Source organism: Cyanobacterium sp. HL-69 (assembly GCA_002813895.1).
Lineage (GTDB): Bacteria > Cyanobacteriota > Cyanobacteriia > Cyanobacteriales > Cyanobacteriaceae > Cyanobacterium.
Window position 1 is genome coordinate 2,133,842 of record CP024912.1, and the last position, 115,343, is coordinate 2,249,184.

Sequence of the window (115,343 nt, forward strand, 5' to 3'; positions counted from 1 at the left end):
GTACGAATGTCTTGCATGGTATCGGTGGGAGATACGGGGAAGTATCCTTGTTTGTAACCAGGTTTGTAACCTAAGTTACCCCCTTCTTCTTCTCTACCAGAGTTCCAGCGCCCTTCAACGCTATCTACATAATAGTAGGCTTTGTTTTCGGTTTGGTCAAATCTAACGTCATCAAAGAGGAAAAATTCGGCTTCAGGACCGAAGTAAGCAGTATCACCAAGACCAGTGGAAGCTAAGTAGTCTAGGGCTTTGTAAGCGATGCTACGAGGATCTCTGGAGTACCATTCCCCCGTGCGAGGCTCTTTGATACGGCAAATCATGCTGAGGGTTGGCTCTTTGTAAAAAGGATCGATCCATGCGGTGTTGGGATCAGGTACCATGGCCATATCGGAGTCATTAATGGCTTTCCAGCCACGAATACTAGAACCGTCAAAGGGTACACCTTCGGTAAAAGCGGTTTCGTCTATTTGATCGTAGTAAAATGTACAATGTTGCCATGTGCCGGGTAAGTCAATAAATTTGAGATCAATCATTTTGATCCCATTATCTTTGATCATCTGTAAGACTTCTTGGGCAGTTTTAGCCATTAATAAATTCTCCTAATAGTTTTCGATGAAATATCCTTCTCAAAGGTATTATCCTAAATTTACTTTTGATTTCTTTTTGTAACTTTTTATACCAACTAATCATAAATTGCTTAAAATGCTGATCTTTTTTTAGAGCAATAAATATTAATAAGAGGTTATTTTAGGGGATAATGCTTTTTGTTTTTAGGGATTCTAAACGATAATTTATTTATTTTTTTTTTTCAATATTTTTTTGTATTAGTTTTTTCGATTTTTGCAAGGGGTTTGAACCCCTTGTTATGGTGAAATGATTATTAATTTATGGAAAAAGTTTGGATTATTTTCCTACGGCGGAGGTTAAAATTTCGTTACCTGTTTTGGTGAGAAGCACATCGTCTTCTATTCTTACCCCAATGCCTTTCCAATGGTCTGGTATTTCGGGTTGTCCTTCGGCGGGGGTAATATAGGGAGAGATATAAATTCCTGGTTCAACGGTGAGGACGTTTCCGGCTTGGAGGGTTCGCCAATTTTCTTGGTCTTGTTTATAGTTGCCGACATCATGGACATCTAAGCCTAACCAATGCCCTGTGCGGTGCATATAGAAGGGTTGATATTTTTTCTCTTTAATAATTTCTTCGGTGTCTCCTTGGAGTAGTTTTAGCTCTTTTAGTCCTTCTACTAATACTTCTACGGCTTTATCATGGTATTGGTTATAGGTGTTTCCCGGTTGTACCTGTGCGATCGCCTTTAATTGTGCTTCTAGTACTAAATCATAGATGGCTTTTTGTTCGGGGGAAAATTTTCCAGAAATAGGGAAAGTACGGGTAATATCACCGTTATAGTAACCAAAACTAGCTCCTGCATCGATGAGTAGTAAATCTCCCTCCTCCATACGGCGATTATTCTCTATATAGTGTAAGACACAGGCATTAGCCCCAGAAGCAACGATGGAAGGGTAGGCAGGGCCTTCACAACCAAGAGATCTGAAAATATGCTCAATTTCCGCCTGAACTTCATACTCATAACGGCCAGGCACGGCAAATTCTTGTGCCTTAATGTGGGCTTTGGCTGATATGGCGGTGGCTTTACGTAGCATCTCGATTTCCGTAGAACTTTTTACCATCCTTAGGGGATGCAAAATATAGTTAGAATCCTCGATCGCCTTTGGTCCATAACCCATACGGGGATACTTCCCTACCAACTTCTGCCACTGGTTAATTACCTTTTCATTAAAAGCAGAATCTCGTCCTAAATGGTAGTAAATGCGATCGCCAGTAATCAAATATTCTGACAACTTCTCATCCAATTCCTCAATGGGAAAAACCGCATCAGCCCCGTAATGCTCCTTTGCCCCATCCACCCCAGCACGATAACCCGTCCAAATTTCCTTCGCCAAATCCTTCGGCTGTACAAACAAAATAAAACGATGCTCATCATGGTTAGGCGCAAGAATAGCCACTGCCTCCGACTCATTAAACCCCGTCAAATAGAAAAAATCACTATCCTGACGATAAACATATTCCACATCATTATGCATTACCGCCATAGGCGCACTACGAAAAATAGCCACCCCCTTTCCCATCTTCGACATCAAAAGTTCACGGCGTTGAGCATATTCTTGTTGAGCAATCATCATCAATTTTTGTGAAGAAACATTAAGATTAACCCTTTTATTTTAACGGAGTTGACAACTTCTCTGCTATGGCCTCTCAGGAGTGATTTTTGATCAAAAAAAGTCACATTAAAGTATTTTCATAAACCAAACCCATTAATTTTTTTAAGAAACTGAGTAAAAAACTCCATCTCCAATAGGATTTGACCATACCAAAAAACTCTACACCTAATTTTTTTTGATAATATATATCCTAGGGTTAACTGTGAAATAAAAGACCAGCTCCCAATAAAATACATCATCTATATAAAAATACAAAAAGTTAGGAGGTTTTTTAATGTCCACTCAGGTTATCAATAAACCAGATACGAAGTCTAACACGAAACGCAGACATGATCCGGGTTACAAAGTATTACTACATAATGACAGCTACAACACTATGGAATATGTAGTTCAGGTATTAATGGAAACAGTCTCCCTTAGTGAGCCTCAAGCAGTTAGTGTGATGATGGAAACCCATCAAACTGGAGTTGGTTTAGTTACAACCTGTGCCTTAGAACACGCAGAATTTTACTGCGAGAGCCTTAAAAGTCGTGGTTTAACCAGTACCATTGAACCAGCAGAATAAAAAATTTTGGACATTATAATAATATTTGGCGTTGCTGATTCTAGGTATGAAAAAGACTAAAAGGAATTAGTACATCTTTAAATTTGAGATAGTGAATCAATAGTGAAACAAAACACTGGAACATCTCCATGGGTTTTGAATAACATAAAGTTTTTGATCTAGTCTGGCAAGACAATGTCTTAATCTCGTATTTTCTCCCTCTACTCTGGTCATGTATGTTTTACTAATAAATTGTCTGCGACAATCAACACAAATATGATTTTGTTTTCCATTTTTATTGATACCCTTGGAAGCACATTCTGGACATTTCATATTTTTTCACTTCACTTTTTCCCCTTTTTCTCAGACCCTCATTCACCAACGCCGTATTTTTATTTAATTTAACTGTTAATTAATTGTACAGTGTAAGAATGTTGAGGATTAGTGAAAATTTCCTCGGTGATGGCTAACTCAACTATTTTCCCTTGATTCATTACTGCAATACGATCGCACATATACCGCGCCACACTCAAATCATGGGTAATAAAAAGATAGGTGAGTTTAAATTCTTCTTTTAATGCCAACATCAATTTAAGCACTTGGGCTTGTACTGTCGCATCAAGCATACTCACAGGTTCATCACAAATCACTAATTTAGGATTGGTAATTAGTGCCCGTGCGATCGCCACTCGCTGTTGTTGACCCCCTGAAACTTCTTTGGGATAACGATCTAAATAATCCTCAGGAGGACATAGCCCCACTTTACTTAACATTTGGATTACTTTTGACCTGATTTCTGTTTTGTTGCCCAATTTGTGGATAATAAGAGGCTCTGCGATCGCCTTGCCGATGGGTATGAGAGGGTTTAAACAGGCGAGGGGATCTTGAAAAATCATCTGGATTTCCCTACGCACATTAAGCATTGATCGTGGTGACAATATACTAATATCTTTTTCTTGGAAAATTACCTGCCCTGAAGTAGGTTTAATTAGTTGTAAAATTGTCCGAGAAAGGGTACTTTTGCCACATCCTGACTCTCCTACTAAACCAAAAATTTCCCCTTCGTATAATTGAAAATTAATATTATCAACAGCTTTAATTATTTCTGTTTTTTTACCTAATAATTGTTCAATAAAATTGGGTTCTAAGCTATAGTATTTGTCTATTTTTTTTAATTCTAAAATAGTTGTTTTTTTCTCTTTTTCTTTATCTAAATAATGCTCTTTTTTTTCTTGATTATGTAGAGCAGAATTTAACAAAATCTTACTATAATCATGGCTAGGTTGATTCATAACATCTTGTACCATGCCAGTTTCCACCATCTTTCCTTGATACATTATCCCAATGTGGTCGCCATATTTCCCTACCATATTTAAGTCATGGGAAATCAAAATCAAACCCATTTCTTGTTCTTTACAAAGGGTTGTCAACTCCCTTAAAATTTGATTAGAAATAGTAACATCAAGGCTGGTTGTCGGCTCATCGGCTATGATTAATTTCGGTTGTAGTACAAGAGTAAGGGCGATCGCCACCCGTTGACGCATACCACCACTAAACTCGTGGGGATATTGACTAAAACGCTTCTCAGGTATCTTAACCAACTCCAGAGTATTTATGACCCTTTCCTTTATTTCTTGGGAAGATAAATCAGGACGATGGGCTTTGATAGTTTCCCGACAATGTTCCCCAATAGTCATCAAAGGATCTAATCTTGTCATGGGATCTTGAAATATCAGCCCTACCCCTTCGCCCCTAAACTTGCGCATCTGTCGGAAATTATAAGATATAACCGATTCTTCTTGGAAAAGAATATTTCCCTCAATTCTTGTTTGGGCCGGTAACAAACCCATAATCGCCTTGCCAATGGTTGACTTACCACAACCTGATTCTCCTACTAATGCAATAATTTCCCCCTTCTCCACATCAAAAGAAACATCATTTACTACCCAATTTATGTTCTCTTCACTATTTTGATAATTGCTTTTATAAGCAATTTTTAGATTTTGAATGGATAAAAGAGATAAATTCATATCAATATTTATTGTGCCTAATCAAGAAAAATACAGATAAAAATAGATAAATTATTTATAAAAGAAATCAAAATCTTTTAACGCAAATAATCTATTTTTATTCAATCTATAGTGATATTTTACTCTTTTATTAAATTTATCAATATAACTACTTTTTCTCGTAGTAGAAGCATCAAAATGCTTCGTAACATTTTTTAGTCTTTCCCAAGATGGAGTTAGAGAAGTCTTTAAGCCTATTTTTAGTGCGGTTATCCCAATAACATTTCCCTCTCCAGAGTGAATGCGATTTAACTCAAGATAAAGCCCTATTTTGCCCCATTGTTCGATAAATTCAAGTTCCTTACCATTATCTTTCGAAACAATGAATAAAGATTCGTAGACAAAATTTGCCTGTGATATATCAACTTCAATCTTTGTTGCAATTTTATTTAATCTTTCTAATCTTTCAGGGGTGTATTTATTAACATGGGTAACTAAATTTTCATTAAAACCTTCAATTACTCCTTTAGAAAAACTCAAATCTTGAGGTATAGTATCAACTATACGAGTATCTGCATCAATTTGAATAACATTATCAAATTTGGATAATGCTTTAAGAATGACAAAACGTTTATCATGGTAACAATGTAGAATTCCTTGTTGAGATAATTTAAAAGGAATAACATTATTTAGAGATAATAAATCTTTGGGTTTATCAGTCCCTACCACTAGCATGGTACCCGGAGAATATTTTTTTAAATCTTCTGCTAATGTTTTTGTCATTTTTCTATACCTTTCTCCTAAAGCGAGGGTACTAAAGCAGAATTTATCGTTAGTATTATTCATTTTTTATATAATTAAATCTTAGTTATATTATAAATATTTTATTTTTTCTCTACAGCCTTTCTTCTTACATAATGTACCTCATACCATCCCCTATGATTATATTTAACCACCACAGCTTTGGGGGTAAAAGTAATCACATAAGTATCAAGAAAAATAAGCAACTTTGAACGATTAGGGGCGACTGCCTCCCTGACAGTTTCTTCATGACGGTGACGATGTAAAATTAGATCAATCGATTCTTTATAGGCTTGAGGAATCGCAATAATAATATGTTTAAAAATGGTTAATAATTCTTTTATTGTTTCCCCCGAAGTATTTGATTTTGTTTTACTAAAAATGTTATAGGGAGGCAAAAGCATTGCTACTAATACACCGATGATGACATTAGCAACGCCAAAATCAGCAGTTAATAAAAACCAAAGGACTAAACGAAAAAGGATACTGGGGACCATGATACTACCATCCAAAATAATACAACTAACATTAAGATCATTACCCCTATAATTTGTTCTAATTCTTCAAAATATCGGGATAAAGTAAAAATCATTTTTTTAAATAGCAAAAGATGCAGTGCAAAACCGATCGCATTTAACCCCAAAGCTTTTAGGATATTAAGGGGAGTATAAGCAGGAAGATATAAGAAATTAGCCATGAAAATAGCCCCCATCAAAGGTATTACACCCCACCATAAATTTGATTTAACCCTGTCGATGCCATCACTAGGTAAAAAAATAAACTTAGCGTAAATCATCGCAGTACCCACCGCACTAATATTCATTAATAACTCCTCCGTGGAAGATAGACTTTTGAGAGCGAGGGTTTTGGCACAAAAACCATAAAATAGGGGAAAACCACAAATAGATAAACTACCCACCACCAATGTTAACCATAACCTCGTACTCATGGCTCTATTTTGTAACTCTTGAATGCTACGACTAGGCAAAACTCCACTTACCATGAATAAATTCGCCTTCGCTAATCCGTGGGCAAGGGCGTAATAACCTCCCACTTCTGGGGCGACTAAAATCCAGCCTAGTTGAGATACGGTACTAGAAGCGAGGATTCTTTTAGTATCTTGGGAAAAGAAAGCATAAAAAATACCAAAAAATGCCGTTGCAACACCAACAATATGGATAAAGTTATTAAAGTCTTCCATTATCACGGCACAGCGTAATAAAGGAAAAATTCCCGCTTTCACTACCACCCCCGACAAAATAGCTGATACGGGGCTTTCAGACTCTGCATGGGTAAGGGGTAACCACAAACCTGATATAAAAATTCCCCCTTTGGTTAGCAAACCAAGAAAAATTAAAGCAATGGCTTCCGGAGTACTATTTATCAATCCTTCAAAGGCAAAAGACTGATTACTTTTATATACTAAAATGGTTCCCATAAGATAAAACAACATGGCAATATTGCTAGTAAAAAGGTAGCGCAATCCTACCCAGATACTACGATCTGTACGAGGATATGATACTAACAGAAAAGCGGATATTCCAATCACTTCTAAGGCTACATAAACACTGAGAAAATCAGCACTAACAAAAACGGCATTCATACTACCGTGAAGGATAATAGCTTGGGTATAAAAAAATGTTTTTTTCTCGGTTTGCCAACAATAAAGAATTACAGCCCCCGTAACAAGGGCATTGGTTAAAATAAAGTAACCACTTAAATTATTAACTAATAGTTTTACGCCAAAGTTATCCAGTAATTGGATGGATAAATTGACGTTATTAAGAATAATATAGATTGAGTAAATAGCTGATATAGAAACGGTTAACAGACAAAATAATCTATCTATTTTGGGAATGAGATAAATTAAAAAACCAGAAAATAAAGGAAGAAAAATTGCAATAATAGTTAAATTGGTCATGGGGTGTTATTTTTTTCTATTTCACTACTTTCTAAGGTGGGGTTATTTTTGCCTAATTTCATTACTCCCACTAACATTAAGGCTTGGATAGAAAAGCCGATTACAATGGCGGTTAAAATTACTGCTAGGGGTACAGGATCAGCGTATTCTATGGTATCGTTATCTATCTGCCCTACTAGAATCGGGGTAAAAACTCCCGTTCGTGATGCTACCCAGACGTAATAGGCTACTACCCCCGTACTCATAACGTCCATGGACATAATTTTCATGACTAAATTTTTTTTGAAAATCGTGCCAAAGAAACCGCAGAGAATTGTTATTAAGATGAATGCTTCTAACACAGTTTAATCAATGGTGGTTATAGTTTGTAATTTATAGTTTAATACGTTTTGATAGACTTTTATGTATGGTAAGGATAAAAAATGCTGATAGATAAAATAGTAAAATTGTAAGTTTCGATGGTCAAACAATAACAACAAAGAAATATCTCAAGGTGTGTAATCAATGATTATCTCATTAAAAGATTAGTTATTTAATGCTTTGAGAAAATTCTTCATGGTGGCAAATAATCCTAAAGAGGCAGATTTAACACTGGTTTCTTCTTCCTCTTGATTCCCCATTAAAATCCTATCTAATGCTTCTCCTAGGGGTTTTTGGGGTACTTCGGTAATTAGTTCAAATTGATTGCCTTCTAATTCTCGCCATACCTGCCATAATCCAGGAAAAGTTCTGATTACTACGGCTTCGTCAAGGGGGCGATAATAGTAACTTGATTCGAGGGTGCTTAAAAATCTTTCCCTTAGTTGTCGGGCTGCATAACCAATTCCGACTACAGAAATATCTTCTAATTGAGGAATAATAAGGATTACAGGGCGATCGCCCACAAGGTTGCATAACTTTTCTACCTGTGCTACTTCTACCGCTGAAGGAGAAATGACCAAATAAAACTCGTCGGTGTCACTAACACGATTTTCAATGGGGCTTCTGCTACTACCCAAATCCGAAACCTGAAAGGCTGTTTCTCCCCATTCTCTTCTTGCTAATGCCGCTGCCCCAGTATCGGGGAAAAAGACCTTTAAACCAGCCCCATAATCGCTAAATAACTGGGCAAATGCAAAAGCTAACTCCTGACCTTTGAGGGCGATTTCAGGGATGATTAATTCTACCTGAAGACGGTTAAAACCGCTTTCTAAAGCCGTTAGGGTGGCTGTGTGAGCCTGTGCGATCGCACTTTCGAGGGATTGAGGAATTTGAGTCATATTAACTAATATTTAGGGTTATAATAAATACTGACAAGTTTCTGTTTATCTATTCTCATCTTAAACCGATAACTGCCACACAGAAAATGACCCCCACCACAAATTTACCTAGCGAAAATATAACTACTAATAAAATCGTAGTTGTCGAAACCTACGAACTATCAAAAATTTACCTTACAGGATTTTGGCTCAATAAAAAAGTACCCTCCCTCAAAAATTGTACCTTGCAAGTTTATAAAGGGGAAACATTCGGCTTACTAGGGCCTAACGGTGCAGGAAAAACCACCCTTCTTAAAACCCTTCTGGGTATTGTTAAACCCACTTCTGGCCGGGCAAAGTTACTAGGAAAGCCTCTAGGAGATAATAGTGTTAAACAAAGATTAGGGTATTTACCAGAAAACGCTTATTACTATGATTTTTTAACCGCATGGGAATTTTTACACTTTATCGCTTCTTTATTCCAGATTCCTAAACATGAACAAAATAAACGTATTTTAGAACTTCTCGATTTAGTAGGTTTAGCCAAACAAACTGCCCAGAAAAAGCAATTAAGGCAATATTCTAAAGGGATGATGCAAAGGGTAGGCATGGCACAGGCTCTCATAAATGATCCCGAAATAGTCTTTTTTGATGAACCGATGTCTGGATTAGATCCCATGGGACGTTATCAGGTAAGACAAATTATATTATCCCTCAAAGAGCAGGGAAAAACTATCTTTTTTAACTCCCATGTGTTGGCAGATGTAGAGAAAATTTGCGATCGCATTGCCATCCTTGCCCGAGGAGAATTATTAAATATAGGCTCTTTGGATGATATTTTAGGCACCCAAGAAACCTACCACGCCACCATCAGAAATGGTGAAATAAAGGACATGGAAGACTGGTTAACTAATATCACCCAAGAAAATCATATTTTTCGGGGCGAATTAGAAGGCAACCCCCAAGAATTTATTAACCACCTTGCCACCACCAAGGGAGAGTTAGTCAGTATAAATCTTGTGCGCGACTCCCTCGAAGATTACTTTATCCGTCAATTAGAAGAAAGGGGCATTACATCCAGTCAGTAGGCGGGAGAGGAATTGATAATTGAGAATTGAGAATGGATAATAAATCCCCATGATCTAAATTATGCAAGTTGAATTTGGGATACAATTTTCTGGTCAAGATGAGGAGCAATTGACTTATTCACTATCCATCGTCAATTATCCTTGATGTACTAATCGTATATCCCAAATACTAAAAATACATAGATTTTGAAAAAAAGTATCAGAAAATACCTTTAATCCCAAGCAGAAATGACAGGATGAGAGTGATATAAAATGGGTATCCCCTTGTCATTGTCAGATTATGAGTGAGAAAGTAAAGACAGTTTGTCCTTATTGCGGTGTCGGTTGTGGTTTAGAAATAATTAATCCCCCCGAATCGGTTTCTGAGCAAAAATCCATGGTGGTAGGGAAGGTTATGGGCGATCGCACTCACCCCTCCAGTTTAGGGAAAGTATGTGTCAAAGGGGCTACGGTGGGGGAAGCCATCAAAGAAAGTCGTTTAGAATATCCCCTCTGGCGAGAAACCCTAGACCAAGAATTTCAGCGTATATCGTGGGAAGAAGCCTTCGAGAAAATAGTTAATCAAATCAACAAAGTAAGAGATACCATAGGGGTTGACGGTATCTGTATGTATGGCTCAGGGCAATTTCAAACCGAAGATTATTATATCGCCCAAAAACTCTTTAAAGGATGCCTAGGTACCAATAACTTTGATGCTAATTCCCGTCTCTGTATGTCTTCCGCCGTTTCAGGATATGTAGGAAGTTTCGGTGCCGATGGGCCTCCCTGTAACTATGCTGACTTAGAAAACACCGACTGTGCCTTTTTGGTTGGTACCAACACCGCCGACTGTCATCCCATCGTATTTAACCGTTTAAGGGCATATTACAAGAAAAATGACCATGTAAAAATGGTAGTAATTGACCCCCGTTTCACAGCTACCGCCCAAGCCGCCGATCTCCATTTAGCTATCCAACCCGGCACCGATATTGATCTTTTTAACGGTATTGCTTATTTACTAGAAAAATGGGGCAAAATTGATCCTAACTTTATCGCCCAACATACCGATAATTTTGCTGACTATCAAGAAATTATCAAAGACTATCCCCCCGAAAAAGTTGCCCATATCTGTGGCATTACCGAAGCCGACTTAATCACCGTCGCCACCTATTGGGCGCAGTCGAATCGGGTTATTTCCATGTGGTCCATGGGTTTAAATCAATCCTCCGAAGGTACTGCCAAAATTCGCACCCTCATCAACCTCCATCTCATGACAGGTACCCTTGGGAAAGAAGGATGTGGCCCCTTTTCCCTCACAGGGCAACCCAACGCCATGGGGGGCAGAGAGGCGGGGGGTTTAGCCCATATTCTCCCCGGTTATCGCCTTGTGAATAATCCTCAGCATCGAGCAGAAGTAGAACAATTATGGAACCTGCCTGAAAACTCTATTTCTCCCCAAATTGGTAAAACTGCATGGGAAACCATCATAGGCTTGGAAACTGGAGAGGTGCAATTTTATTGGGTGGCGGCTACTAATCCTGTGGTCAGTATGCCCGATTTGGAAAGGACAAAAAAAGCCCTGCTCAATTCCCCTTTTACGGTATATCAAGATGCCTATTTTCCCACAGAAACCGCTTACTATGCCCATTTAGTGCTTCCTGCTAGTCAATGGAGTGAAAAAACGGGAACGATGACTAATTCTGAGCGAGTAGTTACCTATTGTCCTACATTTACTGAACCCGTGGGGGAGTCAAAAGCTGACTGGGAAATTTTTGCAGAGGTGGGAAAAAGGTTAGGTTTTGAGCAGTATTTCACCTTTGAAAATTCAGCTCAAGTATATGATGAATTTGTGTCATTAACCAAAAATCGTCCTTGTGATATGTCGGGGTTAAGCCATGCTTTATTAAAACAAGCGCCCATCCAGTGGCCTTTCCCTGAAGGAGCAAATTCTGAGGATAAATATGGCAGAAGGCTTTATACTGATTTAAAGTTTCATACCCCGAACCAAAAAGCACAGTTTATTGCGGTGCATAGTAGAGGATTGGCCGAGCCTCCCAACCCTGACTATCCTTTTGTGTTAACCATCGGCAGACTTTACGGCCATTGGCACACCATGACGCGCACGGGTAGAATTGCCAAAATTAATAAGATGCACCCTGAGCCTTTGTTGGAAATTCATCCCAAGGATGCAAATAAATATGGCATTGAGTCGGGGGATATGGTGGCGATTACTTCTCTACGGGGTAAGGCTATTTTTAAGGCTTTGGTTACAAGGGCGATCGCCCCTCGTACTCTTTTTGTACCAATGCACTGGGGTTTTTTGTGGGGAGAAAATACCGAAGCTAATAACCTTAGTCATCCCGTAGCCTGTCCTATTTCAAAGCAACCTGAGTTAAAAGCCTGTGCGGTGAATATAGTTAAAGTTTAATACTGAATCTGTACATGAAAGTAAACTAATCGCACTAACAGTGAGCTTAAGCCCATTGCCAAAATTTATCGTAATTAAAACAAAAAAATAAGCCCCCCGTAGGGGACTTACTTGAATTTAGACGATTATCAATCTATTCTTAGAGAGCGTTACCACGAGGTAATACTTCTTCAGGGAATTCAAATCTTTGGTGAGGTTGGTCTTGAGGAGCCATCCATGCACGTAAACCTTCATTCAAAAGAATGTTTTTGGTGTAGAAGGTTTCAAATTCAGGGTCTTCTGCCGCTCTCAACTCTTGAGATACGAAGTCATAGGCACGAAGGTTGAATGCTAAACCAACGATACCAATGGAACTCATCCATAAACCAGTTACGGGTACAAACAACATGAAGAAGTGTAACCAACGTTTGTTGGAGAAAGCAATACCGAAGATTTGAGACCAGTAACGGTTAGCAGTAACCATGGAGTAGGTTTCTTCTGCTTGGGTAGGTTCAAATGCACGGAAGGTGTTTGCCTGTTCACCATCTTGGAATAAGGTATTTTCTACGGTTGCACCGTGAATGGCACAAAGTAACGCACCACCGAGAATACCAGCTACACCCATCATGTGGAAGGGGTTAAGAGTCCAGTTGTGGAATCCTTGTAGGAACAAGATAAAGCGGAAGATTCCAGCTACTCCGAAGGAAGGAGCAAAGAACCAGCTAGACTGTCCGAGGGGATACATTAAGAAGACACTAACGAATACGGCGATAGGACCAGAAAATGCGATCGCATTGTAAGGACGGATTCCGACCAGACGAGCGATTTCAAACTGACGTAACATAAAGCCGATTAAACCGAAAGCTCCGTGTAATGCCACAAAAGACCATAAACCACCGATTTGACACCAGCGGGTGAAGTCTCCTTGGGCTTCAGGTCCCCATAAAAATAGGATGGAGTGACCAAAAGCGTCTGCAGGACTAGATACGGCTACGGTCAAGAAGTTAGCACCTTCTAAGTAGGAACTAGCTAAACCGTGGGTGTACCAAGAGGTTACGAAGGTAGTACCAGTTAACCAACCACCTAATGCCATATAAGCACAAGGGAATAGGAGGATACCAGACCAACCTACGAATACAAATCTATCTCTTTTGAGCCAGTCGTCGAGGGCTTCAAACCACCCTCTTTGCGCCGGCGCGCGTCCAACTGCAATTGTCATAAAGTGATCTCCGAATGTTTATAATTTCTAAAACGAAGTATATATGCTTTCTTTATTTAGGGCTTTTTTAACTACCCTCTCAGAAAACTTTACTTTTCTTAACGTTTCTTTGTATAACCATCATACATGAAAACCCACGCCTTTGACAAGTTTATTATTAAGAAATTATAAAAATATGAGAAGGTTCGTAATAAAAATTTAACCCTAGGTGCGATCGCCCCTATTAAATGAAAGAAGACCCTGTGTGCGTTAAAATAAGTTAAAAATAAGGATTAAATAGTTATCATCTATGTTTACCATTGACTTACTTGTCAGATACATTCCCATGCCCATATCGGTGCAAAAAAAGGACGAAACAGAAGCTCAGGCTCTTTATCAAGACATTTTAACAAAAATTAAAAGCTCTACCCCCGAAATCATCGAGCTAACCTGTGATAAGCAAGAAGATAAAAAAATGGCCATCTTGAGCGATCAAATTACGGGAGTGATTATCTCCCAAAGAGATGGTGCCAATACTGGCTCAAAAGTACCTGGATTCTTTGCCGCTTTACAAGAAAAGTAATGTAGGGTGGATAGTGTTAGGTTGTATGGTTATCGTTTTTAATATTAATTTTGAATAGTCCTTCTTTTGGTATTAGTGTAAAACAGCTTCATTTTGGCTGGAATTCTCAAACCCCTGTGTTGAATGGCTGTGATTTAGCTGTGCCAGAGGGGGAGTTTTGGATGTTGTTGGGGGATAATGGTTGTGGCAAATCCACTCTACTTAGACTCATTGGCAGTATTTTATCCCCTGACGAGGGCATCATTGACATTGACAACCCCTTGGGGTTTGTGTTTCAAAATCCCGATCATCAATTGGTAATGCCTACGGTGGCGGCGGATATTGCCTTTGGTTTGGTAGAAGAAAAGTTGACCTTACCAGAAGTGAAAGTAAGGGTTAAAGAGGCTTTGATGGCAGTTAATCTCCTTGATTTAGAAAGAAGACCTATTTATGCCCTATCGGGAGGACAAAAGCAGAGAATTGCCATTGCAGGGGCGATCGCCCGTCACTGTAAAGTATTACTATTAGATGAACCTACCGCATTATTAGATCCAGATACCCAGATAGAATTGGTTGCCCTAGTGCAAAAAATCGTTAAACAAAGAGGAATTACCGCCCTATGGGTAACTCACCGCCTCGAGGAATTGGCATACGCCGACGGTTACTTTTTGCTAGAAAAAGGACGGGTAGTAAAAAAAGGTAAACCCCAAGACTTATTCCCCCAATTGAAAAATCAAAAGAACAGTTAAAGATACAATGAAAAAATAATCATTCTAAATTTAGCTAAAAATTGATCGTCCTATGGTATCCAAACTAATAAAACTAGCCCTATCATTAATAATTCTTTTTCTGAGTGTCATAAACCCTGTAGAAGCAGCATTAGACTACACCAAAGCCCACCTAGTAGAATCAGACTTTTCAGGACAAGATTTAAGCGGCTCAACTTTTAACAAAACAAACCTTCGCAGTAGCGATTTCACCAATGCAAACCTATACAACGTTAGTTTTTTTGGTGCTAACCTTGACTCCGCCAACCTAGAAGGGGCAAACCTAACCAATGCCGTCCTAGACTCTGCACGGGTGACGAGGGCAAACTTACACAATGCCATATTAGAAGGAGCATTTGCCACTAATACCAAATTTGAAAAAGCTAACATTGAAGGGGCAGATTTTACCGATGTACTTTTACGTCCTGATGTGGAAGAAATGTTGTGTGAAGTGGCTTCTGGCACAAATCCCGTTACTGGTAGAAATACCCGTGACACCCTCTATTGTCCATAACTATTAGGGTACGCCCCATAAAACATTTTCATGGGGATAGGGAATGGGTAATGGGGGAATAGTTTTTTAACAGTATGCCCAAACTCTTACTTTGTAGTTAAGTTAGTTCGGTTAAAAAATGAAACCCAACAAAAATAATTGCAGTGGGGTGGGTATTGCCCACCAAAGACTACCTTACTGTTAAACCCCTATCAGCTTTTATTTTTTCAATAATTTGATAATTGGCATCGGGAAAATCAAAATTATCTAACTCTTCAGGTTTTACCCATCGAATCTCTGCACATTCAATGGTTTGAGGTTTTCCTGAAATAATACGGGCATAATAAACCATAAGAGTAAGGGAAAGATGAGGATAATCATGTTTGACATTTATCAAATGTTTTCCCACCTCAATATCAATACCCAACTCCTCCTTGATTTCCCTGACAATACATTCTTGGGCATTTTCTCCCTCCTCAAACTTGCCTCCTGGAAATTCCCATTTATTAGCCATACTGCCTTTATTTCTTCTTTTGTCAATGAGAATCAACCCTTCATCATCAACAATTACGGCTGTACCGATTCTGAGGTAGGGTAAATTAGACATAGGGAGTTACAAATATTAAGATAAAGTAAAAGATTAAGTTTAAAATAGCACTTATATTTTATATGTTTAATTGGTTTCGTCGCAATAAAGATAATAGTCAAGAGCAAGTAAAACAGGATGTTACCCCAACCCCTGAGACTCAGGAGGAGGCGGTTGAGGAGAAGGTTGATGCCCCTGATGAGCAATATTTGGAATGGGCAAAAACTGCTTTTAATAATATTCAAAAACAAAAGGCTGGGGTTGAAAAAGAAGCTGAGTCCAAATCTGAGGAAGAGTCTTCAGCAGTGGAGGAAAATGATACTCCTGTAGTGGCGGAGGAAAAAACTACCTCGGAAATAGAGGCGGAAACTACTACAGATACAGAGGAAGAGTCTTCTGCAATGGAAGAAAATGTTCCTGCTTGGATGCAAAAATCCGATCGCCTCGAAACCCTCAAAGAGACGGCTATTGATACCACGGAGGAGGAGTTGGATGAGGACTTTATGTGGTCGGCACAGGTGTTGGCTTCTCAGGGTAGAAGTGCGGATGATGTCAGTGCAGAGGAGTTTGAATGGCTCAAAAAATTGAGGCAGGGGTTAGGAAAAACCAGACGAAACCTAATCAATCAATTAAAATCGGTGGTAGGGCAAGGCCCCCTCAATGATGATGCGGTGATGGAAATTGAAGCATTATTATTAAGTGCTGATGTGGGTGTGGAAGCGACGGATTATATTATCTCTACTTTACAGGCAAAGTTGCGAGAGGAGGCTTTACCCCCCGAAGAGGCGATCGCCTATTTGAAACAAATTTTACAAACTCTGTTAGACAAGCCCTTGGAAAATGTTGAGGATAAATCCTTTGAACCCCAAGAGGGAAAGTTAAATATATGGCTACTTACGGGGGTAAATGGGGCAGGAAAAACCACCACCATAGGCAAACTATCTCACCTTGCCAAAACTTCAGGATATAGCTGTGTAATTGCAGCAGCGGATACCTTTAGGGCAGCAGCTGTGGAACAGGTGAAGGTATGGGGCGAAAGGACTGATACCCCCGTCATTGCTAACCCTGGTAAAAATACTGACCCTGCAGCGGTGGTATTTGATGGCATCAGTGCGGCGATCGCCCGTAATGCTGATTTATTATTGGTAGATACCGCTGGAAGACTGCAAAATAAAAAGAATTTAATGGAGGAATTAGCCAAAATTCGCCGTATTATTGACAAAAAAGCTGTTAATGCCCATGTGGAATCTCTCTTGGTATTGGATGCTACCTTGGGGCAAAATGGACTTCGTCAAGCTCAAGTTTTTTCAGAAGCAGCAGATTTGACAGGGGTGGTTTTAACTAAGCTCGATGGTACTGCAAAAGGGGGAGTGGCGATCGCAGTTTCCCAACAATTAAACCTCCCTATCCGCTTTATTGGTGCGGGGGAAGGTATGGAAGATTTACGTCCTTTCTCTAGTTTTGAGTTTGTAGAGGCCTTATTATCTCAATAATTGGGGTTTGATGAAAAAAGCCTTTAGTTGAGGTGGGGAATAGGGAACGGGGAACAGGCAATGGTGATAATATTTCGATGCCTAATTTTCTGGTGTCGTTCAATCATATTCCATACGATAATTAAGCAATGCCACTTTTTACCGTCAAACCTAACATCAAACCATACTAATAACTATTATCCCGAATTGAGGTTTTTTAATAATTTCCTTAAACTTAACCTCAAATCCCTAGCAACTCACCTTTGAGAAATAAATTTTCTACCTATCCCATAGCCCTAAAAGTTTTTTTAGGTTATTATATAAGATTAGTCGATTTCGATGCGAACGGTAACAACAGTAACAGAAAAATAATCAAATTATGGCAGGATCTCAGGTAAACGCAGACATTTGGATTAGTGAATATATAACCCCTTACGATATATATGTTCATGGGATCACCAATATCTTAGCCCACAAAAAAACTCCCTATCAGGATATGTCCATCGTCGAAAGCGGTGTTTATGGTAAAGCCTTGGTTTTAGATGGTAAATGGCAATCTTGCACTGGGGATGAGTTTTTATACCATGAAGCCTTGGTACATCCTGCCATGATAGCTCACCCTAACCCCGAAAATGTCTTAATCCTTGGGGGCGGTGAAGGCGCTACCACCAGAGAAGTATTTCGCTGGACTGGGGTAAAAAAAGCGATGATGGTGGACATTGATGGAGATGTGGTAGAGGCTTGTAAGGAACATTTACCCGAAATGCACCAAGGTTCTTTTGATGATCCTCGTTTAGAATTAGTTATTGGGGATGCTTTTAATGTGTTGGATAATAGTGAGGCTCAGTGGGATGTAATTATTTCTGATCTTTCTGATCCTATCGAGGAAGGCCCTTCTTTTCAACTTTTTACACAGGAATATTTTGCTCAGTTAAAAGGATGTTTACGGGATAATGGTATTGTGGTAATTCAGGCTGGACCTGTTGCCCCTGCTAATTTACATATTCATGGACGGTTGGTAAATACCCTCAAAGCTGTGTTTAGTAATGTTCACTCTTATTTTACCCCTACCTGTACTTATGGCTCGGCTTGGGGCTTTGCGATCGCATCTGAGCAAAGTTTCGACACCATGCCTAACCCCGAAAAAATTGATCGTCTCCTCGAACAAAAAACCACCAACGATTTTCGCTCTTTTGATGGTATCAGCTTGTTAGGGATGTTACAAACCCCTGGATATATCCGTCAAGCCATTAAAAATGAAACGGAAGTTTACACCATCACACAACCTCCTAAATTTTTCGGACAAGGAATTAACGGTTAATTTGGAGCAATGGGTAATGGGAAATAGTGACATTAATTTATTATTAGCAGTTAATTTTCCTATTATCCATTCTCAATTTTCAATGCTTAATTAGTTATAGTGTTCTTGACAATAGTTTAAGATCAACTAATAATAACAAAGTATAAATACATATGAACTTAGTGACCAATAATAATCACTGGCGTATTTTTTTGACCATCTGCTTAGTAAGTTTAATTACCCTAACAGGATGTCAAGCCACATCAGACACCGCCGTAACAGGTGGTAGTAGTAACGAAGAGGTTGAAAATCCTGTTGCTGATGTAGCCGAAAACGAGTCCACCGATATAAATGATACTATAATGAGTTTACCAAGATTAGAAGGAAAGGCGATCGTTGAAATGAAGGTTAAAGGGCAGTCTATCACCATCGAATTAGATGGCGACAATGCACCTGTTACCGCTGGTAATTTTCTCGATTTAGTAGATAAAGGGGTTTATGATGGTCTAGTTTTTCATAGAGTTGTAACTGATCCGCAACCTTTCGTAGCACAAGGGGGAGATCCTCAAGGAAAAGATCCTAATTTTCCTGCTAGTGCTTTAGGTACTGGGGGTTATACAGATCCTGATACCAATGCCCAGCGTTATATTCCCCTGGAAATTAGACCTCAATATGATGATTCTGCGGAGGATGCAACCCCCCCTGATATTATCTATAGTCAGACTACGGATATGCCTCCCCAGTTGCGCCATGAATATGGTACGATCGCCATGGCACGTTCTCAGATGCCTGATTCTGCTTCCTCTCAGTTTTATTTCACCCTAGCTGATTTACCTTTTCTTGATGGTAGTTATGCAGTGTTTGGTAAAGTAACTAATGGTATGGATGTAGTTGAAAGTATTGCTCAGGGCGATCGCATCGAGTCTGTTGAAGTTATCAGCGGTATTGAAAATCTACAACGATAGGAATAGTAATGGAGAATTAATAGTTGATCCCCCCTAGCCCCCCTTATTAAGGGGGGAATTAAACTTAAAGTTTGCCAATGGTTTAAAGTACCCAAAAATTGAAGAATGAAGGTTGTTGTTAGTGGTGTTGGTTTAGTTTCTTGTCTGGGGAATACCGAAGCAACTTGGGATAAAATGAGCAAGGGGTTATCAGGTATTAGATTATCTCAACCTTTTGATTTTTTGCCAAAGTATCCTCTGGGATTAATAAATCAGCATCCTAGCACCATCCAAGAGATAACTTTAAAGGTTATCAAAGAAACTTTAGCATCAGCAAAACTATCTCCTCCCCTCGTTGATATGGGGGTGGTAGTGGGTTCGAGTCGTGGTTGTCAGGGTAGTTGGGAAACTTTTGCCCGTCAATGGTTAGAAAATCAATCATCCCCTCAAAACTGGTTAGATACTTTCCCTTCTCAGCCTTCTACCCTCACCGCTCAATATGTTGGCTCATTTGCCCCTGTATTTGCTCCCATGGGGGCTTGTGCTACGGGGATAGGGGCGATCGCACAGGGTTACGAACTCATCAAACAGGGCTATTGTAAACAGGTTATGGCAGGGGCAGTGGAAGCACCCATCACCCCCTTAACCATGGTGGGTTTTGAAAAAATGAAAGCCCTTGCCAAAAATGCTTGTTATCCCTTCGCCCAAGAGCGAGAAGGTATGGTATTGGGAGAAGGAGGCGCCATGGTAGTCTTAGAAACCGAAGAATCTGCCCTGAAGCGAGGGGCTACCATTTACGGTGAAATCAAGGGATGGGGCATGAGTTGTGATGCCGAGGGAATAACAGCCCCAGAGGAGTCGGCAAACTCGGCTATCTATGCCATCAAACAATCCCTCACCCATAGTAACTTAAGTCTGGGTGATATTGACCATATTCAAACCCATGGCACAGCAACAAAATTAAATGATCATCGGGAAGCCCTTTTGATCGAAAAGTTATTTACCCATTGCCCAAAAATAAGCCATACTAAGGCTTCTACTGGTCATACTTTGGGGGGAAGCAGTGCGATCGCCTCTACCCTAACATTATTATCTATTTATCACCAAAAACTACCCATTAACTATCAAGAAAAAGAGCCAGAATATGACCTTAATTGGGTAAAAAAAACCGAAAACTATACCCTCACAAATTCTCTGTGTTTTAGTTTCGGTTTTGGAGGACAAAATGCAGTAATTGCCCTAGGAAAATACTATTACTAAGATGCTTTTTTCTCAGTCAAAGGGGCTTTAGTTTTGGTACTCTTAGTATTTCCTTGACCATTTTGTTGAGCTTGAACTTCCCCTTGTCTGTAGTTACTTAAAGTAATAACAGTTTGCAATACTTTTGTTAATTCTTTTTCCAAACCATACAACTGTTGATCGACAAAATCATCCGCTTGAGTTTGAACTTTTTCTGCCTCCATAATAGCCCTTTCTAAAATTTTTCGAGCTTGTATTTCCGCATTTTCAACCATTTTTTCAATGTCTTTTTCCGTCTGACGACGTTTATCTTCACACTCTTGATATATTTTTCTCTTAAGCTGATTCGCCTGAAATTGTTCCTGTTGTACCAACAAAGACTCATCCAATCTTTGAGCCGCTTCCCTTTTGGCGTTATCCACTAACTTTGTCGCATAGTCTTGGGCTTCATTGATAATATAGTCTCTTTCATCGATAATTTCGATAGAATCTTGAATACAATCAGGAAGACTTCTTCTGATTTGATCGAGTTGTTGAGACAATTCCTTTTCATCGATGATGACTTTACGAGTAAAAGGGATATTTATTTTTTGATATAGTAAATTATCCAGATTGATGATTGCCTCATTAACAGGATAGGTCATGTCATCAATGGTAGGCTCTATCTGCTCATTTTGTCTTGGTTTTAAATTATTATTAATGGGCTGGTCGTATTGTGTCATGGTGGTTTTATAATGATGATTTACTATAGTAAAGTGTTTAGACTGTAACTAAGATAACAATTATTGCAAAATAGATAATAGTTAAATTTAATATCATTTTGTACTAGAAGACAATATGACTTTATGAGAGATAATGAACTTTTATTTTTTTACAACAATTAAGTTTACTTTAAATAATAAAACTATATAACATTTTCTAGTTTTTCTTATCAAGAATTAAACATAAACCAACAAAACAACAATTTAGTTAGATTTTTTAATCACACCTTTTCATACCCTACGTTGTGCAAACATCAATCACAAATTTTCAATATAAACTTTAAACCTTTCCAAGTCCGCCTGAATAGTAGATTCTACTATCTTACCCAAGAAAAGATTATCCATTAGCTGACCGAGAACTCCGGGAATAGAATAAGCTATGCTTAAACGTACAATACTAGATTCATGGCGATCGTAAAAACGGACAGCCCCCCTATTAGGTAAACCATCCACCGATTCCCACTGAATAATTTGATTTTTTTCGAGGTTAACAATACGAGACAACCAACTAAACTCAAAGCCACCACTCGCCAACTTCCAGCGAGATAAATCCTGATTTTCAGGAAGAATAGCCACAGACTCAATCCATTTCATCCAAGAAGGCATCTTTTCAAGGTCGGACCATAACTTCCAAACTAAATCAATGGGGGCGTTTACTTCGATTTGTACACTATGCTCTAACCAATTACTCATTTGACGATGATAAAACTTCAAGAATTGTCCTATGATAACAAGATTCTACAGAGAAAATGTGCGATTCAGCATTTATAATTAATCGATGATTAGGGGCTTCACTCGTCCAATTTGATGAGATAATTAACTATTGTTAACAAAATATTAACTTAGTTATTATAAATTCGTGGATAAAATTCGTACAGTTTCAGACACCAGAAGAGCGTTTTATCATTATCATACTCGCCCCATTAACTCTATTTATCGTCAAGTAGTCCAAGAGTTGATGGTAGAAATGCACTTGCTTTCTGTTCATGTAAACTTTAAACAAGATCCTATATACTGCGTAGGAGTATCCGAAAGTTTTGATCAGTTTATGACTGGTTATAAGCCTGAAGAGGACAAAAGCTCTATTTTTAATGCTCTATGTAAAGCCGTTGAGGCAAATCCAGACGACTATCGCTATCAATCAGAAACTTTTTTAAACTTTATTGAAGGCAAATCCGCAGAAGATTTAATTAACTGGTTATTAAATCCTGTTTCTGAGAATGGTTTGGACGAGAATATCGTTAATTCTTTAAAGTCTATCACCGAGCGAGAAGATTTTAAATATAGTCGTTTATTTGGCATTGGTTTCTATACCATCATTAATAAACTTGATTCTGAAATAGCCAAAGATGAAGAAAAATTGGCTAAATTAATCGCACCCTATGCCGAAAAGCTAAAGTTACCAGTGGAGAAGTTGAAAAAAGATGTTGACTTATATCGTAGTAATTTAGATAAAATCAATCAAATGTTGATTGTAATTGCGGAGACTATCGAAGCTAGTAAGAAGAAAAGAATTAACATGGAAAAGACTGAACAAAAAGAAGAGGCTAATTAAGGTTTTTTTTGACTAATTTTACCTCAGTATCATCAGCTTTTAGAGTGTATAAAAAGTTTATTGTTTTAAATTTCATTTAATTCTTCTCAATATAGCAATCTTAAACAATTTGTGAACACACAATTATTGATAATCAGGCAAGGGGTTTGAACCCCTTGTTAATTGGTAGCAATTTTTGATCTTTTATAAAGAGTTTGTGAGAAAAAATACTAGGTTGCTAAAAAACTGATTTTAATTTTTCAAGCTATTTTAAAGTGCCAATTAATTATTTTAAATAACTATTTGATTGTAAATAATAATGTTAGATTTAAAAAAAATTAGGGAAAACCCTGAGCAAATTTTACAACAACTAAAAACAAGAAATTCTGACTATGATTTAAATTCCCTTCTTGAATTGGATAACAAACAAAGAGATATTCAATCGGTGCGTACGGAGTTACAAGCCAGAAGTAATGAAATTGGTAAATTAATTGGTCAAAAAATCCGTGATGGTGCGAATCCAAAAGGAGAAGAAATTGCCAATCTTAAGCAGGAAGGTAATGAAGTTAAGGCAAAATTGGCGGATTTAGAACCCCAAGAGAGAGAATTAAAGGCAGAAATTGAGGGTAGATTGTTAGAATTACCTAATCTTCCTAGTGAGACTACCCCTGTGGGTGCTAGTGAGGAGGAAAATATTGAGGTAAGACGATGGGGAGATGAGTTTAAAAATAGAGTATCTAGCGATAAAGCGTTATCCCATGATGTGATTGGGGAGAAGTTAGGGATTATCAATTCGGAAAGGGCGGTAAAGGTTGCCCAAAGTCGTTTTGTAGCTTTAATTGGTATGGGTGCGGCTTTAGAAAGGGCTTTAATTAATTTTATGTTAGACCGTCAAATTGAGGCGGGATATTTGGAAGTGATGCCCCCTGTGTTGATTAATACTGATTCTTTGCAAGGCACTGGGCAGTTACCTAAGTTTGCGGAGGAGAGTTTTAAGTGTGAGGGAGAAAATTTATGGTTGACTCCTACGGCGGAGGTGCCTGTTACTAATTTTTATCGCCAAGAAATTTTGGATAGTGATAGTTTACCGATTCATCATTGTGCTTATACTCCTTGTTTTCGTCGGGAGGCGGGTAGTTATGGTAGGGATGTGAAGGGGTTGATTCGTTTACACCAGTTTAATAAGGTGGAGTTGATTAAGGTGGTGCGTCCTGAAACTAGCGAGGATGAGCATCAAAAGATGGTAGGGGATGCAGAGGCGATATTACAGGCTTTGGAGTTACCTTATCGAGTAGTAGAACTTTGTACGGGAGATTTGGGTTTTAGTGCGAATAAGTGTTACGATTTGGAGGTTTGGTTGCCTTCGGCTAATACTTATCGTGAGATTTCTAGTTGCTCTAATTGTGGAGATTTTCAGGCTAGACGGGCTGATATTCGCTTTAAGGAGAAGGGGGTTAAGGGTACTGGTTATGTCCACACTCTCAACGGTTCTGGTTTGGCTGTGGGGCGTACTATGGCAGCGGTGTTGGAGAATTATCAACGGGCTGATGGTTCGGTGGTTGTACCTGAAGTTTTGCGTCCTTATCTGAGAAGGGATGTTTTAACGGTGGATGGAAACTAGGGTTGATTGATGATGGTGGGCGTTGCCCACTTTGCACTTTATTTATATATCAAGTTTTTTCATGAAACAATATGCGCCTGCTACTCTTAGAAATAGAGAGCCGATTTTAAATGTTTTAAGGGAGGTTTTTCCCCAAGATGGTAGTATTTTAGAAATTTCTAGTGGTACGGGGGAGCATTGTGTTTATTTTGCTCCTCATTTTCCTCGATGCACTTGGATTCCTTCGGATATAAGTGAAAGTGCGATCGCCAGTATTTGTACATGGAAACAAGAATCAGGACATCAAAATATTCAAAATCCTAAAATTATCGATGTGACAAAACCTCGATGGTATGAACCTTTGAGAGAACAAGACATAAGGGCGATTGCCTGTATTAACATGATTCACATTGCCCCATGGGATGCCTGTTTAGGGCTAATGGAAGGAGCAAAAGAAATATTAAATAACGGTGATAAATTGTACTTGTATGGCCCTTATAAACGCCAAAATCAACACACAGCCTCTAGTAACCAACAATTTGATCAATCTTTACAAAATAGAAACCCTGCATGGGGAGTCAGAAACCTTGAAACTGTTGTCGAAGTGGCAAAAAAAAATCAGTTAAATTTACAAGAAATTATCGAAATGCCTAGCAATAATTTATCTGTGATTTTTGAGAAACAATGTTAAATTTTATAACTCTCAAGAGTTTAACTCATAGAAGTGATATTCTAAAAAGTGAGTTTAAATAGTAGCAAGTAGATTGAGACCCATGGCAGAGTATCAAATTTTAAATTCTCACAGTCAATATTGTGATTGTTTATCCATGAAATTACAACTTATCCCTGTGACAGGTACTGCCAATCAGTTCCAAATTTGTCTCAATCTTGAGTTTACCCCCCTAGAAAAAAAAATTCTTCATGGTAATGTTAAATTTGCTCTGAGGGTAGTTAGACTACATTTAAATTTAGAAAATATACGTCTAGTAGAAGCGAAGGATATAAAATCTCCTTTAATAAAAAAGATTGATAATCCCTTGTCTCGTTTGCCCTATTGGGAAATTAGGCATTTAATAGAGAGTAAATTTTTAGAAGGACATTTAGACAATGTTATCTTAGGTACTGTTGAAATTGAGGAAGCCCCTTATAAATTAACAACGACTTTGAAAAGTAAACTAGCCCATGTTTATTTAACCGAAATAGAGGGATTGTGGCGCCACGATATTACCCCCAACAAACACGCTGTTTTAGAAAGAAAATTAGCTAAATTTATTTGGCAAACTAATTTAAAACCTTTTGTGAGTGAAACAATTTTTAGTTCTGATGAAATTGTACCATCCCAGATAAATCAGGAAAAAGAAGAAGATTTATTGGAGGAGTTGAAAGAGATTTTACAGATTATTTATCAAACTCCGAAAGATGATTTTAATGATTTGGCGCACATAGCAGGTTTAAATCCCTTGGTTGATTTTGCTGGGGGAGATTTGACAGGGGCAAATTTGAGTGGTTTAAAACTCAGTAGTGCAGATTTTAAATATGTTAATCTTCGGGGTGCTGATTTGACGGATGTGGATTTGAGTGAGGCTAATATTAGTTATGCGAAGTTAAATGGTGCTGATTTGAGTGGTGCTTATCTGGAGGGGGCAAACTTACGGTTTTCTAATCTTCAGTCAGCGAGTTTAGCCTTGGCGAATCTAATTGGTGCTGATTTGACAGGAGCAAATTTAATGAAGGCAAATTTGACTAAAACTACTTTGGCACAGGCTTTGATAGAGGGAACAATTTTCGGAGATAATATTGGCGGTTAACAGCCAGTGCTATAATTATAAGCTGATCATTTTGATAGTTATCCATGAGTATCCCCATCCAACGTCAATACAATTCCCCTAACTGCACATTCTCTTTACATGGTTTTAGTGATGATAGTAGTAATCTGTCTAATGGTGTCCCCATAATGACGGTTTTAACTGAAGCTAAGTGTCAAATTTTGGGTAATCCTACGGTGTTGAGTGGAGGGGTTACTTTTGTGGCTAATTTGCTTCGCGCAGTTAGTGCTTATGGACAGGAATTGTTGAGTGGGTTAACTCATTCTTGGACAGCGGATGATGAGAATGATTATATTTATTTGCGTAAAATTCCTCAGAAAAATCGCCATGTTTTGGTATGGCAGGAAAAAAAGGAGGATACGGAAAATCAGTTGGAGATTGAGTTAAGCACTGTACAGTTATTTGATTTATTGGAAACTTTGGATCAGTTTTTGGCGGATAGTTCGACTTTACCTCATTTGAATGATAGTCTTTCCCCTGTGTCTCGTCGTTATCGTCAGATGGAGGTTTCTTTGGTGGAGCAATCAACCCCCGCAGTGTTTGGTTTAGCAGGGTTTGCCCTGAGTGCGATCGCCCTTTTCCTCATTCCTCTACCTAACGAAATTAGTGACCCAAATCTTGAGCCTACTCCCCCAAGGGAAGAAAATATAGAGTTAGAGCAAGAGTTGCCCCTAGAGCCTCCCGCAGTAGAATAGTAAGAAAGAATACCATGAAAGTAATTTTAATTAGTGGTGCAAGTAGAGGTATCGGTTTAAAAGTTGCTGAACAATTAATAAAGGAAAATTATTGCCTCAGTCTTGGGGTGAGAAATCCTGCTGATTTGGATAATAGTGTTTTTGTTAACCATGAAAGGGTGCTAATTCATCCCTACGAAGCTACCAATAAACAATCTCCTCTGGATTGGGTAAAAGCTACCGTTGATAAGTTTGGAAGCATTGATGGGGTGATTAACTGTGCAGGAATTTTGAAAAAAGTACAGTTTGAGGATGATAACGAGGAAGAGTTAGATAGTCTTTGGGAAATTAATGTTAAAGCCCCTTGGCGACTCACTAGGGCGGCTTTTCCCTATCTGAAACAGTCAGGGGAAGGAAGAATCATTAATCTTGTATCCATGTCGGGAAAAAGGGTAAAAGGTACTTTGGCAGGGTATTCCGCCAGTAAGTTTGCTTTTCTTGCCCTCAGTCAGAGTATGCGCAATGTAGGCTGGGATGATGGTATTCGAGCAACGGCAATTTGTCCTAGTTTTGTCAACACAGATATGGTAAAAGAAGTTAATCTTGCTCCTCAAATGATGACTCAGCCCGAAGATGTTGCCAAGGTAATTAGTACCGTTTTAAGTTTACCAAATACCGCTTATATTGGCGAAGTTTTAATTAATTTTGGTTTAGAAAAATAAGACATTTAGGGGCGATCGCCCCTAGTAATTTAGATGAAAATATAGCTTTAAAAAAACTTAAAATATTTATTCAATAAAATTTCAAGAATTATAATAACAAGAATATAAAACAAAGAATCTGGTATTATTTTATAGCCAAAAAACTACACCTTAATAAAATAAAGCTAACCCTCTATTTAGTTTTTTAAACGTGTTTGGGTAGTAGTTAACAACTCCGCTGGAGTAACCTGTAAATTATAAGCAATCCAACTAAAGCCACCAATAAAAACAGCAAAAGAAGCAACTAACGCTCCTGTCAAAACCCTTACCCTTCCTCGTAAAGACTTAATTTGCGTCTGTGCTGGTAAAGCCAAATCTTCCACAATTTCCACCTCTGTGCCTTTCGATTCAGGAAACTCCACCAAAGTATAAAGCCAATCCGTAATCAACTGAGGGCATTTTGGTTGTAAATATAATTTACAGCCCAGATATTTTGCCACAGGACGAGGAAAACGACTAATATATTTTAAAGTAGAGTTAATGCCCCACAAAGGACAGTATTTATTTATTAAATTAAGAGTTGCTATGTCATAGAGACAACCAATAATAGCTTTAGCACTGGCTTCTTCTCTTTTAAATAACTGTTCTAACAAAACTAAAATTTCTCTCAGCTTTTCTTCTTCCTGTTGATATTCTTTTAAAGTTTTTTTCTTACTCATGGGATGATTAATAATTATTATTGCTTACCCGATCTTAACACCATCTTTATATGGTAAGTAACTTACTTTGTGATAAAAATTACAACATATTTGATGGTCGGATGAATATTGTACAAAATATTTTCATTTCAGAAATAGTATGATGTAAACATTTACGATAAAAAACAAACTATTATTATCAAATATTTAAAACAGATTTTATTTAAAAATCAACTATATTATTCAGCTATTTAAAAACACAAATAACAATAATACTTAAAGTCTATCTAATAGTTCTTGCTTTTTTTTATTAAATTCTTCTTCAGACAAAATACCTTGTTCTTTTAACTTTCCTAGCTTTTCCAAAGATTCAAAAATATTTAACGCCTCATCCTTATTCTTTTCTTCCAAATCAGAAACATAAGACTTTCCCCGATTGTATGCTGACTCATAAGCCTTTTTAGCGTTTTCGAGGTCAAAATTTAATAATGAGCCTGACTCAGAGAAAATATTAACAGCAACCTGCCCCACCGCATAGGTAGAAGCCCCAGAAGTTACAGACATAGAAGCACCGCCAATGATACTACCAATACCTGGAATCGCCTTAATAAAACTTGAACCTAAACTGGCCAAAGTAGTACCACTGAGTGCAGAAACAAAGGTTTTACCCATGTTTTGAGAGTAACTCACCCCGTATAGATTCGCTAATTGTTGCAACATTTCTAGTTGAATGGCAGTAACGGCGGCAAAATCGACTAAAGGTAAAGGTATTAAACCTCCTCCCATAGCCCAAAGTACATGGGTACGAATAATTTTTTCGGCTTCCAATTTTTGACTCATGGTTTGACCCCCAATTTTATCTTTAATCTTATCTCAAGTTTTAGGGCGTGTCATCAAATAGAAGAGAATAACAGATAAAATAAGGATGATAGTAATTGTGACAAAAGTGAGGATATGGTAGAGATGCGCAGGTATGGTTTGAGAGACGATCAATGGGAAAAAATTAAAGATTTATTACCGGGTCGATTTGGTACAGTGGGAGTCACCGCCAAAGATAATCGACTTTTTGTCGAAGCGGTATTGTACAGGTATCGAGCTGGTATTCCTTGGCGAGATTTACCTAGTCGATTTGGTGATTTTCGAGTGGTTCATACTCGTTTTAGTCGTTGGAATAAAAAAGGTGTCTGGGAAAAGGTTTTTCAAATTTTGGCAGGAGATAGTGACGATGAATATGCCATGATTGATTCAACCATAGTAAGAGCACACCAGCATAGTGCTGGTGCAAAAGGGGGGATAAAAACGAGGAAGCAATAGGTCGAAGTAAAGGAGGTTTAAGTACAAAAATTCATACTACGGTTGACGCATTAGGTAATCCTACAGGTTTTTTCCTCACCGGAGGACAAAAATGTGATTTGGACGGTGCAGATGTTTTACTAAAAGAAATAAAGGCAGATATTTTGTTAGGGGACAAAGGTTATGATGCGGATGAAAGAGTTCTGGAAAAGCTAAAGAAGCAGGATAAAATAGCGGTTATTCCACCAAAAAGAAATAGAAAAGAACAACGAGAATATGATAAGTATTTATATCAAGCAAGACATTTGATTGAGAACTTTTTTGCCCGATTAAAACAATATAGAGCCATAGCCACTAGGTATGATAAACGAAAAATAAATTTTCTTGGTGCTATTTATCTAGCCGCAGTCGTTATATGGCTTAATTGATAACACGCCCTAAATTTCCTGCTTTAGATCTAATCCAAGAAAGGGTGCATTGGGATAAAATCTAGGATAAACTAGAGTGGATTTTCGTTACGGAGATAAATCACTATTTATACCCCGCCCCTTGCTCGTTTAATTGAACAGTTACAAAAGTTACCTGGTGTGGGCCCTAAAAGCGCTCAAAGATTGGCTTTACATATCCTAAAACGTCCTGATAAAGATGCAGAAAATTTGGCTCAAGCCATTGTGGATGCAAAAAGAAGGGTTGGTTTCTGTCAGCGTTGTTTTCATCTTTCGGCTGAGCCTATTTGTAATATTTGTAGTAATCCTAATCGTGATGAGACGATTATATGTGTGGTGGGGGATTCTAAGGATGTTATTGCCCTAGAGAAGACTAGGGAATATCAAGGAAAATATCATGTTTTGGGGGGTGTTATTTCGCCGATGGATGGCATAGGGCCAGAGCAACTTAATATTACGGCATTGGTGGAAAGGGTAAGCCGAGAGAAGACGGAGGAGGTTATTTTGGCTATTAATCCTAGTGTGGAGGGGGAAACAACTACTCTTTATATTGCACAGTTGTTAAAGCCTTTTACTCGGGTTACTCGCATTGCGTTTGGTTTGCCCATGGGGGGTGATTTGGAATATGCGGATGAGGTGACATTGGCTAGGGCTTTGGAAGGGCGTAGGGACATTGATAGTTGACAATGGACAATTGACCATGGACAATTGAGAAGGTTTTAGGTGTTTACCTTGCCCTAAATCTTCTGAAATCTCTTGCTTGTGGGGATGTTTCCTTTAGATGGGAAAAAAGGGACTTTAAGTTAAGTTATTTTTATTTTTATATTAATTGATTGGTTATGAAAAAGTATTCTGTGCGTGTGTATGTAACTTTAAGGGCTTCTGTGCTTGATACGGCTGGAACTGCTGTGGAGTCAGGTTTACACCAGTTGGGCTATGAAGGAGTCGAGGGGGTGCGCATTGGTAAATATATTGAGTTGAATGTGACGGCACAGAGTCAGGAAAAGGCTGAGGCGGATTTACATGAAATGTGTGACAAACTTTTGAGTAATCCTGTCATTGAAAATTATCGTTTTGAGTTAAATCCTGTGGAGGCTTAGGTTATGAAGTTTGGTATTGTTGTTTTTCCTGGTTCAAATTGCGATCGCGATGTAGCCATGGTAACGGAGGGGGTTTTGAATCAGCCTACCCGTTTTGTGTGGCACCAAGACACTGATATTGATGACCTTGACATCATTGTTGTGCCTGGGGGGTTTAGTTATGGAGATTATTTGCGCTGTGGTGCGATCGCCCGTTTTTCTCCTATCATGAATAGTATCATCAAACACGCCGAAGCAGGAAAGTTAGTATTAGGTATTTGTAACGGTTTTCAGGTACTCACAGAGGCTGGACTACTCCCTGGGGCGCTGATTCGTAACCGAGATTTACATTTTATTTGTGATCAAGTTCCTGTCAAAGTAGAACATAATAACTCTATCTGGACAAAAAATTATTCATCAGAAGAAGTCATTTGTTTACCCATTGCCCACGGTGAAGGAAATTATTACGCTGATGAAGATACTCTCAAGGCATTAGAAGATAATAATCAAATCTTATTCCGCTACTCTAACCAGAAAGGCGAAATTAACGGAGAATCCAACCCCAACGGCTCATGTTATAACATTGCAGGTATTACCAACAAAAAAGGTAACGTTTTAGGAATGATGCCCCATCCTGAAAGGGCTAGTGATGATGGACTCGGTTTTATTGATGGAAAAGCTTTATTTGCAGGGCTTTGTTAACTCACTCGAACGCACATTATTTAGGTTATGGTGGGCAATGCCCACCAAGACAAAGGATAATTAAAGCCTAAACAGTAGGTTAATAAACCCACTGTAAATAGACTAAATTTTCATCAGAATATTAACTACCTCCTACTCTGGCAACATCTTGGGAATTAGCTTCAAATGCTGCATTGAGAGCATCATCACCGCTTAAACCAGAATCAATAGCCTCTTTTAGAGCCTCTAAAACCCGTTTATAATCACGGGGCATTACCTTCACAAACTTACCGATATTTTCCTGCCAATTAGCGAGGACTTTTTCCGCTTTTTTACTATTAGTAAGCTGTTGATGATTAGTAATTAACTGTTTCAACTCCGCAATCTCCGAAGCATCATCGAGGGTTTCTAAACCTACCATTTCCGTATTACAACGGGTAGCAAAATCTCCTTTTTCATCAAGAATATAGGCAACACCGCCACTCATACCAGCAGCAAAATTACGTCCTGTAGCCCCGATGATAACCACTTTACCACCAGTCATGTATTCGCAACCATGATCGCCAATACCTTCGACCACGGTAGTTACCCCAGAGTTACGAACACAAAAACGTTCTCCTGCAACCCCAGAAATATAGGCTTCTCCACCGGTAGCACCATAAAAGGCAACATTACCAACGATGATATTTTCCTCGGCTTTGAAGGTGGCTTTTTTGTCAGGATAAACGATGATTTTACCGCCGCTTAAGCCCTTACCTATATAGTCATTGGCATCTCCTTCCAATTCTAAAGTAACGCCCTGGGGTACAAATGCCCCAAAACTTTGCCCTGCACTACCGACAAAATGTAAATTTACGGTATCTTCGGGTAAGCCATGCCAATGATTTTTCGTAATTTCGTTACCTAAAATGGTTCCTACCACACGGTTAGTATTTTTAATAGGTAGAGTCGCCTTAACTTTTTCTCCTTTTTCAATGGCTGGTTTGCATATATCCAATAAAGTAGTCATATCAAGGGATTTATCCAAATCATGATCCTGCTTGATAGTACAGTAACGAGACATACTAGGATCTGTTTTCGGCTGATAGAGAATAGGAGATATATCGATACCCTTTGCCTTCCAATGGTCAACGGCTTTTCTCGGCTCTAAAACATCCGTACGTCCTACCATTTCATCAATAGTACGGAAACCCAATTCTGCCATAATTTCCCGCATTTCTTGGGCAATAAACTTCATGAAATTCACGGTATGGGCTGGATCTCCTGTAAATTTAGCACGGAGTTCGGGGTTTTGGGTAGCAACTCCCACAGGGCAGGTGTTGAGATGACATACACGCATCATAATGCAACCAAGACTGACTAGGGGGGCGGTGGAAAAACCATATTCCTCTGCACCGAGGAGGGCGGCAACGATAACATCCCTTCCTGTCTTCATCTGTCCGTCAGTTTCTACCACAATACGGCTACGGAGATTATTTAATAGCAAGGTTTGATGGGTTTCCGCCAAACCTAACTCCCAAGGTAATCCAGCGTGTTTGATAGAAGTTTTGGGAGATGCCCCTGTACCACCATCATAACCAGAAACGAGAACCACATCGGCTTTGGCTTTGGCAACCCCAGAGGCGATGGTACCGACTCCCACTTCTGAAACTAATTTAACGTTAATACGAGCGTTGCGATTGGCATTTTTCAAGTCATGGATTAACTCAGCTAAATCCTCGATAGAGTAGATGTCATGGTGAGGAGGAGGGGAAATTAAACCTACCCCCGGGGTAGAATAGCGCACCTTAGCAATCCAAGGATAAACCTTCTTACCAGGTAACTGTCCCCCTTCTCCTGGTTTTGCACCCTGGGCCATTTTGATTTGAATTTCTTTGGCTTGGGAAAGGTAAAGGCTATTTACCCCAAAGCGTCCACTGGCTACCTGTTTAATGGCACTATTTTTTGAGTCTCCCTGTTCATTTGTCCAAGTGTAGCGTTCGGGATCTTCTCCTCCTTCCCCTGTGTTGGATTTTCCACCAATACGGTTCATGGCGATCGCCAAGGATTCGTGGGTTTCTTTAGAAATAGAACCATAACTCATCGCCCCTGTTTTAAACCGTCTCATGATATTCTCGATAGGCTCAACTTCTTCGATGGGGATGGATTCTTGTGGTTTAAACTCCAATAAATCCCGTAAACGGAAGTAGTGTTTGCCATGATCGTTAATCATTTGGGAATAGGCTTTAAATATTTGATAATCTCCTTCCCTGACGGCTTGTTGCAAAGTATGAATGGTTTGGGGATTGAAAAGATGGGCTTCCCCGTCTTTACGCCATTGATATTCTCCTCCCACATCAAGGGTATGTCCATTTACCTGTCTTTGAGGGAAACCGTGGTTATGGCGCATGGCGGTTTCCTCGGCGATTACGTCTAAACCTACCCCTTGTAAACGGGAGGCGGTACGAGAAAAATATTTATCAATGACGGTATCATTTAAACCCACAGATTCAAAAATTTGCGCCCCTCGGTAACTTTGGATAGTGGAAATACCAATTTTAGAAGCAATTTTGATAACTCCCTTGGTGACACATTTGATGTAGTTATATACGGCGGTGTCATAATCAACTCCTGTGATGAGCTTTTCTTCGATCATCTGGTTGATAGTTTCATAGGCGAGATAAGGGTTAATGGCACCGCAACCATAGCCGAGGAGGAGGGCAAAGTGATGGACTTCCTTCGGTTCACCAGATTCGAGAATTAACCCTACTAGGGTACGAGTACCGTTGCGAATCAGATGATGGTGTAATCCTGACACCGCCAAGAGGGCAGGGATAGGGGCATTATTTTTATCTACCCCTCTATCACTCAAAATAATATGGGTGCATCCCTCTTTGATGGCTTGATCTGCTTGATTAAAAATCGCTTCTAGGGCTTTTTCCATACCTTTTTCGCCATCTTTGGGGTCAAACAGGATTGAGAGGGTATGGGCTTTAAATTGGTGAGAAGGATCCCCCCCATCCCCCCTTGATAAGGGGGGGGTAAGATTCTTGAGTTTAGCCAATTCCTCGTTAGTGATAACAGGAGTTTTTAGGGCGATGAGGTGAGCGCTTTCGGGTTCAGGATTGAGCAAGTTTCCTTCCCTGCCGATGGTGGTTTCGGCGGAGGTGATAATGGCTTCTCTGATGGAATCGATGGGGGGGTTGGTAACTTGAGCAAAAAGTTGTTTAAAGTAGTCGTATAAAAGTTTGGGCTTGTCACTCAACACCGCTAAGGGGGTATCAATACCCATGGCCCCGATCGCCTCTACGCCGTTGGTTGCCATGGGGGCAATGAGCATCCGCAAGTCTTCAAAGGTATAGCCGAAGGTTTGTTGGAGGGGTATGAGATTCCCATTACTCCCCTCGCCCTTGGGGAGAGGGGTTGGGGGTGAGGGTAAATCCTCGAGGGTATATAGATTTTTGTCGAGCCATTGTTGATAGGGTTTTTCAGTGACGATCGCCCTTTTTACTTCTTCATCCGCTACGATGCGCCCTGCTTCCATATCCACCAAAAACATCTGCCCGGGTTGTAATCTTCCTTTGGATTCTACCCTTTCTGGCTCGATGGGTAATACTCCCGCTTCCGATGCCATGATCACTAAGCCATCTTTGGTGACGATATATCTCGAGGGACGTAAGCCGTTGCGATCGAGAATTGCGCCGATTTGTTTACCGTCAGTAAAAGCGATGGAGGCAGGGCCATCCCAAGGCTCCATTAAACAGGAGTGGTATTGATAAAATGCTTTTTTCTCAGCACTCATGGACTCATGCCCCGTCCAAGGTTCAGGTATCATCATCATGACGGCATGGGGAAGGCTACGACCACTTAACACCAACATTTCGAGCGCGTTATCAAAAATCAGGGAGTCACTACCATCGATGTTGATAATGGGTTGGATTTTTTCCATATCTTCCCCAAATAATTCGGATTCAAAGAGGGCTTGTCGGGCGCGCATCCAGTTGGTATTACCTTTGAGGGTGTTAATTTCCCCGTTATGGGTGATGTAGCGGTAAGGGTGCGCCCTTTCCCAACTGGGGAAGGTGTTGGTGCTAAATCTGGAATGGACGAGGGCGAGGGCGGTTTCTAGGGCTGGATTGTTCAAGTCGAGGTAATATTTGCCTACTTGCACAGGCTTGAGCATTCCTTTATAGACGATGGTACGGCTGGAGATAGTGGCAGGATACCAATGTTCATCTATTTCAGGAGCTTTGATAGCATTGTGCGATCGCTTCCTAATCACAAATAATTTGCGCTCGAAGTCAATATTATCTTCAATTTGGGGGTTTTTGGCGATAAATACTTGTTGTACAAAAGGCTCATTGACTAAGGCACTTTTACCTAAATCAGAGTTATCGGTGGGTACATCCCGCCAACCTAAGACTTTTTGTCCTTCTTCTGCCACTACTTGTTCAAATATGCCTCTGGCTTTTAATCTTTTTTCTTCGTCGGGAGAAGTAAACATCATCCCTACGGCATATTCTCCTGTGGGGGGTAGGGTAATACCTAATTTTTCGGCTTCGTGACGCATGAAGCCATCGGGTAATTGCATTAATATCCCTGCACCATCTCCTGTATTGGGTTCGGCACCACAGCCCCCCCGATGGTCTAAGTTGATTAAAATGGTTAATGCTTGTTGTATTGTGTCGTGAGATTTTTTCCCGTATTTATGCACTACAAAGCCTACACCACAGGCATCATGTTCATTTTGTGGATCGTATAATCCCTGTTTTTTTGGTATATTATTTACGGTCATAATTGCTTCCTAAATTGTCGGTGTTGATTCGTGCAAATATAAAGAAAATATTAAGTCTAACTTTCTTTTTCTCTCTATTTTTAGTTCTTTATATTATAAGAATATTTATTAGTGATCTATCTTTTTTGTCAGATTTTTAACATAATATTAAGTTTGTTAAAGATCTAGTAATAATGACATGGCTCTTTCTTCTGAATTTTGTTGAGATAAATTTTGCATATTATCATAGACATAACAAGTAAACTATTTAGTCCATGGTCTTAGGAATATGATGACAGGTTTTGATTTACTTTTAGAAAAACAAAACACTTTAGTACAACATTTTTTCAGCTTAGATCAAACCTAATCGTCATCATCGAAAATAACAAAGAAGTTTATAATATAATAAAAATAATCATAAAAAAATAAATTATATGCACCATCGCTAACGTTTACTTTTTTAAATTTCAGTTTATAAAATTAAGTAATCAGAAATAGTTTTCTATGTCATCACCCGTACTATTATGGCTTATCGTAGGCTCACTATTTTGTTTGATGGAGCTTATATTTCCCACCGCATTTGTAGAATTTATGATGGGTTTAAGTGCTTTTATTGTAGCAGGTATTTCCCTTATATTTCCTTACAATAATGCTCTAATTGTCATTTGGATGATTCTCTCTTTCACTTTAATCTTTTTGGCTAAAAAATATTTTTCTCCTAAAAAAAATGAACTTTTATTATTAGAAGACGATGAAGGGGTGACCATAACGGCGATCGCCCCGGGGCAAATGGGAAGAGTCATGTATGAAGGAAATTCATGGCAGGCGGTATGTGCCGACGAAACCATCGAACTAAATCCCGATGAAAAAGTATATATAGTCAGTCGTCATGGCAACACCCTATCCGTACTACCCAGAAAACTTTAACCCTAATAAAAATACAAAAAAATACAGAAGTCTTAACTTCTTTTTAACAAAAAAATACCTTACTAACTAATACTATTTAGTAATAAAGATTTATCTTTAAAATAAAAATAACTATCAAAAATAAAGACCCATGGAACAACTATTTTTTATCGTCGCCTTAGCAGGTTCAGCCATTTTCGGTAGTGTCAAAATTGTGAACGAAAAAAACGAATATTTAGTCGAACGCTTAGGAAGCTATAACAAAAAATTGTCCCCCGGACTCAACTTCGTCGTCCCCTTCCTAGATAAAGTAGTCTATAAAGATACCATCAGAGACAAAATATTAGACGTACCGCCCCAATCCTGCATCACCAAAGATAACGTTTCTATCAGTGTTGATGCTGTGGTGTATTGGCGTATCGTGGATATGGAAAAAGCCTATTACAAAATCGAAAATCTCCAGTCCGCCATGCAAAACCTAGTTTTAACCCAAATTCGCTCAGAAATAGGTAAATTAGAACTAGATGAAACTTTCGTTGCCAGAACCGAAATTAACAACATTCTCCTAAGGGAATTAGACATCGCCACGGATCCTTGGGGTGTTAAAGTATTGAGGGTAGAACTAAAAGACATTACCCCTTCTATTGCCGTACAACAGTCCATGGAACAACAGATGACGGCAGAGAGGAAAAAAAGAGCTTCCATTCTCACCTCCGAAGGAGAAAGAGACTCCGCCATCAACTCCGCCCAAGGTAGGGCAGAAGCTAAACTGCTGGAAGCCGAAGCCATGAAAAAAGCAGCTATTTTGGAAGCAGAAGCCGAAAAACAACAGCAAATCCTCCAAGCCCAAGCCACCGCCGAGGCTTTGCAAATTGTGGTCAATCAGTTACGGGGAGACACTCTAGCCCAAAAAGCACTCCAGTTTTTACTCACCCAACAATATTTAGAAACGGGTAAGGTTATTGGTAGTAGTGAAAGTAGTAAGGTAATGTTTATGGATCCTAGTAGTATTGTATCTACCCTTGAGGGGATGAATTCTTTGATAGATGGTAACACCCGCCTTTAAATTAATGGGTAAATCAGTGTTAGGTTTTAGGTTGCCGGTTTAAAATACGACCAGCCTTTGTCAAACTATCAAGGAAGTGAATACGAGAAATTAAGTTAAATAAATTTTTTGTAATTTCTTAACAAGGGGCTTAAGCCTCTTGCCTCCCTTGATACCAAATACCTAACACCCTTGCCAAAAATTTTTATAAAAAGTTGATAGTGTGTAATGTCGGTGATAAAATTTAGCCAATATTGCAATTACCCTATCAATTAAAATGACAGACTGGACTTTATTATTACAACAACTTCTCGCCCAAGAATCCTTGAGTCAAAGTCAAGCATCAACCCTGATGGAAGGATGGTTAAAAGAAGAAATTAGTCCAGCACTCTCAGGAGCTATTTTGGCGGCACTACAAGCCAAGGGAGTTTCAGGGGCTGAATTGGCAGGGATGGCTCAGGTGTTGCAATCTCAATCATTACAATCAGATTTGATTAGTCATTCTGTGCCCGTCATCGATACCTGTGGCACGGGGGGTGATGGCTCTTCTACTTTTAATATTTCTACAGCAGTGGCTTTTGTGGCGGCAGCCGCAGGGGTGAAGGTGGCAAAACATGGTAATCGCTCGGCATCTAGTAAGGTAGGCTCAGCGGATGTTTTGGAGCATCTAGGAGTCAAGTTAAATGGAGATATTGAAGAGTATAAACAAGCCTTAGACGAAGTAGGAGTAACTTTTTTGTTTGCCCCAGGTTGGCATCCTGCCATGAAGGCTGTGGGCCCTATTCGTCGGGAATTAAAAATCAGAACAATTTTCAATTTACTAGGCCCTCTAGTTAATCCTTTACGTCCTACAGGGCAAATTATTGGGGTATATGCTCTCGAATTTATTGACCCCATGGCACAGGCTCTTCATAGTTTGGGGGTGAAACGGGCGATCGCCCTTCACGGCAGAGAAAAGCTAGACGAAGCAGGGCTAGGAGACATTACAGACATGACAGTTATTGATAATGCCACAGTAAATAAAACCACCATCAATCCCCAAGAATTAGGTTTAACCCCTGCCACCCTCGCCGATTTAAAAGGAGGAGATGTCCTCGAAAACGCCCACATTTTAACTCAAGTATTACAAGGAAAAGGCACCCAAGCCCAAACCGATGCTGTAGTTTTAAACGCTTCCCTAGCCCTACAAGTAGGAGAAATTACCCCTCTAGGGGATTACACCACAGCCATTGAAAAAGCCAGAAATATTATTAAAAGTGGCAGTGCTTGGGACAAATTACAAGAATTAGTAAACTTTTTTGCCCAAAAGTAAAATTGTCCACACATATCATACCAAAAGATAAATACCATAGGTTAAGTTATAATTTTTGTGAGCATAGGTAAAGCTATTAGTACCTAAAAATTGAAATATTTATGTAACCTTTATTTTTACTAAAAAAAATAGTATTTATTCTTAACACCAAAGTAAAATAAGCCTAAAATAAAAATGAATGAATCAGATCTCAACCTTGCCAAATATCTAATCGAGTCATCAGGAATCAAAAAGAATCAAAATAATAACTCCCCCCCAAAAACTCAAAAACCCAAGGCTCAAACTCCCCCCGTTGAAACTAATATGAATTCACGTCAAATAGTACCTAGTAATGTGGCTCAAATAAAAGTGATTGGTGTCGGTGGTGGTGGTTGTAATGCCGTTAACCGCATGATTCAAAGCAACGTCTCAGGGGTGGAATTTTGGCAAATTAATACCGATGCCCAAGCCCTTACCGAATCCATGGCTACCTATTGCCTCCAAATCGGACAAAAACTCACCAGAGGATTAGGTGCTGGGGGTAATCCTTCCATCGGACAAAAAGCCGCCGAAGAGTCTCGGGAAGAAATCGCCAAAGCCCTTGAAAATACTGATCTTGTGTTCATCACCGCAGGTATGGGCGGAGGCACAGGCACAGGGGCAGCCCCCATCGTTGCGGAAGTGGCAAAAGAAATGGGTTGTTTAACGGTTGGCGTAGTTACTCGCCCTTTCACCTTTGAGGGAAGAAGACGCACCACCCAAGCCGATGATGGCATCGCTGCGCTGCAAAGTCGGGTAGATACCCTCATTGTTATTCCTAACAACAAACTCTTATCGGTTATTCCCTCCGAGACTCCTTTACAAGAATCTTTCCGCATTGCCGATGATATTCTCCGTCAAGGGGTGCAAGGCATCTCCGACATCATCACCATTCCTGGTTTAGTTAACGTTGACTTTGCCGACGTGAGGGCGGTTATGGCGGATGCAGGTTCGGCTTTAATGGGCATTGGTATTGGCTCTGGAAAATCTCGGGCAAAGGAAAGTGCCGTGGCTGCTATTTCTTCTCCTCTCATCGAGTCTTCTATTCAGGGGGCAAAAGGAGTCGTGTTAAATATCACTGGGGGTAATGATTTAACCCTCCATGAAGTTAATACGGTGGCTGAAACCATCTACGATATTGTTGATCCCAATGCTAATATTATTTTTGGGGCAGTAATAGATGAGAGTATGCAAGGGGAAATTCGCATTACGGTAATTGCCACAGGATTTTCCGCAGAAAATGTCTCTGATGATTCTTTACAGAATATTATTTCTCCTTCTACCCCTCCTAGTATTCCCCTAGCTTCTTCTAATAAAGATGAGGATGAGGAAGAAAAGCCCGTGGATTCGGAGTCGGAAACGAATCCCCTAGCAGGGTTGGATATTCCTGAGTTTCTGCAACGTCGTCGATTTCCTCGCCGTTAGCAGAAAGTTAAGAATTGACAATAGGCAATGGACAATGAGATACTTCTTTACTTGTCTGTTGTCTTTTTGTGTGACCATTTTATTAATCAATCTCTTTTATTCTTTGTCATTAAAGGATTTGATTAATTCTGTAAAATATTTCCGATTAAATGTTGTGCAGAATTGTGGTGTTTGAAAAACAATGAGTATTTATTTTATTAAGTTGAGATAATTTTTTCTATGAATATAAACGAATATGTTGAGTTAACAAAACAAACGGCTATTTATCCCCCTGATACTTTTTTGGAGTATCTAACTCTTGGACTCGCTTCGGAGGCTGGGGAAGTTAGTGGGGTGGTAAAAAAGTATATTAGAAAGGATTTTCCTCTCGAAAAAGCCCAAGAAAAATTAACTAAAGAGTTGGGTGATGTGTTTTGGTATTGGGCAAGATTGTGTGATGAATTGGGGTTAAACCCTGAAGAAGTGATGGAAGCTAACATTTCTAAACTGCTTAAAAGAAAAGAAAATCAAACGTTACAAGGAGATGGAGATGACCGATAATTTACATTTATTAGATCCTCGTTTTAAGGTTACAGTATTGGGCAAAACCGATCGCCCTAATTTGCTTTGTTATTTGGCAATGCACCAAGATTATAGTGAGAGTTTTGTGGCAGAGGAATATGAAAAGTTAGCTAGTTATTCTGAGGCGGAATTAGGACGTAGAATTGTCCGTAATTGTGTAAATAAAATGCACTGGGGCATCATTGAGCATCCTAGTATTACTTTTAATGTGATCAATTTTCCCCATTCTGTAATGGTACAGGCGCGTACCCATCGGGTGGGGGTAAGTTTTGATTGTCAATCTCAACGTTATACCAGCCAACGAATTTTACATTTAGCCCAGAAAATTGAGGAGTTAGAAGCGCAATCGGCTGATTTTGATGTCATTGCCCATGAGATAGAATCTTTATTTTATTTTCGTGCCATTGGTCATTATTTTGACCGAGAGGGGAATAAATATTTTTATTCTCAGGATACTCGTAATAAGGATATTGCTTTTACTCAAAGTGCGATCGCCTATTATGCCGAAAAAATCAATAATGATGGTTACGCCCCAGAACATGCAAGGGATATATTAACCCAAAATATCCGTCAGCACTTTGTAGTATCCTTTAATGCTCGTAGCTTATTACATTTTTGTGACCTACGATTACCCAAAGATGCCCAGTCAGAAATCCGAGACTTAGCAACCCTATTACTATATCACTTTGAACAATGGATGCCTGAAGTGGCAGAAATATATAAGAAAAAGAGGCTAGGTAAAAACTTACTAGCCCCTTAATCTTTATTTTATGGCGGGAGGCGGATTTGAACCACCGACCTTCGGGTTATGAGCCCGACGAGCTACCTGACTGCTCTATCCCGCGTCATCACTCTTACGAGTATAACAAACTTTCTGAGATTATGCAAGGGGGAATTAGTTCTAAAACAAAATGTGGGTGTAAGGGCGATCGGTAAAAATATAAGAAATAAAGGGATACAGTACTACTTATCCAACACCATGTCATAAAACTTATTGATATACACTAATACTTATTTTTTGTCTTTATACTGAAAACTATTACACTCTTAATTAATAAAAATAAATGTTAATAAAACTATACTTTTTCCTAGTTATTTTTCTATTGCTAGGCATATCTATGTTGTATTTATTGCCGCGGTTAGGGGTAATAGGAAAAGAAATTTCTGATAAACTTTGCTACGCCCCTGGTATAGATTTAGCACTATCATATTTTATGCTAATTCCTATCCTCATCGGTTCACTTACAGCCCGTTGGCAAGGGGTAGGGATTTCCTTATTAGCCGAATTTACCAGTCTTTGGATTTGGATTTTCGCTCACGAATCGTTACACACAAGACCTAAAAGTAATATTCACAGCACATTAAGCACCATGGTAGGAAAATGGCGTAACCATTTAGCAGTGTGGATTACAGCCCTAGCAATTCCCCTATTTTGGCTTGTTCGTCTTGCTGAAATTGTTGTGTATCCGCCTTTGACATGGTTAGTAAAGTTACCCAAATATGAAACAAAAGAATGGGTTAATGTTTCTCGCCAAAAATTTGAAGGATTAATCGGCTACGATTTGATTTGGTGTTTGTATTGTGATTGGATGACGGGGGTATGGTCATTAGGTAGTGAAATGTTGCGTAATGTCGAATCCTTTTGGTGTCCCATTCGCTTCTATTCCGATAAAAAATGCGAAAATTGTAAATTAGATTTTCCAGATATTGATAATGGTTGGGTATTACCCGAAGGAAATATTGAAGATGTAACTCAACTTTTACAAGAAAAATACACTGTTGAGCAGGAAAAAAGATCATGGTTTGGTCATTCTTCCCGTAAAGAAAAATAATTAATTAACTTGAGTTCGGGATAACATTTTCTAGTTAAGGCAGGGAATAGGCAATGGGCAATGGGCAATAGTGAGGTGAACATTTTCCACCATTTTTGGCTGTTATTTAACAATTTGAAAACCGCTGTAAAGTTTTCACCGTCAAGCCTGACACTAAACCACACTAATAATAATTATCCCAAATTGAGGTTAATTAATACTCCCCGTTGTAGATAAGCGGAGATTTTTCGTTCAACAACTACTGTTGCGATGGAGAAATCCGACAAGGATAATTTTTGAAAGACAAGTTTTTTAAGGTAAAGACTTCGCCGCTGCATTTACCAACTCAGAAGCCACCTTAGCAGAATAGGGCTTCATAAACCACCAAACCACAGGGGAAAGCCACCCCTTTAGGGTGATGGAATAGGCAATATAACTGCCCCGTAGAGTTGATTCCATTTGATAAGTAATTCTTTGTTCGATACCAGGTATAGCTAATAAACGAATACTCAAAAATTCCTTGGGGCGTACATTCTCCACAAAAACCCTGATAGGAATGGGAGTAAGACGGGTAACTACCCCAAAAATCAACCCTGGTTTTGGTATCAACCCTTTGGGTAATCTCGTTTTGACAAATAGGGGATGCCAAGACATATCTGCTAAATTAATCAAACGATGCCAAACTACGTCCACGGGGATAGTTGTGGTGACTCTGTAAGTTTTGTAGAGAGAGCATTGACATAATAGTTTTTCGCCATCTCCGAGAAGTAGTTTAAAGGAAAAGTTAAAAGTCATGGTGGTAAGCAATTGATAATTGATGATTGACCGATAATTTATTCACTTTCGGGAATAGACTATTGAGGGTTAGCGTTGATCAATTATCGCTGAGGGCGTTGTTTTATTGCATAATATTAAGAACTGCAAAATTTTCGAGTTCAGAGACCCCTTACGGTTTAGATTGATAGATTGTAAGTTATTTTTAGCAATTTTAAAAAAAAATTTTATGAATACGGCGACTAAAGAAAATACTAACCCCATTAATTCTACTTCTTTTCCTCCTGAAGATGCAAAAACTAGGGTAAGTCAGTTTATGCAGTCTATTCAAGATGAGATTTGCCAAGGTTTAGAGGCCCTTGATGGTAAGGGAAAGTTTAAGGAAGAGAGTTGGCAAAGAGAGGAAGGGGGCGGAGGTAGATCTCGTGTGATGACTGATGGAGATGTTTTTGAGCAGGGGGGGGTGAATTTTTCTGAGGTATGGGGTGATAATCTTCCCCCTAGTATTCTTAAGCAACGTCCTGAAGCTGAGGGACATCGTTTTTATGCCACGGGTACTTCTATGGTATTGCACCCCAAAAATCCTTATATTCCTACAGTACATTTAAATTATCGCTATTTTGAGGCAGGGCCTGTATGGTGGTTTGGTGGCGGTGCTGATTTAACCCCTTATTATCCTTTTGCTGAGGATGCGAAGCATTTTCACACTACTTTTAAAAATACTTGTGATAAGCATCATCCCGAATATTACAATGTCTTTAAGCGTTGGTGTGATGAGTATTTTTATTTAAAACACCGTGATGAAACCCGTGGAGTGGGTGGACTTTTCTTTGATTATCAGGATGGAAATGACCCTATTTATCGTGGCCCTCACCCTGATAAGGCAGCGGCGCAATATAGTAATCAGTTACCTCCCCAAGATAAGCGTAGTTGGGAAGAAATTTTTGCTTTTGTGCAAGATTGCGGTAGCACTTTTTTACCTGCTTATGTGCCTATTGCCGAAAAACGTCGTCATATGGATTATGGCGATCGCCAAAGAAACTTCCAATTATATCGTCGTGGGCGGTATGTAGAGTTTAATTTGGTTTACGATAGGGGAACTATTTTCGGTTTACAAACCAATGGGCGTACGGAGTCGATTTTAATGTCTTTACCTCCTTTGGTGCGCTGGGAATATGGTTACACCCCTGAAGCGAATACCCCCGAAGCGGAGTTATATGATGTCTTCCTCAAGCCCCAAGATTGGGCAAACTGGAAGTAATTAATTGATAATTGCTCCCCCTAAATCCCTACCCCTTTGTCTTCGGCATCTCCCCTTGCAAGGGGAGAGAGGGAATTAAATGTTATGGTTTTAGGATATAAAATCTTTACAACAACATAATAGATACTTGTATTAGGATCAAGAAAAATCTTTTATTTTTAATAAATCAAATATATGGCTAGATCTCAGAGAAATGATAATTTTATCGATAAAACTTTTACCGTTATGGCGGATATTATCTTAAAAGTTTTACCTATTAATGCTAGGGCAAAGGAAGCCTTTGTATATTACCGTGATGGTATGTCTGCCCAAGCGGATGGGGAATATGCCGAAGCCCTCGAAAATTATGAGGAAGCATTGAGATTAGAGGATGATCCGAGCGATCGCAGCGAAATCCTTTATAATATGGGTTTAATCCATGCTAGTAATGGTAAACTAGAGGAAGCTCTAGGCTATTATGATCAATGTTTGGAACTTAATCCCCGTAAACCTTCTGCCCTTAATAACATTGCGGTGTTGTACCACTTTCAGGGAGACAAATGCAAACAAGAAGGAAGGGAAGATGAAGCGGAAGATTTCTTCGATAAAGCGGCTGAGTATTGGAAACAAGCCATTAGACTCTCTCCGAATAGCTATTTGGAGGCTCAAAACTGGCTTAAAACCACTGGTAGATCTGAAATGGATGTATTCTTTTAATAATTGATAATGGAGAATTGATAATGGATAATCAAAGGTTTAATTGTCCATTGTTAATTCCTGTTCCCTGTTATGATTAGGGGGGATTTTTATTGTTTTTTATTAGTTATTTTTTATGAGTATTAGTCAAGAAGAAGTAAAAAAGGTGGCTAATTTAGCCCGTTTAGATATTAGTGAACAAGAAGAGCAGGAATTTGGCACTCAGTTAAACGCCATCCTCGAATATTTTGACCAATTAAGTGAGTTAGATACCAGTGAAGTAGAACCCACTACAAGGGCGATCGATGTTAGCAATATTATGCGCTCTGATGCCCAAACTACCTACGAAGATAGGGAAAGTTTATTGGAAAATGCACCTTCTCGGGATGATGACTTTTTCCGAGTACCTAAAATTATGGGTTAACATTCTTGGGGCGTAAAATACTACGTCCCTATTTTTTTTGGTAAAGTAACCATAAAATTAGTTCCTTCACCTGCGTTACTTTCTACTTTGATATTACCATGATGACTTTCCACAATGGCACGGGCGATCGCCAAGCCTAACCCTGTATTAGAATTATTATTATCCCGATAACTACGAGCAGAATCACCCCGATAAAATCGGTCAAAAAGAAGGGGTATATTTTCTTTTTCTATGCCCATTCCATTATCTTTTATTTCAACCTTATAATAGAGTTTACTATTTTTTTTGCATACTTTTAGTATTACTTGAATAGTAGATTTTTGATTATTATTAGTTTCAAATCCATGAATAATTGCATTGCTAATTAAATTAGTAAAAAGACGACTTAACTGTCCCCAATCTCCTTCTATGGTAAACAAATCTTCAATGTCTTCTAATTCCTTTAAGTTAGGCTCAGAAATATTATCTATTATCTCCAATGATAAATTAATAGATTTTTCCTTAGCAATAATTACTTGTTCTTCCACCACTTCAAGCAACAAAGAATCAAGGGGAATAGATTGAAAAGTGGGATTGATAATACCGCTATCACTACGGGCTAAAAACAATAAATCATTAACTAAATTAGATAATCTTTCCGTTAAACGCTCAACAATTTCCAACTGTTTTTTATTTTGCTCTGGCTCCATATCTGGATAGGCTAAAATACTTTGGATATTGGTTTTAATGGTGGCAATGGGATTTCTCAACTCATGGGAAGCATCGGCGGTGAATTGTTTCAAACTTTGGTAGGATTCTTTGACGGGTTGAATGGCAATACCTGAGAGAAACCAACCGATCGCCCCTACAGAAGTAATCATTAATGTTACGCCGATAATTAAATCCGTAATTAGTTGACGAATGGGTTTGATGACATCAAAAAGGGGATGACTCACCCGCAGATAACCTAAAACATAGCGCCCTACTTCTATTCTTTTGGTAATTTGTCGTAATAGGTAATCGGAAGACATACGGATAGTTTTCCCCCCAGAGTGGAAGGAAAGGGGTATGGGTAAGGGCTCTTCTAAAGTCTGCCATAATAACTCCCCATTAGGACTAAACCATTCTAAATCAATGTGATCATCTTCTACTTTATTAGTAGTATCAGGATGTTGACGGAAACTAGCATTGATATTTAATTTATACTTTCCTTCCCCTAAGCTGACATCATCTATCACGAGGGAAGGTTCAACAATTTCAACCACGTGTTTGAGGGTATCATCAATTCTGTCAATGAGGGTTTTATAGACATAGCCATAAATCCCGATGGCAAAGATAATTAATAATACCGCTGTAACAATGGTATAATAGAGGGCTAAACGTCTTCGGGTGGTTTGAAACAAGGGGAAGTCAATGGATAATGGATAATTGATAATGGGTAATTAAACTTTAATTTTGCTTATTTGTTCCACTCTCAATTTTTACCATAGCAGTTTTTTCAATGAACAGTTAACAATGGATAATTAACAATTAAAATGACTTACTATTCAAGATATTATCACCATTCCCTGTTCCCTATTCCCTTATTAATATTTACAGTTTTTAATTAATACAAAGGGTTGTACGATAACGGTTTGAAATTGGGTGGTGGGTTGACTATTCCATTGGCTTAGTTGTTCGGTGTTAGGTTTTTGTATTAATTGTTCACTAATTAAGTTTTCGATGGTTTTGGTGTCGTTAAGGGCGATCGCATTTGCCACTTCAATTAAATCTAAATTATCATGAACAACGATAATGACATCTCTTTGGGCATGGGGAATTAAATCTTTCCAGTCAATTTCGGCAATTTGTTCTTTTAATTGGGTTTTTAAATCTGACATTATAAAAATTTCTTGGGAATCGTCATGCTATATATTTTCTCATCGTTGTTCTTTTCGTGCAATAGAAACTAGGGAATGGGGAATAGGCAATGGGCAATGGCTTGGAAATAAGGGGATGGGGTGATGGGGGGAATAAACACAAAATTACATTATCAACTGCTAATTGTCCATTGTTCCTTGTCCTAAAAAGGATAAAATAAAGCAATCAAGAGAGAATTATTAGTTATTAAATATATATATGAGTGCAACAGCTACTAAAACGAAATATGAAGCGATTATCGGTTTAGAAACCCATTGTCAACTTAATACTAAGAGCAAAATTTTTTGTAGTTGTTCGACGGAATTTGACAGCCCCCCCAATACTAATGTTTGCCCTGTGTGTCTCGGACATCCTGGGGTTTTGCCTGTATTAAATGAAGAGGTTTTGGCTTCGGCGGTGAAGATGGGTTTAGCCCTACAAGGACAAATTGCCCGTTATAGTAAATTTGATCGTAAACAATATTTTTATCCCGATTTACCAAAAAACTACCAAATTTCTCAGTTTGACCTTCCCATCGTCGAACATGGTAAGTTAGAAATTGAATTAGTCGATCCTAAAACCAAAGAAGCTACCCGCAAAACTATCGGTATCACTCGCCTACACATGGAAGAAGATGCAGGTAAATTGGTACACGCTGGGAGCGATCGCCTCTCAGGCTCGACCCATTCTCTGGTAGACTTTAATCGTACGGGTGTTCCCCTGCTCGAAATTGTATCCGAACCTGATTTACGCAGTGGGCAAGAAGCCTCGGAATATGTACAAGAATTGCGTCGTATCGTTCGTTATTTGGGCATTGGTGACGGTAATATGCAAGAAGGCTCCTTACGTTGTGACGTTAACATTTCCGTGCGGCCAGAGGGGCAAAAAGAATTTGGTGTGAAGGTAGAAATCAAAAATATGAACTCCTTTAGTGCCATTCAAAAAGCCATTGAATACGAAATTGAAAGACAAATCGAAGCCGTAGAAAATGGTGAACCTATCCTCCAAGAAACCAGACTATGGGAAGAAGGAAGTCAGCGTACCATCAGCATGAGGATAAAAGAAGGCTCTAGCGATTACCGTTATTTCCCTGAGCCAGATTTACCCCCCCTCGAAATTACGGATGCTCAATTGGAGGAGTTACAGAAAAAATTACCCGAACTTCCTGCCCAAAAACGCAGTCGTTATGAAAGCGAATATGGTCTATCTGCCTATGATGCGAGGGTATTGTGTGATGATAGGGATGTAGCCCTTTACTTTGAAGCGGTAGTATCTAGGGGCGCTAGTGCCAAGGGGGCAGCCAATTGGATAACCCAAGACATTGCAGCCTATCTCAACAGCAATTTGGATTTGGATATTACTAAAATTGCCCTCAAACCTGAAATGTTGGCGGAGTTAGTTACTCTCATTGAAAATGGTACTATTAGCGGTAAAATTGCCAAGGAAATCTTACCCGAATTGTTGGAAAAAGGTGGTTCTCCTAAACAGATTGTTGAGAGTAAAGGATTAGTTAGTATTTCAGATCCCGATGAGTTGGCTAAAATTATTGATGAGGTATTGGCGGAAAATCCTGATAAGTTAGAACAGTTTAGGGCTGGAAAAAATAAGTTACAGGGCTTTTTTGTTGGTCAACTGATGAAGAAAACAGGCGGACGGGCAGAGCCTAAATTGGCTAACCAAATTCTTAATAAGAAGTTGAATTGTTAAAAATTTGATTCCCTGTCTTAAAAAGCAGGGTTTTTTTAATTATCGAGGTGGAATTGAATTTTATTAGTTCAATTCATTGAACGTTTACTATTAGCTTTGTCAATTTATTGCAAAGCGATTTATGGCGTAAAACCATTATCCCACAATGAAATGAATTTCATTGCTAATAGCGAACGTTAAATAAATTTAACTCAATTTTGTTATTTTTAATAATAGTTGATTAATTAACCTGAGTTCGGGATAGAATTTATAGTCTTGTAAAGTGGTGAACAATGGACAATTAAGAATTAATTATTATCTTTTGCCTCTTGGCTTTTGTCTTCCCTCGACTGACAACTTTTATCCCAAACAAAGGTTAACTATTTGCTTACTACTCCCGTTAAAGGTGAACTGGCACTGGCATGGTTTTTAATGGGGATTCTTCCTGCTTTATAGGCAAGTCTTCCAGCTTGGGTTGCGAGTCCCATGGATTGAGCCATGATAACAGGATTTTGGGCAAGGGCGATCGCACTGTTAACCAATAAAGCATCAGCTCCCAATTCCATACCATAGGCGGCTTCTGAGGGGCTACCGATACCCGCATCAATGACTACAGGTACTTTGGATTGCTCAATGATAATCTTAATATTAGCAACATTTTGGATACCCTGACCCGAACCAATGGGAGAACCGAGGGGCATCACCGTAGCACAGCCTACCTCCTCCAAACGTTTACAGAGTAGAGGATCTGCGTTTACATAGGGTAACACCGCAAACCCTTCTTTTACCAATTGCTCGGCGGCTTGTAAAGTACCGATGGGATCAGGTAGTAAATATTTACTATCAGGGATAACTTCTAACTTCACAAAATTATTATCCTCTTGCCCTAATAATTTCGCCATTTCCCTACCTAGACGGGCAACCCGAATTGCTTCCTCAGCGTTGGTACAACCAGCGGTATTGGGCAACATCCAAATTTTTGACCAGTCGAGGGCTTCGGCTAATCCTTCATGGCCGGGGGCATTATTTTGTACCCTCCTAACGGCAACAGTTACGATTTCGCAACCACTGGCCATAACACTTTGTTGCATGGATTCAATACTGGGATATTTCCCTGTGCCTGTCATCAAACGAGAGTTAAACTTGCGCCCTGCAATGACTAAACTATCATCACTGACATCATGGCTATAGGCATGGTAACCATTATTTTGTTGGGGGGTAGGATAATTCATAATTTGATTTTTATTACTGTTTTTCACAAGGGGGGGTAAGGGTGGATTTTCGGGGGAATTAAAGCGAAGATAACTGAAGGATGGTAAAAAGGAATCGGTTTTGCCTTCCACTAGGTTACTAATGATTTTGGCGGTGATGGGGGCGAGTAAAATACCGTTGCGATGATGCCCCGTGGCAAGAATGAGATTTTCGGCATCCCCAAAACCGAGGATGGGCATTTCGTCAGGGGTGCCGGGGCGATAGCCGTACCAGATTTCTTTTAATTTCCATTGGGCAAGGGAAGGATAAAGTCTGATGGCGTTATTAAGTAAGGTATTTACTCCTTGGGCAGTGGTGCCTTTTACCCAGCCGATGTCTTCTACGGTGGCACCCACAATTAAGCGTCCATCTTTTTTGGGTACTAGGTAGGTGTTTTCACCAAAAATTACCCTTTCTAGGGGTTTATCAGAGGGCATTTTTAAACTGAGCATTTGCCCTTTTATGGGGCGCACGGGTAGGGATTGCAGTTTTCCCGACCATGAGCCTCCTGCTAAGATATAGTTATTCGCGGCAAATGTGCCTGATGGGGTGATGACATCTTTTATTTTACCTTGACTACGGGTAAAGGCGATCGCACTTACCCCCTCTAATATCTCCACACCAAGGGATTGAGCGATATTTGATAATACATTGCCGAGACGACGGGGATCCACTTGTCCTTCTTCAGGATACCACCAACCACCCACCACATCTTCTCCTAAGTCGGGTTGATAGTGGGCTAAATTTTTCTTGTCTAACCATACTCCCCCTTTGCTGTTCGTTTCTTTGGGGGTTTCATATACAGGGGCGATGATACCACAGGGATTATAATCTACATCTTCGGCTCCAAGGTGTGATAATTTCTCAATCCACTGGGGATAAAGGGCAAGAGATTGTAGGGATAAGTCCAACATTACCCCCGTTAATTTTTCTGCCCTAGGGGCTAACATTCCCGCTGCGGCGTGGGTAGCTGCCTGTTTAAAGTTACGACTGAGGATGGTAACTTGTTTATTTCTTAATCTTAGCTCAATGGCGATCGCCAAGCCAATGATACCGCCACCGATAATAATATTTTCCCTTATGTTCATCGCTCAAATACTTTACTCCTAACTAATATGATAATTGATAATTGATAATTGGGCGTTGGTCACGCGCTCGGCTTATATCTCCTAGCTTCAGACATGGCTTTTTACGCCTATTTTTTTGTAAGAGATTTATTATTAAAGGTGTCAATGGTCAACTGAAAAATATTCCACAAATAGAATAGTCTAGTCATGGCTCATTAGCCAATTTTTTTCGATTGATTGCATAGTGACATAAACCCACCTACTCTTTATTAAGCATGGCTTTTACTCCAATCTGCTTCACTCGAATTCAGGTTAATTACCCCAACATTCACATACTATCCCATTCTGCTTGGGCATCATCGAGGGCTTCTGGTACTGTTTTTTCCCCTAACATGGCTGATTGTAAATTCTCATAGATAATTCTTTTGAGTTGATTGATATTAGGAGAAGGGGGAATTAAAACCTCCGCTGATTCTAATTGCATGGCGCTTATTTTTCGGGCTTCTAAAAGGATATTTTGCTCCGATTCTTGCTCTAAATTTTCTATGTAAGAGGCGATCGCACTTGTATGAGAAGGTAATACATTAGCCTCCTGAGCAAAATTAAGTTGATTCTCACTGTTAGTAACATACAAAGCATAGTTAATGGCTTTCTGAGGATTACTGCTACTGCGAGGAATTACTAAATTCATCACCGACACACTACGCTTACCCGTTTCCCCCGTAATTTGAGGGGCAACCGCCGACTGCTCATAAATTGTCGGTGCATTAGTAGCAATGGTATTCAAAAATTCCGCCCCCGTGCCAAGAATTGCCGACTCCCCAGCTTGGTATAACTCCACCCCATGACGATGCCCCTGAGTAAATACTTCTGGGGGCAATAAACCCCTTTGATACATATCAACCCAATAAGAAAAAGCCCTTTCCCCCTCAGGAGTATTAAACGCCGCCTTACCTTCCCCATCCAATAAACTTACCCCCATCTGCACCAAAGAATTTAACACCTCATTAGAATCCGTCGGCACAAAAGTAACAAAAAAGGCATACTTACCCGTTTCATCCTTCACCCTTTGGGCAACTTGGGCTAACTCCTCAAAATTTGTAGGGGGATTTTCCACCCCGGCTTGCTGCAATAAATCCTTGTTATATACCGACACTGTAGTGGTTAAATACCAAGGAATGCCAAAAGTAGAAGTCGTACAATCATTTTCCGTAGGGCAAATTTCAATTTGATTTGCTTCCCAAATTTTTGATAAATATTCTCCTCTAACCTCCTCGGGAATTTCCTCCGCCAAATTTAACCAAGCATTACGGGAAGCCAACTGAGAAGCAAAATCAGGATTAAGATTAACTACATCAGGGGCATTATTAGCCGAAACCGCCGTTAAAATTCTACTTTCCATGGCATCCCAAGGCACATCTACCCAAAGAATACTTGCCTCTTCATTTGCTGCCTCAAAACTTTCATTTATCCCTTCAAAATAAGGAGTAAATTTAGGCTGAAGTTGCATTGTCCAAAATTCCACCTGCCCTTCATTCGCAATGGGCTGTTGTCCACACCCCAACACCATAGCAGTTAATGAGCCAACAATCAGCGGGTAATGAAAAAGTTTAGTTTGTTTAAAAAGTCTATTAATTATCATTTAGTTTTTTAACATAAAAATATTGCAATTTTCCGATTATGCCCTAAACCATTCGTAATTAACAATATTTTCAGGGATGTTGTCACTTTCCCCATAAGCAATTAATTGATTTTTTTCTGGTGGCTAGTGTTATCTTTATGGTTGATAAAAATTAGTTTGCTTTGCAATGACAGATAACATAGATAAGATAAAAACTATGATTGATAATGCCCTTGCTGATAGGCGACTCAGTCGTCAAGATAGTAATTTAATTAGAAATGCCATTTATAGCGATGGCATGGTGACGAGGGAAAAAATAAGGCTTTGGCGTGAGTTACAAACGAAGGTAACTAACGGGGAGATATTGCTAGAAAATTGACAATTATTCTGCCACCGTTGAAAATAGATAGTTAAATATTCCTCATTTTTTATCTTTTTTTATATGAAGTCTGAATTATTTCGCACCCCTTTATATTCTTTGTCGGTGGATGCTAAAGCCAAGTTTACTGATTTTGCTGGTTGGGAAATGGCGGTGCAGTATGAGGGGTTAAAAAAAGAGCATCAGGCGGTGAGGGGGGATGCTGGAATGTTCGATATTTCCCACATGGGTAAGTTTTATTTACGGGGGAAAAATTTACGGGCTTGTTTACAGTTTCTTGTGCCAACGGATTTGTCAACTATGACAGAAGGTAAGGCTCAATATTCGGTATTGTTGAATGAGAATGCTGGGATTATTGACGATATTATTTTTTATTATCAGGGTAGCGGTGATGATGGGTTGGAATCGGGGATATTAATTGTTAATGCTTCTACTTGTGAGAAGGATTGGGCTTGGTTAAATAAAAATTTAGCACCTAAGGGCGTTGAGTTATTGGATAAGACTCAAGATTTGGCTTTAATTGCTATTCAAGGATGTAAGGCTGAGGAGTATTTACAATCTTTTTTGGATGTGGATTTAAGTCATTTACAGGCTTTTGAGCATTTAACCACCAGTTTTGCGGGGCAAAAGGTTTTTGTGGCTCGAACGGGCTACACTGGGGAGGATGGTTTTGAGGTGATGACTACTCCTAATGTAGCACAGGATATGTGGCGATCGCACTTAGCCCAAGGATTAACCCCCTGCGGTTTGGGGGCAAGGGATACCCTAAGACTCGAGGCAGGGATGAGTTTGTATGGGCAGGAAATTGATGAAACTACTACCCCCCTTGAGGCTGGATTGGGTTGGGTAGTTAATCTTAACCGTGAAGATGATTTTATTGCCCGTGAAGTTTTAGCGAAACAAAAAAAAGAAGGCTTAACAAGAAAATTGGTGGGTTTACAAATGGAAGGCAGATATATTGCCCGTCATGGTTATGCCATTAAACATAATAATCATATCGTGGGGGAGGTTACTAGCGGTACCCTTTCTCCTACCCTCAACAGTGCGATCGCCCTTGGTTATTTACCCCTAGAATTAACTAAAATAGGGCAAACTGTGGATGTAGAAATCAGAGGTAAACTTTACCCCGCCAGAGTCGTCAAAAAACCCTTCTATCGCCGAAAATAAAATTGGCTGTTGGTGAATTAAGGTATGATTTTCAGTTTAGTTCGGGAATAGGCAATGGTAATAATAGTTTTAGTATTATATATTTGCTGTTATTCAATAATATTTCACACCTAAAATTGTGCTGGGAGAAGATTTCTAGACCTCGCCATTATCCATTATTCATTCTCAATTATCAATTCCTCAAAATGATGTTGTTATAATTATCTAAAGAAATATGAATAAATATTAAGCAATTTTAACAAAACATCCCATGGTACAAATAGAAAATAAACCAGTACAAAATAAATCCTATAGTTTAGAAGACTGGCGTAAAGGTTACGAATCTCAACCCCAAGAAAAAGAATACTGGATAAAAGACATAGAAGGGGAAATTCCCGCCGACTTGCGAGGTACACTATATCGTAATGGTCCTGGATTATTAGAAGTATATGGCACTCCCTTAAACCATCCTTTCGATGGAGATGGCATGATTTGCTCGTTTAAATTTACCGATGAGGGGTGTTATTTTCGTAATAGCTATGTAAAAACCAAAGAATATTTGGAAGAAAAAAAAGCTCAAAAAATGCTCTATCGAGGGGTATTTGGTAGCCAAAAGCCGGGAGGAATTTTAGGAAATATATTTGATATTAGAGTAAAAAATATTGCTAATACTAATGTTGTAAAATTAGGAAAAAAACTACTAGCATTGTGGGAGGCTGCACTGCCCCATAGTTTAGATCCAGAAACCTTAGAAACAAAAAAAATAGATAACTTAGATGGTATACTAAAAGACGGTGATGTATTTTCAGCGCACCCTAGAATCGATCCCCATTCACCATTTAATAATGGTAAACCTTCCTTAATTAACTTTGGTATAAAACCTGGTTTATCTAGCACTATTAACGTGTATGAATTTGACGAAGAAGGGAAAATATTACAACAATATAGCCATATTACCCCTGGATTTTGTTTTATCCATGATTTTTTAATTACTCCTAACTATATTATTTTCTTTCAAAACCCTACCAGTTATAATCCTTTACCCTTTGTATTTGGGATGAAAGGCGCGGGGGAATGTTTAGATTTTAAAGAGAATGAAACTACTAAAATTATTTTAATTCCTCGCCATGCTCCTCATAAAGATGTTATTACTTTAGAAACAAATGCAGGGTTTATTTTTCATCATGGTAATGCCTTTGAAAAAGATGATAAAACTTTAATTATTGACTCAGTATGCTATGCAAAATTAAGTCAAATTAACCCCGATAAAAGTTATAAAGAGGTGAATTTTGATGAATTGGCACCCGGGCAATTATTCCGTTTTACCCTAGATTTAAATAGCCAAAAAGTAGAAAAAGAATTACTCAATACTCGTTGTGTAGAATTTCCCTTTATCAACCCTGAAAATGTAGGGCGAGACTATCGTTATATGTTTATTGGGGCAACCCATGACTCTGATAGAAATGCACCTTTACAGGGTTTATTGAAATTTGATTTACAGACAAAAGAAGAACAATTATATTCTTTTGCCCCTAAAGGTTTTGCTGGTGAGCCTGTTTTTGTGCCAAAAAGTAATGCTGATGGTGAGGATGATGCTTGGATACTTGATTTAATTTATGATTCTGAAAATCATCGCTCTGATTTGGTAATATTTGACGGCAAAGATATTTCGCAACCTGTGGCAACTTTACACCTCAAGCAGCATATCCCCTACGGTTTGCATGGCAGCTGGGCGGGAATAGTGGAGAATTGATAATTATTTATTTGATAGATTGTGTAATGTTTTGATAAACAGTTATGATTAAAGTCCCTCAATTTTGGGGGATTTAGAGGAAAAAAAACTAACTTTAACGGTGGGCAGTGCATAGCCCTACTTTTTGAAAAATCAAACAATGCAAATAAGAAATTATAATTTTAACTGGAATCAGCGCACCTACATCATGGGTATCCTCAATGTTACCCCCGATAGTTTTAGTGATGGCGGTGAATATAACGAATTACAAAAAGCTGTAAATCAAGCCCTTGTCATGGTAAAAGATGGGGCAGATATAATTGACATTGGGGGGCAATCTACTCGCCCGGGGGCGCTGGAGGTGACTTTGGAGGAGGAGTTAAATCGAGTTATTCCCGTTATCAAAGCTATTCGTGAAAAGACAGATATTCCTATTTCCATTGATACCACAAGGGCAGAGGTGGCACAAAGGGCGATCGCCTCGGGGGCTGATATAATTAATGATATATCAGGGGCAACATTTGATCCTGATATGTTAGATACTGTGGCTCGTTTACAAGTGCCGATTATTTTGATGCACATTCGGGGTAATCCTCAAACCATGCAAACTATGACGGATTATCAAGATTTAATCGCAGAAATTGAAGAATTTTTCTTTGATAGAATTGCCCAATGTGTCCAAAAAGGCATTAGTAAATCTAATATTATCATTGATCCTGGAATTGGTTTTGCTAAAAATTACCAGCAAAATATTGACATTTTAAATAATATTAAAAGATTAAAAAATCTTGGTTTTCCAATGCTTATTGGCACTTCTCGCAAAAGTTTTATTGGTAAAATATTGAACGAAAATGATCCTGCAAAAAGGGTATGGGGTACAGGGGCGACTTGTTATCATGCTATCAGTCAAGGGGCTGATATTTTGAGGGTTCATGATGTCGCACCGATGTACGATATTGCTAGGGTTGCCGATGCTATTACTAGGTCAAAATCAGATTATTAATAAAATTTGTAACAAAAATTCTTTTTTTTCTTGACTTTATATTTATTTTGAGAGATGGTGGAGTTGTTTAATAAATAATTGGAACTCTATTCTCTATACTTAAAAATGCATAGATTCCCATTATACTATAAGCATATCACGAAAGAAGGCATAACACAAAAAAAGTTCTTAATTTTCCTCTATGATCAATCATTGAGTTTTCAAGAACCAATATACAAGAACCAATATAATAGACTTGTTGGGCTTCGTTTCCTCCACCCAACCTATGGTAAATCAATTATAAATATGCTTCGTAAGCCATCAACATTAGTTTAACCAAAGATACACCGAGTAAAGCTAAACCGCTGAGGGTGCTAATGGCGAATCCAGGGGCTCTTTTTTTAGCTTCTTTGGCATAACCCCAGGCATAAAGAATTCTACCCACAACCCACGTACCTCCTAGTATCATGCCCCACATTTCACTGACAAAGTAAGAAAAAATCCAGAGGAGGGGTAAAAAGAAGATAAGTTGTTCGAGGGTATTTTCTTGTACTCTCAAGACTCTTTCAAAGTTTTCGTCTCCGCTAGTGGCAGGGGGCATGACGTTGTATTTAAATCTGGCTCTACCTACGTTAATAATGGTGACAAAATAAACTAGAAGAGCAAATACTGTAATAATGCTGGGTCCTAATAACATGGTTTTTTTATGGTTTATATAACTAAATTAGTATAACCTCTATGGTGTACTTGTGTTGTTATTTAAGAAGAAAATAACTAACAATGTGCCATAAATGATTTTTATTTTTTTTAGTTGCTTGATAGTTTTAGTTTTTTACTAATCTTAAAATTTTGTTCCTCATAAATATCTTAGATATAAATTATTAAACTAAATAAATTGTTTTTATTTCCAGTTATTTTTTGCTTGATTTAGAACATAGTTGGAAAGGTCATTTATTTGTTGATTTGAAAGGCGATCGCCATAAGCCGACATATTATTTTTGCCATTAGTGATTATAGTTGCTATGGATTCAGGGGTATCATAACCATTTTTTTGAAGGGCTTTTAATTTTAAGTTTTTGCCCCTGCGAATGATGTTACCTCCATTAAGATGACACCCCGCACAGTTAATCTCAAAAAGTTTACTAGGTTCATTAATATTTTGATTTATTTCTGTTAAGTTTATCTGGGCGATCGCCCTTGATATATATAATAAATTAAAAGAAATAATGGTAATTAGTGTAATTAGAAAAATAGATAATTTTCGCATAATTTACAAAGGTGATAAAAACAAAATTGAGAATAAATAAATCATTAATTAATAAATCAACAATTATCTTAATCCTAAATCATTTAGCAAGTTGAAAGCAAGATAAGGGAAAAATGAAAAGAAACAAAATTTGTTATCAACCTTAGATATTTCATTGGTAATTCATAATTTATGATTCTGCCCAAAAAGGGATCAGCTATACTGAAAGGGAAGTTTCAAGGATTAATTTGATGACCATACAGCTAATTGAAAGGCAAAAACAATTAGAAAAACTGAAAAATGAAGAATTTGACTGTTTAATAATCGGAGGAGGTGCTACAGGCACAGGCTCAGCTTTGGAGGCAAATAAGAGAGGGCTAAAAGTGGCTCTAGTAGAGCGATTTGACTTTGCGTCTGGTACCAGTAGCCGCAGTACAAAATTATTACATGGTGGGGTAAGATATTTAGAACAGGCTTTTAAGCGTTTGGACGTTGAGCAGTTTAATTTGGTAAGAGATGCCCTATCAGAAAGAAAAAATGTCATTGAAATAGCCCCCCATCTAGCCAAGTCTTTACCTTTGATAATTCCTTTGTATCAATTTTGGCAGATTCCCTATTTTTTCACAGGGTTGTTAATGTATGATTTGTTATCGGGTAAACAAAGTTTGGGGCGCAGTCGCCTATTGAGTCTTAAGGATACTTTGGAATTATTTCCTTCTCTCAACACTGAAGGTATGATTGCTAGTGTGATGTATTATGATGGGCAGTTTGATGATGCTAGGCTTAATGTAGAAGTAGCCATGAAAGCCATTGAGCAAGGATGTGCGATCGCAAATTACCTCGAAGTCATTGAAATTATCAAAGAAAATGATAAATGTAGAGGGGCAGTGGTAAGAGATAGCCTAAGTGGTAAAACCTTCCCTATCAAAGCAGAGGTTGTGGTAAATGCCACAGGACCTTATAGTGACAGTATCAGACATTTAGACCAACCAGAAGTCGAAAAAATACTCAAAGTAAGCTCTGGAGTACATATTGTTGTGGATAAAGCCTATGCCCCTGGGGATGGTGCTTTATTGATTCCTAAAACCGATGATGGTAGAGTTATTTTCATTGTACCTTGGCGTCAGTTTACCCTCATTGGTACTACGGACGAAGAAGCCCAAGTAACAGATAATCCCGTGGCAACGGAAGAAGAAATTGCATACTTGATGGCATATGCCAACCGTTACCTAACCGAAAAAATTTCCCGTGAGGATGTATTGTCTGCATGGAGTGGACTACGCCCTCTAGTTTCTCCTAACCATACGGCAAATTCTACCGCTAAAATTTCCCGAGATCATACCATTCTTAAATCAAAAACTGGTTTAATTACCATTACGGGGGGAAAATGGACTACTTTCCGCAAAATGGCGGCGGATACCATCAACCAAGTTATTAAGCAATTATCCTCGCCTAATGGTTTTTCTGGTCATTCTTCCGAGTTAATTTCTGTGGCAGGGGGCGAGAATTATGATTTTGATGATTTGGATCAAAAATTGTCCGCAACCATTGAAGATGAAGCTATTAGACATCATCTAATTAATTATTATGGTTCAAGGGCGATCGCCATTCAAGCCATCATTGAAGAGTATGGCATAGAAAAATTAGCCCCCCAATATCCTTTTATCACCGCCGAGGTTGCCTACGTTTATCGTTATGAAATGGCACAAAAATCAGAAGATATTTTATCCCGTCGATTTAGACTAACTTTCCTCGACTCTGTCGTAAGTGAGCAAGTTACCGAAAAAGTTAACACCATTATAGAAAAAGAAAGAGCAGTAGTTAATAAACAAGAGTTAACCATTAATTCCTAAAAATTATTATTAACTATCTGATTGAAGATTCTTAAAAAGTCTGTTTCTGAATAAATCTAGGAATAATAACTACCATATTTTTAGTTTACTTTTCCCCTCTTTTTTGAGGGGATTTTTATTTATTATCCACAGAAATATTTTCTTGCCAATAGTTTACCAATAACTGATTTCCTTCATGACTAAGGTGGATATGATCATGATAAAGATTTTCAGGGTTAGAATAATCTTGGAATAATGCTAAAAAATCCGTATAATTAATATTTAATTCCTCGACAAAATTATTTAATCTTTCCCTTGCTTTTACTTCATAGTCTTTAGAAAAAGGAGGTAAAACTTCTCTTTTGAGAGGAGTTAGTGCCAGAAAAAAATCCATATCATTTTCTGTTGCTATTTCATAAATATTTTTAACAGCATTTAAATTAAAGCCAACCACATCACCTTTTTCTTTAGGAATATTTATTAAATCTGGATGAAGGGGTAAAGGTAAAACTTTTTTTAAAAACTCTTCTAGGGCGAGTAATGGCTTTTTGTCTGGATAATTAAGGGCTTTTCCTACTTGAATGCTAGAGGGGGCAAAACTAAATAAATCATCAGTGTTTAGAACTAAAATTAAAACATCACTAGAAAAAGTACCATATTTTTCGAGGTAAGCTAATTCATTACGAGCGCCCCAGGAATTTGCAGAAACATTTAAAACTTCTATCTTGTTATGGTTAAGTTTATTTAGACTTATTGCCTGTTCTAATAAACTAGAAAGGGTATTTTCTTGAGCAGTCCACCAACCACCGTTAACAATAGAATCCCCTAATAACATAATACGAAAAATATCCTTATTCTTTCCTTCGCTAATATCCCCAGAACGCATAGAATAACTATTAATATAAATCAAATTACCATTACGTTTAGTAAACTGATTTGGTGCGAGTAAATAACCAATTTCTGGATCTGCAATATAAATTAAAGGATTACCAAAACCCCATTTTATTCTTAAAAATAACTCTGATAAAATAACAGAAATAATCAGAAATACAAGAGTATAAATAATAACCTTCATAACCTTTTAAAGAGAAGCAATTTTTTGTTCATATTCTGCCTGAGTAAGAATCCCACTATTTAAGGCTTCCTTTAACTTAATGATTTTTATCCGATTGCGCTCAGCATACTTTTCTTGCAAAATTTGATCCCTTGTTTGTGCCTCTAACTGCTCCAATTTGGAGGAATATTCATCTTGACTCAAAATCCCTTGGGCAAAAGCCTCTTGTAATTGTTTTACCTTATATTCGATAATAAAATTAACTTCATAATCATCAATTTGCTTTTCCAAGATAGATTTTTTCTTATTAAATTCCCCTTCCGTCAATATATCATTGGCAAAAGCATCCTCTAACTTTCTTATTTCTGCTTCTAGATTACTAATCACCTCTTTTTGCTCAGGAGTTTTATAATCACAAGGGTTAGTGGATTTATCCGAATACCACACCTCCGAATCTTGATTTTTCTTCGCCACTGGTTGCACTCTGTTTAATTGACAACTACCCTCAAGATAACTAATCAATTCATTTTCCAAAACAAAAGTCCAACTCGCGCTAGCAATGCCCGTTAAATAAGTCAATCCCCCCGTAAAAATAGCCCCAAAACTAGCCCCTGCTATATTTTGAATCCATTTTCCCCTAGAAGTTTCAATGATAAACTCTCCTCCACTATCTTGGGAAAGGTAAATTTTTACCTTAAAAGCGATATTAGTTCCTAAAATAGTACGAATCGTGTCACTCTTTTTTGCTTGGACAATATAAACACCATTTTTTAAAACCCCCTCCACAAGGTATTGTTTACCCTTAAACCACAACATTACATCGTTATAGACTTTATCTAAATCCCGATAATTACTGAGTACAAAATAATTTTTCGCCATAACTCCTGATTACCCAAGGCAATATCAACTAAGTTTATCCGTACAACCTTTCAAAACTTGATAATCCTTATTATATCCACTCTTCTATTATTCCTTGTGAATGGCTTATGGAGGATTGATAAACACCATATCAATATTTGTGCAAGTTACCCTTGCTTTTTTTTTTAATGGTTGCTATAATGGTTATCTGTGAGCGATTCACAAAACAACCTCAACTGGTTGAGGGGGTGTGGCGGAATGGTAGACGCTGCGGACTTAAAATCCGTTGACCTTTGTCGGTCGTGAGAGTTCAAGTCTCTCTACCCCCATATGAGGAATAAATAAGTAGTTACTAATTTTGTACACTAACAAATTACTTGTCATCGGTAACAAATTGGTATCGTCTTAACAAATTAAATGACGTGATAACAATTTAATGTCGTGTTATTTGGGGTGGAGAGACTTGCTTTCAATTCTCTAAAAGAACTCTTCCTTGTTTGGGTTGTGTGCCTTCTTCTACGATAATACCCAATTTAGAAGAATTCCCCTTGATATTATCAATTAATCGACCATAGCTCCATTGATGTACTTGGACACGATAATCCTTGGCATATTTTCTTTGTCTCTCTTTATACTCAGGTATTTTTTCCTCTGCCCTAGCTTGTACTTCTGCTTCAGTAATAGATCGCATCTGCTTTAATCGGGGAACAACAATGATTGAAACCTTATATTCCTGAGCTATTTTAAGAATGGATTTGGCAAGGAGACGATCAACGTATTCTCCTAAATTAGACTCTCCTTTTTGTTGAAAATTAGCTCTTTTCTTTGCCTTATGGTTTTGGTGGCTCAATTTCTGTTTTTCATTTCTTCTCTTCCTAACTAGATGATAATTATCACCTAACGATTGTTTGATGTTGCCATATAGAACCCATTTGGTATTTAGTAGAATATTGAGAGGAACAAATTGATAAATGGAATAATGGCTTACTCTAGCAGTCTAAGTGATCAAGAATGGGAAATAATTAAACCTCTATTACCAAAGAAAAAAAGAACTTGTCCACCAAAGTGGTCTAAAAGACAAATTTAGGGCGTGTCATCAAATAGAAGAGAATAACAGATAAAATAAGGATGATAGTAATTGTGACAAAAGTGAGGATATGGTAGAGATGCGCAGGTATGGTTTGAGAGACGATCAATGGGAAAAAATTAAAGATTTATTACCGGGTCGATTTGGTACAGTGGGAGTCACCGCCAAAGATAATCGACTTTTTGTCGAAGCGGTATTGTACAGGTATCGAGCTGGTATTCCTTGGCGAGATTTACCTAGTCGATTTGGTGATTTTCGAGTGGTTCATACTCGTTTTAGTCGTTGGAATAAAAAAGGTGTCTGGGAAAAGGTTTTTCAAATTTTGGCAGGAGATAGTGACGATGAATATGCCATGATTGATTCAACCATAGTAAGAGCACACCAGCATAGTGCTGGTGCAAAAGGGGGGATAAAAACGAGGAAGCAATAGGTCGAAGTAAAGGAGGTTTAAGTACAAAAATTCATACTACGGTTGACGCATTAGGTAATCCTACAGGTTTTTTCCTCACCGGAGGACAAAAATGTGATTTGGACGGTGCAGATGTTTTACTAAAAGAAATAAAGGCAGATATTTTGTTAGGGGACAAAGGTTATGATGCGGATGAAAGAGTTCTGGAAAAGCTAAAGAAGCAGGATAAAATAGCGGTTATTCCACCAAAAAGAAATAGAAAAGAACAACGAGAATATGATAAGTATTTATATCAAGCAAGACATTTGATTGAGAACTTTTTTGCCCGATTAAAACAATATAGAGCCATAGCCACTAGGTATGATAAACGAAAAATAAATTTTCTTGGTGCTATTTATCTAGCCGCAGTCGTTATATGGCTTAATTGATGACACGCCCTAGGATGGTATCTTTTATCAACTCAAAAATGGCTGTAATGGGTCTGATTTACCAAAGGATTTACCTCCTGATTCTACCGTTTATTGGCATTATGAAAACTGGAAAAAAGTAAAAAAAATCCACTTGGACTCGATTAATAATCATCGATTCTCAAGCAGTGAAAAATACTTGTAATGGGGGGGTAGAGAGTAGAGGATTCTGTGGTTATAAACTCACCAATGGTATAAAAAGACATTTAGCAGTAGACAGTCTTGGCTTTCCCTTTTTCACTTATTGTACAGAGACAAGTATTTCCGATGATCGAGGATTAATCATGATGTTGAGTGAGAACATAGATTATTTTCGTGCCAAACCCATGAATGTTCATAAAATTACAATCCTCGTGGATTCGGGTTATCATCCTGATTTTATCATGAGAGAATTAGAAAAAGTTTATCCACAAATTGGAAAGAAAATTCGTATGGAAAAATCAGGCAAAATCTCTTCTGAACAAAAAAAAATCAGAAGGAAAAAAAGGATTTGTGGTAGTCAAAGCAAGATGGATCATTGAAAGATCTAATGGTTGGATGGAAAGATGTAAAAATTTGGTCAAAAACTTTGAAAGAACCTTATTCAACTCCACCCAAAAAGTTAACTTATGTTTTATTCGATTACTTTTAAAAAGACTTACTGCTTCCTGAGATACCAAATGGGTTCTATAGAACCCATTTGGTATCTAGTAGAATATTGAGATGAAAACATAGAGAAATAGAAGGATGGCATATTCTAGCAGTCTAAGTGATGAAGAATGGGAAGTAATCAAACCTCTGTTACCAAAAAAGAAACGAACTTGTCCACCAAAGTGGTCTAAAAGACAAATTTGGGATGGTATTTTTTATCAACTCAAAAATGGCTGTAATTGGTCTGATTTACCCAAGGATTTACCGCCTTATTCTACAGTTTACTGGCATTATAAAAACTGGAAAAAAGAGGGTATCTTTGAAATGGTGATGTGTGAGCTTCATAAGCAACTAAGGGAAAAAGTAAAAAAAAATCCACTTGGACTCGATTAATAATCATTGATTCTCAAGCAGTACAAAATACTTGTAGTGCAGGAGTAGAGAGTAAAGGATTTTGTAGGTATAAACTCACCAATGGTATTAAAAGACATTTAGCAGTGGATAGTCTGGGATTTCCTTTTTTCACTTGTTGCACAAAGGCAAGTGTTTCCGATGATCGAGGATTAATCATGATGTTGAGTGAGAACATAGATTATTTTCGTGCCAAACCCATGAATGTTCATAAAATTACGATCCTCGTGGATTCGGGTTATCATCCTGATTTTATCATGAGGGAATTAGAAAAAGTTTATCCACAAATTGGAAAGAAAATTCGTATGGAAAAATCAGGCAAAATCTCTTCTGAACAAAAAAAATCAGAAGGAAAAAAAGGATTTGTGGTAGTCAAAGCAAGATGGATCATTGAAAGATCTAATGCTTGGATGGAAAGATGTAAAAATTTGGTCAAAAACTTTGAAAGAACCTTATTCAACTCCACCCAAAAAGTTAACTTATGTTTTATTCGATTACTTTTAAAAAGACTCACTGCTTCCTGAGATACCAAATGGGTTCTATATGTCATAAGATTATTATGTACTACTTTGTTGGTTTTTGTGGAATCCTTCGGGTGTTTTTATTATTTGTCGGCTTATATCCCCATGCCTAAAGGCAGGGGCTTTACGCGAAATTTTCGGTAAAATAAAAAGCGGAGCTAAATCTTTTTTTGTCAGGGCATATCAAAAAAAATTAAGCTCATATTTGAGCCGTGAGTATCAAAAATAACCAGGAGTGTTTAAGTGAGTGAGTAGCGGAAAAAAGCCTTCAGCTTCCGAACAAAAATATTATCGAATGAAAAGGGAGCTAATCGGCGCCTCTGTAGCCCTAGGAGGTGTACTATTATCAGGAACGCTATGGTATTGGTTAGTAGAACAATGGTCTTTGGTGGATTCTGCCTATATGACCATTATTACTCTATCAACGGTGGGTTTTGGGGAAATTAGAACCCTTGATGATCGAGCTAGAATTTTTACCATGGTTCTCATTTTAATGGGAATTGTCATTTTTGGTTATCTTGTCAATCGTTTTACTGAAGCTATTTCTCAAGGTTATTTTAAAGAAAGACTAAGATTTAAACAAAAAAAGAACGTGATTGATAAATTACAAAATCATTATATTCTCTGCGGTTTTGGGCGCATGGGTTTCCATGTTGCGAGGGAATTACACGCCGAAAATACTCCTTTTATCGTCCTTGAAAAGAGTGAAAGTGAGTTGGAAAAAGCCGAAGAGTTGGGTTATCTACATCTTCAGGGAGATGCCACCCTTGATGAATCTTTGTTAGAAGCAAAAGTTGAAACTGCTTTGGCAATTATTGCGGCGCTTAGTTCTGATGCTGATAATCTCTATACGGTAATATCTGCTAAGGCTCTTAATCCTAGCATAAGGGCGATCGCCCGAGCAAACTCAGAAGAAGCGGTAAAAAAGCTAGAAAGGGCTGGGGCAGACGCTGTGGTATCCCCCTACGTCACTGGTGGAAAAAGACTTGCTGCGGCCGCTTTACGCCCCCAGATAATGGACTTTGTAGATGGTATCCTTAGCGGTGGGGAAAGGTCATTTTATTTAGAGGAATTTCTGTTGGAGGAAGATTGTCTATGTTTGGGGCAAACCCTTCGAGAAGCAGGGCTAAGAGCGAGATCTGGTGCTTTGGTGGTAGCTATTCGTACTCCTAATAATGGACTCATACCTGGCCCTAACGGCGAAAGCGTCCTTGATGAGGGAGATTCTTTGATTTGTATGGGTACGGCAGAACAATTACGTACTCTTAATTCTATTCTTGCACCTATGAAGAAGTCTCCTCGTCAACCAAGAAAATAATATTTATAAGGGTAGGAGGAAATAATAGTTTTTTTTAAATGGATAAATTTTTAGTGAGTAATTTTTTAGGAGATATTTTATGTCAAATATACTGGGAATGGCAACGAAATAAAAATAAGATTGTTTCTATTTCTGATGATATTTTTTATAATTTAACTTTGAATGAAAAGAAGGATACAGTAACATTTAACAGTCCTATATGTTTAAGATTAGCTAAAATATATTCTTTACATAGCAACATTTTAGCACAGGATTTTGTTAGATTTTATGATAAAAACCAATTTAAATACTATCCTAATTTAACAATTCATATATCTGGAAATGGTTGGCTAGAATTAACTGTAACAAATAAGTTTCTAGAGGAATATTTAACCTATTTATCGAGTTATTATTTTAATAATGAATATGCTATTAAAAATAAACAATCAGCAGATTTTAAACATATTTATATTTATAGTCGTTTTTGTTCTATTTTGATATCAGCCCATGAACATAATATTATTACTTTAAATAGTCTTAATTTATCTGAAAATTTATGGCATATCTTAGATATAAAAAATATCAAACTTAATCACTTACAAAACAACATAGATTGTTATTTGGGCTTAGTAAAAACTCTGATATATTGTATAGAAATCACAGAAAATAAACAAAAAAAAGTCAACTATTTATCGATAGTTGAAAAAATGTATCAAGCCTTAATGGCATGGGAAAAAAACTGTCGTATTTGGGGAGAAGTAAAGGAAAAAAACATAGACCTATCTAGGGCGAGATTGGGGCTAAGTGCGATCGCCCTTAGATATTATCATAATCTATGTAAATCAGTATTTATAGACGACTTTCCCAGCGAACTATAACTATTATCGTGACCAAACATTAATATTAATTTTGCCATCAACTTTTCTAATTTGACCATCCCAATTGGCCACACTAAAAGACCTTAAATCAGTCTCACCATCAACCACTTGCCTTAATGCTTCTCTTACTACAGGGGTTAAATTACCTTGCAATAAACGGTCAAAAGTTGCCACCATTGTTTCCATATCCACAGAAGTAGGTAAAGACAAATCTACTTCCTGAATACGTCCGTTAGTATCATCAATCTTATAGCTAATTTGAGTATTACTATTAAAAACATTATCATAACTCCATTGAGTGGTGTTATCCTCTGAGTTTGACTCTCTCTGATTAGGTTGTCCAAATCTGCCTAAAATTTCATTTACCACATTGCCCGTTGTTAAAACAGGTAAAGAGTTTCCATCCACCGAAGAATTATTATCCCTACTTTGCCCTCTGGAATTACCAGAGTTATCCGTTGGAGAATCAGAAGAATCTTGATTTTGGCTATTATCAGAAGAATTTGTTTCCTCGGTATTAGATTGATTTTCGGCAATTTCTGACTCAGTTTCTTCATTTTCTACTGTTTCCTCTGGGGGAGTTTCTTCCTCTGGGCGACGAAATATATCAGGATTGAAGATAGGATTACGACGGTTAGACTCAATGGGGGTTTCCACTTCTTCAGGAGATGAGGATGATTCGTTGTCACCCGATTCATTGGCCAACTGAGAATTAGAATTATCAAATATATTGGCAATTACCCCATAACCGAGGGTGAAAGAGGCGATCGCAATGAGAGATAACCATAGAAGAGGTAATAGAGAGCCAAAAAAGCTCCGTTTTTCTTCTTCATAGGCTTCTGATGGGGAATTATTAACAGCCCTTGTGCCACCATTACCCCGTTGCATAGTCCCACCATTGATAGGATTATCAACCAAATTTTGAGGGGTAGCACGGCCTCCTACGGCAATTGTGGGATCATAACTAACAGTATGATTATGATTAGCCTTTGAAGAATGAGTATTTTTAGGAGGTGTCGCAGGGCTCCCAAAACCTATAGTAGGATAATGGGAAGTCATCGGCTTAAGGGCTTCTATCATTTCCTGAGAATTAGAAAAGCGCTCTCGGGGGCTAAAACGAATCGCCCTATCAATTACCCCCGCAAGGTTAGAATGGAAATCGGGAATTTCATCACGCCACAAAATTTCTCCCGTGCGACTATCGGTACGTAAATATTGAGGTGGTTTCCCTGTCAGCATATATACTGCCGTCAAACCAAGGCTATATAAGTCACTAGAGAAAATGGGGCGTCCCGCCGCTTGCTCCGAAGACATATAACCAGGTGTACCAATGGCGATAGAATAGGCAGACTGGCCCTGAGAATAAACAAAAGTAGTTAAAGCCTCTTTTACTGCCCCAAAGTCGATTAAAACTGGTAAATTATCCTTTACCCGAAGAATTATATTGTCAGGCTTTACATCTCGATGAACAATATTTTCTTTATGTAAATAGCCTAATACAGGTAATATTTTTAATAAAAAGTTTTCGACTTCTTCAGGGGGCATTTTACCCTCCTCTTGAACTTTTTTAGTTAGGGTAATTCCTTCTACCCACTCTTGCACTAAATAAAAATTTTTATCCTCACAAAAATAAGCATGAAGACGGGGTACTTGAATTTGTTCGTCCCCTACGTGTTCTAATATACGAGCTTCTTGTTCAAAACGATCATACATCCATTGAGGAATACTAGACTCATTAATAATCGGTTTTAGTTGCTTAATCACGCATCTTTTGCCCGAAGGCGAGTGAGTATCGATGGCCAGAAAAGTCTCGCCAAATCCCCCCCTACCAATAGACTCGATGATTTGATAACGATTATTTAACAATGTAGTAGTATTCATTCCTTTGGTGGAAGTCGTTGATATTTTTCCCATCTATCATAACCATTATTTTTAAAATTTTGAGAGAGAGACTTGTGTATTCTTCCCTGTAAAAGCCATAAAAGTCATCATTAATAAGTATTTTTTCCTTTTTACCTTGTAAATTTTTTTTAGATTAGCTATAATATTTAACTGTGTCATCTGGAGAGGTGGCCGAGCGGTTGAAGGCGCAGCACTGGAAATGCTGTTTGGGGGTAACTTCAACGAGGGTTCGAATCCCTCCCTCTCCGTACCTCACGAAAAGAGCTAAGGTTTTATACCAAGGCTCTTTTTGTTGTTAATTTTTTGGGTTTTACATTTTATTAGTAGTTTAGTTGGCGCAAAGGGTTTTATAGTCAATCAAAATAAGACTGAGACATTTAGCTAGTACAATAATTGTAAATTATTTCATCTAAAGTTATTGTACTATCGCTATACATTTTTGCTCTTTTTAAAGCACTAAAATCGTGTTCAATATCATTTAAATCTGGTGAATAAGTTGGTAAAAACATTACTAGATGACCTGCTTCTTCTACTAATTCTTTTATCATATTTTTTCGGTGGATTGGTGCATTATCCATTATTAGTATTGAAAATTGTTTTAGTGATGGTAATAAATACATTTTTAGCCATGATTCAACACTTTCTGCATTTAAACTTCCTGTAAAGATCATTGGAGCAATAAAATCTTTTTCTTTCTTTCTTCTTCCTGCTACTAAATTTTCTCTTTTTCCTCGTTTTCCTTGTTTCTCATCATAAATTTTTTTTCCTTTTTTTGACCACCCATAAATGCAAGTACTTATTTCCTCAAATCCTGACTCATCAATAAATACCATACTCTTACTTCCGTATTTTTTGACTAATTCTCTTAATTTTTGTAAGTATTCTATTCTTTGTTTTCTATTTCTTTCTCTATAACGTAACTGTTTTTTTTTCTTGTTATGTTCATTTTTTTGAATGCATGAGATATTGCTGACATTGTTACTCCAAATTTTTTCGCTCTATCTATTAATTTATCATCTGGATTTTTCACTACATCTTCATATAGTGCTGATTTATCTAATTTTCTTTGACGAGTTTTGACCACTGTTGGTCTTAAATCTTTTCTATTCAACCATCTATATATTGATGCTCTTGATATTCCAAATATTCTCGATGCTTTTGTTACGTTACCTCTATTTTCTACATAGTCAATTACTTTTTGTCTTAATTCTATATCATGGGGCATTATACTTAAATATAAAAATAATTACTTCATCCATTATTTTACCCTTGATTGGTTCATACTTAAGTAAAGTGACTATAACTCCTTGTAAAGAAAAATATGTTTTGCAATTATGGATTAATAGGACTCATTTCCCAGTGATTTTGTTCCTCAAGTTGGTATAGGTATCTATTTTGGGGATTGCCTTTAAGTTGTAGATGATCAACTTTTTGGGGTTTAAATAGTAGTAAACAAAAAGTATCAAGGGGATTATCAAGGTTGTCGGGAGTGATGATAGATTCATCATTGAGTGTTTCTCCCGGATTTGCCCATGTAAATTGAATTTTGGCGTTATCGCTTAATTTGTCCCATACTTGCTTACGGGCATTGATCATTTTTTGATCTTTTTCTTGGTGGGTGATAATGTCAATATAACCATTGATTCTAAATTGTTCTCTGGTTTTGGTAAAGTACCAACAAATTTCGCTTTGGGGTTGTTTTTGTAGATGTTGATATTTTTCGCTTCTGATGTCGGTGATGATTTGTAGCCAGTTGGTATCGTCATAAAATCCCCTAAATACCACGGTGCGATTTGTAGGAAAGCCCTCGGGGGAAATGGTGGCTAGTTGAAAGTAACGGCTATAGGGTTTTGCCCTATTTAGATGTAATGCTTTGGCTAAGGGCGATCGCCATGGTGCTAGAATATTAGACATGGGGGTATATGTAAAAAATTAATTAAGATTTGAGAGTCAAACTAAAAAGACTTACATAATAAAGATACTATAGCGATAGTTCACATGGAGAACCATTGTTATCATGACCGCTACAAATGTACAACAGTTTAGACAACTCACCACAGATATTCCCCCCATTGCAGGAAAAGAATTAGATATAGAAAAGATAGTTAATCACCAAGAATCTATTTTTTTAGATAACACCGATATTAATTTAGAAGAAAAAAAAGCTCTATTTGCCTGTGCCTTACATATGCACCAACCCACCATCCCCGCAGGGCAACATGGGGAATTAATCTGTAATTTACAACATATGTTTGAGCATCAGGGGGAAGGGGATAACCATAACGCTTCTGTATTTGCTTGGTGTTATAGCCGTATGGGGGATTTTATTCCCGAATTAGTGGCAAATGGTTGTAGCCCTCGCATTATGCTGGACTATTCAGGCAATCTATTATGGGGATTGCAACAGATGGGCAGGGAGGATATTTTAAATAATTTGCGTAAAATTACTCAAGATAAAACCTACCAACCCTATGTAGAATGGTTAGGCACGATGTGGTCCCATGGGGTAATTCCATCTACTCCTATTCCCGATATTAAGTTACACATTCAGGCATGGCAACATCATTTTGCTTCTATTTTCGGAGAAGATGCCCTAAAAAGAGTTAAGGGTTTTTCCCCCCCTGAGATGCACCTGCCTAATCATCCTGATACTTTGTATGAATATATCAAGGCGTTGAAGGAATGTGGTTATCGTTGGTTATTAGTACAAGAGCATTCAGTGGAAAGACTCGATGGACAAGGACTATACCATGATGAGAAATATATTCCTAATCGTTTGGTAGCTAAAAATTCCCGTGGGGAGACTATCAGTATTACAGCGTTAATCAAAACTCAGGGTTCGGATACTAAGTTAGTGGCACAGATGCAACCCTACCATGAGGCGAAAACAAAAGACAAGCAATCCATAAATGGGGTGATGATTCCCCCTTGTGTAACCCAAATTGCCGATGGAGAAAATGGTGGGGTAATGATGAATGAGTTTCCTCGGGATTTTCCTCCCCTATGGTATGGCATCAAAAATTCTGATGTGGTGGGGGTAAATGGCACAGAATATCTGGAGTTGTTGGCAGCCTCTGGGGTATATGAAGATGATTTCCCTGTGTGTCAAGGGGTGGGGCAACACAAGATTTGGCAACGGGTTGGGAATGATATAACCCCCGAAAAAGTACAAAGTGCGATCGCTTTTTTAACCGAAAATGATCATCAATTCCATACCGAAGGTGCATCGTGGACTAATGATTTAAGCTGGGTAAGGGGTTATGAGAATGTATTACAACCCATGAATCAATTAAGTGCTTTATTCCATCAAAAATATGATGGTTTAGTAAAAGAAAATCCTGAAATCACCAAAAGCCAAGATTATCAAGAAGCCCTTTTATATCATCTACTATTGCAAACCAGTTGTTTTCGCTATTGGGGGCAAGGCACATGGACAGATTACGCTAAAGAGTTATACCAGCGAGGAATAGACATTATCAAACCATAACCATATTTTTATTATTTTTTATTCTTAAATTCCTCCATAATGGGGGAGTTTTTTGGTGATAATAAATAAGTTGACTAACTATAATTGTTAATCTCAAGATCAAAAAACTTTTGCCTACCCTCACAACTCCACTTTTTCATCAAGCTTTATTCACCTTGGCTTCAATCATTCCTCTCACCACATCAGGCATTTTATATTGGGCTTCCCAGTCTAATATTTTTTTCGCTTTGGTGGGGTTGCCCTGACTAAAGGCTAAATCCGTGGGTCGTAATAAAGTGCGATCGCACTCTACATATTTTTGCCAATCCAAATCAAAAAAATCAAAAGCACAAGCCACAAAATCCTCCAACTTATAACTAGCCCCCGTAGCAATGACAAAATCTTCGGGAGAATCATGTTGCAACATCAAATACATTGCCTGCACATACTCAGGCGCCCAACCCCAATCTCGACTGATATTAATATTACCCAAAGACAAAACCTGCTCTTTACCCTCCGCAATATCTATCACCCTATTAATAATTTTTTGAGTCACAAAACGACGAGGGCGCAATGGCGACTCATGGTTAAACAAAATTCCTGTACAAGCAAAAATATCATAAGCCTCCCGATAATTAGCCACCTGCCAAAAAGCCGTGGATTTTGCCACCCCATAAGGACTTCTAGGGCGAAAAGGGGTATTCTCATCGGCCGCCTCAACTCCTATATCCCCAAAACATTCGCTCGAACCTGCACTATAAAACTTAATGGGGCGATGGGTAAAACGAATGGCTTCCAATAAATTCAAAGTACCCGTCGCAATACTTTCTAAGGTTTCCACTGGTAACTCAAAGGACAAACCCACGGAACTTTGTCCTGCCAAATTATAAACCTCATCGGGTTCAGTTTTCATCAAAATCTGTAAGACACTGCGAAAATCATTCAGTGCCATGGACTCTAATTGAATTTTATCCTTTATTCCTAAAAGCTCTAAATTTTTGAAGGAAGACATCTGAGCATCCCTAGAAGTACCTGCCACCTCATACCCCTTAGACAATAACAATTGAGCTAAATAAGCCCCATCCTGCCCAGATATGCCAGATATTAACGCTTTTTTTGTCATAAGGATAATCTTGTTTTAGGTTGTAGAAGTAGAGAAGAAAAGAAGATGAATTGATAAAATTTTTATTCTCAATTATCAATTACTCTTTGCTGTTACTGTTAACAAACTTATAAGCAATATAAAAAACAACCCCAATCACCAGAATACTGAGTAAGGACTTAAGAATAGAAAACACGGTACTAATTAGGGAAAATAATAACATCACCCCAAACACACTAATGATAACTTTGCCCCCTGTGGGTAAAGCCGTAAACCATCCTTTGATGACGGGGATAAAACTGCCCTGAGCATTACTCGGAGGATTTAAAGGGGTAGCGTCATAAATTTCGGCTTCAATTTCTTCTATTTTTTCTTGCCAATTTTTGTCTGATTTTGTGGTCATTGCTTTTTCTATAGTGGGAAAACAATCCCCCATGGTTGATTATTATGGGGGAAAAATTAAGAGAGATTATTCCTAACGGATATATTCTTTTAGGATACTATTACGGTTGGGATGGCGCAACTTGCGTAATGCTTTAGCTTCAATTTGACGGATACGCTCACGGGTAACGTTAAATATCTGCCCGATTTCTTCTAGGGTTTTCATTCGTCCATCATCCAAACCATAACGAAGTCTGAGAACATCTCTTTCACGGGGGCTAAGGGAATCGAGTACATTTTCTAAGTCTTCCCGTAATAAGTTTTTGGATACTTCATCTTCGGGGGTTTCTCCGTCCGCTTCGATAAAGTCACCTAGACGAGAATCCTCTTCCTTACCGATAGGAGTTTCTAAGGAGATAGGTAGTTGCGCAGACTTGGCGATGAATCTTAGTTTTTCGATAGTCATCTCCATATCTTCTGCGATTTCTTCCTCAGTGGGTTTTCTGCCCATTTTTTGAGAAAGCATTTTGGTGGTTTTCTTAATCCTTGAGATGGTTTCGTAGAGATGGACGGGTAAGCGGATCGTACGGGATTGATCTGCGATCGCACGGGTAATAGCTTGACGAATCCACCATGTGGCGTAAGTGGAGAATTTGTAACCCTTTTCATGGTCAAACTTTTCGGCGGCGCGAATCAAACCTAACGAACCTTCTTGAATCAAATCTTGAAAAGATAACCCTCGATTCATGTACTTCTTGGCAATGGATACCACCAAACGCAAATTTGATTGAACCATTTTATCCTTTGCCCTTCTCCCAATATGCAAGCGACGGTTAAACTGACGCATATTAGGAATATCACAAGCCACTGCCCATTCTTCATCGGTGGGAATACGTCCTAAATGCTCGATTTGAGTAGCTCGGATATATTCTAAATCTAGTAAGTCTGCAATCTGACGGGCCAACTCAATTTCTTCCTCTGCCCTTAAAAGTCTGATGCGACCTATTTCTTGGAGATAAACACGAATAGAATCTTCGGTAAAAGGCTTTTTCTTGGTTTGAGTTCGACGGCGGTTAGCAGCAAGTTTTGTCGCTTTTTTCGTACTTGTTTCAACACCCCCCATAGAATCTGCATCGGACATAATTTCTGTTAATTCTGTATCTACAGAAACTGAACTTTTATTCTTACCCTTAGATGTTGATCCTAAATCTAAAAGTGCTTCCATGTCGTCAGTGGGGGTGATAGTTGCGAAAATTTCTTGTGCCTGCGTCATGCCGTTTTCCTCTTATTCCTTTTATGCTTGAAGATTAATAGTGAAAAAGTCGTAAATTATTTGTTAAAGTGATTCTGTTTCTTGACAAAACCTTCATGTAAATTCAAACAAATTAACTCGGATGATTTTTGTTTTCATCAGTTTGTTTGCCATCAAAATTAAATTCGGTTTGAAAAACCAGCTTAACCTTAGAGTTAGTTTTGTCATAATTCCCCTCAGCATAAAACCTATGGGAATAAACGCTAAAACTATACTTAATACTTTTGTTAAGAAGTGGAATTTCAACTGAAAAATCTTGTTTTATCGAAGTCTATTTCCATATTCGGAGTAAATCTTTCTTGGAAATATCTGCGAGGGTTGGATGAGATAAATTGTCATCACATTTTCTGCACTAAGTGCTTAATGGTCCCTTTTTTAAAATCAATTGTTACGGAGCTTTGAAAAAAAGTCATTCCCTTTTACTCTTGATTGTTAAACAAGTTTTTTCGGTCAAATCTTTCAGATATTGTAATGAATTTCACAGAAAATGGCATCGAGAAGTGATATTTTTTTAACCATAGTGGATAATATCCGTCGTAATACATACGTTTTGTTAGTAGGTGCAAATTCTTCCTTGCTCTTAGGTTAACAAACCTTTTTGGTTTTGGGTTAAATATGTCTAAATTTCCTTATTTTTATTTCGAGTTAGGCACTTTTGTTATGAAATGTTGAGATAAATGCTAAATTTTCCCAAAAAAAATCCCCACCTAATTTGTAGATGAGGATTTATTTATTAAAACCTTCTAAGGTTTTTTAGAAGCGACTTCCGCCTCTGCTGCCACCGCCACCGTAAGAGGAACGATTGTTGTTGTTGTTCTCACGGGGTTTAGCTTTATTAACCTTCATATCACGCCCCATCCATTCTGCACCGTCTAGGGCTTCGATGGCTGCGTTTTCTTCGGCTTCGGTGTCCATTTCCACGAAACCAAAACCACGCATACGACCAGTTTCACGGTCAGTGGGTAAATATACTCTTTTTACTGCTCCGAAGTCTGCAAACGCAGAGGTAAGGTGAGCTTCGGTAACGTCATAGGAAAGGTTGCCTACATATATTGACATAATTGTCTTGTCTCCAGTGTTTTTTTGCTTATGGTAGGATCTGTAATATTCGGAGAGAAGACTGCCAGTGGAAAACTCGAAAATTCGGGAATATCTTCAACAAAATCTTTAAACCGATACTTTAATCTCTTGTAAAGCCATTATAACACTTAAATTCCTCGTTGGTGTTTTTATTTATTTAAGTAATAAGAAATAGGTCACAAAAAATGGGAAAATAATATCGAAGAATATGCTCAAACCTAACACCTATCCACCCTAAAGCACTTTTTGTGCCACTGCCAAATTTATTATTTACTTTTGGCGGTTTTGATCATTTCAACCAAGGTATGGTGGGCATCCTTAGCATCGGTGAGAGTGTGGTCAAATGTTATTCTAATGGGGTTTTGAGGTTCATTGTTAACGGCAATATTCATTCCTTCATGATCAATGGAAATCATGGTGGCACTTTGTACATTTTCGATGTGAGCAAAGGCTTGGGCATAAAGGATTATGGCATCTTGATGATCGTCATTCATGTGTTTACAAATGCGATCGCTTACTACTTGATCAATTACTTGGCTCATTTCTTAAAATTTCTTAACACTATTTACAGGTACAAGATAATTTTAATATTTTCAGGGATTTATGGTGATAGCCTCAAAAAAGAATTGAAAAGAAAAGCTAGATTATCATCTTCGTTAGGGAAAAATATGAGAGTCAACGCATATATCAAAGGTAATAGGTTCAACACCAGTGAATTTTTGCCACAGCAGAAGAAAATTCTTAGGGTATGGGGGTTTAACATTAGGAGCGAGTTTGTTATTCAAAGGTTGTCATAATGACATTCCCATGGGTAATGAAGAAACAATTCCCCCGAAAGAAAACATCATAAAAGTGGGAATACTACACTCCCTCAGTGGCACCATGGCCATTAGCGAAACGGCGGTGGTGGAAGCTGAATTATTAGCCATCAAGGAAATTAATAGAAATGGGGGGGTGTTAGGAAAACAGATTGAAGCAATTATTGAAGATGGTGCTTCCGACTGGCTTACATTTAGGGATAAGGCGAGGAAATTGATTGATAAAGATCAGGTGGTAACGGTGTTTGGTTGTTGGACTTCTGCGAGTCGTCAGGCGGTTTTACCCGTATTTGAAGCCAAAAATCATATGCTTTGGTATCCTGTTCAGTATGAAGGGCAAGAATGTTCTCGCAACATTTTTTATACTGGGGCAACTCCTAATCAACAAATTGAACCTGCGGTGAAGTGGTTGTTGCAAAATAAAGGGGATGAGTTTTTTTTGGTGGGTTCAGATTACATTTTTCCCCGTACCGCTAATCTTATTATTAAACAACAACTTGATGCTTTGGGGGGAAAAACTGTGGGGGAAAATTATTTACCCTTGGGAAATATCGGGGTTGGCTCTATCATTTCAAAAATTCAGGCAACCTTACCCCATGGGGGAATTATTTTTAACAGTCTCAATGGCGATAGTAATGTGGCTTTTTTTAAACAAATTCACGCGGCGGGATTGGGTGCAGATAAATATCCTGTGATGTCGGTGAGTATTGCCGAGGAGGAAGTTCGGCAAATGGGGGTAGAGTATTTGAGGGGACATTATGCCGCATGGAACTATTTTCAAACGGTGGAAACTCCAGAAAATATTAAATTTGTTGATAGTTTTAAGGCTGAATATGGTGCTGATAGGGTGACCAATGATCCTATGGAATCTGCTTATGTCATGGTATATCTTTGGAAACAAGCGGTGGAGAAAGCTGGTAGTGAGATGGATTTAGAAGCTATTAGGGTAAGTGCGATCGGACAACAGTTTAATGCCCCCCATGGTATGGTTACCATGCACCCAAATCATCATATTTCTAAAACTGTGCGCATTGGGCAGGTGAGAGATGATGGACTGTTTGATATTGTCTATTCTAGCGATACTTCTGTAGCTCCTATTCCTTGGAATCGCTTTGTGCCTGAAACTCAGAATTATAGATGTGATTGGACAGATCCTCATAAGGGCGGTAAATATGAGGTGTAATGGTTGTTTTTTCTGCCAAATTGCATTTTATATTTGTCTGAAACATGAACCTAGTGCGGTTTTATGGCTTTAAATTTGTGCAATAAATATATTGTTTGTGCTAGTATCAGCAATAAATCCTTGGAAAAAGACGTTTATGGGTAAGGTTTTAGTTTTAAATGCCTCCTATGAACCGCTAAATATCACCAGTTGGAAAAGAGCGGTAATTCTGTTAATTAAAGGCAAGGCGGAACAGTTAGAACATGATGGAACATTTATTTGTCAGACATTCCCGTTACCCTCGGTGATTAGGTTACGGTATTATGTCAAGGTTCCCTATAAGGAGATTCCTTTAACTAGAAAGAATGTGTTAGAGCGCGATCGGCATACTTGTCAATATTGTAATTATAGAGGGGAAAAATTAACATTAGATCATGTTCTTCCCCGTTCCCGAAAAGGTCCTGATACTTGGGAAAATTTGGTTACAGCTTGTGTGAGGTGCAATATTCGTAAGGGAAATAGAACTCCGAAGGAAGCAGAGATGCCGTTATTGACGCAACCAAGAAAACCTTACAGCAGTTTGCATTTTGAAATTGTTAAGTGTACTAAAGATAATCTTAATCATGAGTGGCGAAAGTATGTCATTGGTATCTAAGGGGCGCTGAAAAAGTGGAGTCATTGAGGTTGAGACACACAAGATAACTTGTGCTGTAAAGTTGATTTTGTGTAGGGGCGTAACATACTACGTCTCTACTTTTGATAGGGATAAATTGTTGGTTTAGTTGTCAATATTTATACACCGACAATTATAAAATTTTGCTAAAATTTAACATTATGACATCAAGACAGATAAACCCATAAAATAGGATATATGCAGGAAAATGGTTTCTACTACTTCTCAAATTATTTTGCTGGTAGATGGTTACAACATCATTGGGGCGTGGAATTCCCTTAAGAAAATGAGGGATAAGAATGGTTTAGAATATGCTAGACAGTCTTTGCTAGATACCCTCGTGAATTACACTGGTTACAAGGCATTAGAAACAAAGGTAGTATTTGACGCTCATTACCAAAAAATTCCTAGCTATAAGGATAAATATAGCGATCGCCTCTGGGTACACTATACATCTTATAACGAAACGGCAGACACCTACATAGAAAAATATTGTGCTTCATTTCAGCGCAAAAACCCCGATACTAGCACCAGAATTGTAGTTGCTACCTCAGACCAAGCACAACGCCACACAGTAGTTGGTTATGGGGCAGAATGGATGTCAGCTCAAGTCTTGGCAAAGGAGATTGATATGACCCAAAAAAGAGAAAAACGCAATCATCGCTCTAGGAATAAACCCCAAGGGCGCTTTTTATTCAACTCCCTCGATAGTAAAACCCAAAAAGCCCTTACACAAATGCGTTTTGGGACTCATCGATGATTTCGCCTTGAATTTTTATTTAGCTTGTGTTATTATAGTTTTTGGTCTTGTTTAAAGCGGACGTGGCGGAATTGGTAGACGCGCTAGATTTAGGTTCTAGTATCTCTGATGTGAGAGTTCGAGTCTCTCCGTCCGCATTCTATAAAGAGTGTTTTAAATAGTAATTGTACTGTACATTAACAAATTATTTGTCATCGGTAACACATTAGTGTCGTCTTAACAAAATAAATGACATGATAACAAAATAATGTCGTTAAGGCAGACGGAGAGACTCGCTTTCAATTCTCTAAAAGAACTCCTCCTTGCTCGGAAGTGATTTACTAACCGCTGGAACAGCATACCTGCATCCTTGTTGCTGAGAGTGCTCTTATTTTCTCCATCCGAAGATAGACAGCATCGGGACAATCAGTTAGCAGGAGCAGAAAGCAAACTTTTAACTAAAAGTAAACTACTCCAAATTTTCGTAGAACAGAGGTCACTAAAACTTGAATTACGGCACTATAGCTATTATAACCCTAGAAGCCATATAATAAACCGTAAGACATATATCCCTCTTTTGTCACTTTCCGAGAGAAAAAGTGGCAAAATAAAAAGATAGTAAAAATGAAACGCAATTATGGCAATGGATATAGCTGAACAAATCAGGCAACACTTACCTCGAAATCCCACAGAAACAGTTCCTCTGATTGATAACTATTGTTCGTTTTATCGTTCTTTATTTTCCGATGTGCGTAATTATGAATATTTTAAATATTTACACTTAGGATTAATTTCAACACTCAAAAGAAAATCTTTGCCAGAAATAAGTAAAATTGTTAATGTTTCCTCTCAAGGTTTACATCATTTTTTGACAAAATCTAATTGGAATTCATCAGACTTGGAAAAAGTACGTTTAAAATATATTTTAAGTATACTGATTGATACACCGATTACAGTAATCATTGATGAAACAGGAGATCGTAAAAAGCGGTGCGACCCCGCATCGGCGAAAGACGCAAGGGAACGCGCACCAAGATAAGGAAATAACACAGATTATACTTCTCGACAATATTTGGGAAGCTTAGGGAAAATAGATCAAGGTATTATAGTATCAGTAAATGTTTATGGTCTTTATAGAAATATTACTTTCCCTTTAGTGACAAGAATATTCAAACCAAAAAAGACTCTCAAAGAGGGTGATGTTTACAAAACAAAAATAGAATTAGCAAGAGAAATTATCGAGTATTTAGTAGAGTTAGGTTTTTCTATTAATTTAGTATTAGCTGATAGTTTATATGGGGAAGCATCGACTTTAATTAATGCACTGAGACAAAATAATCTTGATTTTATTGTCTCTATTAGAAAAGACCATGGTGTTTGGATGCCAAGTTCACAGACGATAAGAGCGAATAAATGGTACAAATTTAAACGAATTTTTAGTGATGGTAAAAAAGAAGATAGATACATTAGAGAAATTATTTATGGTCTCAGAAGAGAAATAACTTATTGGCAAATTACTACTAACACAGAAACTATGCCAGAAAACAGCACTAGTTTTGTAATGACTAACATCCAAAAAACGAGAACTCAACAGAAAAAAACCATGGGAAATTTATATGGTCAACGTACATGGGTGGAGTATGGATTTCGGCAGTGTAAACAAGAATTAGGCTGGACAGATTATCGTTTAACCAAGGGAGAAGATATAGAAAAATGGTGGGAAATTATTAATAGTGTTTACTGGATGATTAGCTTAAAAACTAAACCTATTACAGACTTAATTAATCAAAAAAAAATAGTAGAGACTCAAGATAAGAAAATCTTCATCACAGAAGATTGGCGTGATTTTAGTAGTTGGAAAAATACATTGATTAACTATCGAATTATGGTTAAACCAATGCTCATCTTTTGCACAATGTTACCTTGGTTAAGAATAATGGAGAGCGATTTATTATGGATAGGGTTTAATCATTTACTGAACCACAGCAATAATTGTATGATTCATTTTCTCAGTGGATAAATTCATTTTTTCCGATTAGTTATTTCGGAAAGTGACTATAAATGATATTGAACACGATTTTAGTGCTTTAAAAAGAGCAAAAATGTATAGCGATAGTACAATAACTTTAGATGAAATAATTTACAATTATTGTACTAGCTAAATGTCTCAGTCTTATTTTGATTGACTATATTAAAATTATAGATGAAACATTCCTAATATCAACTTAATTACATAAAAGTTTATAATCCTCTGATTAAATACTTTTACAGTGTTCAAAAAAAAAATTACTGAAAATCATTGTAATTGTGTTGATTATTACAATATTTTCCTCGATGTTTAAAAGTAAAGATATAACGAGAGATTAGGCATAAAATAAACTAAAAAAAAGTAAATTTATACCTAATCATCATAGTAATAGATCTCGTTTTTACCTGAAGTAAATGCCATAAAAATTTATTAGCTAGATAGTGATTTTTTTTGACATTATCAGGAGAGATTTCTTAGACAATGTTACAAGAAAAGTTTAACCTACCGCCTGTAAATCATAAACAAAATTTTCACTGACAACATCAGTTAATTGTTCATGAATTGGTTGTTCAAAACCCCTGTCGATTTCTCGCATGGTGGCTTTTTTGGCTTCGAGGGCTACTTGTAACACTTTCATAGCTTCTTTTGGTTGCCCAGCACCACAGAAAAATAAATCTGCGGCAAAGTAACCATGTTCTGGCCATGTATGAATAGCAATATGAGATTCCGCGAGGGTAACGGTAGCTGTTACACCATGGGGACTAAATTGGTGTACACACATATCAATCAATGTCGCTTTACCAGCACTGATGGCATCTAATAATCCTTGACGGATTCTTTCAGGACTATTTAAAAGATCCGCCGGTGCTTCCCAAGCGTCTACCACTAAATGTGTACCCACTTTATTCATTCTTGTCAACTCACTCTATACTCTCTTTGATAATTTGTATTGGTAAGAGTTTTAGTTTCTGACACTACAGCATCAACCGCCACCCTTCTATAAATAAGAAGATTTAGGAAAATATTGGTAATTGGTAAAATCCTTTTTTCTAATTTTCCTGACTGGGAATCCTGACTAGACTCCTCGGGAGGTAACGATCGCAATTTTGAAGTGCTTAAAAAACTAACTAATCTCACGTAAGATACAATATTATATAAAAATGTCTAATTTGTCAAGAAATTTTACCTATTTTTCTTTGTGTCTAGCTTGAATATCAGAAATAGTAAAAATACTCTCAAATTGTAATCCTTGAGAATGATAAAATTCGGCACCCCCAGCTTGACGATCCACTAAAGATATAATTTTATCAACTTTGTACCCAGCATCGGTGAGTCTTTCTACCGCTAACATAGCCGATTGTCCCGTAGTGACAACATCTTCTAGGACGGTAACGATCGCCCCTTGTGGTAAACTAGGACCTTCGATATAGGCTTTAGTACCATGGTCCTTTGCTTCTTTGCGGATAATCAAGGCTGGAATAGGGTTATTTTCGTAGGCGGAAACCACACTTACTGCACTCACCATGGGATCAGCCCCAAGGGTAAGCCCTGCCACGGCTTGAGCATCATCAGCAAGCATTTCATGGATTAATTTACCCACCGCTAAAGCCCCTTGCGCCCTAAGAGTAACTTGTTTACTGTTTAAATAAAAATTACTTTTTTGTCCAGAGGATAGGGTAAAATCTCCTTCTTGATAGGCATACTCCACAAACATATCCAGTAACTGTTGTTTGAGAGATAAGCTGTTGTTTTCCATAATATTAAAGATATTTAATTCTAGTTTTCGTTACAATTAGAGCAAACATGATTTTAGCAAACAATTAATTATGTTCCCAAAAATTTCTCGTTTTGTCACCATCGCAGCGTTAACCACTCTTACCTGCGTTCTTAATCCTCCTTCTGATGCTAGGGCATCGGATGTCGAATTGATGGCTCAAAGTAGGTATAACTCCCCAGAAGTAGTTGAGCCTGAGGTTACTCTTACATTTCCTGAATTAGTAGAAAAAACTTTTCATTATCACAGTGGAGATTTCTTTGAAAAGTCCTCTATCAGTGGATTTCTCGATTCTATGTTAGGTTTAAGGGGTAGTCTTGAAGGTTCTTATCCCGAAAATAGCATTGCTAGGGATGGTTTTCTCTTGAATGTTATTATGAGCGATTATTTCAAACAACTTCAAGAAGGCTCTCCTCGGGTACGTACGAGGGACATGGATAGTCCTTTCAGAGACTCCCTGAGAACCAATCCCGACTATCTAATCCCTTAAGGGGAAAAATCCAGGGTACAGGAGTTGAACCTGTCTAGGGCGAATTATGAGTTCGCTGCCTCAACCGCTCGGCCAACCCTGGTCACTTTTACCATTATAAAAGATATTAGTACCCTTTTGTCAAATTTTAAAGGTTATTTTTTTGTGTCAAGATAAGTCAATTCCTCTGTAATTGTCTATGGACAGATAATATTTTTAACTATATATTAGTGAGTGAATAAAGGATAAAGTAGGGTTAAAATGCCATGGCTTGTTGGATTTTATTGTTAGTGGGTTACTTTTTTTAAGATATTTTTAAAGTTATTAAATGTTGTTATAATCGTTAACTATGAATATAAATGTAATTACTTTTTTGTTTGTTATTTTTGGTAGTATTTCCGCAGGATTTGCCACAGGGGCGATCGCCCATTATTTGGGTAATGAGTCCTTAGCAGGAATCTCTTCACCCCAAGAAAATCCTACGACACAGTACATTGATCGCAAAAATAATGATCCAGATCAAGAGTTTTCTTTGATAAATGAACAAGAACTTTTAAAAGAAATTAACGACATCAAACAAAGACATAAAAATTCTCGAAGATAATTAATAAAATTTTATTTTAAAAGATAGTAAATGAATAATGATTCTGATAAAAACATAGAAAAACCTTGGTGGAATCGTCCGTTATGGGGCGATCGTACCATGGTAGAAAAACTAGAATCAATCATCCATAAAGATCAAGAAAAAATCCCTGATGAGGTGATAAAACATCACGAACAAGTGATGTCAGAACTAAAAATTTTAACTCCCATTGGTAGAGCTTTAGATAACCCTAAATTTATTGAGCCAGAATTCGTTACCTTCTTCAATATTACCAATCTATTTGCCCAAGAAATAGGAGAATATAAAGGACTAAGAAACTATGTCGCCCTTTTCAGAGTCGCTATAGAAGCACAAAGTACCTTCCTAAAAATTGAGCAAATCGAACTTTCCCACCGCAGTAGCAAACAACAAGAACTTTATCAATTTGTTTTAAATAAATTAGAACAAAAAATAAATGCCGAGGAATTTATCGAAGCATTAAATGCAGAAAAAGATGTAATTTTGACAGGAATAAAAACAGAAGAAGGAAAATTTGCAGTTAATTCCTACGTCGAAACATTAACCGCTGCAGCCCGTCAAGATGAACTAGCCTTAAAATTATTATACCTATTTAAAAAGTATAATTTAGAGGATTTCTCCTTACTAAAAACAGTATCTGACATGATAGATTACCTCCTAACAAAAAATCTACAAAACTTTGAGGAAATAGTTTCATTTGTCAAAATTAACGGAGAAAAATTTATCAAACTCAGTAATATCATTGAAATTCCTGCTGAAAATACCAATGATGAAGATTTTGCCAGAATGTTTCAATACATCGCCCTAAAAAGGAAATATCAAGATCTCTACGTTCAATTTCAAAGACTACTCGAACTATTAACCCTGTGGAATAGCTTTTATGAAACTGCAAAAGACATTAGAGGCCATTATCCCCTTACAGAATTTGATCATCCTGCCGAATTTGAAAAGCCGATTCCGGGAGAAGACCTATACTTTAGGTATAAAAATATTATCAATCAGCTAAAAAAGTAAAGCAAAAATGACCGTAAAAGTTAAATTTTTACCAGATAATGTGATTGCGGAAGCCCAAGCAGGAGAGCCGATACTAGAGGTTGCATCTCGTGCGGGGGTTTTTATTCCTACAGGGTGTTTAATGGGTTCTTGTCACGCCTGTGAGGTGGAAATAGAAACCGATGAAGGACAAGAAGATGTGATTTGTGCTTGTATCAGTGCTGTACCCTCTGGACAAAAAGAGTTAACAATTAATGTATACTCTGATCCTGTTTGGTAAAAGTTTGATTTAAATTATTTATTTATGCCTAAAATTGTTTTAGTCCATCCCCAAATTCCTCCCAATACAGGTAATATTGCTAGAACTTGTGCAGGTACTGCCACAGAGCTTCATTTAGTTGGTCCATTGGGGTTTGAAATTAGCGATCGCTACTTAAAACGAGCCGGGCTAGATTATTGGCCCCATGTTAAATTGTCTTACCATAATGACATCGAAGAATTCTTAGGGGTTGCCAAACAACGAGGAGGGCGCTTAATTGGTTACAGTGTACGGGGAAAAAAAGACTATTTAGATTGTGAATACTTAGAAGATGATTGGTTATTATTTGGTAGCGAAACCAACGGATTACCCCCAGAACTTCTGGCACAATGTGATTTGACCAGTTTTATTTCCATGGAGGAAGGCACCGTGCGCAGTTTAAATTTATCGGTTAGTGTTGCGGTTGTTTTATTTGAAACCCGTCGCCAATTACGAAAATTGTGAACCAAAAACCTATTTTCACAGTCACAAATAGACGAGACTAATTAAACCAAAATATCATCATCAATTTTTTTTGACAGTTTTTTGATCTTTTCGATCACAAAGTGTACATTTACTGATAGATTGAGTTAGTATTTAACTTTAAAATATCTTAACAATTTCTTAAGATTTAATGACTTTGATGATGACTTAACAGTAATTTCACTGATTTCTGTTTGTAGTTTTCTGTCTATTATTTTGATTAGTATTAAGTAACAGGAACGAAATAATGAATTTTCAATATACATCTAAGGATATTTATAAAGGAGCATTGGCGATCGCCCTAGGAATTATTGCAATACCAGAATCAGCATCCGCAGTAGTTATCAATGAAACCGCCATTAATAGCCCTACTCTTTTAATCAGTAACTCAGAGCAACTAGCTTCCTTAAGCCCAGATAAAGAAGAAATACAAAATACCGAAGTATTTAACCCAACCCCAGAAGGACTACAGAGACAAAAACTAGACATTGCCAGTAACCGTAGATTGAAACAACTACTTAGTGCCAATGAACAACCTGAATTGTCCGCTGTATTTGAACTAAATAATAACCAAGAAGCAGAAAATATCAACAACCCCCAACAAATCAGTAACTATCAGGGCAACACACAACAAAACACCCCTAGATTAAACCTGACTCAAAATCAAGAAACAACCATCGCCCAATCATCTCCAGAAGGCATTCCCATTGCAGTAGAAAATGTTAGCCCCGAATCTACATCTGGGATTCCGATTCCAGTAATAGTTCCTGCATCGGAAAATACACCACAAAACATCTCCCAGAATCAACCCGTTTTGATTCCCACACAAATAGACTTCACCATCAACGATAATAACTCCTCTTCAAGTTTTGAAGTCAATGATCAAGCAACTCTTACGGAAAACTCTTCGCAAAACGCCTCTAATCTTCCAGAAGACTTTACCCAAAAATATGAGCCTGAATATAGAGAAACTGCGGTTGTACCCATTCAAGTACAGAGCTTTACCAGCAATAATCAACCTACCCTCATTACCGATCAAGAAACACTTAATTTCAATACTAGAGAATTCAGCAATAATGATCCTACCCAAGTAACACCCCCAACGGAAGTCGCATCAATTCCCGTTCGTATTCAGGTGGACTCCTATAACCCAGCAAATATGCCCCCCGCAGGAGATATTAATTCTCCCGATATTCCTCCTCAACTCAACTCCCCCGAACAATTTTTACCCGAAACCCAAAGACCTTTTAATGGCTATATGTGGCCAGCAAAGGGAGTATTTACCTCTGGATATGGACCTCGTTGGGGTAGAATGCACCGAGGAATAGATATTGCAGGTCCGGTGGGTACTCCTATCGTTGCTTCCGCAGATGGAGAAGTGATTACCTCTGGTTGGAATTCAGGAGGTTATGGCAACTGGGTACGCATTCGGCACGCTGATGGCTCAATCACTCTTTATGCCCACCACAGCCGTAACCATGTTCGTGCAGGACAAAGGGTAAGACAGGGGCAGTTAATTGCCGACATGGGTAGTACTGGATTTAGTACAGGACCTCACCTTCACTTTGAAATTCACCGTGGAGGACGAGCTGTTAATCCCATGGGGCATTTAGCTAGAAGATAATTTGAGTTTAAAAAATAATTATTTGTTAAATCTCAATGAAAGAGATCTTCAAAACAGAGGTGATATAAGTCATCTGGTTATAAATCTACTTACAAAAATCCCCCCTTGTAGTTAATTGTTGAACTTGGGGGCATTAGTTTTTAGCTTAATTTTCTGCGTCGCTTTGTTTTTTATCAGCTTTACTGTAGATACTTTGTTAACTATGCTTTAATTATCTATCTTTAATTGATAGTTGCGGGAAGCTAAACGAGCTTTTCCTGATGATGCCCATTGCTCTAGGAATTCGATTTGTTCTCGGGCAGTACGGGCTAGGGGTATAATTTGACTAGCTGCCATGAGAATGTCATCGGTGATAAAGTCACGATTTTGACTAAAGCCGAGGTGCATAGCTTCAATGATGGTTTGTTCGATTTCTGCCCCAGAAAATTCGGGGGTTTCGTAGGCAAGTCTTTTCATGTCAAATTTTTCGAGGTTGTGGGGGCGTAGTCGGTTGAGATGCACCGCAAAAATGGCTTCCCTTTCGTCTTGACTCGGTAAACCCACAAAGAATATTTCGTCAAACCTTCCTTTTCTTAAAACTTCTGCTGGTAAATTTTGAATATTATTGGCTGTAGCTACCACAAAAACAGGGCTTTTTTTCTCCGCTAACCAAGTGATAAATGTGCCGAATACTCGGCTGGTGGTGCCTGAGTCGCCCCTACCGTCGGCACCTGAAAATCCTTTGTCTATTTCATCAATCCAGAGAATACAGGGGGAAAGGGCTTCGGCTAGGTTAATCATTTGTCGGGTGCGGGATTCTGATTCCCCCACCAAACCGCCGAAAAGTCTGCCTACGTCTAGCCTGAGGAGGGGTAAATGCCAGTGATGCGCGATCGCCTTTGCGGTGAGAGATTTTCCTGTGCCTTGAATACCAACGAGTAGAAGTCCCCGAGGATAGGGCAATCCGTAAGCCCTGGCGGATTCGGAAAATGAACCTCCCCTTCTGAGTAACCATTCTTTGAGGTTATCTAAACCACCGATGTCCGATATTTGTTCTTGGGCAGGGTAGTAGTCGAGGATTTGGGTTTGACGTATGGTCTGTTTTTTCTCCTCTAGGATTAGTTCTACGTCTTCGGCTTCTAATTTGCCATTTTGGGCGATCGCCCTTGTCAATACCCTTCTGATGCGTTCTAGGGATAGTCCTTGGGCAGCCCTAACTAATTCAGTTAAAAGTTCATCATCCAACGATTGCCCTATCATTAACCGCTCAATTTCTTCTTTGATTTCCGTAGCTTGGGGTAAAGGAAAATCAACCACCGTAAAAACTTCTCTTAATTCGGCAGGGAGGTTGACTTCCGAGGCAATGATAACAATATTTTTTGGTTGGGCTTTGAGTTTTTTGGCAAGGTTACGCAGTTTACGGGAGATGGAAATATCTTCTAAAAATCTTTGAAAATCTCGCAGGATAAATACTCCCCCTGTGTTAGGGGGCAATTTCTCCAAAAATTCGAGGGCTTGGAGAGGATTACGTTTGCCAAAATTGGTATTATTAGGATTATCTTGATAACCGTCCACAAAATCCCAGATATAAGTATGACGATTGCCCATGGTTTCGATAATAGATGCGATCGCCTTTTCCACCCTTTCCTCTTCACTGCTAGAGACATAAATAAGGGGATAACAGGCTCTTAATAATAGGGAAAATTCTCGGTTAAATTCTTTCATTCCAGATTTTGACCAATGTTGGATTAAATATTTTTCGCACTCTTACTAATTTATCATGACAGAATTATAAATATTATTCATCACCACCTATGACCAAAAAACAATCTATTCTTTATCAACCCTTATTATTAAGAATATTTCACAATTTTCAAGCCATATTTACTATCTTGGCGATGGTGACTGCGTTTTGGACATACAACACCTACGATGGCCGATGGGGAAAAATCAACTTTCTTCCTGATTGGAATGCCATCGAGGGTATCCATGGAACTTTTGGTTTATGGAGTTTACTATTATTTCCTGTTTTCGCTGTTTATGTTATCCATCGTGGACAAACAAAATTAATTCAAAAAAATACCCCTAATCAACTAAAGTTATTTAATAAATCCATCTGGTGGTATTCTCTCCATAGAATCGTCAATACCCTTAGTATTTTTAGTTTAGTATTTGCGGTTTTTACTGGGAAAATGATGAATGAAAAATGGTTACCTCAAGGAGAATTAAATCATATTTGGTATTATTTACATTTGATTTCGTTATTAGTGATAACTTTAACCCTCGCTCTACATTTATTAATGGGTGTAAAAATAGGCGGTTATCCTCTACTTTTATCTATGGTAAATTTACAGATAAGGGATAAGGATAGTTGGCGATTATGGAAGGAGAATATTATTAATAATTCCTCTCAATTTAAACAATTAATAGTTAAAGAATGGGGAAAATTAGCTCCCCATTTTAAGTTATTAGAAATTGTTATTTTATTATCTATTCTTAGTGCTTGGTTATTTTCTTTTATTAAATAAATTGTTGTCAAATTAAAAATTGTACCTCATGTTGAAATGAATACCATCATCCTGAATATTATCGGTGCGATCGCCCAAATTTATCAACGGGGGTGCATAATCAAGACGAAAATAAATATTTTGTTTTGGTTGCCAAATCAACCCCATACCAAGGGATGCAAGGAAATTTTGCGAAGGTAAAAAATTAGGATTACTCGATACATTCCACACCGCCCCCATATCAAAAAAAGGTACTAATTGTAATACCGACTCCTGCGCCTCATTGCGTGAAACGGTGATTCTATCTTCAATGGAAAAACGAAAACCATTATCTCCTGATCTTGCATTTTGCCGATAACCCCGTAAAGATTGACCGCCACCAATGCTAAACTGTTCCGAGGGTAAAAGGGCATCCCCTGTTAACTGCACATCTCCTTGAATAATCAAAAAGTGATCTCGCCCCAATAGTTGCACCCTCTGCACCTGCCCATTCCAAGCAAAAAAGTAACCGTCAGGATTATTCGGCGCTTGACTGGTGGTAACATCAAATAAGCCCATACCTAGCCTAAATTGCGATCGCACCGCCCATGCTCCAAACTGCTCTCTCCTAACATAGTCTTGCCCAAAAGTCAATACATTCGTCCGAGAAATACCATTTTCATCCGGCCCAATGCCAAAAGGGGTAGGCCCTTGAAAAGTGAAAGTTTGCCCTGTGCGATAAGTCATCCCCAAAGAAAGGGCAAATTCTGCCAACGGAGTGCGCATCAAAGGTTGACGATAACTCACCTCATAAAACTCACTACTACCACTAATATCCAATACCTCAAACGGGCCACTAACAATGCGATTTCGTTGTAAACTAACCGTTGTATCCAGAGTGCCATTGATGGGATTAAGGGGCGCTGAATAGGTAAAACTCAGATCATAAGTACTCAAAAAATCCTCAAAACGAGGACGAAACGACACCGAAAAAGTATCCCCAAAACCAAACACATTGCCATGGCGTAAATCAATATCCCCCTGCACATCTCCCACTCTTGGGGGAGAATAATTATTAATAGCCACCGAGCCAGAAAAAGGATTCGCCTCCGTCACCCGCACACTGAGAATGCTTTGCGCAACGCCCTTTCCACTCCTTAAACTAGCTTCAACATTATCGATTAAAGGGTCAGATTTTAATAACTTCAATTGGTCTTCTAATTTATCAGAATTAAAAGGCGTTTCAGTACCAAGGGCAATTCTATCCAAAACGTAACCTTCTAACCTATCTCCTCCCTCAATTTCTACAGCTTGAATTTCCCCTTCTATTACCCTAATTATGGCCACCCTATCACTATCTATATTTGCCACAAAAGCCCTTGTCGTCAAATAAGCATCATTGAGATATAACTGAGTAATATCAGCACTGATTTTTTCTAAATCTTGGTTAGTAAATTCTTGACCATCATAGGAGGTAATAATTTGAGCAATTTCTGCCCCAAAAATAGAATTACCCTCAACCCTAATACTTGTCGCCAACCCTCGATCATTTTCTGACTGAGATAACAAAAAAACTTCTTGATTTAATTCCTCAGAAATTTGATTACTTTCTATTCTTTCCAAAGCAAAAACCCACGGACTTAAACCGAAATTATTTAAGCCTAAATACCCACATAAACAAGAAACAATAAAAACCAGTTTAGAATCACCCATAAAATTTGACCAAAAGGATATTTATAGACTGAATTAATTTTAACTAGATTTTATTTTATCGATTAATCTTTTCTGCAATTCGTGCTTGTTTAGAATCTTTACCAAAAAAGAAAAAACCCAATCCTAGCCAGACAATCAATAATAGAGAAGTCAATAAAAGAATGGACAAAGAGCCAAACTCATTAATTAAAATGGGGGCTGCCGCAGTAAATAAACCTCCTCCGACAATGGGTTCAAAAAATAATTGTTTATAGGCAAAACTTTCAAAAGCACCAGATTTATTATCAGGATCAACCATTCTTAAAAGTAAAATTCCCGTAGCCGTAACTCCCATAGATTGACCAAAATCACAGATACCACGCTCAAACCAATAGGAAGGAATGATTTTAGGGGCAATTACTACAAAAGCAAAAATATTCCAAATTATACCAACAATTCCTAGTAATAAAAAAGGGATGATATTGGCTCCCAAAACCTGTAAAGAAATAGAAGCAAGAGCCGTCCCCACCACTATATCAAGGGCTAAACCAGCCAAATTATTCATTAAACGACGATTTATTAATTCCTTCAGACCTATTTTTTCTAAGGTAATTTGAACTATAATACCTCCAATTAAAGCCATGGGAAAAAGGGGAATATAATTCATCAAAGTTAATCCTGTGGCTCCCCATGTCATCGATTCAATGAATTTTAATCCTTCTAAAATTAACCAACCAATGGCAATAGCTAAACCGACAAAACCAAAGTTTAAGGAAAGAGGATCAATTAATAAATTTTTATAGAGTTGAATTCTTTTTAATTTTATTTTTTCTTCTTTTTCTTTTATTTCTGAGGCAGATAAACCCTCATAGGTAGAAAATTTTTGACCTTCTTTTTTAAAGGTTTTGATATGTCCTTTTTTTCTGCCCCAACTAGCTAATAATGTTCCTGTGATAATCCCTGAAACGATACCAACGGTGGCTAATCCGAGAGCTAAATCTCCCCCTTCAGGAAAATTTAAATCAATAAAAGTTTGTTCCATTCCTGCGGCGGTGCCATGCCCTCCTTCAAAGGCGATTTCGATGAGACTGCCCACAAGGGGATTCATATCAAATACAGGTACAAGGATTAGAAGGGTGAGTAAAATTCCCACCACATATTGCCCCCATGCCAAAGTTTGCCCAAAAACTACTTGAGGGGCTGCTTTTTTCCAAATTTGTTTGGGATTGGGTATGGATTCCCCTAGGAAAAGGGCGGCAAAGACAACGTTGATAAATACCCCCGGGGATTGTTGCCAAACGGTGCGTATGGGCTGACTAAATAAACCCCCTGCAAAAAGGGCATTTTCTCCTCCTAGGTTGGTTATTATGGCACCCAAGACTTCTTGCCCTAGCAACAAGACTAAAAAACCTGCCACCACTGATTCGGGAAGGTATAGTTGTTGAATCCAACGGGCTTTTTGTTTTATCAGTCTAGCTACTAATATGAAGATTGATAAAATTACGAAGGCGAAAAGTGCGTCTCTTAAGCTAAACATAGTTTGATAAGTAAGTAATGGGTAATGGATAATGGATAATTAGTGGTTAATTTTCCATGGGTAAGTCTTTCCAGTCTTCATATGGTCTTTCTAGGGAAAATAAGAAACTTTTGGAAAGGAGAAAAACCCCTTCTGATTGGGAAGCCGATTCGGGAAATTTTATTAGGCCATATATTTGGCTATCGTCAAAGTTACTACCTCCAATGTTTATTTCATAGGTTTCTTCGTTGTCTAGGGTTATGATGATTTTAGCTCTAGGAGTTTCTAAACCATATTCTGATAAGGATACTTCACCCATGGGAACTTCTAACTGTCGGGTGGCTTGGGGAAAAAGGTTTAATAAAAATGAAATGGAGGCATCGTTGGCTTTAACCAATTCTGGCTCGATCATTTGCCATGGTTGCACTTCTGCTTGGGTTTTTTCAAAAACTAAGGTTTGAGTATCTTCTAGGCTCTGTGGGGGGTCAATGGTGATGGTTTTTATTTGCTCTGCGTCAAAGGGGAAAAGGCGATCACGAAGTGCCTCTGTGCGATCGCCCTGTGGTACTAAATTTTCGTTGTCATTGTTTGTTACATTAGATTGAGGGCGAATTTCTACAAGATAAATAATGGAGGCAAGGCTAACAGCAAATATACTTAGTAATATGGTACTGCGGTTAAATTTCATATGGACTCATTCAATGGATGATTATTTAATTAATTTTCAACTAATTTATTTTAGTGGTTAACTAGATTGGATAAATTGATTATAGGTTTTATTTTATTCAAATCTTTTTTAACAAGAAATGCAAGGATATTTGTTGAAGTCAATCCATAGGACTAACTTTTTTATCTTTTTCTCCCAATAATCTGCCCTTATGTATATTTATATATAATTAATATTTTCTCTTTTTATTATGGTTAATAAAGTTGTTTTTTTTACTATTTGGATTTTATTTATAGGTTACGGATTTTTATTTGCCCCTCCTGATAATCCTGAGACTATGGATTTAATCATTAATCTTTCTAAGGGGAGTTGGGATGGTATCAACCCCTATATTATCAGCTTGTTTAATCTCATGGGAATCTTACCGATGATTTATGCTTGTTTACTTTTGGTTGATGGTAGGGGGCAAAAATTGATGGCGACTCCTTTTATGGTGGGTAGTTTTTTCCTCGGGGCATTTTCTCTTTTACCTTATTTTGCTTTGCGGGAATCTAATAATACTTTTGTGGGGGAAAAAACGATATTTATTAAAATTGTCGAAAGTAAGTTAACGGCGATCGCCCTTATAATCGGTACTACTATATTGGTGGTATCAGGGGTAAAAAATGGTAACTTTAGTGATTTTGTTTATCAATGGCAAAATAGTAAATTTATCCATGTGATGAGCCTTGATTTTTGTCTGTTATGCTTACTTTTCCCTGTACTTATTAAAGATGATTTGGCAAGACGTAATATTAATAATCCCGTGCTAAGGGCGATCGCTTTTATACCTTTATTTGGTACTTTAATATATATGATATTACGCCCCTCTTTATCCACTGATGAAACTCCTAATAATTCTGAAGTATTAGCATGATATTAAACAGATATACAAATTGTATATTTTAAACTTTAAAAATCAAAAAAGTCTCCCGTAATTGGGGGATTTAGGGGGTGAAACTACTTCCTAAGCCTCTCTCACAACATTAAAAATTACAAAAATTCTCCCCAAATTGAGGCTTCAAAAAGCCAAACCATTGCCCATTCCCTATTGTCTAAAATAACAACATGGATTTATTTTCCTTAGAAAAACTACTCTTTACCCCCACCTCCAAAAACCATAATCCCATCTCCCTTATCTACGCCTTTCCCAATGAATATACCGTAGGAATTACCAGCCTAGGTTATCAATTAATTTGGGCAAACTTTAGTACCCGTGAAGATGTAGAAGTTACTCGTTTATTTACTGATATTGAGGAAAAATTACCCCGTCATCCTGAAATATTAGGCTTTTCTTTTTCATGGGAATTAGATTATGTTAATATCCTTGATTTATTAGAAAAATTACAAATTCCTATCTATGCTAAAGATAGAACAGAAAACCATCCTTTAGTATTTGGAGGAGGCCCTGTTTTAACCGCTAATCCCGAACCATTTGCCGAATTTTTTGACGTTATCTTATTAGGAGATGGAGAAAATTTAATTGATAATTTTATTGATAGTTTCCAAGAAATTAGAAACGGTGATAGACAAGAAAAATTAATCCATTTAGCCCAAACCCCTGGTATTTATTGCCCTAATTTATACCATGTGCAATATGAAGATATAACGGGAAAAATTAAATCTATTACCCCCATTAATGAGCGCATTCCTGCGGTGGTGGAAAAACAAACCTATCGAGGAAATGTCTTGTCGGCTTCTACCGTTGTCACGGAAAAGGCGGCATGGGAAAATATTTTCATGGTGGAAGTGGTGCGCAGTTGCCCCGAAATGTGTCGTTTTTGTCTGGCAAGTTATCTTACTTTACCATTTCGCACCGCTAGTTTAGAAGGTTCGTTAATTCCTGCCATTGAAAGGGGGTTGAAATATACTAACCGTTTGGGGTTGTTGGGGGCATCGGTTACTCAACACCCAGAGTTTGAGGAGTTGTTAAACTATATCATGCAACCAAAATATGATGATGTACGCCTCAGTATTGCTTCGGTGCGTACGAATACGGTGACGGAAAAATTAGCTCAAACCCTTACCAAAAGAGATACCAAGTCTATTACCATCGCCATCGAAAGTGGTTCGGCAAAAATTCGCCAAATGATTAATAAAAAGTTGGAAAATGAGGAAATTATCCAGGCGTCTATCAATGCGGAAAAGGGTGGTTTAAGGGCGATTAAGTTTTATGGCATGGTAGGCTTACCCCAAGAGGATAACAGCGATTTAGATGCCACCATTGAGATGATGAGGGCGGTTAAAAAGGCTTCGCCACGGTTAAAAACTACCCTCGGCTGTAGTACATTTGTACCAAAAGCTCATACTCCTTTCCAGTGGTTTGGGGTAAATAAGCAGTCGAAAAAGCGTTTACAGTATTTACAAAAAAATCTGGCAAAGGCAGGGGTTGATTTTCGCCCAGAGAGCTATAATTGGTCTGTGATTCAAGGGTTAATGTCTAGGGGCGATCGCCGCTTAACTAAACTGTTATTATTAACTCGTATTTATGGAGATACTCTGGGTAGTTATAAACGGGCATTTAAGGAATTAAAAGGACAGTTACCTAGTTTAGACTATTATGTTCATGATAATTGGGAGTTAGAGCAGGTTTTGCCCTGGAGTCACCTCAAAACGGCTTTACCTGATGAGACTCTGGTTAAACATCTACAAATGTCTTTACCCAATGAAATAAGCTGATAGAAAGATCAACACAAGCAAAACACAATAAATTAAAATCTTATTAACTATCATCATCCCCAGTAAGAAAAAAAAGCCTAATTGAGTATTTTATTGTCACATTTCGTGGTTATAGTTGCTACTCAATTAAACTTTTTGACTGAGTAAATAAATTTGAGGATGTTTATGGGAACAGTTACAATGAGACTATCTTATTTTCATTTTTTCACTTTTGCTGTTCTTGAATTATGAGCCATATTCACTGCATCAATCCTCAATGTAATGCTACTAATTCGGTGGATGAAAGTATCTGTCAGGAATGCAATACTCCTACTACTCGGCGTTATCTATGGGTGATGGATGGGGAGGCTCAATGTTTCGAGATTCAGACTCTCATTGACGATCGCTTTTATGTGATTAATGATAAGGTTGTTTTAGATACTAAACCTCAGAAAATTCCTACTTTTGGAGATGATATTCCCTCAGAAATAATTCCCTATCAACGTTTATTTACCCAAAAATTGCACCTACCTCAAGTATATAGTGCGATCGCAAATACTTGGTTATTAGAACATCAAAGCACCCCCATAAATGATTCTGGTGAGTTAGTTTATCCTCACATTTTTCCCACCCTCCACAGTAGTTGGGCAGAGGCTTCCTCCCTCAGACAATTAAATTGGTTATGGCAAATAGGACAACTTTGGTTTTATTTGAAAAAGCAAAAAGTCTTATCTAGTTTCTTGGCAGAAGATAATTTGAGGGTAGATGGTGGCATTGTCAAAATAATGGAATTAAGCCCCGACAATGACAACAAACCCAGCTTACAAGACTTAGGCAATTTATTAGAACCCTTCGTAAAAGATAGCCAAGAAATAATCCAAGAAGTTTTAACAAATATTGTCCTCAGCTTACAGCAAAAACTCATTACCAGTACAGGAGAACTAATTAAAATATTAGATCAAGCCCTGTTTATACTAGGGGAAGAATACTATCAAAGAAAATATCATATTCTGACCACCACAGATCCAGGCAAGAAAAGAGGTAATAATGAAGACGCTTGTTATCCCCCTGCCCTAGAATTAAAAGAAAACGTTTCAGGAATAAATACTTTGACAATTATTTGTGATGGACTAGGGGGGCAAAAAGGCGGGGAAATAGCCTCTAATTTAGCTATAAAGACCCTAGAACAAGAATTAACTCAAATTTATCAAAAACAACTAAAAGATACCCTCTATAGCCAAAATTGGACGCCTTTGATTGATAAAGAAAAGATCCTCTCTGCCTTATCCGAAGCCAATGACCAAATTACAGAGATTAATAATGCACAAGGAAGTAAAGATCGAGATAGAATGGGTACTACGGTAGTTTTAACCCTAGCCTTAGATCATGAAATATACTTTGGTCATGTGGGAGATTCACGGATTTACCTCATCACTTCTCAGGGCTGTCATCAATTAACAGTGGATGATGATTTAGCATCGAGGGAGGTGCGTTTGGGTTATAGTTTTTATCGAGAAATGACCAGTAATCCCCAAGCGGGGGCTTTGATTCAGGCTTTGGGTACAGATTACGCTAAAAATATTCGTCCTCACATTAAACGAATTATTCCTGATGAGGATTGCGTTTTGTTATTATGTTCTGATGGTTTGTCAGATTTTGAAAGGGTTGAACAATATTGGCGTCAGGAGGTTTTACCGATTTTAGGGGAAAAAGTTTCTCTTTCTGAAAGTATTGCCCATTTACTGGATATTGCTTTAACTAAAAATGGCCATGATAATGTCACCATTGGTTTAGTCCATTGTCAGATATTGCGCATGGATGCTCAAAAACAAAGAGGATTATCTTGGGCTACGTTGAGAGAAGTTTTGCCTGATTTACCCCAGCCTGATTTATCGGCGGTGACTTTGGCGAAGAAGGATGATTTTTTTGAGCGTTATAAGTATTGGATTGCTTTTTTCTTGGTGCTTGTGGGCATTATTTTGGGGGTGTTTTATCAGTCAAAGTCTTCGGAGAGTCCTTCTAACCCTTCTTCTGTAAATTCGCTGTATCATGGTTAGTGAGCTTAATTTACTCCGTGGGAAGTTAAAAACTATTTGGGGTTATGATGATTTTCGTTACCCTCAATCACAGGTAATGGAGTCTCTTTTGGCAAAAAAAGATTGTCTGGTGGTGATGCCTACGGGGGGCGGTAAGTCTATTTGTTTCCAATTACCTGCTTTACTTCAGGATGGTTTAACTTTGGTGGTTTCTCCTCTCATTGCGTTGATGGAAAATCAGGTTAGGGAGTTGAAGGGTAAGGGTTTGGCTGCAGATTTTTTGCACGGTGAAATGGCTAGGGGCGATCGCACTGGGGTAATATATAGGTTGGAACAGCAGCAATTAAAGTTATTATACCTTTCCCCTGAAACCCTCCTTAGCCCCCCTATATGGCAAATTATTAGTCGCCCCGATTTGGTTATCAATAGCCTGATTATCGATGAAGCCCATTGTTTGGTGCAATGGGGCAAAACTTTTCGCCCTAGCTATACCCGTTTAGGCACCATTCGCCCTAGTTTACTTTCAGTAAAGCATAATCATCCCCTAATGGCGATCGCTTGTTTCACCGCCACCGCTGACTTACCTACCCAAAAAATTATCACTGACACCCTAGGTTTAATCAATCCCCAGAAATTTATCCTTAGCCCCTATCGTCAAAATCTACAACTGAAAGTAAAACAAATTTGGACACCAAAGGCAAGGAAACAAGAATTAATTAAATTTTTAGATAGTAAAAAAAACCACAGTGGTTTAGTTTATATTAGAACTAGAAAAGAAGCCGAAAATATTTCCCATTATCTTCATCAAAAAGGTTACAATAATTATTCCTACCATGGTGGTTTACCTAGCAACCTAAGAAGAAAAATAGAACAAGATTGGTTAGAAGAAAAAGTAAAATTTGTGGTTTGTACCAATGCTTTTGGGATGGGTATTAACAAAGCAAATTTACGATGGATAATCCATTATCAAGTACCTCTATTATTGTCCGATTATCTTCAAGAAATAGGAAGGGGAGGACGAGATGGAAAACCTAGCCAAGCCCTAAGTATTATCAGCGAATTTACGGGATTATTTGATCCCACTGACAAAAAAACACGGGCTTTTTTCCTTGCCCAAACTTTAAAATATTACCAAGAAACAGAAGTATTAATAACAAAACTATCTAATAAATCTCACCATTCAATGACTGACAACAATCAATTATATTTGGGCATATTAACCACAGCAAAACAATTAAAATGGTTAAATCCTTTTGAGTATAAACTATGTTTAAACGAGCCTGAAAAGGTAATAAAAAAGATGATTCATCATGAAAAACAGTTAATGATGCAAATGAAGGATTATTTAACTACTAAGCATTGTCGCTGGGCTTTTTTATTGGGAGTTTTTAATAATAATTTAAATCCCTCTTTTCGTTGTGGTGTCTGTGACAATTGCACCAAAAGGTAATTAAGAATTAAGAATAATGAGGTTGTACTATTTTTAAGTTTGTCTTATTAATAGTGGCTTTACTTGACAAGCATTTTGACTTTATCATCAAACCTTATTTAATACTTCTTTCAATTCATCTAAATGAAGAGGCTTAGTGAGATAGTCATTCATTCCTGCTTGAAGACAAATATTTTTGTCCCCTTCCATGGCATTAGCTGTCATAGCTATAATATGAGGCTGATGGGTGCTATTTTGCCTAATCCAACGAGTTGCCTCTAAACCATTCATTTCTGGCATTTGTATATCCATAAAGATAATATCATAATTTACTTTTTTAATTGCTTCAATTACCTCTAAACCATTAGCAACTATATCACATTTATAGCCTATTTTTTTTAAGCTCAACATGGCGACTTTTTGATTAACTTTATTATCTTCAGCCAACAAAATTTTGTATTTTTTTGATTGATTTAAAACTTGGTTACCTAAGTTATTATTTATAATATCTTTTGGGTTACTAGACATAGGTAAAACAACGGTAAAGAAAAAAGTTGAGCCGACATTTTCTTGACTTTCAAACCACATTTCCCCGTCCATCATTTCTGCTAGTCTTTTACTGATAACTAATCCTAGCCCTGTACCACCATAATGGCGACTAATGGAATTATCTACCTGAGAAAAGGGTTTAAATAATTTATTTTGTCTATTTTTAGGAACACCAATACCTGTATCTTTTATGGTAAATTTGAGGATACATTTTGTTTCATGAACTGTGTGACTGGTAATGTTAATTGTTACAGTACCTTGTTTGGTAAATTTAATGGCATTGCTAATTAAATTTAATAGAATTTGTCGAAGTCTAGTAACATCTCCTCTAAAATATTCGCTTTTTAAAGGTTCTTTTTTATATATTAATTTTATATTTTTAGCATGGGCTTGAAATTTCATTAAATCGATGATGCTGTTAACTGATTCTAGTAGATTAAATGGCTCATTTTCTAACTCTAATTTTCCTGATTCTATTTTGGAAAAATCTAAAATATCATTGATGATAATTAATAAACTTTCTCCGCTATGACGAATAGTTTTAATAAAGTCTTCTTGTTGAGGATTTAAAGGAGTATCAGCTAATAAATTTGTCATGCCAATGACTCCATTCATGGGAGTGCGAATTTCATGACTCATCATGGCTAAAAATTCACTTTTGGCACGGTTAGCCGAATCCGCCTCCTTTCTTGCCTGTGACAACTCATGATTTTTAAATGCTAGTTGATTTAGTCGTCTTTTTTCTTGTTTTAAAAGGTTAGATTGTGCGATCGCAATTCCCAACTGAGCCGCCACGGATTCAATCAAATCAAGCTCTTCAGCCGTCCACTCATGGAAAGAATCACAGTGATGAAGGATAATAACACCATTAATTTTGCCCTGATAAAAAGTACCAATGGTTAAAATTGACTTGAGAAGAATACTGCGACAATAACCGATTATCGGTTGAAAAGAATCATCCTGATAAACATTATTAGAGGCGATCGCCCCTTCTTGGTATAAAATTTTATTAAGATGGACATTCCCTTGAATTGGCACAGGAAAAGACATAATAGAAGGATAATCCCCCGCAGAATATTCCGCCCGTAAAGGCATAGAAAAGAAAGGCTGAAACAAACAATCATGAATCAAACAACGATTCACCTCAAAAGCCATACCAATCTCCTGCGCTGCCGTCGCAAAAATATCATCAGGATTAAGAGTGCGCCTAATCTTATCCGTAATATTGCCCAACAACAAACTCTTATTCAATTCATCCTTCAATTGTTTTTCAGCCCTTTCCCTTTCCGTAATATCCGAAATAATCGCCACAAATACCCTATCATTAGCCTCATCCACTAATTGTAAATGTACCTCCACAGGATACAAACTACCATCTCGACGACGATGAATCGTCTTAAACACCACAATATTTTGCTCACCCGTCAACAAAGGATTAACAACTTCCAAAAAACTATCCTTAGTATATTCAGGCTTAACATCTATCGGAGTCATACCTTGTAATTCATCCAAACTATAACCAATATTATTTAAAGCCCCCTGATTCACATACTCAAACAAAAAAGTATCCGCACGAAAAACATAAATTTCATTCAAACTCACCTCCAAATAATGGGCTAACTTCCTTCTTTCCGCCTCCAAAGCCCTCTTTTGAGTTACATCCCGTAAGATAACCGTAGAAATAGTATCCTCCTGAGTCACCAAACGAGAAATAGAAGCCTCCAAAGGAAACTCCTCACCCCCTTTTCTCTTCCCCATGACAAAATCCTTATCATCATTATCACCACTCATACGACAACAAGAATTTACTTGCCTTGCCCCATCAAAATTTTCCACATGGTGACGATGAGAAGCCACAAACCTATCAGGCAACAAAATATCTAGAGGCTTACCCAAAACCTCCTCAAGAGTATAACCAAAAATCTGACTTGCCCCTTGATTAAACATAATAATTTTTTGCTCATGATTAATAGAGATAATGCCATCTTGGGCAACATTCAAAATACCCGCCAAAGTTGACTTCGTTTTTTCCAACTCCATTTGTATCTCATTAGATTTAATCAACTCCTCATGGTACTCTTGATTAAGATTCGTTAACTCCAAAGTACGCATAGCCACCTTTTTTTCCAACTCCACACTATTTTGTTTCACCTGATTTAACAAACTTGCCTGTTGAATGCCAATAGACAACTGAATTGCCAACTTATCTAAAAACTCAATTTCCTCTGACTTCCAATGGCGAATTTCCTCACAACTATGGGCAATCAACAACCCCCACAAACACTGATTTACCTCCAAACCAATTACCAAATTACCCCGAATACCAAAACTCGCCAACAAATCCACATGACATTCAGTTAAATCACTATCATAAATATCCTCAATGGCAACCGTAGGAAAAACATTTTTGGAATTTAACCACAACTCCTCAAAACAAGCATCACGGATTATTCTTCCCTTCAAAGAATACTTTGAATCAATAATCGACTCAATCAAAAAAGGATTTTCCCAATTTTCAGATACCCTGAGAATAACCACCCTTTCCACCGACAATAAGTTTCTTACCTCATCCACCGCCCTTTGTAAAATTTCCTTCAAATCCAAAGATGAGCGAATTCGCAACGATATATCTAGTAATAACTTCTCTCTTTTCTCCGCTTCTTTCAAACTTTCCTGTTGTTGTCTAACAACCTGTTTTAATAACTCAGTATTTTTATTTTCTAACAATTCAACTTGTTTTTCCAATACAGTTATAACATCTTGTAATTCACGAGGATCAATTCCCTCCAATACGCTACTCTGAGTAATAATCCCTCGAAGATAGCCCTCATTATCTACCACTACCAGACGGCGAAAACCTTTTTTTTCCATCAACTTATGGGCATCCCAAAGAGAAGAATTTCCATTAATCACCTTCAAAGGTTTTGTCATAACCTGCTGCGCCTCCAACTCCTCCATATTCAAACGAAGGGCTTGATACCTAACAATGTCTTTTTCTGTAATAATCCCACAGGGTTTAACCTGATTATTTTCTCCTTCCTCAACTACCACTACGCAACTAATGGAATTATTTGCCATTAACTGCACCAACTCCGTCAATTTTTGCCATGGAAAAGCATAAATGATATTACGCCTCATTACTTCTTCTACATGACGATGCTTCAAAAGATCAAGGGGTTGTAAAGTTGCCCTAATGGTTTCTGGGGTGACAATACCCACTACCCTTGATTGTTTATCGACTAAAGGTAAATGTCTAATTTTGTGGGTTTTTAAAATATCTACTAACTCTAAAACACTTCCTACTTTTTCCTCCTCAAAAGTAATTACATTCCTTGTCATTACTTGTGCTGCCACCATCTCTTCTAGGGAATAATTTTGAGCCGAAAGTTTAACAATATCTCTCTCTGTAATTAATCCTACTAAACGCTCATTATTGACAACTAAAGCACAACTAAAATGCCTATTTCCACGGGCATATTTAGAAGTAGTATCTTCCTTTAAATTATCTGGTTTTACTTGACTTAATTGTTCAACAACATCTAATAAACTGGCATCTAGTTTTACCGTTACATAGTTATTACTTAAGACTTTGTGCTTCATGAGTTGAGGACTTTTATCCGTGGACATTCGTTATTGATTGATAAGGAAAAATGAATGATTAAGAAGAAACTTTATGGGTTAATTTTTTTTGATAGTTAGTAACTATAATAGTTTTAGACTGACATTAGATTATAGTAAGTAAATAAATATTTAAATTAATTATTATGACTACAGGAATTTGGATTTTAGGAGATCAATTAAATAAAAATAATTTTGCTTTATTAAGTTGTTTAGATATTAAAAAAGATACTCCGATTATTTTAGTAGAATCCTTCAATTTAGGCTCTTTAAATACCTATCATTGCCAAAAATTAGTGTTAATTTGGTCTGCAATGCGTCATTTTGCCGAAGAGTTGAAAAAAAACGGTTGGCCAGTAACCTACGCCATTAGTGATAACTTTCAGCAATCTCTCATTGATTGGATAACAACCCATCAAATTACAGAATTAAGATTAATGAATCCCAGTGACGATCGCACTATACCTTTTAATAACACTATTGTTTCATCTAATAACCATGATAGATCTTTTTTTAGCTTCCTCAAAGAAATAGATATAAATTGTCATATCAAACTTTTTCCCAATAGTAACTTTTTATGGCAAAAAGAAGAATTTAACCAGTGGGCAAAAGGAAGAAAAAAATTAATCTTAGAAGACTTTTATCGAGAAAGCCGCAAAAAATTTAATATTTTATTAACCGAAGAAAATAAACCCATCGGCGGAAAATGGAACCTAGATAAAGAAAATCGTCAACCACCAAAAAAAAATCTGCAAACTCCCCCTAGTTTATTTTTTGATCCAGATAAAATAACTTTAGATGTTATCACAAAAGTACAAGAAATTAAGGATAAAACTTACGGAAAACTTGATAACTTTACTTGGGCAGTAACAAGAGAAGATGCTCTCAAAGTATTAGAACATTTTATAAATCATAGATTAAATTTGTTTGGAACATATCAAGATGCCATGGTTACAGGAGAAGAATTTATGTGGCATAGTTTAATTTCTCCCTATGTAAATATTGGCTTATTACAACCATTAGAAGTAATTAAAGCAGTAGAAAATGCCTATCATAAAGGAGATTATCCCCTTAATTCTGTAGAAGGATTTATCAGACAAATACTTGGATGGCGAGAATATATGTATGGACTATATCACCATGTAGATGATGATTATTTTACTAGCAATTGGTTTAATCATCAAAATCCTGTCCCCGATTTTTTTTGGGATAGTCAAAAAGCTGATATGAATTGTTTACATCAAGTCTTAAAACAGACAGAAAACACTGGTTATGCCCACCATATTCAACGATTAATGATTTTGAGTAATTATGGTTTGGTGGCAGGAATTTCCCCCCAAGAGTTAAAAAACTGGTTTCATAGTGCCTTCATTGATGCCTATGATTGGGTAATGCAAACCAATGTTTTGGGTATGGGACAATTTGCTGATGGGGGTACTTTAGCATCAAAACCCTATGCTTCTTCGGCTAATTACATCAATAAAATGAGTGATTATTGCAAGGGATGTCGTTATAAACCCAAGGAAAAATTAACAGAAGATGCTTGTCCTTTTAATTATTTATATTGGGATTTTTTGGCTAGGCATGAAGAAAAATTACGAACCCAAGGCAGGATGAATTTAGTGTTAAAACATTTGGAAAAAATGTCAGCAAAAGACTTAGAAAAAATTAGATTTTTAGCAAAAAAAAGAATGGTAAATAATTGATAGTTAAGGTCGGCTAGGGTTAAGCAGATTAAGGTACAAGCCAGTCGAAATGAACAGAAGGATTTTCTAGTACATGACAATAAGCAATTAATTCACAAAGAAGATTAGTACAAAAATTAACTGGTGAATGATGACGAGAGTGTTCTATTAAATTAGATATAGAACAATATAGTAATTTAAATTTGTTGTTAGTTTTAGCTTACTATTTGTTCTTTTTCTTATCCTGAAATTAGGTTAAATAACTCTATTTAACCTGATTTACATAGTGAAGGGCGGTGGGATAAGCAAATTTAATTCCAGCCTCTGCAAATGCGAATTTAATAGCAAGATTGACCTCGTGTTGAGCTTGACGATATATCTTTAATTCATTATTGCTATGGACAAAGTAAATAACTTCATAATCTAAGCTAAAATCTCCAAACTCAGAGAAATAAGCAATATCAAAAGTAATATTTTCTAAAGGAGTTAGGGCTTGTTCAATGATGGTAGGAATTTTAGGTAAAAGACTATTATCAGTTTCATAAATTATGCCCAATTTTATTTTCGCCTGGCGACTTTGCATTCTTTTATAGTTTCTAAGACGAGAGTTAGTCAAGTCGGTATTTGCCAAAACTAACTCCTCCCCCGTTAGGGCTTTTATCCTTGTGGTTTTGATACCAATATGTTGTACATATCCTGTAAATTCATCTACTGAAACAAGATCCGATATTTCAAAAGGACGGTCAAATAAAATAGCGAAATAACTGAACAAATCTTGTAATATTCCTTGGGATGCAAGAGCGATCGCAACACCACCAATCCCAAGTCCTGCAACAATTGCACCAATATCAAATCCAAGATTACTAACTATAAATATTCCCGCTAAAGTCCAGATAACTACTCGAATAGCAGGAAAAAGAGCATCAATATTTTTCTCAACAATAGAATTAGAATAATGATATTTTTTGCTATAAAATTTAATAACAACTCTGGATAAATCAACTAAAAATCGTGACGTACAAAAAGTAATAGCAATACTTAAAAAAGTTCTAGCAAGTCCCAAGATTGTCTCATTTATTTGTATTTCCTTAAAAGTTAGATAACAAATAATAAAATAACCGATGGGTATGATATGTTTATTAACAATTTCAATAATTTGATCATCAAGATCAGTTTCCGTTTTGCGAGTAAATTTTCTAAGTTGTCTAAGTAATAAGTTTTTACCAACTTTAAGAATAAAATAACTAATTCCTAAAATAACAATAACAATTGCAATGTCAGTTAGTAAACTTCGTAAATTAGGAGAAATGTTAAATAACTCATTTAAAGTAAAATCCATGAAATAATTAATAAATTAAAAATAAGTGAAATAATTAATAGTTATACTGGTAATTTATAAGTAGAGTGATTATTTCTAGTCAATTTTAACCCCGTAACTATGGGAAAAGATGATATAACCATTCTTTAACAATTTTCTTTGTAATTTTATAGGTAAAAATTGTTCACAAAAATATTAGTTGTTAAGTTCCCTCTTACCATTAGTATTGCAAATAATACGATAACATGGGGAAAGTAAAAAAAAGATTGATTAAATTTAATGTATGTTTTCTCGGTTATTTAAGGTAGTCAATATCACTCTGGTTTTGCTGATAAGTGTAACTTTTTTGGGAGGCTGTGCAAGGAATGACATGGCAGAGGCTAGAATGCCAGAATCTCAGATAACTCAGGCGATATTAAGTGATCCTAAAACATTTAACGCCGTTTTATCTCAAGAGTCTCCTAATATTTTTGGTTTAACCTACGATGGATTGGTGGAAGAAAATCCTATGACGGGGGAAATTCAACCTGCCCTAGCGGAGTCTTGGACATTTTCGGATGATCAATTAAATATTACTTTTACTTTCAAAGAGAATTTAAAATGGTCTGATGGAGAGCCTTTAACCGTAGATGATGTGGTATTCAGCTATAATCAACTATACCTTAATGAGGAAATTCCTAGTAATGCAAGGGATAGTTTGAGAGTGGGAGAAAGTCGTGCTTTGCCCACGGTGACAAGGGTAAATAATAGACAAGTTAGATTTACAATTAATGAACCTTTTGCACCTTTTTTAGAAAGTACCGGTTTAGCTATTTTACCTAAACATATTTTAGAAGAAAAAGTAATAGAAAAAGACAGAGATGGAAACCCTTTATTTCTTTCTTTTTGGGGTGTGGATACTCCGCCTGATCAATTAATAGTAAATGGTCGTTATAAATTAAAAAGTTATTCTACTTCTCAGCGAGTTATTTTTACTAAAAATCCCTATTATTGGCAAACAGATGAGCAGGGCAATTCCCTCCCTTATATTGAAGATGTGGTGTGGGAAATTGTGGAATCAACGGACACTTCTTTGTTACAATTTCGCTCTGGCAGTTTAGATTCCATTGGGGTTTCTCCTGAATATTTTTCCCTGCTTAAACGGGAGGAAGAAAGGGGGGATTTTACTATCTACAATGGTGGGGCCGCCTATGGTACTACTTTTATGGCTTTTAATCTCAATCAAGGTATGAGGGATGGTAATCCGTTGGTAACGTCTTATAAATCCAAGTGGTTTAATAATGTGGAGTTTAGAAGGGCGATCGCCCATAGCATTGATCGTGATAGAATGATCAATAATATATACAGAGGATTAGGAGAAAAACAAAACTCCCCTATTTCCGTACAATCACCATTTTATGACCCTACCGTCGAAGGCTATGAATACAACACCAAATTAGCCAAAGAAATTTTAACAAAAGAAGGATTTAAATACGACGACAACGGCAACCTTTTCGATGCCGAAAACCACCCCGTCAGATTTACCCTTCTTACCAACGCAGGAAACCGCATCAGAGAATCCCTAGGCTCTCAAATCAAACAAGACTTAGAAAAAATTGGTATCACCGTTGACTTTACCCCCATCGCCTTTAACGTATTAGTCGATAAACTCAGTAACTCCCTCGATTGGGAAGCCCATATCATTGGCTTTACTGGGGGAAACGAACCAAATGGGGGCATCAACCTTTGGAATCCCGACGGAAACTTACACTTGTTTAACCAAAAACCCCAAGCAGGGAGAGAAGACATTGAAGGACGAGTAGTTGCCGATTGGGAAGAAGAAATCGGCAATTTATATGTGCAAGGGGCGAGGGAATTAGATTTTGACCGTAGAAAAGAAATTTATGACCAAACCCAACAACTAGCCATGGAATATTTACCCCTCATCTATTTAGTCAATCCCTATTCCCTATCCGCCGTCAGAAATCGTATAGAAGGAGTAGAATATTCTCCCCTTGGTGGTGCTTTTTGGAATATTGAAAAATTAACCATTGCCGATGAGTAGAAATAGATATACCAGTTATTCTTCTTTTACTAATTAACCTTTGATTGATGTATCGCCAAGCTGTACAGAGTAAAAAATAAGCTATTTCTTATATTTTTATTCAATTATTGTATGAAGTTCAATTTATTAAAAATTAGTAGTTGTCAATGTAATAAATTGTGCTTCATCATATGAAGAAATGCAACAAATTAAGAATAAATATCACAAAAACATGAAAAAAAAACCATCATCCAAGATAATCAGAATTAGTTAATTTATCAAAAACTAAGAGTAAAATAAGCCACTCTTTTTGATAAAAAATATAGGAGCTTTGCCTTATGAATATCATGAAAGTTTTTTCCCAGTCACACTCCAAAAATACAGAGCATCAACAAGCATCTGTGGTGAAAGCGACCAGTGGAAAAGAAAACAACAATAACTCCCAAGAACATTCCCGCTCTACATTTTTATCCCGTATTGCTGATAACCTGAAAGACAACATTCTTGATTTACGCTAAAACTTGGGGAAAAAATTAAAAGGGTGAACCAAAGCTCACCCCCAATACCCCAAAATTAAGGAACAATCATTGAACCAATACCATCGTCAGTAAAGATTTCCAACAATAAAGCATGGGGAATTCTACCATCAATGATATGAGCAGCTTTCACCCCTTGAGCAAGAGAGCGCACACAACAATTCACCTTGGGAATCATTCCCCCAGATACCACCCCTTCATCAATTAAATCTCTGGCATCCTGAATTGATAACTTATAAAGTAAAGTAGAAGGGTCATGATAATCCCTCAAAACTCCAGGAGTATCCGTTAACAAAATTAATTTTTCAGCCCCCAAAGCCGCTGCAATTTCCCCCGCTACAGTATCAGCATTAATATTATGGGCTTGTCCATCAATATCCGCCGCCACACTAGAAATAACAGGCACATAGCCACTTTTTACCAAGGAATCAACTAACGAACTATCAACATTGGTAACTTCCCCCACAAAACCTACTTTTTCACGATTGACAGAACGTGCTTGAATTAAATTACCATCTTTTCCACATATACCAACTGCCTTGCCTCCAGCATTATTGATGAGGGTAACTAACTCCTTGTTTACCCTACCCACCAACACCATTTCCACTACATCCATGGTTTGTGCATCGGTAACTCTCAAACCATCCTTAAATTGAGGTTCGATGCCCAATTTTGTTAACCAAATATTAATTTCTGGGCCTCCTCCATGGACTACCACAGGATTTAAACCCACTGAAGCAAGGAAAACAATATCTCTGATAACTCCTTCTTTTAGAGAACCATCTTTCATAGCAGCACCACCATATTTTACAACAATAGTACGTCCTGCAAATTTTTGGATGTAGGGTAGTGCTTCGCTTAAAACTCTAACTCTGGTTGCTTCTGACTCTTTGTAATATTCGCTTTCCCTGTTCTCTACCATTTTGATGTTTGATTATATTTTGACATGATGAGTATTTACTTTAATAACAAGATACTATCAAAATTGTTCATACAAAACAATTGAGTCGGGTTTCCCCAAAAGGTTGTCTTAAAAATGGACAATTAACTATTTATTTTGTTTCTGATTCAAAGTAAGTAAGTAGGCATAATTAAATCGATTTAAGCAAGGGGTTTAAACCCCTTGTTCATAAGAGTCTTAATAAAATAAGGGCTATAATTAATTTCGCCAACCTACTTAAGTTTTTATGACCCTAAAAAATACCTAAAATTTTTCACGCTATATTTCACGTTTAAATAAGGTTGTTTTGTTAATATATTTAAATATGATAACAAGCATTTATAGTTATAAAAAAAATGAGAGTTGTTAATAATTATGATTTAGATAATGATGTAAAAATGCCTTTTTTGAAAGAATTTTTATCTCCAAAATGGGTTAAAGAACATCTTTTTAAACATTTACCTAATATAATTTTCAATTATCAGTTAGAAGAAATAAAAGTTATTCGTTATAAACCTGAAAAACGTTGCTTAATTGAGTTCACCTTTGATGGCAAAAATTCTTTAGCTTTAATAGGAAAAATACGAGCAAAGGGTACTGATTTTAAAAGTTATAACTTGCAGAAACAGCTATGGAAAAATGGTTTTAATGATGATTGTTTAGATAAAATTTCTGTACCTGAGCCGATAGCAATTATCCCGCAGTGGCAAATGTGGTTACAGAAAAAGGTATCGGGAGAAGTTTTAAGAGATTTATTTACCCCGAATATTGATTTAAATATAGTAAAAAAAATTGCTCATGTTGCCCATAAGCTACATTGTGCAAATATTCCCACTTTTCGTTCCCATGTTATTGCAGATGAATTGGCGATTCTTCATCAAAAATTACCTTTAATTTTAAGAGATTTTCCTGAGTGGGAATGTCGAGTTGCACATATTTTAAATACCTGTGATAAACTCGGTCAACATATTCAAGAGGATGATAGTTTGTGTGGTATCCACCGAGATTTTTATTTTGATCAAATTATTGTCAATAAAGATCATTTTTATTTATTAGATTTAGATTTATATTGTCTAGGTAATCCTGCTCTTGATATAGGTAATTTTATGGGACATATTACAGAATATAGCTTGAGAAAATATGGTGATTTTAGCGTTTTAAAAGGTCAAGAAAAAACTGTAGAAAATGAGTTTATTAAATTGGTAGGAGAGAACAAAAGACAAGCTGTTACAATTTATACCATTTTGACGCTCGTAAGACATATATATCTTAGTACCCAGTTTGTTGATCGTCATTGTACTACTCCTTTTTTGTTGGATTATTGTGAGACTCAATTAACTATGTTTGAGAAAAAATATTCAATTTGCTCATAAATATATAGTTTTCATAAAGTATCCGTAATAACAACTAATTTGTGGGGAACAAAGTTAAATACTTTTAGCGTCTTAAACAAATGTTAACCATATTTCGTTACATCATTATCTATGAATAGTAATATTAGTGTCACATCTTTGAGTGATCGGGCAATTTGTAACAAAGAGAAATCCATGGGTAAGAGATGGCGGATAGTGCTTTATTCTCACGATACGATGGGCTTGGGGCATAAGAGACGTAATCTGCTGATTGCTCAAAACTTAGGTATCTCTCTAAAAAATGTTGATATATTACTGATTACGGGTACGAATAAAAGTAATGAGGTTGAAACAGTTGAGGGAATTGATTGTGTGACTCTCCCTGCTTTATATAAAAATAGTGAGGGGGGTTAC

General features: G+C 37.5%; 104 protein-coding genes, 5 tRNA genes and 7 pseudogenes (2 of these 116 running past the window's edge). 68 read left to right on the top strand and 48 right to left on the bottom strand.

What is annotated here, in order from left to right; translation table 11 throughout:
- Positions 1 to 587, bottom strand: partial view of a type I glutamate--ammonia ligase gene (gene glnA / locus AA637_RS09780; protein WP_446682606.1) — the beginning only. 835 nt of this gene lie to the left of the window's left edge; the window shows 587 of its 1,422 coding nt (coding positions 1-587); it begins with the start codon at positions 585 to 587; its stop codon lies off the left edge, out of view.
- A 316-nt stretch (positions 588 to 903) separates the two neighbouring features.
- Positions 904 to 2,202, bottom strand: a complete 1,299-nt coding sequence (locus AA637_RS09785) for an aminopeptidase P N-terminal domain-containing protein (RefSeq protein ID WP_446682607.1) — start codon at positions 2,200 to 2,202, stop codon at positions 904 to 906.
- A gap of 313 nt (positions 2,203 to 2,515) precedes the next feature.
- Here AA637_RS09785 and clpS point away from each other — a divergent pair, with 313 nt between their 5' ends.
- Complete coding sequence (gene clpS, locus AA637_RS09790) at positions 2,516 to 2,806, top strand: ATP-dependent Clp protease adapter ClpS (protein ID WP_446682608.1); 291 nt, start codon at positions 2,516 to 2,518, stop codon at positions 2,804 to 2,806.
- Positions 2,807 to 2,846: 40 nt separating this feature from the next.
- Here clpS and AA637_RS09795 read toward each other — a convergent pair.
- From AA637_RS09795 to AA637_RS09830, 8 genes and pseudogenes are all read right to left on the bottom strand, one after another.
- Positions 2,847 to 3,040 (bottom strand): annotated as a pseudogene (locus AA637_RS09795) (IS1 family transposase); the annotation flags it as partial.
- Positions 3,041 to 3,067: 27 nt separating this feature from the next.
- A pseudogene (locus tag AA637_RS09800) lies at positions 3,068 to 3,118 on the bottom strand (hypothetical protein); the annotation flags it as partial.
- Between the two features lie 68 nt (positions 3,119 to 3,186).
- On the bottom strand, positions 3,187 to 4,815 hold the full coding sequence (locus tag AA637_RS09805) for a dipeptide ABC transporter ATP-binding protein (protein WP_446682609.1): 1,629 nt from the start codon (positions 4,813 to 4,815) through the stop codon (positions 3,187 to 3,189).
- Between the two features lie 51 nt (positions 4,816 to 4,866).
- Positions 4,867 to 5,640 (bottom strand): hypothetical protein, encoded by a 774-nt coding sequence (locus tag AA637_RS09810; protein WP_446682610.1) that lies wholly within the window; start codon positions 5,638 to 5,640, stop codon positions 4,867 to 4,869.
- A 38-nt stretch (positions 5,641 to 5,678) separates the two neighbouring features.
- A complete protein-coding gene (locus AA637_RS09815; RefSeq protein WP_446682611.1) occupies positions 5,679 to 6,092 on the bottom strand; it encodes a cation:proton antiporter in 414 nt (137 codons plus the stop codon).
- Positions 6,065 to 7,516, bottom strand: coding sequence for a cation:proton antiporter (locus AA637_RS09820; protein ID WP_446682612.1), 1,452 nt, complete (start codon positions 7,514 to 7,516; stop codon positions 6,065 to 6,067). Before AA637_RS09820 ends, AA637_RS09815 begins: the two co-directional genes overlap by 28 nt.
- Positions 7,513 to 7,857, bottom strand: a complete 345-nt coding sequence (locus AA637_RS09825; RefSeq protein WP_069791132.1) for a cation:proton antiporter subunit C — start codon at positions 7,855 to 7,857, stop codon at positions 7,513 to 7,515. The genes AA637_RS09820 and AA637_RS09825 overlap by 4 nt, the downstream gene beginning before the upstream one ends.
- Before the next feature lie 183 nt (positions 7,858 to 8,040).
- Complete coding sequence (locus tag AA637_RS09830; protein ID WP_446682613.1) at positions 8,041 to 8,775, bottom strand: DUF1995 family protein; 735 nt, start codon at positions 8,773 to 8,775, stop codon at positions 8,041 to 8,043.
- 86 nt (positions 8,776 to 8,861) lie between these two features.
- On the opposite strand from AA637_RS09830, the gene AA637_RS09835 reads away from it, so the two are divergent.
- Positions 8,862 to 9,842: an ABC transporter ATP-binding protein gene (locus tag AA637_RS09835; RefSeq protein ID WP_446682614.1), complete on the top strand. Its 981-nt coding sequence runs from the start codon at positions 8,862 to 8,864 to the stop codon at positions 9,840 to 9,842.
- A gap of 280 nt (positions 9,843 to 10,122) precedes the next feature.
- Positions 10,123 to 12,249, top strand: a complete 2,127-nt coding sequence (locus AA637_RS09840) for a molybdopterin oxidoreductase family protein (protein WP_446682615.1) — start codon at positions 10,123 to 10,125, stop codon at positions 12,247 to 12,249.
- A gap of 139 nt (positions 12,250 to 12,388) precedes the next feature.
- On the opposite strand, the gene psbD is transcribed toward AA637_RS09840, so the two are convergent.
- Positions 12,389 to 13,447 carry a photosystem II D2 protein (photosystem q(a) protein) gene (gene psbD / locus AA637_RS09845; protein WP_069791128.1) on the bottom strand — a complete coding sequence of 353 codons (1,059 nt, stop codon included), beginning with the start codon at positions 13,445 to 13,447 and terminating at the stop codon, positions 12,389 to 12,391.
- Positions 13,448 to 13,736: 289 nt separating this feature from the next.
- Between psbD and AA637_RS09850 the strand changes: the two genes are divergently transcribed.
- Genes AA637_RS09850 through AA637_RS09860 form a run of 3 tightly spaced genes read left to right on the top strand, consistent with a single transcriptional unit; the run spans position 13,737 to position 15,269 of the window.
- Positions 13,737 to 14,009: a hypothetical protein gene (locus tag AA637_RS09850; protein ID WP_069791127.1), complete on the top strand. Its 273-nt coding sequence runs from the start codon at positions 13,737 to 13,739 to the stop codon at positions 14,007 to 14,009.
- A 50-nt stretch (positions 14,010 to 14,059) separates the two neighbouring features.
- Complete coding sequence (locus AA637_RS09855) at positions 14,060 to 14,737, top strand: energy-coupling factor ABC transporter ATP-binding protein (RefSeq protein ID WP_446682616.1); 678 nt, start codon at positions 14,060 to 14,062, stop codon at positions 14,735 to 14,737.
- Between the two features lie 52 nt (positions 14,738 to 14,789).
- Positions 14,790 to 15,269, top strand: coding sequence for a pentapeptide repeat-containing protein (locus AA637_RS09860; RefSeq protein ID WP_446682617.1), 480 nt, complete (start codon positions 14,790 to 14,792; stop codon positions 15,267 to 15,269).
- 169 nt (positions 15,270 to 15,438) lie between these two features.
- On the opposite strand, the gene mutT is transcribed toward AA637_RS09860, so the two are convergent.
- Positions 15,439 to 15,855, bottom strand: coding sequence for an 8-oxo-dGTP diphosphatase MutT (gene mutT / locus AA637_RS09865; protein WP_069791124.1), 417 nt, complete (start codon positions 15,853 to 15,855; stop codon positions 15,439 to 15,441).
- Between the two features lie 62 nt (positions 15,856 to 15,917).
- Between mutT and ftsY the strand changes: the two genes are divergently transcribed.
- From ftsY to AA637_RS09885, 4 genes are all read left to right on the top strand, one after another.
- Positions 15,918 to 17,327 carry a signal recognition particle-docking protein FtsY gene (gene ftsY, locus AA637_RS09870; protein ID WP_446682618.1) on the top strand — a complete coding sequence of 470 codons (1,410 nt, stop codon included), beginning with the start codon at positions 15,918 to 15,920 and terminating at the stop codon, positions 17,325 to 17,327.
- 358 nt (positions 17,328 to 17,685) lie between these two features.
- Positions 17,686 to 18,627 carry a spermine/spermidine synthase domain-containing protein gene (locus tag AA637_RS09875; RefSeq protein ID WP_069791122.1) on the top strand — a complete coding sequence of 314 codons (942 nt, stop codon included), beginning with the start codon at positions 17,686 to 17,688 and terminating at the stop codon, positions 18,625 to 18,627.
- A 152-nt stretch (positions 18,628 to 18,779) separates the two neighbouring features.
- Positions 18,780 to 19,571 (top strand): peptidylprolyl isomerase, encoded by a 792-nt coding sequence (locus AA637_RS09880; protein WP_446682619.1) that lies wholly within the window; start codon positions 18,780 to 18,782, stop codon positions 19,569 to 19,571.
- A 105-nt stretch (positions 19,572 to 19,676) separates the two neighbouring features.
- Positions 19,677 to 20,810, top strand: a complete 1,134-nt coding sequence (locus AA637_RS09885) for a beta-ketoacyl-ACP synthase (protein ID WP_446682620.1) — start codon at positions 19,677 to 19,679, stop codon at positions 20,808 to 20,810.
- On the opposite strand, the gene AA637_RS09890 is transcribed toward AA637_RS09885, so the two are convergent.
- Positions 20,807 to 21,511 (bottom strand): hypothetical protein, encoded by a 705-nt coding sequence (locus AA637_RS09890; RefSeq protein ID WP_446682621.1) that lies wholly within the window; start codon positions 21,509 to 21,511, stop codon positions 20,807 to 20,809. The genes AA637_RS09885 and AA637_RS09890 overlap by 4 nt on opposite strands.
- Positions 21,512 to 21,808: 297 nt before the next feature.
- Entirely contained in the window at positions 21,809 to 22,243 is a 435-nt protein-coding gene (locus tag AA637_RS09895) for an SRPBCC family protein (RefSeq protein ID WP_446682622.1), read from the bottom strand.
- A gap of 166 nt (positions 22,244 to 22,409) precedes the next feature.
- Here AA637_RS09895 and psb29 point away from each other — a divergent pair, with 166 nt between their 5' ends.
- The 6 genes from psb29 to AA637_RS09925 all read left to right on the top strand — a co-directional run bounded on the left by psb29 (position 22,410) and on the right by AA637_RS09925 (position 27,906).
- Entirely contained in the window at positions 22,410 to 23,105 is a 696-nt protein-coding gene (gene psb29 / locus AA637_RS09900) for a photosystem II biogenesis protein Psp29 (RefSeq protein ID WP_069791117.1), read from the top strand.
- A gap of 298 nt (positions 23,106 to 23,403) precedes the next feature.
- A complete protein-coding gene (gene serS / locus AA637_RS09905) occupies positions 23,404 to 24,705 on the top strand; it encodes a serine--tRNA ligase (RefSeq protein ID WP_446682623.1) in 1,302 nt (433 codons plus the stop codon).
- Positions 24,706 to 24,766: 61 nt separating this feature from the next.
- Positions 24,767 to 25,375, top strand: a complete 609-nt coding sequence (locus tag AA637_RS09910) for a DUF938 domain-containing protein (RefSeq protein WP_446682624.1) — start codon at positions 24,767 to 24,769, stop codon at positions 25,373 to 25,375.
- 82 nt (positions 25,376 to 25,457) lie between these two features.
- Positions 25,458 to 26,492 carry a pentapeptide repeat-containing protein gene (locus tag AA637_RS09915; protein ID WP_446682625.1) on the top strand — a complete coding sequence of 345 codons (1,035 nt, stop codon included), beginning with the start codon at positions 25,458 to 25,460 and terminating at the stop codon, positions 26,490 to 26,492.
- A gap of 44 nt (positions 26,493 to 26,536) precedes the next feature.
- On the top strand, positions 26,537 to 27,205 hold the full coding sequence (locus tag AA637_RS09920) for a DUF4335 domain-containing protein (RefSeq protein WP_446682626.1): 669 nt from the start codon (positions 26,537 to 26,539) through the stop codon (positions 27,203 to 27,205).
- 14 nt (positions 27,206 to 27,219) lie between these two features.
- The gene (locus tag AA637_RS09925) at positions 27,220 to 27,906 is read left to right on the top strand and encodes an SDR family NAD(P)-dependent oxidoreductase (protein WP_446682627.1); all 687 of its coding nucleotides are present in this window, start codon (positions 27,220 to 27,222) and stop codon (positions 27,904 to 27,906) included.
- A gap of 176 nt (positions 27,907 to 28,082) precedes the next feature.
- Here AA637_RS09925 and AA637_RS09930 read toward each other — a convergent pair whose 3' ends face one another.
- Both AA637_RS09930 and AA637_RS09935 read right to left on the bottom strand, forming a co-directional pair.
- Positions 28,083 to 28,604: a hypothetical protein gene (locus tag AA637_RS09930; protein WP_446682628.1), complete on the bottom strand. Its 522-nt coding sequence runs from the start codon at positions 28,602 to 28,604 to the stop codon at positions 28,083 to 28,085.
- Between the two features lie 255 nt (positions 28,605 to 28,859).
- The gene (locus AA637_RS09935; RefSeq protein ID WP_446682629.1) at positions 28,860 to 29,423 is read right to left on the bottom strand and encodes a DUF697 domain-containing protein; all 564 of its coding nucleotides are present in this window, start codon (positions 29,421 to 29,423) and stop codon (positions 28,860 to 28,862) included.
- A 123-nt stretch (positions 29,424 to 29,546) separates the two neighbouring features.
- Between AA637_RS09935 and AA637_RS09940 the strand changes: the two genes are divergently transcribed.
- From AA637_RS09940 to purQ, 4 genes are all read left to right on the top strand, one after another.
- A protein-coding gene (locus tag AA637_RS09940; protein ID WP_446684519.1) for an IS5 family transposase occupies positions 29,547 to 30,304 on the top strand; the annotation gives its coding sequence in 2 pieces (ribosomal slippage) (positions 29,547 to 29,886 and positions 29,886 to 30,304; 759 coding nt in all).
- A gap of 105 nt (positions 30,305 to 30,409) precedes the next feature.
- Positions 30,410 to 31,006 carry a recombination mediator RecR gene (gene recR, locus AA637_RS09945; RefSeq protein ID WP_069791110.1) on the top strand — a complete coding sequence of 199 codons (597 nt, stop codon included), beginning with the start codon at positions 30,410 to 30,412 and terminating at the stop codon, positions 31,004 to 31,006.
- Positions 31,007 to 31,161: 155 nt separating this feature from the next.
- Positions 31,162 to 31,422 carry a phosphoribosylformylglycinamidine synthase subunit PurS gene (gene purS / locus AA637_RS09950; RefSeq protein ID WP_069791109.1) on the top strand — a complete coding sequence of 87 codons (261 nt, stop codon included), beginning with the start codon at positions 31,162 to 31,164 and terminating at the stop codon, positions 31,420 to 31,422.
- A 3-nt stretch (positions 31,423 to 31,425) separates the two neighbouring features.
- Positions 31,426 to 32,103 (top strand): phosphoribosylformylglycinamidine synthase subunit PurQ, encoded by a 678-nt coding sequence (purQ, locus tag AA637_RS09955; protein ID WP_446682630.1) that lies wholly within the window; start codon positions 31,426 to 31,428, stop codon positions 32,101 to 32,103.
- Positions 32,104 to 32,224: 121 nt separating this feature from the next.
- On the opposite strand, the gene gltB is transcribed toward purQ, so the two are convergent.
- Entirely contained in the window at positions 32,225 to 36,856 is a 4,632-nt protein-coding gene (gltB, locus tag AA637_RS09960) for a glutamate synthase large subunit (protein ID WP_446682631.1), read from the bottom strand.
- Between the two features lie 483 nt (positions 36,857 to 37,339).
- On the opposite strand from gltB, the gene AA637_RS09965 reads away from it, so the two are divergent.
- The 6 genes from AA637_RS09965 to thyX all read left to right on the top strand — a co-directional run bounded on the left by AA637_RS09965 (position 37,340) and on the right by thyX (position 42,862).
- Entirely contained in the window at positions 37,340 to 37,762 is a 423-nt protein-coding gene (locus tag AA637_RS09965) for an NfeD family protein (RefSeq protein WP_069791106.1), read from the top strand.
- A gap of 130 nt (positions 37,763 to 37,892) precedes the next feature.
- On the top strand, positions 37,893 to 38,807 hold the full coding sequence (locus AA637_RS09970; RefSeq protein WP_446682632.1) for an SPFH domain-containing protein: 915 nt from the start codon (positions 37,893 to 37,895) through the stop codon (positions 38,805 to 38,807).
- 256 nt (positions 38,808 to 39,063) lie between these two features.
- Complete coding sequence (trpD, locus tag AA637_RS09975; protein WP_446682633.1) at positions 39,064 to 40,098, top strand: anthranilate phosphoribosyltransferase; 1,035 nt, start codon at positions 39,064 to 39,066, stop codon at positions 40,096 to 40,098.
- 303 nt (positions 40,099 to 40,401) lie between these two features.
- Entirely contained in the window at positions 40,402 to 41,541 is a 1,140-nt protein-coding gene (gene ftsZ, locus AA637_RS09980) for a cell division protein FtsZ (protein ID WP_446684567.1), read from the top strand.
- A 219-nt stretch (positions 41,542 to 41,760) separates the two neighbouring features.
- The gene (locus AA637_RS09985) at positions 41,761 to 42,081 is read left to right on the top strand and encodes a nucleoside triphosphate pyrophosphohydrolase family protein (protein WP_446682634.1); all 321 of its coding nucleotides are present in this window, start codon (positions 41,761 to 41,763) and stop codon (positions 42,079 to 42,081) included.
- Complete coding sequence (gene thyX / locus AA637_RS09990) at positions 42,071 to 42,862, top strand: FAD-dependent thymidylate synthase (protein WP_446682635.1); 792 nt, start codon at positions 42,071 to 42,073, stop codon at positions 42,860 to 42,862. Before AA637_RS09985 ends, thyX begins: the two co-directional genes overlap by 11 nt.
- Positions 42,863 to 42,873: 11 nt before the next feature.
- Here thyX and AA637_RS09995 read toward each other — a convergent pair.
- Positions 42,874 to 42,947: transfer RNA gene (locus tag AA637_RS09995), tRNA-Met, on the bottom strand.
- A 219-nt stretch (positions 42,948 to 43,166) separates the two neighbouring features.
- On the opposite strand from AA637_RS09995, the gene AA637_RS10000 reads away from it, so the two are divergent.
- Entirely contained in the window at positions 43,167 to 43,934 is a 768-nt protein-coding gene (locus tag AA637_RS10000; protein WP_446682636.1) for a hypothetical protein, read from the top strand.
- A gap of 291 nt (positions 43,935 to 44,225) precedes the next feature.
- Here AA637_RS10000 and AA637_RS10005 read toward each other — a convergent pair whose 3' ends face one another.
- Positions 44,226 to 44,708, bottom strand: a complete 483-nt coding sequence (locus AA637_RS10005) for an SRPBCC family protein (RefSeq protein WP_446682637.1) — start codon at positions 44,706 to 44,708, stop codon at positions 44,226 to 44,228.
- Positions 44,709 to 44,916: 208 nt separating this feature from the next.
- Here AA637_RS10005 and hemF point away from each other — a divergent pair, with 208 nt between their 5' ends.
- The 3 genes from hemF to gatC all read left to right on the top strand — a co-directional run bounded on the left by hemF (position 44,917) and on the right by gatC (position 47,047).
- Positions 44,917 to 45,948, top strand: a complete 1,032-nt coding sequence (hemF, locus tag AA637_RS10010) for an oxygen-dependent coproporphyrinogen oxidase (RefSeq protein WP_446682638.1) — start codon at positions 44,917 to 44,919, stop codon at positions 45,946 to 45,948.
- 174 nt (positions 45,949 to 46,122) lie between these two features.
- Entirely contained in the window at positions 46,123 to 46,644 is a 522-nt protein-coding gene (locus AA637_RS10015; RefSeq protein WP_069791097.1) for a photosystem I assembly protein Ycf3, read from the top strand.
- A 115-nt stretch (positions 46,645 to 46,759) separates the two neighbouring features.
- On the top strand, positions 46,760 to 47,047 hold the full coding sequence (gene gatC / locus AA637_RS10020) for an Asp-tRNA(Asn)/Glu-tRNA(Gln) amidotransferase subunit GatC (RefSeq protein ID WP_069791095.1): 288 nt from the start codon (positions 46,760 to 46,762) through the stop codon (positions 47,045 to 47,047).
- Positions 47,048 to 47,067: 20 nt separating this feature from the next.
- On the opposite strand, the gene AA637_RS10025 is transcribed toward gatC, so the two are convergent.
- Both AA637_RS10025 and AA637_RS10030 read right to left on the bottom strand, forming a co-directional pair.
- Positions 47,068 to 48,429 carry a sensor histidine kinase gene (locus AA637_RS10025; RefSeq protein WP_446682639.1) on the bottom strand — a complete coding sequence of 454 codons (1,362 nt, stop codon included), beginning with the start codon at positions 48,427 to 48,429 and terminating at the stop codon, positions 47,068 to 47,070.
- A gap of 183 nt (positions 48,430 to 48,612) precedes the next feature.
- A complete protein-coding gene (locus tag AA637_RS10030) occupies positions 48,613 to 48,906 on the bottom strand; it encodes a DUF2288 domain-containing protein (protein WP_446682640.1) in 294 nt (97 codons plus the stop codon).
- A 238-nt stretch (positions 48,907 to 49,144) separates the two neighbouring features.
- Between AA637_RS10030 and gatB the strand changes: the two genes are divergently transcribed.
- On the top strand, positions 49,145 to 50,632 hold the full coding sequence (gene gatB / locus AA637_RS10035) for an Asp-tRNA(Asn)/Glu-tRNA(Gln) amidotransferase subunit GatB (RefSeq protein WP_446682641.1): 1,488 nt from the start codon (positions 49,145 to 49,147) through the stop codon (positions 50,630 to 50,632).
- Positions 50,633 to 50,991: 359 nt separating this feature from the next.
- On the opposite strand, the gene thiO is transcribed toward gatB, so the two are convergent.
- Both thiO and AA637_RS10045 read right to left on the bottom strand, forming a co-directional pair.
- Complete coding sequence (gene thiO, locus AA637_RS10040; protein WP_446682642.1) at positions 50,992 to 52,950, bottom strand: glycine oxidase ThiO; 1,959 nt, start codon at positions 52,948 to 52,950, stop codon at positions 50,992 to 50,994.
- 307 nt (positions 52,951 to 53,257) lie between these two features.
- Positions 53,258 to 54,571, bottom strand: coding sequence for an ABC transporter substrate-binding protein (locus tag AA637_RS10045; RefSeq protein ID WP_446682643.1), 1,314 nt, complete (start codon positions 54,569 to 54,571; stop codon positions 53,258 to 53,260).
- A 166-nt stretch (positions 54,572 to 54,737) separates the two neighbouring features.
- On the opposite strand from AA637_RS10045, the gene AA637_RS10050 reads away from it, so the two are divergent.
- The 4 genes from AA637_RS10050 to folP all read left to right on the top strand — a co-directional run bounded on the left by AA637_RS10050 (position 54,738) and on the right by folP (position 58,810).
- The gene (locus AA637_RS10050; RefSeq protein ID WP_069791089.1) at positions 54,738 to 54,929 is read left to right on the top strand and encodes a hypothetical protein; all 192 of its coding nucleotides are present in this window, start codon (positions 54,738 to 54,740) and stop codon (positions 54,927 to 54,929) included.
- A gap of 63 nt (positions 54,930 to 54,992) precedes the next feature.
- Complete coding sequence (gene gcvT / locus AA637_RS10055; protein ID WP_446682644.1) at positions 54,993 to 56,096, top strand: glycine cleavage system aminomethyltransferase GcvT; 1,104 nt, start codon at positions 54,993 to 54,995, stop codon at positions 56,094 to 56,096.
- Between the two features lie 250 nt (positions 56,097 to 56,346).
- Positions 56,347 to 57,828 (top strand): carotenoid oxygenase family protein, encoded by a 1,482-nt coding sequence (locus AA637_RS10060; protein WP_446682645.1) that lies wholly within the window; start codon positions 56,347 to 56,349, stop codon positions 57,826 to 57,828.
- 139 nt (positions 57,829 to 57,967) lie between these two features.
- Positions 57,968 to 58,810, top strand: coding sequence for a dihydropteroate synthase (folP, locus tag AA637_RS10065; protein WP_446682646.1), 843 nt, complete (start codon positions 57,968 to 57,970; stop codon positions 58,808 to 58,810).
- Between the two features lie 277 nt (positions 58,811 to 59,087).
- Here folP and AA637_RS10070 read toward each other — a convergent pair whose 3' ends face one another.
- Together AA637_RS10070 and AA637_RS10075 are read right to left on the bottom strand one after the other, a co-directional pair.
- Positions 59,088 to 59,486 carry an MAPEG family protein gene (locus tag AA637_RS10070; protein ID WP_193800588.1) on the bottom strand — a complete coding sequence of 133 codons (399 nt, stop codon included), beginning with the start codon at positions 59,484 to 59,486 and terminating at the stop codon, positions 59,088 to 59,090.
- Between the two features lie 204 nt (positions 59,487 to 59,690).
- Complete coding sequence (locus AA637_RS10075) at positions 59,691 to 60,056, bottom strand: c-type cytochrome (protein WP_446682647.1); 366 nt, start codon at positions 60,054 to 60,056, stop codon at positions 59,691 to 59,693.
- A 230-nt stretch (positions 60,057 to 60,286) separates the two neighbouring features.
- Here AA637_RS10075 and AA637_RS10080 point away from each other — a divergent pair, with 230 nt between their 5' ends.
- The gene (locus tag AA637_RS10080) at positions 60,287 to 61,888 is read left to right on the top strand and encodes a glycerol-3-phosphate dehydrogenase/oxidase (protein ID WP_446682648.1); all 1,602 of its coding nucleotides are present in this window, start codon (positions 60,287 to 60,289) and stop codon (positions 61,886 to 61,888) included.
- Between the two features lie 115 nt (positions 61,889 to 62,003).
- Here the strand turns inward: AA637_RS10080 and AA637_RS10085 are convergent, their stop codons facing one another.
- Both AA637_RS10085 and AA637_RS10090 read right to left on the bottom strand, forming a co-directional pair.
- Positions 62,004 to 62,942 carry an SGNH/GDSL hydrolase family protein gene (locus AA637_RS10085; RefSeq protein ID WP_446682649.1) on the bottom strand — a complete coding sequence of 313 codons (939 nt, stop codon included), beginning with the start codon at positions 62,940 to 62,942 and terminating at the stop codon, positions 62,004 to 62,006.
- A gap of 6 nt (positions 62,943 to 62,948) precedes the next feature.
- Positions 62,949 to 63,800 carry an SHOCT domain-containing protein gene (locus tag AA637_RS10090; protein ID WP_446682650.1) on the bottom strand — a complete coding sequence of 284 codons (852 nt, stop codon included), beginning with the start codon at positions 63,798 to 63,800 and terminating at the stop codon, positions 62,949 to 62,951.
- A 223-nt stretch (positions 63,801 to 64,023) separates the two neighbouring features.
- On the opposite strand from AA637_RS10090, the gene AA637_RS10095 reads away from it, so the two are divergent.
- A tRNA-Leu gene (locus AA637_RS10095) sits at positions 64,024 to 64,108 on the top strand.
- A 140-nt stretch (positions 64,109 to 64,248) separates the two neighbouring features.
- Here the strand turns inward: AA637_RS10095 and cas12k are convergent.
- The gene (gene cas12k, locus AA637_RS10100; protein ID WP_446684568.1) at positions 64,249 to 64,752 is read right to left on the bottom strand and encodes a type V CRISPR-associated protein Cas12k; all 504 of its coding nucleotides are present in this window, start codon (positions 64,750 to 64,752) and stop codon (positions 64,249 to 64,251) included.
- 193 nt (positions 64,753 to 64,945) lie between these two features.
- On the opposite strand from cas12k, the gene AA637_RS10105 reads away from it, so the two are divergent.
- The 7 genes from AA637_RS10105 to AA637_RS10135 all read left to right on the top strand — a co-directional run bounded on the left by AA637_RS10105 (position 64,946) and on the right by AA637_RS10135 (position 69,479).
- A protein-coding gene (locus AA637_RS10105) for an IS5 family transposase (RefSeq protein ID WP_446684519.1) occupies positions 64,946 to 65,703 on the top strand; the annotation gives its coding sequence in 2 pieces (ribosomal slippage) (positions 64,946 to 65,285 and positions 65,285 to 65,703; 759 coding nt in all).
- A 19-nt stretch (positions 65,704 to 65,722) separates the two neighbouring features.
- Positions 65,723 to 65,887: a transposase gene (locus tag AA637_RS10110; RefSeq protein WP_446684569.1), complete on the top strand. Its 165-nt coding sequence runs from the start codon at positions 65,723 to 65,725 to the stop codon at positions 65,885 to 65,887.
- Positions 65,871 to 66,263, top strand: a complete 393-nt coding sequence (locus AA637_RS10115) for a transposase (protein WP_446682651.1) — start codon at positions 65,871 to 65,873, stop codon at positions 66,261 to 66,263. Before AA637_RS10110 ends, AA637_RS10115 begins: the two co-directional genes overlap by 17 nt.
- Positions 66,264 to 66,468: 205 nt before the next feature.
- Positions 66,469 to 66,765: a transposase gene (locus AA637_RS10120; RefSeq protein WP_446682652.1), complete on the top strand. Its 297-nt coding sequence runs from the start codon at positions 66,469 to 66,471 to the stop codon at positions 66,763 to 66,765.
- Between the two features lie 5 nt (positions 66,766 to 66,770).
- A complete protein-coding gene (locus AA637_RS10125; protein WP_446684532.1) occupies positions 66,771 to 67,307 on the top strand; it encodes a transposase in 537 nt (178 codons plus the stop codon).
- Between the two features lie 292 nt (positions 67,308 to 67,599).
- Positions 67,600 to 68,622 carry a potassium channel family protein gene (locus AA637_RS10130; RefSeq protein ID WP_446684570.1) on the top strand — a complete coding sequence of 341 codons (1,023 nt, stop codon included), beginning with the start codon at positions 67,600 to 67,602 and terminating at the stop codon, positions 68,620 to 68,622.
- Positions 68,623 to 68,660: 38 nt separating this feature from the next.
- Entirely contained in the window at positions 68,661 to 69,479 is an 819-nt protein-coding gene (locus AA637_RS10135; RefSeq protein WP_446682653.1) for a hypothetical protein, read from the top strand.
- A 3-nt stretch (positions 69,480 to 69,482) separates the two neighbouring features.
- Here AA637_RS10135 and AA637_RS10140 read toward each other — a convergent pair whose 3' ends face one another.
- Positions 69,483 to 71,360 carry a protein kinase domain-containing protein gene (locus AA637_RS10140; RefSeq protein ID WP_446682654.1) on the bottom strand — a complete coding sequence of 626 codons (1,878 nt, stop codon included), beginning with the start codon at positions 71,358 to 71,360 and terminating at the stop codon, positions 69,483 to 69,485.
- A gap of 182 nt (positions 71,361 to 71,542) precedes the next feature.
- Here AA637_RS10140 and AA637_RS10145 point away from each other — a divergent pair.
- Positions 71,543 to 71,629, top strand: a tRNA-Ser gene (locus tag AA637_RS10145).
- A gap of 129 nt (positions 71,630 to 71,758) precedes the next feature.
- On the opposite strand, the pseudogene AA637_RS10150 reads toward AA637_RS10145, so the two are convergent.
- Together AA637_RS10150 and AA637_RS10155 are read right to left on the bottom strand one after the other, a co-directional pair.
- Positions 71,759 to 72,606 (bottom strand): annotated as a pseudogene (locus AA637_RS10150) (IS630 family transposase).
- A gap of 107 nt (positions 72,607 to 72,713) precedes the next feature.
- The gene (locus tag AA637_RS10155; RefSeq protein ID WP_446682655.1) at positions 72,714 to 73,295 is read right to left on the bottom strand and encodes an Npun_F5749 family FMN-dependent PPOX-type flavoprotein; all 582 of its coding nucleotides are present in this window, start codon (positions 73,293 to 73,295) and stop codon (positions 72,714 to 72,716) included.
- Positions 73,296 to 73,398: 103 nt separating this feature from the next.
- Here AA637_RS10155 and AA637_RS10160 point away from each other — a divergent pair, with 103 nt between their 5' ends.
- On the top strand, positions 73,399 to 74,868 hold the full coding sequence (locus AA637_RS10160; RefSeq protein ID WP_446682656.1) for a glycosyl hydrolase family 57: 1,470 nt from the start codon (positions 73,399 to 73,401) through the stop codon (positions 74,866 to 74,868).
- 139 nt (positions 74,869 to 75,007) lie between these two features.
- On the opposite strand, the gene AA637_RS10165 is transcribed toward AA637_RS10160, so the two are convergent.
- The 5 genes from AA637_RS10165 to AA637_RS10185 form a co-directional block, all read right to left on the bottom strand.
- Positions 75,008 to 75,970: a GDP-mannose 4,6-dehydratase gene (locus AA637_RS10165; RefSeq protein ID WP_446682657.1), complete on the bottom strand. Its 963-nt coding sequence runs from the start codon at positions 75,968 to 75,970 to the stop codon at positions 75,008 to 75,010.
- Positions 75,971 to 76,049: 79 nt separating this feature from the next.
- Positions 76,050 to 76,352, bottom strand: coding sequence for a hypothetical protein (locus AA637_RS10170; protein WP_446682658.1), 303 nt, complete (start codon positions 76,350 to 76,352; stop codon positions 76,050 to 76,052).
- Between the two features lie 72 nt (positions 76,353 to 76,424).
- A complete protein-coding gene (gene rpoD, locus AA637_RS10175; RefSeq protein ID WP_446682659.1) occupies positions 76,425 to 77,603 on the bottom strand; it encodes an RNA polymerase sigma factor RpoD in 1,179 nt (392 codons plus the stop codon).
- A 792-nt stretch (positions 77,604 to 78,395) separates the two neighbouring features.
- A complete protein-coding gene (locus tag AA637_RS10180; RefSeq protein ID WP_446682660.1) occupies positions 78,396 to 78,701 on the bottom strand; it encodes an RNA recognition motif domain-containing protein in 306 nt (101 codons plus the stop codon).
- Between the two features lie 287 nt (positions 78,702 to 78,988).
- Entirely contained in the window at positions 78,989 to 79,264 is a 276-nt protein-coding gene (locus AA637_RS10185; RefSeq protein ID WP_446682661.1) for a DUF2470 domain-containing protein, read from the bottom strand.
- A 232-nt stretch (positions 79,265 to 79,496) separates the two neighbouring features.
- Between AA637_RS10185 and urtA the strand changes: the two genes are divergently transcribed.
- The 6 genes and pseudogenes from urtA to AA637_RS10215 form a co-directional block, all read left to right on the top strand.
- Positions 79,497 to 80,723 (top strand): urea ABC transporter substrate-binding protein, encoded by a 1,227-nt coding sequence (gene urtA, locus AA637_RS10190; RefSeq protein WP_446682662.1) that lies wholly within the window; start codon positions 79,497 to 79,499, stop codon positions 80,721 to 80,723.
- 136 nt (positions 80,724 to 80,859) lie between these two features.
- Positions 80,860 to 81,357, top strand: a complete 498-nt coding sequence (locus AA637_RS10195) for an HNH endonuclease (RefSeq protein ID WP_069790364.1) — start codon at positions 80,860 to 80,862, stop codon at positions 81,355 to 81,357.
- Positions 81,358 to 81,583: 226 nt separating this feature from the next.
- Positions 81,584 to 82,135 (top strand): NYN domain-containing protein, encoded by a 552-nt coding sequence (locus tag AA637_RS10200; protein WP_446682663.1) that lies wholly within the window; start codon positions 81,584 to 81,586, stop codon positions 82,133 to 82,135.
- A 56-nt stretch (positions 82,136 to 82,191) separates the two neighbouring features.
- Positions 82,192 to 82,272: transfer RNA gene (locus tag AA637_RS10205), tRNA-Leu, on the top strand.
- Positions 82,273 to 82,757: 485 nt separating this feature from the next.
- A pseudogene (locus AA637_RS10210) lies at positions 82,758 to 84,134 on the top strand (IS701 family transposase).
- 37 nt (positions 84,135 to 84,171) lie between these two features.
- Positions 84,172 to 84,276: pseudogene (locus tag AA637_RS10215) on the top strand (IS630 family transposase); the annotation flags it as partial.
- Positions 84,277 to 84,639: 363 nt separating this feature from the next.
- On the opposite strand, the gene speD reads toward AA637_RS10215, so the two are convergent.
- Genes speD through pyrE form a run of 3 tightly spaced genes read right to left on the bottom strand, consistent with a single transcriptional unit; the run spans position 84,640 to position 85,899 of the window.
- Positions 84,640 to 85,053 carry an adenosylmethionine decarboxylase gene (gene speD, locus AA637_RS10220; RefSeq protein WP_446682664.1) on the bottom strand — a complete coding sequence of 138 codons (414 nt, stop codon included), beginning with the start codon at positions 85,051 to 85,053 and terminating at the stop codon, positions 84,640 to 84,642.
- 5 nt (positions 85,054 to 85,058) lie between these two features.
- Positions 85,059 to 85,280, bottom strand: a complete 222-nt coding sequence (locus tag AA637_RS10225) for a hypothetical protein (protein WP_446682665.1) — start codon at positions 85,278 to 85,280, stop codon at positions 85,059 to 85,061.
- Positions 85,281 to 85,329: 49 nt separating this feature from the next.
- Positions 85,330 to 85,899 (bottom strand): orotate phosphoribosyltransferase, encoded by a 570-nt coding sequence (pyrE, locus tag AA637_RS10230; protein WP_446682666.1) that lies wholly within the window; start codon positions 85,897 to 85,899, stop codon positions 85,330 to 85,332.
- A 70-nt stretch (positions 85,900 to 85,969) separates the two neighbouring features.
- Between pyrE and AA637_RS10235 the strand changes: the two genes are divergently transcribed.
- Positions 85,970 to 86,407: a hypothetical protein gene (locus tag AA637_RS10235; protein WP_069791147.1), complete on the top strand. Its 438-nt coding sequence runs from the start codon at positions 85,970 to 85,972 to the stop codon at positions 86,405 to 86,407.
- A gap of 9 nt (positions 86,408 to 86,416) precedes the next feature.
- Here AA637_RS10235 and AA637_RS10240 read toward each other — a convergent pair.
- Positions 86,417 to 86,489: transfer RNA gene (locus AA637_RS10240), tRNA-Ile, on the bottom strand.
- Positions 86,490 to 86,735: 246 nt separating this feature from the next.
- Between AA637_RS10240 and AA637_RS10245 the strand changes: the two genes are divergently transcribed.
- The 5 genes and pseudogenes from AA637_RS10245 to AA637_RS10265 form a co-directional block, all read left to right on the top strand.
- The gene (locus AA637_RS10245; RefSeq protein WP_446682667.1) at positions 86,736 to 86,990 is read left to right on the top strand and encodes a hypothetical protein; all 255 of its coding nucleotides are present in this window, start codon (positions 86,736 to 86,738) and stop codon (positions 86,988 to 86,990) included.
- Positions 86,991 to 87,020: 30 nt separating this feature from the next.
- Positions 87,021 to 88,022, top strand: coding sequence for a hypothetical protein (locus tag AA637_RS10250; protein ID WP_446682668.1), 1,002 nt, complete (start codon positions 87,021 to 87,023; stop codon positions 88,020 to 88,022).
- Between the two features lie 7 nt (positions 88,023 to 88,029).
- Complete coding sequence (locus AA637_RS10255) at positions 88,030 to 88,281, top strand: 2Fe-2S iron-sulfur cluster-binding protein (protein WP_446682669.1); 252 nt, start codon at positions 88,030 to 88,032, stop codon at positions 88,279 to 88,281.
- Positions 88,282 to 88,305: 24 nt separating this feature from the next.
- The gene (locus AA637_RS10260; protein ID WP_446682670.1) at positions 88,306 to 88,764 is read left to right on the top strand and encodes a tRNA (cytidine(34)-2'-O)-methyltransferase; all 459 of its coding nucleotides are present in this window, start codon (positions 88,306 to 88,308) and stop codon (positions 88,762 to 88,764) included.
- A 1,162-nt stretch (positions 88,765 to 89,926) separates the two neighbouring features.
- Positions 89,927 to 90,406: pseudogene (locus AA637_RS10265) on the top strand (M23 family metallopeptidase); the annotation flags it as partial.
- Between the two features lie 207 nt (positions 90,407 to 90,613).
- Here AA637_RS10265 and AA637_RS10270 read toward each other — a convergent pair.
- The gene (locus tag AA637_RS10270; RefSeq protein WP_446682671.1) at positions 90,614 to 92,110 is read right to left on the bottom strand and encodes an AAA family ATPase; all 1,497 of its coding nucleotides are present in this window, start codon (positions 92,108 to 92,110) and stop codon (positions 90,614 to 90,616) included.
- 89 nt (positions 92,111 to 92,199) lie between these two features.
- Here AA637_RS10270 and AA637_RS10275 point away from each other — a divergent pair, with 89 nt between their 5' ends.
- Positions 92,200 to 92,913, top strand: coding sequence for a cytochrome b/b6 domain-containing protein (locus AA637_RS10275; RefSeq protein ID WP_446682672.1), 714 nt, complete (start codon positions 92,200 to 92,202; stop codon positions 92,911 to 92,913).
- A gap of 12 nt (positions 92,914 to 92,925) precedes the next feature.
- Here AA637_RS10275 and AA637_RS10280 read toward each other — a convergent pair whose 3' ends face one another.
- The 3 genes from AA637_RS10280 to AA637_RS10290 are packed head-to-tail and all read right to left on the bottom strand — an operon-like array spanning position 92,926 to position 96,767.
- A complete protein-coding gene (locus AA637_RS10280; protein WP_446682673.1) occupies positions 92,926 to 94,584 on the bottom strand; it encodes a ShlB/FhaC/HecB family hemolysin secretion/activation protein in 1,659 nt (552 codons plus the stop codon).
- A gap of 55 nt (positions 94,585 to 94,639) precedes the next feature.
- Positions 94,640 to 96,100: a sodium/glutamate symporter gene (locus tag AA637_RS10285; protein ID WP_446682674.1), complete on the bottom strand. Its 1,461-nt coding sequence runs from the start codon at positions 96,098 to 96,100 to the stop codon at positions 94,640 to 94,642.
- Between the two features lie 46 nt (positions 96,101 to 96,146).
- Complete coding sequence (locus AA637_RS10290; protein WP_446682675.1) at positions 96,147 to 96,767, bottom strand: DUF4340 domain-containing protein; 621 nt, start codon at positions 96,765 to 96,767, stop codon at positions 96,147 to 96,149.
- A gap of 229 nt (positions 96,768 to 96,996) precedes the next feature.
- Between AA637_RS10290 and AA637_RS10295 the strand changes: the two genes are divergently transcribed.
- The 4 genes from AA637_RS10295 to AA637_RS10310 all read left to right on the top strand — a co-directional run bounded on the left by AA637_RS10295 (position 96,997) and on the right by AA637_RS10310 (position 102,929).
- A complete protein-coding gene (locus AA637_RS10295; protein ID WP_446682676.1) occupies positions 96,997 to 97,662 on the top strand; it encodes a DUF2834 domain-containing protein in 666 nt (221 codons plus the stop codon).
- 191 nt (positions 97,663 to 97,853) lie between these two features.
- Positions 97,854 to 99,464, top strand: coding sequence for a B12-binding domain-containing radical SAM protein (locus tag AA637_RS10300; RefSeq protein ID WP_446682677.1), 1,611 nt, complete (start codon positions 97,854 to 97,856; stop codon positions 99,462 to 99,464).
- A 227-nt stretch (positions 99,465 to 99,691) separates the two neighbouring features.
- Complete coding sequence (locus tag AA637_RS10305) at positions 99,692 to 101,500, top strand: PP2C family protein-serine/threonine phosphatase (RefSeq protein ID WP_446682678.1); 1,809 nt, start codon at positions 99,692 to 99,694, stop codon at positions 101,498 to 101,500.
- Entirely contained in the window at positions 101,493 to 102,929 is a 1,437-nt protein-coding gene (locus AA637_RS10310; protein ID WP_446682679.1) for a RecQ family ATP-dependent DNA helicase, read from the top strand. The genes AA637_RS10305 and AA637_RS10310 overlap by 8 nt, the downstream gene beginning before the upstream one ends.
- Positions 102,930 to 103,016: 87 nt before the next feature.
- Here AA637_RS10310 and AA637_RS10315 read toward each other — a convergent pair whose 3' ends face one another.
- Positions 103,017 to 107,084 (bottom strand): CBS domain-containing protein, encoded by a 4,068-nt coding sequence (locus tag AA637_RS10315; protein ID WP_446682680.1) that lies wholly within the window; start codon positions 107,082 to 107,084, stop codon positions 103,017 to 103,019.
- A gap of 137 nt (positions 107,085 to 107,221) precedes the next feature.
- Here AA637_RS10315 and AA637_RS10320 point away from each other — a divergent pair, with 137 nt between their 5' ends.
- Positions 107,222 to 108,781 (top strand): cryptochrome/photolyase family protein, encoded by a 1,560-nt coding sequence (locus AA637_RS10320; RefSeq protein ID WP_446682681.1) that lies wholly within the window; start codon positions 107,222 to 107,224, stop codon positions 108,779 to 108,781.
- A gap of 28 nt (positions 108,782 to 108,809) precedes the next feature.
- Here AA637_RS10320 and AA637_RS10325 read toward each other — a convergent pair.
- Positions 108,810 to 108,929 (bottom strand): annotated as a pseudogene (locus AA637_RS10325) (IS982 family transposase); the annotation flags it as partial.
- A 96-nt stretch (positions 108,930 to 109,025) separates the two neighbouring features.
- On the bottom strand, positions 109,026 to 110,099 hold the full coding sequence (locus AA637_RS10330) for a mechanosensitive ion channel family protein (protein WP_446682682.1): 1,074 nt from the start codon (positions 110,097 to 110,099) through the stop codon (positions 109,026 to 109,028).
- Between the two features lie 262 nt (positions 110,100 to 110,361).
- Between AA637_RS10330 and AA637_RS10335 the strand changes: the two genes are divergently transcribed.
- Together AA637_RS10335 and AA637_RS10340 are read left to right on the top strand one after the other, a co-directional pair.
- Positions 110,362 to 112,122, top strand: coding sequence for an ABC transporter substrate-binding protein (locus AA637_RS10335; protein WP_446682683.1), 1,761 nt, complete (start codon positions 110,362 to 110,364; stop codon positions 112,120 to 112,122).
- Between the two features lie 317 nt (positions 112,123 to 112,439).
- The gene (locus tag AA637_RS10340; RefSeq protein WP_446682684.1) at positions 112,440 to 112,619 is read left to right on the top strand and encodes a hypothetical protein; all 180 of its coding nucleotides are present in this window, start codon (positions 112,440 to 112,442) and stop codon (positions 112,617 to 112,619) included.
- Between the two features lie 55 nt (positions 112,620 to 112,674).
- On the opposite strand, the gene argB is transcribed toward AA637_RS10340, so the two are convergent.
- On the bottom strand, positions 112,675 to 113,559 hold the full coding sequence (gene argB, locus AA637_RS10345) for an acetylglutamate kinase (RefSeq protein WP_069791165.1): 885 nt from the start codon (positions 113,557 to 113,559) through the stop codon (positions 112,675 to 112,677).
- Between the two features lie 374 nt (positions 113,560 to 113,933).
- Between argB and AA637_RS10350 the strand changes: the two genes are divergently transcribed.
- Complete coding sequence (locus AA637_RS10350) at positions 113,934 to 114,950, top strand: phosphotransferase (protein WP_446682685.1); 1,017 nt, start codon at positions 113,934 to 113,936, stop codon at positions 114,948 to 114,950.
- Positions 114,951 to 115,061: 111 nt separating this feature from the next.
- A protein-coding gene (locus tag AA637_RS10355; RefSeq protein ID WP_446682686.1) for a glycosyltransferase family protein crosses the window boundary here: on the top strand, positions 115,062 to 115,343 show its 5' end (the start). The gene runs 987 nt beyond the window's last position; 282 of the gene's 1,269 nt are visible here — the first part of the coding sequence; its start codon is at positions 115,062 to 115,064; its stop codon lies beyond the right edge, outside the window.

Excerpts from the sequence above, each read along its gene's own strand:
- AA637_RS09785 (WP_446682607.1), bottom strand. The coding sequence starts at position 2,202 with ATGATGATTGCTCAACAAGAATATGCTCAACGCCGTGAACTTTTGATG.
- clpS (WP_446682608.1), top strand. The coding sequence starts at position 2,516 with ATGTCCACTCAGGTTATCAATAAACCAGATACGAAGTCTAACACGAAA.
- AA637_RS09805 (WP_446682609.1), bottom strand. The coding sequence starts at position 4,815 with ATGAATTTATCTCTTTTATCCATTCAAAATCTAAAAATTGCTTATAAA.
- AA637_RS09810 (WP_446682610.1), bottom strand. The coding sequence starts at position 5,640 with ATGAATAATACTAACGATAAATTCTGCTTTAGTACCCTCGCTTTAGGA.
- AA637_RS09815 (WP_446682611.1), bottom strand. The coding sequence starts at position 6,092 with ATGGTCCCCAGTATCCTTTTTCGTTTAGTCCTTTGGTTTTTATTAACT.
- AA637_RS09820 (WP_446682612.1), bottom strand. The coding sequence starts at position 7,516 with ATGACCAATTTAACTATTATTGCAATTTTTCTTCCTTTATTTTCTGGT.
- AA637_RS09830 (WP_446682613.1), bottom strand. The coding sequence starts at position 8,775 with ATGACTCAAATTCCTCAATCCCTCGAAAGTGCGATCGCACAGGCTCAC.
- AA637_RS09835 (WP_446682614.1), top strand. The coding sequence starts at position 8,862 with ATGACCCCCACCACAAATTTACCTAGCGAAAATATAACTACTAATAAA.
- AA637_RS09840 (WP_446682615.1), top strand. The coding sequence starts at position 10,123 with ATGAGTGAGAAAGTAAAGACAGTTTGTCCTTATTGCGGTGTCGGTTGT.
- psbD (WP_069791128.1), bottom strand. The coding sequence starts at position 13,447 with ATGACAATTGCAGTTGGACGCGCGCCGGCGCAAAGAGGGTGGTTTGAA.
- AA637_RS09850 (WP_069791127.1), top strand. The coding sequence starts at position 13,737 with ATGTTTACCATTGACTTACTTGTCAGATACATTCCCATGCCCATATCG.
- AA637_RS09860 (WP_446682617.1), top strand. The coding sequence starts at position 14,790 with ATGGTATCCAAACTAATAAAACTAGCCCTATCATTAATAATTCTTTTT.
- mutT (WP_069791124.1), bottom strand. The coding sequence starts at position 15,855 with ATGTCTAATTTACCCTACCTCAGAATCGGTACAGCCGTAATTGTTGAT.
- ftsY (WP_446682618.1), top strand. The coding sequence starts at position 15,918 with ATGTTTAATTGGTTTCGTCGCAATAAAGATAATAGTCAAGAGCAAGTA.
- AA637_RS09875 (WP_069791122.1), top strand. The coding sequence starts at position 17,686 with ATGGCAGGATCTCAGGTAAACGCAGACATTTGGATTAGTGAATATATA.
- AA637_RS09880 (WP_446682619.1), top strand. The coding sequence starts at position 18,780 with ATGAACTTAGTGACCAATAATAATCACTGGCGTATTTTTTTGACCATC.
- AA637_RS09885 (WP_446682620.1), top strand. The coding sequence starts at position 19,677 with ATGAAGGTTGTTGTTAGTGGTGTTGGTTTAGTTTCTTGTCTGGGGAAT.
- AA637_RS09890 (WP_446682621.1), bottom strand. The coding sequence starts at position 21,511 with ATGACACAATACGACCAGCCCATTAATAATAATTTAAAACCAAGACAA.
- AA637_RS09895 (WP_446682622.1), bottom strand. The coding sequence starts at position 22,243 with ATGAGTAATTGGTTAGAGCATAGTGTACAAATCGAAGTAAACGCCCCC.
- serS (WP_446682623.1), top strand. The coding sequence starts at position 23,404 with ATGTTAGATTTAAAAAAAATTAGGGAAAACCCTGAGCAAATTTTACAA.
- AA637_RS09910 (WP_446682624.1), top strand. The coding sequence starts at position 24,767 with ATGAAACAATATGCGCCTGCTACTCTTAGAAATAGAGAGCCGATTTTA.
- AA637_RS09915 (WP_446682625.1), top strand. The coding sequence starts at position 25,458 with ATGGCAGAGTATCAAATTTTAAATTCTCACAGTCAATATTGTGATTGT.
- AA637_RS09920 (WP_446682626.1), top strand. The coding sequence starts at position 26,537 with ATGAGTATCCCCATCCAACGTCAATACAATTCCCCTAACTGCACATTC.
- AA637_RS09925 (WP_446682627.1), top strand. The coding sequence starts at position 27,220 with ATGAAAGTAATTTTAATTAGTGGTGCAAGTAGAGGTATCGGTTTAAAA.
- AA637_RS09930 (WP_446682628.1), bottom strand. The coding sequence starts at position 28,604 with ATGAGTAAGAAAAAAACTTTAAAAGAATATCAACAGGAAGAAGAAAAG.
- AA637_RS09935 (WP_446682629.1), bottom strand. The coding sequence starts at position 29,423 with ATGAGTCAAAAATTGGAAGCCGAAAAAATTATTCGTACCCATGTACTT.
- purS (WP_069791109.1), top strand. The coding sequence starts at position 31,162 with ATGAAAAAGTATTCTGTGCGTGTGTATGTAACTTTAAGGGCTTCTGTG.
- purQ (WP_446682630.1), top strand. The coding sequence starts at position 31,426 with ATGAAGTTTGGTATTGTTGTTTTTCCTGGTTCAAATTGCGATCGCGAT.
- gltB (WP_446682631.1), bottom strand. The coding sequence starts at position 36,856 with ATGACCGTAAATAATATACCAAAAAAACAGGGATTATACGATCCACAA.
- AA637_RS09965 (WP_069791106.1), top strand. The coding sequence starts at position 37,340 with ATGTCATCACCCGTACTATTATGGCTTATCGTAGGCTCACTATTTTGT.
- AA637_RS09970 (WP_446682632.1), top strand. The coding sequence starts at position 37,893 with ATGGAACAACTATTTTTTATCGTCGCCTTAGCAGGTTCAGCCATTTTC.
- trpD (WP_446682633.1), top strand. The coding sequence starts at position 39,064 with ATGACAGACTGGACTTTATTATTACAACAACTTCTCGCCCAAGAATCC.
- ftsZ (WP_446684567.1), top strand. The coding sequence starts at position 40,402 with ATGAATTCACGTCAAATAGTACCTAGTAATGTGGCTCAAATAAAAGTG.
- AA637_RS09985 (WP_446682634.1), top strand. The coding sequence starts at position 41,761 with ATGAATATAAACGAATATGTTGAGTTAACAAAACAAACGGCTATTTAT.
- thyX (WP_446682635.1), top strand. The coding sequence starts at position 42,071 with ATGACCGATAATTTACATTTATTAGATCCTCGTTTTAAGGTTACAGTA.
- AA637_RS10000 (WP_446682636.1), top strand. The coding sequence starts at position 43,167 with ATGTTAATAAAACTATACTTTTTCCTAGTTATTTTTCTATTGCTAGGC.
- AA637_RS10005 (WP_446682637.1), bottom strand. The coding sequence starts at position 44,708 with ATGACTTTTAACTTTTCCTTTAAACTACTTCTCGGAGATGGCGAAAAA.
- hemF (WP_446682638.1), top strand. The coding sequence starts at position 44,917 with ATGAATACGGCGACTAAAGAAAATACTAACCCCATTAATTCTACTTCT.
- AA637_RS10015 (WP_069791097.1), top strand. The coding sequence starts at position 46,123 with ATGGCTAGATCTCAGAGAAATGATAATTTTATCGATAAAACTTTTACC.
- gatC (WP_069791095.1), top strand. The coding sequence starts at position 46,760 with ATGAGTATTAGTCAAGAAGAAGTAAAAAAGGTGGCTAATTTAGCCCGT.
- AA637_RS10030 (WP_446682640.1), bottom strand. The coding sequence starts at position 48,906 with ATGTCAGATTTAAAAACCCAATTAAAAGAACAAATTGCCGAAATTGAC.
- gatB (WP_446682641.1), top strand. The coding sequence starts at position 49,145 with ATGAGTGCAACAGCTACTAAAACGAAATATGAAGCGATTATCGGTTTA.
- thiO (WP_446682642.1), bottom strand. The coding sequence starts at position 52,950 with ATGAACATAAGGGAAAATATTATTATCGGTGGCGGTATCATTGGCTTG.
- AA637_RS10045 (WP_446682643.1), bottom strand. The coding sequence starts at position 54,571 with ATGATAATTAATAGACTTTTTAAACAAACTAAACTTTTTCATTACCCG.
- AA637_RS10050 (WP_069791089.1), top strand. The coding sequence starts at position 54,738 with ATGACAGATAACATAGATAAGATAAAAACTATGATTGATAATGCCCTT.
- gcvT (WP_446682644.1), top strand. The coding sequence starts at position 54,993 with ATGAAGTCTGAATTATTTCGCACCCCTTTATATTCTTTGTCGGTGGAT.
- AA637_RS10060 (WP_446682645.1), top strand. The coding sequence starts at position 56,347 with ATGGTACAAATAGAAAATAAACCAGTACAAAATAAATCCTATAGTTTA.
- folP (WP_446682646.1), top strand. The coding sequence starts at position 57,968 with ATGCAAATAAGAAATTATAATTTTAACTGGAATCAGCGCACCTACATC.
- AA637_RS10070 (WP_193800588.1), bottom strand. The coding sequence starts at position 59,486 with ATGTTATTAGGACCCAGCATTATTACAGTATTTGCTCTTCTAGTTTAT.
- AA637_RS10075 (WP_446682647.1), bottom strand. The coding sequence starts at position 60,056 with ATGCGAAAATTATCTATTTTTCTAATTACACTAATTACCATTATTTCT.
- AA637_RS10080 (WP_446682648.1), top strand. The coding sequence starts at position 60,287 with ATGACCATACAGCTAATTGAAAGGCAAAAACAATTAGAAAAACTGAAA.
- AA637_RS10085 (WP_446682649.1), bottom strand. The coding sequence starts at position 62,942 with ATGAAGGTTATTATTTATACTCTTGTATTTCTGATTATTTCTGTTATT.
- AA637_RS10090 (WP_446682650.1), bottom strand. The coding sequence starts at position 63,800 with ATGGCGAAAAATTATTTTGTACTCAGTAATTATCGGGATTTAGATAAA.
- AA637_RS10120 (WP_446682652.1), top strand. The coding sequence starts at position 66,469 with ATGGCATATTCTAGCAGTCTAAGTGATGAAGAATGGGAAGTAATCAAA.
- AA637_RS10130 (WP_446684570.1), top strand. The coding sequence starts at position 67,600 with ATGAAAAGGGAGCTAATCGGCGCCTCTGTAGCCCTAGGAGGTGTACTA.
- AA637_RS10135 (WP_446682653.1), top strand. The coding sequence starts at position 68,661 with ATGGATAAATTTTTAGTGAGTAATTTTTTAGGAGATATTTTATGTCAA.
- AA637_RS10140 (WP_446682654.1), bottom strand. The coding sequence starts at position 71,360 with ATGAATACTACTACATTGTTAAATAATCGTTATCAAATCATCGAGTCT.
- AA637_RS10155 (WP_446682655.1), bottom strand. The coding sequence starts at position 73,295 with ATGTCTAATATTCTAGCACCATGGCGATCGCCCTTAGCCAAAGCATTA.
- AA637_RS10160 (WP_446682656.1), top strand. The coding sequence starts at position 73,399 with ATGACCGCTACAAATGTACAACAGTTTAGACAACTCACCACAGATATT.
- AA637_RS10165 (WP_446682657.1), bottom strand. The coding sequence starts at position 75,970 with ATGACAAAAAAAGCGTTAATATCTGGCATATCTGGGCAGGATGGGGCT.
- AA637_RS10170 (WP_446682658.1), bottom strand. The coding sequence starts at position 76,352 with ATGACCACAAAATCAGACAAAAATTGGCAAGAAAAAATAGAAGAAATT.
- rpoD (WP_446682659.1), bottom strand. The coding sequence starts at position 77,603 with ATGACGCAGGCACAAGAAATTTTCGCAACTATCACCCCCACTGACGAC.
- AA637_RS10180 (WP_446682660.1), bottom strand. The coding sequence starts at position 78,701 with ATGTCAATATATGTAGGCAACCTTTCCTATGACGTTACCGAAGCTCAC.
- AA637_RS10185 (WP_446682661.1), bottom strand. The coding sequence starts at position 79,264 with ATGAGCCAAGTAATTGATCAAGTAGTAAGCGATCGCATTTGTAAACAC.
- AA637_RS10195 (WP_069790364.1), top strand. The coding sequence starts at position 80,860 with ATGGGTAAGGTTTTAGTTTTAAATGCCTCCTATGAACCGCTAAATATC.
- AA637_RS10200 (WP_446682663.1), top strand. The coding sequence starts at position 81,584 with ATGGTTTCTACTACTTCTCAAATTATTTTGCTGGTAGATGGTTACAAC.
- speD (WP_446682664.1), bottom strand. The coding sequence starts at position 85,053 with ATGAATAAAGTGGGTACACATTTAGTGGTAGACGCTTGGGAAGCACCG.
- pyrE (WP_446682666.1), bottom strand. The coding sequence starts at position 85,899 with ATGGAAAACAACAGCTTATCTCTCAAACAACAGTTACTGGATATGTTT.
- AA637_RS10235 (WP_069791147.1), top strand. The coding sequence starts at position 85,970 with ATGTTCCCAAAAATTTCTCGTTTTGTCACCATCGCAGCGTTAACCACT.
- AA637_RS10245 (WP_446682667.1), top strand. The coding sequence starts at position 86,736 with ATGAATATAAATGTAATTACTTTTTTGTTTGTTATTTTTGGTAGTATT.
- AA637_RS10250 (WP_446682668.1), top strand. The coding sequence starts at position 87,021 with ATGAATAATGATTCTGATAAAAACATAGAAAAACCTTGGTGGAATCGT.
- AA637_RS10255 (WP_446682669.1), top strand. The coding sequence starts at position 88,030 with ATGACCGTAAAAGTTAAATTTTTACCAGATAATGTGATTGCGGAAGCC.
- AA637_RS10260 (WP_446682670.1), top strand. The coding sequence starts at position 88,306 with ATGCCTAAAATTGTTTTAGTCCATCCCCAAATTCCTCCCAATACAGGT.
- AA637_RS10270 (WP_446682671.1), bottom strand. The coding sequence starts at position 92,110 with ATGAAAGAATTTAACCGAGAATTTTCCCTATTATTAAGAGCCTGTTAT.
- AA637_RS10275 (WP_446682672.1), top strand. The coding sequence starts at position 92,200 with ATGACCAAAAAACAATCTATTCTTTATCAACCCTTATTATTAAGAATA.
- AA637_RS10280 (WP_446682673.1), bottom strand. The coding sequence starts at position 94,584 with ATGGGTGATTCTAAACTGGTTTTTATTGTTTCTTGTTTATGTGGGTAT.
- AA637_RS10285 (WP_446682674.1), bottom strand. The coding sequence starts at position 96,100 with ATGTTTAGCTTAAGAGACGCACTTTTCGCCTTCGTAATTTTATCAATC.
- AA637_RS10290 (WP_446682675.1), bottom strand. The coding sequence starts at position 96,767 with ATGAAATTTAACCGCAGTACCATATTACTAAGTATATTTGCTGTTAGC.
- AA637_RS10295 (WP_446682676.1), top strand. The coding sequence starts at position 96,997 with ATGGTTAATAAAGTTGTTTTTTTTACTATTTGGATTTTATTTATAGGT.
- AA637_RS10300 (WP_446682677.1), top strand. The coding sequence starts at position 97,854 with ATGGATTTATTTTCCTTAGAAAAACTACTCTTTACCCCCACCTCCAAA.
- AA637_RS10305 (WP_446682678.1), top strand. The coding sequence starts at position 99,692 with ATGAGCCATATTCACTGCATCAATCCTCAATGTAATGCTACTAATTCG.
- AA637_RS10310 (WP_446682679.1), top strand. The coding sequence starts at position 101,493 with ATGGTTAGTGAGCTTAATTTACTCCGTGGGAAGTTAAAAACTATTTGG.
- AA637_RS10315 (WP_446682680.1), bottom strand. The coding sequence starts at position 107,084 with ATGTCCACGGATAAAAGTCCTCAACTCATGAAGCACAAAGTCTTAAGT.
- AA637_RS10320 (WP_446682681.1), top strand. The coding sequence starts at position 107,222 with ATGACTACAGGAATTTGGATTTTAGGAGATCAATTAAATAAAAATAAT.
- AA637_RS10330 (WP_446682682.1), bottom strand. The coding sequence starts at position 110,099 with ATGGATTTTACTTTAAATGAGTTATTTAACATTTCTCCTAATTTACGA.
- AA637_RS10335 (WP_446682683.1), top strand. The coding sequence starts at position 110,362 with ATGTTTTCTCGGTTATTTAAGGTAGTCAATATCACTCTGGTTTTGCTG.
- AA637_RS10340 (WP_446682684.1), top strand. The coding sequence starts at position 112,440 with ATGAATATCATGAAAGTTTTTTCCCAGTCACACTCCAAAAATACAGAG.
- argB (WP_069791165.1), bottom strand. The coding sequence starts at position 113,559 with ATGGTAGAGAACAGGGAAAGCGAATATTACAAAGAGTCAGAAGCAACC.
- AA637_RS10350 (WP_446682685.1), top strand. The coding sequence starts at position 113,934 with ATGAGAGTTGTTAATAATTATGATTTAGATAATGATGTAAAAATGCCT.